The following is a 115,343-nucleotide window of genomic DNA, read 5'->3' as shown; positions in this document are numbered from 1 at the left end:
CACCAGGTCACGAATGCCCAGCAGGTTGTGCTTGTTGATCTTCTCGATCGCTTCACGGTAAGCCTTCAGTGCGTGGTCTTCACCGCGCTCGGCTTCGTTCAATACCGCTTCTTCATCCTTGCCAGTGACCATCGACTTCACGTCGACCCAGCCACGGTGCAGAGCACCTGCTACGCTGCCGGAATCTTCCGGATCGCCACCCAGGGCACGCACGGCGGTTTTCAATTCAGCGGCGGCAGTGGCGCAATCAGCAGAGCGCTTGGCAAACAGAGCCTTGAGTTCCGGATGCTTGATATCTTCAGCGCATTCCTTGAAACCCTTTTGGCCGTCGATGCTGGTTTCGATCAGGTCGTTCAGTACGGAGATCGATTCTTTATTGATGTCAGTCATTTTTCAATTCCTTGTACGGGTTAGAAGGGTGTCTTGGTTATTGCAGCGCCCGTGCCAGGTTTTTAAAAATTAACTTATCCTTTAATTTCAACAAGTTATGAAATATTGTACCATCTGTATGTGCGTTATTTGCATGATCTGTCATTTGGCCTTCATGCAGAATGCCTGTATTTTCGAAGACCTCGCCTCAATCCCGCGAAGCTCATGAATCCTGAAAAACTCGAACTGCTGATCACCCGCGAAATGCCCTTCGGCAAATACAAGGGCCGGATCATCGCCGACCTGCCTGGCCCCTACCTGAACTGGTTTGCCCGTGAAGGTTTCCCCCAAGGCGAATTGGGCGGTCTGCTGGCCTTGATGCAGGAAATCGACCACAACGGCCTGGCCGAACTGCTCGAACCACTGCGTGCCAAACACGGCAAACCCGCCCCCCGCCATTAAGAGACTCGCCATGCCAAGGAATGCCGACAACGAACGCCACTGGCACACCATCGCCCAGCGCTATGAGCTGCAACCCGGGCCGATCAACCTGGAAAACGGCTACTTCGGGCGTATGAGCCGTGCAGTGCAGGCGCAATACCTTGAGCACATCAGCTTTATCAACCGCAGCAACTCGGTGCATGTGCGCCAACGTTTCGAGCAAGGTGAAAACGTCGAGATTCGCCGCACGCTGGCGGCATTGATTGACGTCGACCCCGAGTCGATCGCCTTCACGCGCAACGCTACCGAAGCCTTACAGTCGCTGATCCGCAACTACAACCGCCTGCAACCCGGCGACCAGGTGCTGATCAGCGATTTGGAGTACGACACGGTCAAGGGCGCCATGCGCTGGCTTGCCGATGTTCGCGGCGTGGAGGTGATCGAGGTGTCACACACCCACCCGGCCAGTTTCGACAGCCTGGTGCAGACGTATAACAAGGCGTTCGCGCAGTATCCGCGTCTTAAACTGATGGCCCTGACTCATGTCACTCATCGCACCGGCCTGGTGATGCCCGTTGCGGCTATTGCCAAGGCCGCACGCGAACAGCATATCGACGTGATCCTCGACGGCGCCCACGCCCTGGGCCAGTTCGAGTTCAACCTGGCTGAACTGGGCATCCAATTCGCGGGGTTCAACCTGCACAAATGGATGGGTGCACCGCTGACCCTGGGCTTTTTATATATCGCCCCCGAGCGCCTGGCCGATATCGACCCGGACATGGGCGAGTTTCACTACCCGGCCACGGATGTGCGCGCTCGTACGTCCTACAGCACACCAAACTTTCCCGCGCTGATGACCTTGCCGTTGGTGTTTGAAGAACATCGGCAATTGGGTGGCGCCGCGGCCAAGGGTGCGCGGGTCAATTACCTGCGGGATCTGTGGGTAAACCAGGTGCGCCCCTTGCCGGGCATTGAAGTGCTGACCTCGGATGATCCGCGGCTGTATTGCGGGATCACCGCGTTCAAGTTCCTCGGGCGGGATCAGCAGGTGATGGTGGATCGTATGCTCAGGGACTACGACTTGTTTACCACCACGCGTGTGGGTGCGTCGTTTGGCACCTGTATTCGGGTGACACCAGGGTTGGTGACATCGGCAGCGGACATCGACGTGCTAGTCAACGCCATTAACCAGTTGAGCACAGATTAAACATGTGGGAGCTGGCTTGCCTGCGATGGCGGTGTATCAGCGCAAGAGATGTCAGCTGACCCACCGCTATCGCAGGCAAGCCAGCTCCCACAGTTGAACATCGGTGTTCTTGAGGTTTCTGCAGGCAAAAAAAAGCGGCACACCGACCAAGCGCACCGCAAAAATGCCGTTAAGCACAGCAACAACGATTCTGTAAATCCGCTCAGTCCAGCAGCGCCAGCGCCTGTGCGGTAACTTCCTGGATGCGTGCCCAGTCGCCGTTCCTGACCCACTCAGGATCAAGCATCCAGCTACCGCCCACGCACATCACGTTTTTCAACGCCATGTAGCTTTTGATATTGGCCGGGCCAACGCCGCCGGTCGGGCAGAATTTCACTTCGCCAAACGGGCCGCCCAGCGCCTTGATGGCCGCGACGCCGCCGCTGACTTCGGCCGGGAACAACTTGAAGCGGCGGTAACCCAGGCCGTAGCCTTCCATGATGCCGGAGGCGTTGCTGATGCCCGGCAGCAGCGGGATCGGGCTGTGTACCGAGGCTTCCAGCAGGTCGCGGGTAATGCCAGGGGTGACGATAAATTGCGAGCCCGCCACTTCGGCCGCTTCGAGCATGTGACGATCAAGCACGGTACCGGCACCGGTGCACAGCTCAGGACGTTGCTCACGCAAGACCTGAATGGCCTTGAGGCCGAACTCGGAACGCAGGGTCACTTCCAACGCGGTCAAACCGCCAGCTGCCAGGGCATCGGCCAGCGGCAGGATGTCCTGCTCGCGGGCGATGGTAATCACCGGCAGGATCCGCGCCTTGGCGCAGAGACTGTCGATCAAGGCAACTTTATCCGCCATGGACACGGTCGGTTGAGGGCTTTTCATAGCGGCTGATCCTTGGCTCATGGGCACCAGTAAATCTCGAGAGTAGGTTGCAAAAACGCGCGAATCGGCATGGCAGCAACATCGTCGCTGGCCAGCGCGGCGCTCAAGGTGGTCAATTTCGAACTGCCGGAAATCGACAGCACGGTGTAGTTGGCCGTCGCCAGCAGCGCACGACTCATGGTCAGGCGCTGGTGCGGCACGGTTGGCGCCAGCATCGGCCAGCAACGGCGAGTACCGTCGGCCTTCAGTGCGTCAGACAGGTTGGGGCTGTTGGGGAACAGCGAGGCGGTGTGGCCGTCATCGCCCATGCCCAGCACCAGCACATCAATGCCGGGCAGTTCGGCCAGCAGGCGATCGGCCTGCTCGGCAGCGTCTTCAAGGTTGGCGGCGGCACTGTACAGGCTGAGGAACCTGGCCGCGGCTGCCGGGCCTTGCAGCAAGTGCTGCTTCAACAAGCCGGCATTGCTGTCGGCGTGTTCGACCGGTACCCAGCGTTCATCGGCCAGGGTGACAGTGACCCTGGACCAGTCCAGCCCCTGCTTGGCCAGGTTCTGGAAAAACGCCACAGGGCTGCGTCCACCGGACACCACCAGCGTCGCCTCGCCACGGGCGCTGATGGCAGCGCGCAGTTGTTCGGCCACGTCATGGGCCAGGCCATCGGCCAGCAGCGTGGGCGTACGGTACTCATGGGCAGTAACGCCCTGAGGCAGTTTCAATTCAGATATCGCCATACCACGACCTCCCATCCCGCGTAATCAGTGCAATCGAGCTCATCGGCCCCCAGGACCCCGCCGCATACGGCTTGGGTGCATCACCGGACTTTTTCCAGCCGGCGATCAACTGGTCACACCACTTCCACGCAGCTTCGATTTCATCTTTGCGAACAAACAGGTTCTGATTGCCGCGCATCACTTCCAGCAACAACCGCTCGTAGGCATCCGGGATGCGTGCGCTGCGATAGGTGTCGGAAAAATTCAGTTGCAGTGGCCCGCTGCGCAGTTGCATGCCCTTGTCCAGGCCCTGCTCTTTGGTCATCACGCGCAAGGAAATACCTTCGTCCGGTTGCAGGCGAATGATCAGCTTGTTGCTGATCTGCAGGCGCTGCTCGGGGGCGAAGATGTAGTGGGACGGTTCCTTGAAATGGATGACAATCTGCGACAGCTTTTGCGGCATACGTTTGCCAGTACGCAGGTAGAACGGCACCCCGGCCCAACGCCAGTTGCGAATATCGGCACGCAGGGCGACGAAGGTTTCGGTGTCGCTCTGGGTGTTGGAATTGTCTTCTTCCAGATAACCCGGCACGGCTTTGCCCGCACTGTAGCCGGCAATGTATTGGCCGCGTACCACCTGGGTGGTCAGGCCCTCGGGGCTGATCGGCGCCAGGGCCTTGAGCACCTTGACCTTCTCGTCGCGGATACTGTCGGCGGACAGGTCGGCCGGCGGGTCCATGGCGATCAGGCACAGCAACTGCAGCAGGTGGTTCTGGATCATGTCACGCAGCTGGCCGGCCTTGTCGAAGTAGCCCCAACGGCCTTCGATGCCGACCTGCTCGGCCACGGTGATTTCCACGTGGGAAATGTAGTTCTGGTTCCACTGGGTTTCGAACAAACTGTTGGCGAAACGCAGGGCGATCAGGTTCTGGACGGTTTCTTTGCCCAGATAGTGGTCGATACGGTAGGTGCGGTTTTCCGGGAAAAACTGCGCCACCGCATCGTTGACCTTGCGCGAGGATTCCAGGTCAGAACCGATGGGCTTTTCCAGGACCACGCGGGTGTTTTCCGCCAGGCCCACCTTGGACAGGTTCTCGCAGATAGCCCCGTACACCGCCGCAGGGGTAGCGAAGTAGGCGATCAGGCGTTGCTCGCCGCCGACCTTCTCGGCAAGGGCGACGTAGTCGTCAGCCTTCATGAAGTCGACATGCACGTAGGCCAGGCGCGCAAGGAAGCGCGCGGCCACGGCCTCGTCGAGTTCCTTGCCGACGTATTTACGCAATTCTTTTTCGATATGGGCCAGGTGTTGCTGCTCGCTGCCGGCTTCACGGGCCAGGGCCAGGATGCGTGTATCGTCGTGCAGCAGCCCGGCGCCATCGAGTTGATAGAGGGCAGGAAATAACTTGCGCAGCGCCAGATCACCCAAGGCGCCAAACAGGGCAAAGGTGCAGGGTTCTACGGTTATCGAAGGCATGATGTTTGTTCTTTTATCAAGTTAAGCTACAAATACCTTTTTTCAAGGCATCACTCAAGGAAAAATGTAGTAATAACCACAACATTTTCCGGAAATACGCATTGCGAGTGGTGGTGTTCAGCTACCCTCAGTAGGATAGGCCACCGCGAAAAGCCAGTCGTCGATTGGTTGCCGCCCTTTATTTGCATCGTCGCCCGAAGGAAAGACTGAATGGACCGCGTGCGAAATCTTCTGGAACAGATCCGGAACCGCCTCGAAGAATTAAACAAGGCCGAGCGCAAAGTCGCTGAAGTCATCCTGCTCAACCCGCAGCAGGCTACACGCTTCTCGATCGCCGCCCTCGCCCAGGCCGCCTCGGTCAGCGAACCGACGGTCAACCGCTTCTGCCGTTCGTTCGGCGTCAGCGGTTACCCTGAACTTAAATTGCAGTTGGCGCAAAGCCTGGCCAGCGGCGCCGCGTATGTCAGCCGTGCCGTGGAGGCCGATGATAACCCCGAGGCCTACACCCAGAAGATCTTTGGCAGCGCCATTGCGTCCCTGGACAGCGCCTGCCAGGCCCTGGACCCGGCGCTGATCAGCAAGGCGGTGGACTTGTTGATCCAGGCGCGCCAGATCCACTTCTTCGGCCTGGGCGCCTCGGCGCCGGTGGCCATGGATGCGCTGCACAAATTTTTCCGCTTCAACCTGGCAGTGACCGCTCATGCGGACGTGCTGATGCAGCGCATGATCGCTTCGGTAGCGCATACCGGCGAGCTGTTCGTGATCATTTCCTACACCGGACGCACACGCGAACTGGTGGAAGTGGCGCGTATCGCCAGGGAAAACGGTGCGTCAGTGTTGGGCGTGACCGCCGAAAACTCGCCGCTTGCCAAGGCCAGTACAGTAAGCCTGAACATCCCGTTGCCGGAAGACACCGATATCTACATGCCGATGACTTCTCGGATCATCCAATTGACCGTGCTGGATGTGCTGGCGACCGGCATGACCCTGCGTCGCGGGGTGGATTTCCAGCCGCATTTGCGCAAGATCAAAGAGAGTTTGAATGACAGCCGGTATCCGGTGGGGGATGAGTTCAACTAAGCCTGGACCTGTGTTGGCTGCACTGGCCTCATCGGGAGCAAGCCCCCTCCCACAGTTTGATGTGTGAATACCTTCAAATGTGGGAGCTGGCTTGCCTGCGATAGCGCCATCAGCCACACCGCTAAGCTCCAGCCCGAGCCTGCAGACTCAAATGCGCCCTCTCCCCCGGCGCCAGGCTCGCACCGGCCATCGCCGACTCCACGCACACAAACCCCGACGCCTCGTTAAAGCTCACGCCCAACAGCGGTCGGCTACCTGGATGCCACACCACCGTGTCGGCGCTGTCGCCGGTGTCGATGCACAGTTCACGCTGCCAGGCGTGGTCCTTGAGCTGTAGTTCGCCCTCATGCTGGAACACCCGCTGGCAACCGCCATCGACCCGCAGTTCACCTTCCTGCTGGCAGACCTGACGGTTGAGCTGATCATAACCTTGCGCGCCGTCGAGCCCAGACAGCGCTACCTCGTCAACGTGACCAATACGCCAGTAAGCGTGCAAAGCATGGCTCAACTGGCACGGCAACTCGTCCTGGTGCTCGGTGCTCAGGCGCAGTTCCAGGGTTTCGCCCAAGTGCGCGTGCAAGTCCACCTGCCAGTCGCACAATTGCAATTGCCAGTGCAGGCGCACGCCATCGTCATCGGTGCTGCTGTCGAGCAGCTTCCAGTCAATCAGGCGCGCCCAGCCATGGGACGGCCACGCGTTTTCGCTGGGGTGACGGCCATACCACGGCCAGCACACCGGTACGCCACCACGGATAGCCCCGACTTGCGGCCATTTGGCGGCACACCACAGCCACGGCTTCTGGCCCGTCGGTTGAAAGTGCAGCAATTGCGCACCCTGGCGACTGAACACCGCCTGGCACAGGGGGTGGTCGATCACCAACACATCGCGCATCTGAAAGCGCTCCCAGGCGAACACCGGTCGCTCGCGCAGGGATTTGAAAAAGCGTTGCAGCGGTTGCTCATGCATGTGCACAGGTTCCGAATATCACAGTGCAAGCCAAAAAAAAGCGGATAGCCATGGCTACCCGCAAATGCGCACAGAGAGAGGAGCTTATCGCAACAGCGTTAGAAGGTAGACTGAATTTTCAGGCCGGCGACCAAGGCGTTGTCGACTTGATCCACACCACCTGGGTGGGTGATGTATTGCAGGTTAGGGCGTACGGTCAGCCAATTGGTGACATGGAAGCCGTAGTTGATTTCGTAGTTGTATTCGGTACCTTGCAGCGGCATGTAACCGGCCTGGCTGTAGTCAGTGAAACCACCTGCCGCGTTACGTAGCTCTGCGGTTTTCTTCACGTCATCGTTGACATGGATACGGGCAAAACCGATGCCGACGTCATCCTTTGGACGCGCATCGAACGGGCCCTTGTACACAAACATCAGCGACTGATAGTTGTCGATGAAGTTGGTGTCCTTGTCGTGGAAGGTGACGTTAGCCGCAACGTTCAGACCACGGGAGGCATCACCATTGTGAGTGGTGAGTTGCTGTTGCACCACGCCCCAGTAGCCGCTTTTGCTGTTGCGAACGCGCAGGGCATCGCCAGTGGCGCCAGCGTCGCCGCCGTTGACGTCTTCGCGCACATCATCAGCGTCAGCCGTGCTCTTGTAGTAACCCACGCGGTACTCGCCCGGCAGGCCATTGACCTTCGGCGACCACACCAATTCAACTGGCAACACGGTGCCCTTGGTGCCGCTGCCGCTGAGCTTGAAGCCGTTGCCCATTTCGGTTTGCGATGGGTTCTGGTTGTACGCGCCAATTTGCGCATACAGTTCAGGCGTGATGTGGTATTTCACACGCAGAGCGGCCTGGCTGACGGGCCAGTTGTACCAGATGTTGGTGGCCCAGTTACCCACTTGGGAACCGCAGAACGCCAGGTTCTGGAACTCGCAGGGGAAGGTGTTGAAGTCTTCGCCTTCACCGAAGTAACCGGCTTTGACGTCCAGCTTGCCGTCGAGGAACTGATGCTGGATCCACAGTTGGGTCAGACGCACCATGTGGCCACGGCCATACACTTCCTGCGATGAACTCAAGGTGCCAGCACGCGGGTCACCAACACGGTCGTTGGAGATGTTCTCGCCATTACGATTGGTCAACTGGATCTTGGCCTGGGTGTTATCCCAGCCCCACAGTTTTTGCAGGTCCAGTGCCACGCCAAGACCAAACTGGTCAGAGTAGCGACCGGTCTTGTCGTCGTTATAACCGCCGTGGGCGTTGTAGCCCATCTCCCCAACGTAGTCGGCCTTGATGTCGATACCTTGCTCGATCAGCTTGGTACGCTCACCGCCCCAATCGCCGGTCATCCATTTGGAATCGGCACTGAAGGCTTCATCCGCCATCGCATTGGCGGACAAAACCAGGGCTGCTACCGCTGACAGCTGGCAGATCAGCCGGGTGTTGTTGTGTTGCTTTTTCATCCCTACATCCTCGTCTTTATTGTTATTAAACTGTTTTTATCTAACGCGGGTTACATTTTTTAACTAAAACAACTGGTTATCTTCTTTTTCCTGTGGGAACCGGGCTTGCCCGCGATGCAGGCGCCTCGGTCCTGCAGTTACAACGCGGTGACGCCATCGCGGGCAAGCCCGGCTCCCACAGATGCCCCCCGTGAGCCAGCAGTCCCCAATCGCTCACCGGTCTTGGCGTCAAACAGCAACACCTTGGCCGGGTCGAATTGCAGCGTCAGTGTCTCACCCACCTGCGGCGCGACGTCCGGCGCCAAACGGCAGCAGACCTTGGTGTCGTTGAGCTGCACAAACACCAGCGTGTCCGGGCCGGTCGGCTCGGTCACCTGCACTTCGGCACGAATACTCGACGAGCCATTGCCCTCGCCCGCCGCCAGCACGATCTGCTCCGGGCGCAGGCCGAGGATCACATCGCGGTCTTCCAAACCGGCATCATTCATGCTCAGCGGCAGCTCGCAACGGGCCTGGCCGCTGTCCAGCAGCGCGACCAGGCGACCGTCCTTGCGTTGCAGGCGCAAAGGCACGAAGTTCATCGGTGGTGAACCGATAAAGCTTGCCACAAACAGGTTGGCCGGGTCGTTATAGATTTCTTTCGGCGTGCCGAATTGTTGGATGATGCCGTCCTTCATCACCGCCACTTTATCGCCCAGGGTCATCGCTTCGATCTGGTCGTGGGTGACGTAGACGGTGGTGGTTTTCAGACGCTGGTGCATCAGCTTCATTTCGGTGCGCATCTCGACGCGCAATTTGGCGTCGAGGTTGGACAGCGGTTCGTCGAACAGGTAGATCTTCGGCCGCCGCGCCAGCGCTCGGCCCATGGCCACACGCTGCTGCTGGCCACCGGACAGTTGGCCCGGCTTGCGGTTGAGCAGGTGTTCGATCTGCAGCAGCTTGGCCACGCGTGCGACTTCGGCGTCGATGTCGGCTTGCGGCATCTTGCGAATCTTCAGGCCGAACTCGATGTTCTCGCGCACGCTCATGGTCGGGTACAGCGCATAGGACTGGAACACCATGGCGATGTCGCGATCCTTGGGGCTCATGCCGCTCACGTCTTGATCACCGATCATGATCGCGCCGCCGGTAATGGTCTCAAGCCCGGCGATGCAGTTCATCAGCGTGGACTTGCCGCACCCCGAAGGGCCGACCAGGATCAGGAATTCGCCTTCCTTGATCGACAGTTCGATGTTCTTCAAGGTGTCGGGCAGGCCGGCGCCGTAGGTTTTGTTTACATTGCGAAGTTCAAGCGTAGCCATGATTACCCCTTGACCGCGCCGGCCGTGAGGCCGCGCACGAAATACTTGCCTGCGATCACATAGACCAGCAGGGTCGGCAGCCCGGCGATCATCGCCGCCGCCATATCCACGTTATATTCCTTGGCCCCGGTGCTGGTGTTGACCAGGTTGTTCAGCGCCACCGTGATGGGCTGCGAGTCGCCACTGGAGAACACCACGCCGAACAGGAAGTCGTTCCAGATCTGTGTGAACTGCCAGATCAGGCAAACCATGATGATCGGCGTCGACATCGGCAGAATGATCTGCCGGAAGATGGTGAAGAAACCCGCACCGTCCAGGCGTGCCGCCTTGATCAGCGCATCCGGGATGCTTACGTAGTAGTTACGGAAGAACAGCGTGGTGAACGCCAGGCCGTAGACCACGTGGATAAACACCAGGCCGGTGGTGGTGCTGGCCAGGCCCATCTTGCCGAGGGTGAACGACGCGGGCAGCAGCACGGTCTGGAACGGCAGGAAGCAGCCGAACAGCAACAATCCAAAGAACAGTTGCGAACCTCGGAAGCGCCAGAACGACAACACATAGCCATTCAAGGCCCCAATGGCGGTGGAAATCAGCACGGCTGGAACGGTGATCTTGATCGAGTTCCAGAAGTAGCCATCCACAGTGGCCCAAGCCTTGACCCAGCCGATGCCACTGACCACGGTCGGCCAGCTCAGCAGGTTGCCGCTGCTGATGTCTTCGGGAGTCTTGAAGCTGGTGAGCAGCATCACCACCAGCGGCACCAGGTACAGCAGCACGGCGAGGATCAGCACCGCATAGATCGCGATACGACTCAGGCTGATGGCGGGTTTGGAGGCGAGACTAGTCATTACGTTTGGTCCTCAGCTCGGAGTAGAGGTACGGCACGATGATCGCGAGGATCGCACCGAGCATCAGGATTGCACTGGCCGAGCCCATGCCCATCTGGCCACGGCTGAAGGTGAACGAGTACATGAACATCGCCGGCAGATCGGACGAATAGCCCGGGCCACCCGCGGTCATCGCCGCCACCAGGTCGAAGCTCTTGATCGCAATGTGCGCCAGGATCATCACTGCACTGAAGAACACCGGACGCAGGCTTGGCAGCACCACGCTCCAATAGATGCGCGGCAGGCTGGCACCGTCGATCTGGGCGGCGCGGATGATCGATTGATCAACCCCACGCAGGCCAGCCAGGAACATCGCCATGATAAAGCCCGAGGCTTGCCACACAGCGGCGATCACCAGGCAGTAGACCACGCGGTCGGGGTCGATCAGCCAGTCGAGACGGAAGCCTTCCCAGCCCCAATCCCGCAGAAGTTTGTCCAGGCCCATGCCCGGGTTGAGCAGCCATTTCCAGGCGGTACCGGTGACGATCATCGAAAGCGCCATCGGGTACAGGTAAATGGTGCGGATAAAGCCTTCGCGGCGGATTTTCTGGTCGAGGAAAATCGCCAGCAGCACACCGATCACCAGGGTGATGCCGATGAACATGCCGCCGAATACGGCCAGGTTCTTGCTCGCCACCCACCAACGGTCGTTGTCGAACAAACGCTCATACTGAGCCAGGCCCGCCCACTTGTAGCTGGGCAGGAACGTGGAAGTGGTGAACGACAGCACGAACGTCCACAGGATGTAGCCGTAAAAGCCTACCAGCACGATGAACATGCTCGGCGCCAGCACCAGTTTGGGTAGCCAGCGTTGCAGCACATCGAACGGCGAGGCCTTGCTGAACACAGCAACAGAACTCATGGGAAAATCCACTACAGGGAAAAAGGACTACAAGGTGAGTCTCTTGTCGAACGCGGTTTGTGTGGAAGCTGGCTCGCCTGCGATGGCATCACCGCGGTGTCACCGGTACACCGAGTTGTCTGCATCGCGGGCAAGCCCGGCTCCCACAAAAATCCGCTACCAAGTATTACTTGGCCGACTTGATCGCAGCACCCAGCTTCTTGGCGGTGTCGGCCGGGTCGGCTTTCGGGTCGTTGATGTAGTTGGTCACTACGTCAAAGAACGCACCTTGCACCGCCAGGGTAGTGGCCATGTTGTGCGCCATGCTTGGCTGCAAGCCGCCGGTCTTGGCATCGGTCAGGAAGTCCTTGGCGGCGGTCTGGGCGCAGGAGTCGAAGCCGTAGGAATCCATCTTGGTCAGCATGTCGTTACGCACAGGGATCGAGCCCTTGTTGATGCTGAACACTTTCTGGAAGTTTTCACCCAGCACGACTTTGGCGATGTCCTGCTGACCTGCGGCAGTGCCTTTGTCTTTCTGCTTGAACACCGCCAGGGAGTCGATGTTGTAGGTGAAGGCTTTGTCGGTGCCAGGGAACGCTACGCACTCGTAGTCCTTGCCAGCGACTTTCTTGGCGGCAGTCCACTCGGACTTGGCCCAGTCACCCATGATCTGCATACCGGCCTTGCCGTTGATGACCTTGCCGGCTTCGAGGTTCCAGTCCTGGCCTTTGCCGTCCACGTCCATGTAGGTCGCGACTTTCTTCAGCTCAGTGAGGGACTTGACCATTTGCGGACCGGTCAGGGCGTCGTTATCCAGGTCGACCAGGGCTTTCTTGTAGCCATCAGCCCCCATGACCGAGAGCACTACCGCTTCGAAAACGGTGCTGTCCTGCCAAGGCTGGCCGCCGTGGGCAAGCGCAATGAAGCCTGCAGCTTTGAGCTTGTCGCCGGCTGCGTAGAATTCTTCGAGGGTGGTTGGGTTCTTGGTGATACCGGCTTTCTTGAAGACTTCCGGGTTGATCCACAGCCAGTTCACACGGTGGATATTCACCGGTACAGCCACGTAGTCACCGTCGTACTTCACGGTGTCGGAGACTTTCTTGTCGAGCAGGGAATCCCACTTTTCTTCTTTGGCGACGTTTTTGAGCACGTCGGTGTCGAGCAGGCCAGTGGACGCCCATTCCTGGATGTCGGGGCCTTTGATCTGGGCTACACCCGGTGGGTTGCCGGCAACCGCACGGCTTTTCAGCACGGTCATGGCCGTGGCGCCACCGCCACCTGCAACGGCACCGTCTTTCCAGGTGAAGCCGTCTTTCTCAACTTGGGCCTTCAGGACATCCACAGCCGCTTTTTCACCACCGGAAGTCCACCAATGCACCACTTCCACCGTACCTTTGGAGTCGGCGGCAAATGCACTGAGGGGAAACAACGAGGCAATGGAAATAGCAACGGCGAGGCGATTAATCGCGTTCATCTGAGTACCTTTTCTTGTTGTTATGCATGCAAGTCTAGAGCTTGCGCTGCACGGAGTTTAAACAGGGATTTTCCAGGCGCAGGTAACAAAGGGACGCACAAATGTCACCACTTGGTGACATAACGCCCGTTGCCCAATGCACTGGCCAGGCTGGGTGCCAAGGGTAACGCCGGCAGCACGACCGCTTGCCAGGCATGGTACAGATCAGGTTTGCCGCCCCAGATTTTGCTGCTGGGTTGGTTGTGCGGGCTGAGTTCGTGGTGCCAACTGCCATGGAGCCGATCGATGAAGTGGGTTTCACAAAACTCCCAGATGCGTCGATACCAGATCTCGTAATGCAGTTCACCGGTACGTTTGAGCAGTGCCTGAGCAGCGGCGCTGGCTTCTGCGTGGGTCCAGTGCAAGCGCTCGCGTACAACCGGGCGCCGACTCCAATCCAAAGTGTAGACAATGCCCGGTGCACCATCCACGGCCCAGGCATATTCACAGGCGCTGGCAAACAGCCCTTTGGCGTCGTCAACCAACCAAGCCGGCGTATCCAGCCCGGCCTGCAGGCGCGCAGCTTCCAGGTGCAGTAGCAGCCGCGCCCATTCGAAACCGTGCCCGGGGGTGATGCCGTAGGGGCGAAACCCATCAGCGGGGTTATCTTCGTTGTAGCCCAGTAGAGGTTTCCACTGCGCATCAAAGTGCTCGATCACCATGAACTGGTTGCTGGCGGCGTGGGTGTGGATCACCCGCTCGACGATGCGCAGCGCACGGTCCAGCCAACGGCTGTCAGCGGTGACATCGGCCAGGGCCAGGAAGGCTTCGGTGGCGTGCATGTTGCTGTTGGCGCCGCGATAGCCTTCGACACCACTCCAGTCCCGGGCGAAAGATTCAAGCATGACGCCCTCCTCCTCGCTCCAGAAGAACTGGTCGATGATATGGATGGCGTCGTTCAACAAGGTTTGCGCACCCGGCGCGCCAGCCACCACCGCAGAGCTGGCGGCCAGGGCCACGAATGCATGCAGGTACGCTGCTTTGCCGGTGTTGCCATCCAGGGCTTGGGGCGCGGCGAACCAGCCACCGTGCTCACTGTCGCGCAGCGGGCCGCTGAGAGCCGTCACGCCATGCGCCACCAGCTCGGCATAACCGGGCAGCCCCATCGCATGGGCCATGGCGAAGCTGTGGGTCATACGGGCGGTGTTCATGGTTTCGGCGCGGGCATCGGCGGGCAACTGGCCTTTATCGTCGAGGTTGCCGAACCCGTCCGGCAGGCGCGATGCCTTGGCGAACGCCAACAGGCGCTGGCCTTCAGCGGCGAGCCAGGCGTGGTGGGCAGGTGCGTTCAGCCAACTGCTGGCAGGCAGTGGATGGGTGGTCATGGGTGGCCCTTATTGTTTTTTGTGGGATGACCGGAGTCTAAACAAGGGCGCGGTAGGGGCAAGTAACGAAGGGGAGAAGAAATGTCACTATCTGGTGACAATCAATCTCCAAGTGAAAATCCAAAATGTGGGAGGGGGCTTGCTCCCTCCTACATTTAGATCTCATTCAAAGGCCATAACTTCGTTCATTGACCCAGCGGTGTGGCCGCAGCAGGCGCATTGAGGCGCTGGTTCAGATTCTGCACCTGGCTCTGCAAGGTGGTGATATTGCGCGTGGTCTGGATGCGGAACACATCAAACTCCTTGTTGGTCGGCGCATCGACGTTGGCAGGCTGGTTTTCCTGGGCACTCTTGAGTACCAGCAAATCCTGCTCAAGACGGGCGATGGCGGCGCCTGGATTGCCCTGCTTCTTCAAGGCAGCCACATCAGTGGACAAGTCCTTGATCTCACCTTGGGCCGCCTTGAGGCTGGCGACAGCGTCGGTCAGGGCCTGCACCTGGCCTTGCAGCTTGGCATTGGCAGCCGTCAGTTCGGTGGTACTGGTGCTCATCTGGGCCAGGCGACTATCCAGCTCGGTGGCTTGGCCGGCGACGCCCAACTGTTGCTTGCCCTGCTCCTGCAACTGGGCTTGCAACTGCTTGATCTGCAATTTCAGCGCCTCGCTGCCGTTGTTCACGCTGGCTTCGCTGGCCACGACCTTGCCGGAAATATCCTGCAGGCGCCCCGCCGCTTCCTCGCTGATGCGGGCGAAGCTTTCCTGGGTGGCGACCAGTTGCTGGCCCATCAGGGAAATCTGCTGGAAGCTCCACCAGGCCAGGCCGGCGAAGGCAATCAGCAATGCGCCTACCAACGCCCACAACGGGCCGGTGCTGGCACTTTTAACTTTGACCACTGGTGTGGTTCGCGAGCGCACCGAAGTGGCGGCAGTCGGCACGAAATCATCGTCGTCCCCGAGGTCTGCCCGCAGGCTGGGCACGTTGTCGAAGTCGTCTTTTGCATCGTTACGCATGAATCTACCTTGAATCAATGAGGTGGCTGCTCAGAGGCCGAGCGGCGCAAGTATAAACCGTGCCCCAGACGCATAGGTCGACACGGTCCGGCGAATTCGGTTCCCGATGTGTTGCTGGTTATGAACTTACTTGAGGCCCGGATCCTGGGCTTTCCACCAACTGCAGAACTCATCGAGCGCGGCCCACAGGGTGACCTTGGGGTCGTAGTCCAGATAATGCCTGGCACGGCTGATGTCGAGGGTGAAATCTTTGTTCATCACCTGCATGCCCAAACGCGATAACGAAGGCTCCGGCCGCCCCGGCCACATCGCACAGAACGCCTCATTCAAGGCCGCCATGCTGTAGGACAAACCGTAAGACCGATAACGGGTCACTTGGGGCAGCTCCATTTGCCGCATCACATAATTGACCACATCCCATATAGGCACCGGTGCGCCGTTGCTGATGTTGTACGCCTTGCCCAGCGCCGAGCCGGGTGCGAGCAGGCTGCTGAGCAGCGCTTCATTGAGGTTGTGCACGCTGGTGAAGTCGACCTTGTTCAGGCCGTCGCCGACAATGGCCAGGCGGTTCTTGCGCTGCATCTTCAACAGCCGCGGGAAGATGCTCATGTCGCCGGCACCGGTGACAAAACGCGGGCGCAACGCCAACACCTCAAGACCGAACTCCTGGGCACCGAAGACCTTCTGCTCGGCTAGGTATTTGGTGGCGGCATAAGGATGCTTGAAACGCTTGGGCACCTGCTCTTCGGTGATGCCTGAATGGTCGCGGCCGTCGAAGTAGATCGACGGCGACGACAGGTGCACCAGGCGCCCCACGCGCTGCTTGAGGCAGGCTTCAACCACATTTTCAGTCACCAGCACATTGCCTTGGTGAAAGTCCTGATACTTGCCCCACAACCCGACGGCGCCGGCGCAATGCACCACGGCTTCAACGTCGCGGCACAGGTCACGCACCAGGTCGGCATCATTCAAGTCACCCTGGATAAACTCGGCACCGCGCCGAACCAGGTGTTCGACACCCTCGGCGCGTCGCCCGTTGACCCGCACATCCAGGCCCTGTTCAAGGGCAAAACGCGCAAAGCGTCCGCCGATGAAGCCGCTTGCGCCGGTGACCAGAATTTTCATGTAGTACTCCGTGTTCTTTCGTTTTTCATCGCTGTGGCCTTGACGCCCGCCATCACTTCAACGGCACCAACCAGTGGCCACAAACCTGGGCCAGATGGTCGGTCAACAAGCCCAACAGTTGCCCGCCACTGCGCCAATGATGCCAGTACAGCGGCACATCGATGGGCTTATCTGGCAATAACTCCACCAATACGCCGGTTTCCATCTGGTCGCGCACCTGTAACTCGGGCACCAGGCCCCACCCAAGACCGGCTTCCGTCAGGCGAATAAAACCTTCGGACGACGGGCATAGATGGTGCTCAAAACCTCCGTTCACCCCGAGGGAAGCCAGGTAACGGTGTTGCAGGAAATCATCCGGGCCGAACACCAGCGCCGGCGTGCGCGCCAATTGATCGGCGCGCACGCCCGCCGGGAAATGCCGGGCAATAAACGCCGGGCTGGCCAGCGCCCGATAACGCATGGCGCCCAGTAACAGGCTGCGAGCACCGGCCACCGGGCGCTCGCTGGCACAGATACAGGCCGCAACCTCACCGGCGCGCATACGCTTGAGGCCCACGGTCTGGTCTTCGACCACCAGGTCCAGCAGCAAGTGCTGTTCGGCGCAGAAGTCGCTGATGGCCTCGGCCCACCATGTGGCCAGGCTGTCGGCATTCAGGGCGATGCGCAAGCGCTCGGGCATACCCTCCTCGTCCAGCGCCGGCACCTGGCTTTGCAGGTCACGCTCCAGCAAACGCACCTGTTGCACATGGTTGAGCAGGCGTCGGCCGATGTCGGTCGGGGTTGGGGGCGAGGCCCGTACCAGCACCGGCTGCCCGATACGCGCCTCCAGCAACTTGATGCGCTGGGAGATCGCCGACTGCGACAGCCCCAGCACCTGGGCACCGCGCTCGAAGCCGGCTTGTTCCACCACCGCCGCCAGGGCGGAAAGCAATTTATAGTCGAACATCAGTTTTCCTAATGAGCGATCAGCAATATTGGTTTTTCTTATACAGGTCCGACCCGCACCATAGCCAGCATCGTTTAAGCATCAACAAGGATCCTTCAGTATGTGGCAGAGCTATATGAACGGCTTGCTGGTGGCCCTCGGGCTGATCATGGCAATCGGCACCCAGAACGCGTTCGTCCTCGCGCAAAGCCTGCGCCGCGAGCATCACTTGCCCGTCGCGGCCTTGTGCGTGATCTGCGATGCGCTGCTGGTGGCCGCCGGGGTGTTCGGCCTGGCCACCGTGCTGACCCAGAGCCCGATACTGCTTGCGGTGGCACGCTGGGGCGGCGCAGCGTTCCTGCTGTGGTATGGCGCATGTGCGCTACGCCGGGCCTGTTCGAAACAAAGCCTGGATCAGGATGCCACTCTCAAGACCCGCTCATTGCGCGCGGTCCTGTTGAGCGCGCTGGCGGTGACCCTGCTAAATCCCCATGTGTACCTGGACACCGTGCTGCTGATCGGTTCCCTGGGCGCGCAACAAACGCAGCCGGGGGCTTACGTGGCCGGTGCCGCCAGCGCTTCGCTCCTGTGGTTCACCACCCTGGCACTCGGCGCGGCGTGGCTGGCACCCTGGCTGGCACGCCCCGCCACCTGGCGCCTGCTGGACTTGCTGGTGGCGGTGATGATGTTCTCGGTGGCCTACCAATTGATCAGCGCCTGACCAATAGTTGAAAACGCGCTGGAACCTCTATCCCACACAGTTGTTGCGTGGTTATGCCGCACCCCCGGTGCTATGATCGGCCCCCTGCGCCGCAAAGAGTACAAACTCCCCGGCGCATGTTTGGCCGCCCGTGATCGGCCTTGCGCTCACCGCAACTGACCTGATTAGGAGAATCATCATGGCTTTCGAATTGCCGCCGCTGCCCTACGCACACGATGCCCTGCAGCCGCACATCTCCAAGGAAACCTTGGAATACCACCACGACAAGCACCACAACACCTATGTCGTGAACCTGAACAACCTGGTGCCTGGCACCGAGTTCGAAGGCAAGACCCTGGAAGAAATCGTCAAGTCTTCCTCGGGCGGCATCTTCAACAACGCCGCTCAGGTCTGGAACCACACCTTCTACTGGAACTGCCTGGCGCCAAACGCCGGCGGCCAACCAACCGGCGCACTGGCTGAGGCCATCAACGCCGCGTTCGGTTCGTTCGACAAGTTCAAGGAAGAGTTCACCAAGACGTCCGTCGGCACCTTCGGTTCCGGTTGGGGCTGGCTGGTGAAAAAGGCTGACGGTTCCCTGGCCCTGGCCAGCACCATCGGCGCCGGCAACCCGCTGACCAGCGGCGACACCCCACTGCTGACCTGCGACGTATGGGAACACGCCTACTACATCGACTACCGCAACGTGCGTCCAAAGTATGTGGAAGCGTTCTGGAACCTGGTCAACTGGAAGTTCGTGGCTGAGCAGTTCGAAGGCAAGACCTTCACTGCCTAAGCAGCGCGTTCAGTAAAGAGAGCCCGGCGATTGCCGGGCTTTTTTGTGCTCGCCAGGCAGACCGCCCGGAAATAGCGGAACTCAACAGTAACAATTCACCACACAAACGCCAGGAGGAATAAACCTCCTGGTTCTAATTAAATGTGGAGAATAACGATGGATCCTATTTCGATGGCAGCAGGGGTTGCAGGTGCGATCCCAATGGTCGCGGGTGTTGTTGATAAAGGGCTGGATCTGGCAAACGGTGCAATGAATGCCGGAAACAAAGTCCTGGACATGGCAAGCAAAGTCCTGGACATGGCCGGTGAAAGCTCCAAGATCGGTGGGGAAGCGCCAAAGCCCCAGGGTAAAATCGATTTTTCTTAAATCGTCACCCACTCGAAGGCGGACCTCCTCCGCCTTCTCCGCTGCAGGGCTTTGAGCCCCCTGATCTTTCCTGCGTTTATCCGGCCAAAACCTCAATTAAGCTGCGGCCCCAATGTCCCTTTGACTGCCATCCTCAGATTGCCAATACTCATGGCATATTGACGGCCACCCGCATGAGACAAGGAATGCCCCTTTGAAGCTGGAACTCAAAAACAGCTTGTCGGTGAAGTTGCTACGGGTTGTGCTGCTGTCGGCCTTGATCGTCGGCGTGGCGTTGAGCGTGGCGCAGATTGTTTTTGATGCCTACAAGACGCGCCAGGCTGTGGCTGGCGATGCGCAACGTATCCTCGACATGTTTCGCGACCCCTCGACCCAGGCCGTCTACAGCCTGGACCGCGAGATGGGTATGCAAGTGATCGAAGGGTTGTTCCAGGACGACGCCGTGCGCATGGCCTCCATCGGTCATCCCAACGAGACCATGCTGGCGGAAAAAAGCCGTGCGTTGCAGCAATCCCCCAGCCGCTGGCTGACCGACCTGATTCTCGGCCAGGAACGCTCCTTTACCACCGCATTGGTCGGCAAAGGCCCCTACAGCGAATATTACGGCGACCTCAGTATCACCCTGGATACCGCCACCTATGGCAGAGGTTTTCTGGTCAGCTCGGTCATCATCTTTATCTCGGGCGTATTGCGCGCCCTGGCCATGGGGCTGGTGCTGTACCTGGTGTATCACTGGATGCTGACCAAACCGCTGTCACGGATTATCCAGCACCTGACCTCGATCAACCCGGACCGCCCCAGCGCACACAAGATCCCTCAGCTCAAGGGCCACGAACGCAACGAACTGGGGCAGTGGATAAACACCGCCAACCAGTTGCTCGAATCCATCGAGCGCAATACCCACCTGCGCCACGAGGCCGAATCCAGCCTGTTGCGCATGGCTCAATATGACTTCCTGACCGGCCTGCCCAACCGCCAGAAGCTGCAGGAACAGCTGGACAAGATCCTCACTGACGCCGGCCGCAGGCAGCGCCGGGTGGCGGTGTTGTGCGTTGGGCTGGATGATTTCAAGAGCGTCAACGAACAATTCACCTACCAGGCCGGCGACAAACTGCTACTGGCCCTGGCCGATCGCCTGCGCGCCCACAGCGGACGCCTCGGCACGCTTGCCCGCTTGGGAGGCGACCAGTTCGCCCTGGTGCAGGCCGATATCGACCAGCCTTACGAAGCCGCCGAACTGGCGCAAAGCATTTTGGATGACCTGGAGGCGGAGTTCGCACTTGAGCATGACCTGATCAGGCTGCGTGCCACCATCGGCATCACGCTGTTCCCTGAAGATGGCGACAGCACCGAGAAGTTGCTGCAAAAAGCCGAGCAGACCATGACCCTGGCCAAGAGCCGCTCGCGCAACCGCTATCAGTTCTACATCGCCAGCGTCGACAGCGAAATGCGCCGGCGCCGCGAATTGGAAAAGGACCTGCGCGATGCGCTGAGCCGCGACCAGTTCCACCTGGTGTACCAGCCGCAAATCAGCTACCGCGACCATCGCGTAGTCGGCGTAGAGGCCCTGTTGCGCTGGCAACACCCGGAACACGGCCTGGTACCGCCGGATCTGTTTATTCCGCTGGCGGAACAGAACGGCACCATCATCCCGATCGGCGAATGGGTGCTGGACCAGGCGTGCCGGCAACTGCGCGAATGGCATGATCAGGGCTTCACCACGCTGCGCATCGCCGTCAACCTGTCCACCGTGCAACTGCACCACACCGAGTTGCCGAGGGTGGTCAACAACCTGATGCAGATCTATCGCTTGCCGCCCCGCAGCCTGGAACTGGAAGTGACCGAGACCGGCCTGATGGAAGACATCAGCACCGCCGCCCAGCACCTGCTGAGCCTGCGTCGCTCCGGGGCGCTGATCGCCATTGATGACTTCGGCACCGGTTATTCATCCCTGAGCTACCTGAAAAGCTTGCCGCTGGACAAGATCAAGATCGACAAAAGCTTCGTCCAGGACCTGCAGGATGATGACGATGACGCAACGATCGTGCGCGCCATTATCCAACTGGGCAAAAGCCTGGGTATGCAGGTGATTGCCGAAGGCGTGGAGACCGCCGAACAAGAGGCGTACATCATCTCCGAAGGCTGCCATGAGGGTCAGGGTTATCACTACAGCAAACCGCTGCAGGCGCGGGAGCTGGCGGCTTATTTGAAGCAGTCCGAGCGTAATAACGCGGTGAGTCTGTGAATTAACCAACCAATACCAAATATTTCCCGCGTATAAGCCTTTACACAAAATGCAAATCTTTCGCATTATGTCGCAGCTTTTGCGCTCCCCGCGCGCCCTATTCACACTCGAAGCAGGATGTTCGCCATGATTCGTATGCCCCTGGCCACCGCCAGTCTGCTGGCCATTGCCATTTCTCTCGCCGGTTGTGGCGAAGGTAAAGACAAGGCCGCCGCGCCTCAAGCACCCGCCGCCGCCAGCACAACCGCACCGGCTGCCGGCCAGGTCGACGAAGCAGCCGCCAAGGCGGTTGTCGCGCACTACGCAGACATGGTGTTTGCGGTATACAGCGATGCCGAATCCACCGCGAAAACCCTGCAGACAGCGGTCGACACCTTCCTCGCCAACCCGAACGACGAAACCCTGAAAGCGGCCCGTACCGCCTGGATCGCCGCGCGCGTCCCGTACCTGCAAAGTGAAGTGTTCCGCTTCGGCAACACCATCATCGACGACTGGGAAGGTCAAGTGAACGCCTGGCCCCTGGACGAAGGCTTGATCGACTACGTCGACAAGTCCTACGAGCACGCCCTGGGTAACCCGGGCGCCAACGCGAACATCATTGCCAACAGCGAGATCCAGGTCGGCGAAGACAAGATCGACGTCAAGGAAATCACCCCGGAAAAACTCGCCAGCCTCAATGAGCTGGGCGGTTCCGAGGCGAACGTTGCCACCGGCTACCACGCCATCGAATTCCTGCTCTGGGGCCAGGACCTCAACGGCACCGGCCCAGGCGCGGGCAACCGTCCGGCCTCGGACTACCTGACGGGTGACGGTGCCACCGGCGGTCACAATGAGCGCCGCCGCACTTACCTGCGCGCAGTGACTCAACTGCTGGTCAGCGACCTGGAAGAAATGGTCGGCAACTGGAAACCCAACGTCGAAGACAACTACCGCGCCACCCTGGAGTCGGATCCGGCTACCGACGGCCTGCGTAAAATGCTGTTCGGCATGGGCAGCCTGTCTTTGGGCGAGCTGGCCGGCGAGCGCATGAAGGTGTCCCTGGAAGCCAATTCGCCGGAAGACGAACATGATTGCTTCAGCGATAACACCCACAACTCGCAGTTCTACGACGCCAAGGGCATCCGCAACGTTTATCTGGGTGAATACACCCGCGTTGACGGCACCAAGCTGACCGGCGCCAGCCTGTCGTCCCTGGTGGCCAAGGCCGATCCGGCTGCCGATGCCGCCCTCAAGGCGGACCTGGCGGCAACCGAAGCGAAGATCCAGGTCATGGTCGACCGCGCCAACGCCGGCGAGCACTACGACCAGTTGATCGCCGCAGGCAACGACAAGGGCAACCAGATCGTACGCGACGCGATTGCCGCCCTGGTCAAGCAGACCGGTTCGATCGAGGCCGCTGCCGGCAAGCTGGGCATCAGTGACCTGAACCCGGACAGCGCTGATCACGAGTTCTGATCCCTGCGGTACTGAAAAAGGCGACCTTGTGGGAGGGGCGGTGCGACGGTTCGACTTGCTCCCGATAGCGGTGGATCAGCAGATACATTCTGCGCTGATCAGCTGCTATCGGGAGCAAGTCCCTCCCACATTTTGCTCCGGGTAACCTCAAGCACTCTGGTTTACATGCCCAGCACCGTCGGTAGAATGGCGCCTCTGCCCAATCACCCGAGCGAACTTCATGGCGTTGCCGACCCTACGTATCATCGGTTTCATCATCGGCATCTTCCTGATCACCCTTGCCGTCGCCATGGTCATCCCGATGGCCACCCTGGTGATCTTCGAACGCACCAGCGACCTGCCCTCATTCCTGTGGGCCAGCCTGATCACCTTTATCGCCGGGTTGGCCCTGGTCATCCCCGGTCGCCCGGAGCATGTGCACTTGCGCCCCCGGGACATGTACCTGCTGACCGTCAGCAGTTGGGTGGTGGTGTGCATCTTCGCCGCCCTGCCCTTTTTGCTGACCCAGCACATCAGCTACACCGACTCGTTCTTTGAAAGCATGTCCGGCATCACCGCCACCGGCTCCACCGTGCTGAGCGGCCTGGACAGCATGTCGCCGGGCATCCTGATGTGGCGTTCGCTGCTGCACTGGCTCGGCGGTATCGGCTTTATCGGCATGGCGGTGGCGATCCTGCCGCTGCTGCGTATTGGTGGTATGCGCCTGTTCCAGACCGAATCCTCGGACCGCTCGGAAAAGGTCATGCCCCGCTCGCACATGGTGGCGCGGCTGATCGTGGCGGCGTATGTGGGCATCACCATCCTCGGCAGCCTGGCATTCTGGTGGGCCGGAATGGGTTTGTTCGATGCGATCAACCACGCAATGTCGGCGATTTCCACCGGCGGGTTCTCCACCTCGGATGAGTCCCTCGCGCACTGGAAACAACCGGCCGTGCACTGGGTCGCGGTGGTGGTGATGATCCTCGGCAGCTTGCCGTTCGCCCTGTATGTGGCCACGTTGCGCGGCAACCGTCGAGCGCTGATCAAGGACCAGCAGGTGCAAGGCTTGCTCGGCCTATTGCTCGTGACCTGGCTGGTGCTCGGCACCTGGTACTGGTGGACCACCGACCTGCATTGGCTCGATGCCTTGCGCCATGTGGCGCTGAATGTGACTTCGGTAATGACGACCACCGGATTTGCACTGGGGGACTACAGCCTGTGGGGCAACTTCTCACTGATGCTGTTCTTTTACCTGGGCTTTATCGGCGGCTGCTCGGGCTCCACGGCCGGCGGCATCAAGATCTTCCGTTTCCAGGTCGCCTATATCCTGCTCAAGGCCAACTTGAACCAGTTGATCCACCCACGTGCGGTGATCAAGCAAAAGTACAACGGTCATCGCCTCGACGAAGAAATTGTGCGGTCGATCCTGACCTTTTCATTTTTCTTTGCCATTACCATCTGCACCATCGCCCTGGCCTTGTCACTGCTGGGCGTGGACTGGATGACCGCGCTGACCGGTGCCGCCAGCACCGTGTCCGGCGTCGGCCCGGGCCTGGGTGAAACCATCGGCCCGGCCGGCAACTTCGCCACCCTGCCGGATGCAGCCAAGTGGATTCTGTCGCTGGGTATGCTGCTGGGTCGACTGGAGATCATTACCGTGTTTGTGCTGTGTATTCCGGCATTTTGGCGCCACTGACCGACGACATTTCCTGCAGCCGTGCCCGGTACTCGCCGGGCGTGGCATTGAACCAGCGGCGAAACGCGCGGAAGAAGTTGCTCGGGTCGGCGAACCCCAGCAGGTAGGCAATTTCCAGCAAGGTCATGTTTGGCTGCGCCAGGTATTGCTCGGCCAGCTCGCGGCGGGTGTCATCGAGCAAGGCCTGGAAACTGGTGCCCTCCTCCTGCAAACGTCTTTGCAAGGTACGTTGGGACAGATGCAGTGTCTGGGCCACCGCTTCGCGCTTGGGCTCCCCCTGGGGCAGCAGGCGGCACAACACCTGTCGCGCGTTGTGGGTGACGCGACTTTCGGAGAAACGCGCCAGGTATTCACCGGCAAAACGATCGTGCAATAGCGCCATGGCCTCGTTGGCCGTGGGCAGCGGTGCATCCATGTCGGCTTGCTCGAAGATCAGCGCGTCATAGGGCGCATTGAATTGCAGCGGCGCATGGAAGGCCTGTTTGTACGGCGCCAGGTCCGCTGGTTGATCGCCCTGCAGCAGCACTTTGCGCGGTTGCAGGGTGCGCCCGGTAAGCCAGCCGCACAGCGCCAGCGCACTGGCCAGCGAGGCTTCGGCGCTTTGCCGGGTCGGCGGCAGATGATCGCCATGCACTGTCAAAATCAACGCATAGCCTTCGGGTAAGAGTCGGAAGCTCAAGTCGGCGCTTTCGGCGATGATGCGCTGGTAGCGCACCAATCGCATAAAGCCTTCAGCCAGAGTGTTGCTGGACATCAGTGCATAACCGGCAACATGGAACGAGGCCGGCCGCACCACCTTGCCCATGTTCAAGCCAATCGCCGGGTTGCCTGACACCTCCACCGCCCGCTGCCACAGGCGGGTCATGGAATCCTGGGGAAAACGCGCGTCCGGGTCACTGAGGGCGGCATAGTCCAGGCCCAGTTGCTTGAACAACGCACGGCAATCCAGGCCGTCCATTTCCAACGCCTTGACTATCCCCATCGCCCAGCTTGCAGAAGTTGTTCGTTCGCTCATGGCGTCTTCTTATTGAAAGCAGGCTCAAACGGCAGCCAGGAAGCCAAGGATACTAAAGTGGCATCTATTGTCACTGGCTGATACCACTGATCACTCTAGACTCAAATAAGCTCCCCGCCGAACACCTGTTGGGCGGCACAACAACCAGAGGGCCGGCCACCGTGGAAAACACCAGGAAATTCAACAGCTTTGCCGAGTTTTACCCGTACTACCTGAGCGAACATGGCAACAGCACCTGCCGGCGCTTGCATTTCATCGGCACCACCCTGGTGATCGGTATCCTCGCGTACGCCATAGGCCGGGGGTCACTGCTCCTGTTGCTGGCCTTGCCAATCGCTGGCTACACCTTTGCCTGGATTGGCCACTTCTTTTTCGAAAAGAACCGTCCGGCGACCTTTCAGCACCCGTTCTATAGCTTGCTGGGGGATTTCGTGATGTACCGCGACATGATCCTGGGCAAGGTACCGTTCTAGGGTGTGACCTCATGTCACTTGCGTCGCAAGCATGAAAAATTATGCATCCGCCGAGATAAAAGTCTTTTTGTCATTTACGGTGCTGTATCCTGCCAAAGCTTTTTGAGAGCGCGCAATCACCTGCGATTGAAAACAGACCTTGCGAGGAGCGACGACGATGCACGAGATACCTAATCTCCCCTTCCCAAGCCTGCACCCAACCGAGCAGCCAACACCGCAGCAGGCCAGCAACAAGCAGCCTGCGACCAAAGAAGCAAAACCAGTCGACAGCAAACGCCAAGACTGACGCCGTACCAGACCGTGTGGAAAGCGCACCTTTGAGCGCTTTCCACACTGCCTGAATCATTCGAGACGCTCATCATGACCACAACCCTTCCCGATACGCCGGACGCCGCCGTGCTCGACGCTGCCTTGCAGATGGTCGAAGTCTGGAACCGCCTCAGTGCCGACAAGCAAGCGGCACTGCTCAAGCGCTTCGGCACCCAGGAAAACGCCCTGGCAGCCCTGGTGACGACTCAATTGCTGGCTCCCGCCCACGCCTGATGCATCTTTGCTCCGAGGTTTTACATTTTTGCCGCCCTGCCCGGCCTGCGCGCCGGTATCATTAGCAGCCTATCTTTACCTGCTGCGACAGTGGACCTCTCCCATGCCAGATACCCAGCGACCCATGGCCGTCACGCTGCAAGTCGTTTCCATCGTGCTGTTTACCTTTATCGGCTACCTGAATATCGGCATCCCCCTGGCTGTATTGCCGGGCTACGTGCATAGCCAATTGGGCTATGGCGCCGTGATCGCCGGGCTGGTCATCAGCGTGCAATACCTGGCGACCCTGTTGAGCCGCCCCTATGCCGGCAAGATTATCGACAACCTGGGCAGCAAGCGCGCCGTGCTGATTGGCCTGGTGGGCTGCGGTTCAAGTGGCGTGTTCATGTTGCTGGCGGCGTGGTTTTCCAGCCTGCCGGCAGTGAGCCTGGGCAGCCTGTTGATCGGTCGACTGGTGCTGGGCAGCGCCGAAAGCCTGGTGGGTTCAGGCGCGATCGGCTGGGGCATCGGCCGCGTCGGCGCGGCGAACACCGCCAAAGTCATCTCCTGGAACGGTATCGCCAGCTACGGCGCGCTGGCGGTCGGCGCACCATTGGGGGTGCTGTTGGTCAGCCGGTTCGGGCTGTGGAGCATGGGCGTGAGCATCATTCTGCTCGCCGTGCTGGGCGTGTTGTTGGCCTGGAAAAAACAAGCCGCGCCGATTGTACCCGGCGTACGTCTGCCGTTCATGAATGTGCTGGGCCGCGTGTTGCCACACGGTTGCGCGCTGGCGCTGGGCTCCATCGGCTTTGGCACCATCGCCACCTTTATCACCCTGTATTACACCACCCAGCACTGGGATAACGCGGTGTGGGCCTTGAGCCTGTTCGGCGCCAGTTTTATCGGCGCACGCTTGCTGTTTGGCAATTTGATCAACCGCATTGGCGGCTTTCGCGTCGCGATTGCCTGCCTGTCGGTGGAAGTCCTCGGCCTGCTGTTGCTGTGGCTGGCGCCGGATGCCCAACTGGCGCTGGCTGGCGCGGCGTTGAGCGGCTTCGGCTTTTCTCTGGTATTTCCGGCGCTGGGCGTGGAGGCGGTCAACCTGGTGCCCGCCTCCAGCCGTGGCTCGGCGGTAGGCGCCTATTCGCTGTTTATCGACTTGTCCCTGGGCATCACCGGGCCACTGGCGGGCGCCGTGGCAGCAGGTTTCGGCTTTGCATCGATCTTCCTGTTCGCCGCCCTCGCCGCCGCCGCCGGTTTGCTGCTGAGTCTGTACCTGTACCGCCAGGCACCCAAGGCCCGGGAAACACGCGATGCCTAGAAGTCGACCTTGCCTCGCCCGGCCTTGATGCTGCCGCGCTTGGTCTTGGACTCCAGGCGGCGCTTCTTGGACCCCAGGGTGGGCTTGGTCGGACGGCGCTTTTTCTCGACCTTGGTGGCGCTCTGGATCAATTCCACCAGGCGCTCCAACGCATCGGCACGATTCTGCTCCTGGGTACGGTATTGCTGGGCCTTGAGCACCAGCACACCTTCGCTGGTAATACGGCTGTCGCGTAGCGCCAGCAAGCGTTCCTTGTAGAACTCCGGTAATGAAGACGCCGGAATATCAAACCGCAGGTGCACTGCGCTCGACACCTTGTTGACGTTCTGACCACCGGCACCCTGGGCGCGAATCGCGGTCAGCTCGATCTCGGCATCGGGCAGCTGTACGTTATTGGAAATCACCAGCATGAGTTACACGGTCCTCCGGAAGAAGCCCTAGGATACGCGAATGCACCTTGGCCATCCCCTCAAACAACAAACCCGGCACAAGGCCGGGTCTGCTTAACAACATTGACGCTTACTTCACCGCAGGGACCGCCATATCCACGGACTGCTGCGCCCGCTTGTTCTTGATCCAGTAACACACCCCCATGAACGCCACCCACACCGGGATCGCGTACACCGAGCGGTCAATGCCCGGAATCATCAACATGGTGCCCAGGATAAACACCACGAACGCCACACAGATAATGTTGCCATACGGATACCACAGCGCCTTGAACAGCGGCACCTGGCCGGTGCGATTCATGTGCTGGCGGAACTTGAAGTGCGAGAAGCTGATCATCGCCCAGTTGATCACCAGCGTGGCCACCACCAGCGACATCAGCAGTTCCAGCGCGTTATGGGGCATCAGGTAGTTCATCAGCACCGCCACCAGGGTGATCGCCGCCGAGGCCAGGATCGAGCGCACCGGCACGCCACGCTTGTCGATCTTCGCCAGGGCCTTGGGCGCGTCGCCCTGTTCGGCCATGCCCAGCAACATACGGCTATTGCAGTAGGTGCCGCTGTTGTACACCGACAGCGCCGCCGTCAGCACCACGAAGTTGAGGATATGCGCGGCGGTATTGCTGCCCAGCATCGAGAACACCTGCACGAACGGGCTGCCACTGTAGGCATCGCCGGAGGCGTTGAGGGTCGCCAGCAGACTGTCCCACGGCGTCAACGACAACAGCACCACCAGGGCACCGATGTAGAAAATCAGGATGCGGTAGATCACCTGATTGATCGCCTTGGGGATCACGGTGCGTGGTTGATTGGCTTCGGCGGCGGTAAAACCAAGCATTTCCAGGCCGCCGAACGAGAACATGATGATCGCCATGGCCATCACCAACCCGCCAACACCATGGGGGAAAAACCCGCCGTGGTCCCACAGGTTGCTCACCGAGGCTTGCGGGCCGCCGCTGCCACTGACCAGCAGGTAGCTGCCCAAGGCAATCATGCCGACAATTGCCACCACCTTGATGATGGCAAACCAGAACTCGGCTTCACCGAAGACCTTGACGTTGGCCAGGTTGATCACGTTGATCAGCACGAAGAAAGCCGCCGCAGACACCCAGGTCGGGATCTCCGGCCACCAGTAGTGCACGTATTTGCCGACAGCGGTCAGCTCCGACATACCCACCAGAATGTAAAGAATCCAGCAGTTCCAGCCCGACAGAAAGCCGGCGAAACCGCCCCAGTATTTGTGGGCAAAATGGCTGAACGAACCGGCTACCGGCTCTTCGACGATCATCTCGCCGAGCTGGCGCATGATCATGAAGGCGATAAAGCCGCAGATGGCATAGCCCAAGATCATCGACGGGCCGGCGGATTTGAGCACCCCGGCCGAGCCCAGGAACAGGCCGGTACCGATGGCGCCACCGAGGGCGATCAACTGGATATGCCGATTTTTCAGGCCGCGTTTCAGCTCGCCTGAGGAGGAATGGGTTCCACTCATGAAAGGGGTCTCACGCAAGGTTTGAGGAGGTGAATGCAGGTTGCTGCCTTGAATTACCGACTCAAGCAGCGCCGCTCAAACCCCGGCGCAGGCACCAGGAGTACAGCGTCTTTCTAACGGTCATGCGTCACCTGTTTGTTTTTATCTGTGACGAAATCGAACCCGTCCGGCTCGTGGCCAGGCGGAGTGATCAGGGGGATCGAACCCTGAGGTCTTGGCCTTTTGCGTGGGTACGCAAGGGGAGTCACAGTAAAACGCGGCGCATTGTACACCGCTCGACAGCTTCGGCACGCCCCAACAGAGTGCACGCGACAAACTGTCAGCTAATCCTTACAGCTACGGGTCGCTCAAGACTCTCGGGGCAAATTCGTAAACTTATCGTTACGATACGGAAATACTGCGTTACAGCCAGGTTTTACGACCAGCCAACGGAAAATTGTCAGTGGGGATTTTCTGAATAAACGGTTCAGCTAATTAGCTGTTTTTTCTGCATAAAAAATAGCTCGCCAAAAACAGAAGAAAAAATCCAAATGAAACCGTGTCAATATTTTTTTTGCATTTTGAAACACTCTCTTCTAGGTTCTTTCCACTTGCCCACGAAGCCCGCGGGCAAGCCGTTCTCAATCAACGTCCTCTAGGAGATACACCATGCAAGCACTGGAAAAAGACCTGGAAACCGAACTGCAACTCGACGATTGGTTTGAAGCGCCGACCCATGAGGCCGCCGTTGAAATGATGCAAGCCGATGCCGTTGTGCCTTTCGGCACCGCGATGTGGCCTTTCTAATACCCGGCAGGCATCCGGCAGGTGCTGTGCACGGCACCTGTCCCCTTACCCAAGGCACAGAAGGACACCGTCATGGACAAGGCCCGCGCCGTCGAACACTTTCTCTACTACCTCGCACACCACCCAGCCCTCAGCGGCCTGAGTCGCCCCACCGTGCTGCTGGGCCATACCGAACGCTACGACGCCATCGCCCAGGCAATCACCCACGGCAGCGCCGCCCGCTTCAACTTCCAGTTGCAACGCCTGGACCTGGCTCCCAGCGAAGCCCTGGTGCAAGCCATCGAAGACTGTGACCTGTACCTGTTTCTCTACGACTCTTCCACCCTGCCCAACCCACGCGCCGAAGGCCCGGACTTTATCCGCGCCCTGCACGGCGTGATGGCCGAGCACTGGAAGAAATCCCTGCTATTCAAGGATTATGGTGATTACTTCTACGACACCTTCAGCGTCGAGCCACAGCGTATTGCCGACCTTAACGCCACGCTGATCCGACGCATGTCCCAGGCCAATGTACTGAGCTTTACCGACAAGCACGGTTCACGTCTTGAAGCGCCGATGAGCAGCATCAAGAAGTGGACCAATATCAACGGCGTCGGCAACCACGACCTGGCCCCCGGCGAAATCGCCACCCACAGTGAAGCCATCAACGGCCAGGTGCGGTTTGTCGGTACCTTCCTCAGCACTATTCCGTTTGCGCGCAAATACGGCGTGCTGCAATCACCGCTGGAATTGTGGATCGAGAACTCGACCATTTGCAGCGTGGCCAGCGACGTGCCGGGGCTGGCGGATGATTTCAACAAGTACCTGAATGCCAACCCGTCCAACCGTCGGGTGGAGGAGCTAGGGATTGGCACCAACGAAGGGGTCAAGGATCTGTATGCGCGCAATGCCGGGTTCGAGGAGCGCCATTGCGGGCTGCACCTGGGCCTGGGCGGCGGGCAGAAAGGCAGTCATCACTTGGATTTGATCTTTGCCAGTGGGGTGTTGGCGCTGGATGACAAGCCGGTGTTTGATGGCTCCTTTGCCTTTTAAAAGATCATCAGACGTGTAGATATCCCTGTGGGAGCCGGGCTTGCCCGCGATAGCGGTGGGTCAGTTAGCACAAAGGTGACTGGCACACCGCTATCGCAGGCAAGCCAGCTCCCACAGTTGATTGCATTTCAAATTCAGATCAAAAAAAACGCCAACCCTAGGGTTGGCGTTTTTATGCAGCGCTTAACGCATCACTGCGGCTTCTTGCGACCAAAACCAGGACGCTGACCCGAACCTGCCGGGGCGCCACGGCGCTTGCCCGACGGCTCATCAGCTACCAGTTTCGGGCCAGGGCGCTTGTTCGCCGCTGGCTTGGCTGGACGCTTGGTACTGGCGTTGTCGGCCGGGCGATCGGCTTCACCACGGTTGCTGCGACCGCCGCTTGGCGCTTCGCCACGGGCCGGGCGCGGTGTGCGTGGTGCACGATCACCTTCCTGGCGGGACGGTGCGGTTGGGCGACGCTCACCTTCGATCTGCGGCTCGCGAGAAATACGACCGCCGGTTGCCGGTGCATTCAGCGCCGGGCGCAGGGTGCGAGCCACGCGCTCGGTACGCGCAACAGGGCGCGACGATTTACGCTGCATACGCTCGAGCTTGTCTTTGCTCTTGGCGTTCATCTGCGGCATGGCGACAGGCGTCAGGCCAACTTCGGCGCTGAGGATGTCGACTTCGTACTGGCTCATTTCGCGCCAGCGGCCCATCGGCAGGTCGGAGTTCAGGAACACCGGGCCGAAACGCACGCGCTTGAGGCGGCTGACCACCAGCCCCTGGGATTCCCACAGGCGACGCACTTCACGGTTACGCCCTTCCATCACCACGCAGTGGTACCAGTGGTTGAAACCTTCGCCGCCTGGCGCCTGCTTGATGTCGGTGAACTTGGCCGGGCCGTCTTCCAGCACCACGCCGGCCTTGAGGCGTTCGATCATCTCGTCATCGACTTCACCGCGTACACGCACGGCGTATTCACGATCCATCTCGTAGGACGGGTGCATCAGGCGGTTGGCCAGTTCGCCGTCAGTGGTGAACATCAGCAAGCCGGTGGTGTTGATGTCCAGACGACCGATGTTGATCCAGCGGCCTTCCTTGGGCTTGGGCATCTTGTCGAACACGGTCGGACGGCCTTCCGGGTCGTCACGGGTGCAGATTTCGCCATCGGGCTTGTTGTACATGATCACCCGGCGCACCGATTCGGCGGCCTCTTCACGCTTGATGACCTTGCCATCAATGGTGATTGCATCGTGCAGGTCGACGCGCTGGCCGAGGGTAGCCTCGACGCCGTTGACCTTGATGCGCTTCTGGGTAATCCAGGCTTCGACGTCGCGGCGCGAGCCCACGCCGATACGCGCCAGCACTTTTTGCAGCTTTTCGCCTGCTGGGCCGATTTCCTGGTCTTTCTGGTCTTGGTCATTCATCGTAAGCACCTCCCGGTGGGTCGATTCAGGCGTGGCCTGAGGGGTCTTGAAAGCGGGGCCTTGGCCGAATAGGTCGGCAAGGGGTCGCGAATCATACGCGCATGGCGCGTGTTGCGCATCACAGACTAGTCGATAACGTCCAAGTCATTTGCTTTTCCGCCGACCGGTGGCACCCAGCGCCAGCAATCGCAGCTCGGCTTCAGCCAGCACCGTGCGCTTGTCGACTTTGTCGAGCTTCTTCCAGGCACGGATTTCGCGCTTGCTGCGGCCACAGCCGACGCAGATGTCGTCGGCGAACTTGCAGATGCTGATGCACGGGTCTTTGGTGGAACTCATGTTTTCTCCCAGACAATCCAGACCAATGGAGACAATGGAGATCCAATGTGGGAGGGGGCTTGCTCCCGATAGCAGTGGATCAGTTGATGCATCTGCTGCCTGACACTCCGCTATCGGGAGCAAGCCCCCTCCCACAGTTTTTATTGCGTCAGTCTTCGAGTTGGCGGCGTTCGTTTTCGATGGCTTCGGCCAGCGCCCGGGCTTCGTCTTCTTCGTCGCTCAGCGGCGGCTGTTCCAGGGCGGCGACGGCGGCCAGCAGTTTTTCCCGGGCATCGGCGACGCCGAGGATGTCTTCTTCGACTTCGGGCTCGGGTTCAACGTTCACCTCGGTCTGCGGCTCGTCGGCAGCATCACGCAACAGGTCGTCAAAATCAGTCTTGATCCCTTGCTCCATATCATCGAGCTCCAACAACAGCGTATGGAAGCTGGTTTCGTCCTTGGGCTCCTCCGGCTCGGCGCTGGCATCGGCCAGTTCCTGCAGGCTTTGCGGCACCGGCGCATCGTCGAAGTCGAGCACCGGCTCGGCCTCCATTTCGCGCAGTTCAGCCAGGGGCGGCAGGTCGTCGAGGTTCTTCAGGTTGAAATGATCGAGGAACACCTTGGTGGTGGCGAACATCGCCGGTTTGCCGGGCACGTCGCGGTAACCCACGATGCGGATCCACTCGCGCTCCAGCAGGGTCTTGACGATATGGCTGTTGACCGCCACACCACGCACGTCCTCGATTTCGCCACGGGTAATCGGCTGACGATAGGCGATCAGCGCCATGGTTTCCAGCATTGCCCGCGAATAACGCTGCGGCCGCTCTTCCCACAAGCGCCCCACCCACGGCGAAAACTTCTCACGGATCTGCAGGCGATAACCCGACGCCACTTCGCGCAACTCAAAGGCACGGCCGTCGCAGGACTTGCGCAGGATCTCCAGCGCCTTCTTGAATACCGGCGGCTCCGGGCGTTCAGCTTCTTCAAAGAGTTCGAACAGGCGCTCCAGGGATTGCGGTTTACCCGAGGCCAGGAGAAAGGCCTCCAGCAAGGGTGCCAGTTCGCGGGGTTCAGTCAGATTCATCGATTCAGCTCGTTATTCGGCTCGCGCCCGCACGTGGATAGCCGCAAAAGGCTCATTCTGCACCAGCTCGACCAAGGATTCCTTGACCAGTTCGAGGATCGCCATAAAGGTCACCACCACACCTAGTCGGCCTTCTTCGGCGGTGAACAGCTCGACAAACGGCACAAACCCACCGCCCTTCAGGCGTTCCAGCACATCACTCATGCGCTCGCGGGTAGACAGTGCTTCGCGGCTGACCTGGTGGCTTTCAAACATATCGCCACGGCGCAGCACCTCGGCCATGGACATCAGCAATTCTTCCAGGCTCACGTCCGGCAGCAATTTGCGCGCACGGGCCTCGGGTGCGTCGAGCTTGGGCACCACCACATCACGGCCCACGCGGCTCAGGCCGTCAATGCCTTCGGCGGCGGCCTTGAAGCGTTCGTACTCCTGCAAGCGGCGGATCAGTTCGGCGCGCGGGTCATCCTCTTCGGCTTCGACGGTCTCCGAACGCGGCAACAACATGCGCGACTTGATCTCGGCGAGCATGGCGGCCATCACCAGGTACTCGGCGGCCAGCTCCAGGCGCACCGACTGCATCAGCTCGACGTAGCCCATGTACTGACGGGTGATTTCTGCCACCGGGATGTCGAGGATATTGATGTTCTGTTTGCGGATCAGGTACAGCAGCAAGTCCAGCGGGCCTTCGAAGGCTTCCAGGAAGACCTCCAGGGCATCCGGTGGAATGTACAGGTCCAGGGGCATTTCCATGACCGCCTGGCCATAGACCATGGCGAACGGCAGTTCCTGCTGGGCGCCGGCCTGGGGATCAGCGGTTTCCACGGCCGACATTCAGGCCTCGACCATAAATGGCGCCGGATCGCCACAGCCCACACGCACCACTTCAGGCTCGCCGTCAGCCAGGTTGATCACCGTCGAGGCTTTGTTGCCGCCGTAGCCGCCATCGATGATCAGGTCGACATGCTTTTCCAGCAGGCGCCGCATTTCGTAAGGGTCGTACAACGGTTCGGTTTCACCGGGCAGGATCAACGACACGCTCATCAGCGGCTCACCCAGCTCGGCCAACAGCGCCAGGGCTATCGGGTGTTCCGGCACGCGCAGGCCGATGGTGCGCTTCTTGGGGTGCAATAACAGGCGCGGCACTTCGCGGGTGGCATTGAGAATGAAGGTATAAGGCCCCGGCGTATGGGCCTTGAGCAGGCGGAACGTACCGGTGTCGACCTTGGCGAACAGGCCCAGTTGAGACAAGTCGCTGCAAATCAGTGCGAAGTTGTGCTTGTCGTCCAGCTGGCGCAGGCGCCTTACACGCTCGACCGCGCCTTTGTCGCCGATCTGGCAACCGATGGCGTAGGACGAATCAGTTGGATAGATCACCACGCCGCCGGCTCGGATGATCTCCACGGCCTGTTTAATCAGGCGCGCCTGAGGGTTTTCCGGATGAATCTGGAAGAATTGACTCACGTGCTCTACCTGTTCAGACGGTGGCAATAATGGGGTCATGCTTGAATCGCCCCCACAACAGCGGCAGATCTTCCGGGACCTGGCGATACTCGCCAATCTCGGACCAGCCGCCTGGGCCATGAAAATCACTGCCGGCACTGACCAGCAGACCAAATTCGCGAGCAAGGATCGCCAGGCTGCCGACCTGTTCCGCCGGTTGATGCCCGTTGACCACCTCGATCGCGTGGCCACCCGCACCAATATAGTCGCTGATCAGCTTGCGGCGCTTGCTGCGGGTGAAATCGTAATGCCAGGGATGCGCCAGGCTGACCCAGGCCCCGGAGTCCCGCAGGGTCTGGACGGTGTCTTCCAGGGTCGGCCAATGCAGCTTCACATCGCCCAACTTGCCGGCGCCCAGCCATTTGCGAAAGGCTTCGGCGCGATCCTTTACATACCCTTCACGTACCATCCAGTCGGCAAAGTGCGGACGGGCCGGTGCGTTGCCGCTGTCGCCCAGCTCTTGCTGGATGGCACGGGCGCCGTCGAGGGCACCTGGCATGCCTTTAAGGCTGAGCTTGCGGCTTATTTCTTCGGACCGCAGCCAGCGGCCATCGTGCAATTGGGCAATCGCCGCCACCAAGGGCGGGGCCTTTTGATCAAAACCGTAGCCCAGCACATGGATGGTGGCGCCGCCCCAGGTGCAGGACAATTCCACCCCGTTGACCAGCTGCATGCCCAGGGAATGCGCGGCCTGGCGGGCTTCATCGAGACCCTCGAGGGTGTCGTGGTCGGTCAATGCCAAAACTCGCACGCCTTTTTCAAACGCACGCGCAACCAGTACCGCGGGCGCCAGGGCGCCGTCGGAGGCCGTGCTGTGGCAGTGCAAATCAACATTCACGTGGGTATGTAACCTCAAGTCAGCTGGCGCTATCGCAACCAAGGATGTTTGTTATTATGCCGCCACATCCAGCTTCTGGCTCTTACTGTGAAACAATTCATCGACTTCATCCCGCTGTTGCTGTTTTTCATCGTTACCAAACTCGACCCCAGGGTCATCGAAATCGCCGGTCACGAGCTGTCGTTCGGGGGTATCTACAGTGCCACTGCCGTATTGATCATCAGCTCCATCGTGGTCTACGGCGCCATCTTCATCTCCCAGCGCAAGCTGGAAAAAAGCCAATGGCTGACCCTTATCGCCTGCCTGGTCTTTGGCGGACTGACCCTGGCCTTCCACAGCGAAACCTTCCTTAAATGGAAAGCCCCGGTGGTCAACTGGCTGTTTGCCCTGGTCTTTATCGGCAGCCACTTCATCGGTGACCGCCTGCTGATCAAGCGGATCATGGGCCACGCGCTGACCTTGCCGGAACCGGTGTGGGTGCGCCTGAACGTGGCCTGGATCGTGTTTTTCCTGTTCTGCGGTGCCGCCAACCTGTTCGTGGCCTTTACCTTCCAGGACTACTGGGTCGACTTCAAGGTGTTCGGCAGCCTGGGCATGACCGTATTGTTCCTGATCGGCCAAGGGATCTACCTGTCGCGTCACCTGCATGACACCGCGCCTACCACGCCGAAAACCGAGGACTGACATGCTCTACGCCATCATTGCCACCGATATTGCCAACTCGCTGGAAAAACGCCTGAGCGTACGCCCCGCCCACGTCGAGCGCCTTAAACAGCTGCAAGCCGAAGGCCGTATCGTACTGGCCGGCCCGCACCCGGCGGTCGACAGCAATGACCCGGGCGACGCCGGTTTCACCGGCAGCCTGATTGTCGCCGAGTTCGCCTCCCTGGCCGACGCCCAGGCCTGGGCCAAGGCCGACCCCTATGTCGCAGCAGGCGTCTACGCTGATGTGGTGATCAAGCCGTTCAAGCAAGTCCTGCCTTGAACCCGGCTGCGTCGAACCTAATCGTTTCGGCGCACTCCTAATGGCTCACGGCGGCACCGGTGGGGTCGTCGCCGTCGACAATGGCTAAATCGAGTGAGTCATGAGCGAGCTGTTACTGATAGATGATGACCAGGAGCTCTGTGAGCTGCTGAACAGTTGGTTGAGCCAGGAAGGCTTCCAGGTGCGCGCCTGCCACGATGGCCTGAGCGCCCGCAAAGCCTTGGCCGAAGCCGCCCCGGCGGCGGTGGTGCTCGACGTGATGTTGCCCGACGGCAGCGGCCTGGAGCTGCTCAAGCAACTGCGCAACGACCACCCGGAACTGCCGGTGCTGATGCTCTCGGCGCGGGGCGAACCCCTGGACCGCATCCTCGGCCTGGAGCTGGGCGCCGACGACTACCTGGCCAAGCCTTGCGATCCGCGCGAACTGACCGCCCGCCTGCGTGCCGTATTGCGCCGCAGCCACCCGACCGCGGTCTCGACCCAGCTTGAGCTGGGCGACCTGTGCTTCAGCCCGGTGCGCGGCGTGGTGAGCATCGATGACCAGGAGTTCACCCTGACCGTCTCCGAAAGCCGCCTGCTCGAAGCCTTGCTGCGCCAGCCCGGCGAGCCCCTCGATAAACAGGAACTGGCGCAGATCGCCCTGGGCCGCAAGTTGACCCTTTACGATCGCAGCCTGGACATGCACGTCAGCAACCTGCGCAAAAAGATCGGCCCGCACCCGGATGGCCGGCCGCGGATCGTGGCGCTGCGCAGTCGCGGCTACTACTACAGCCTCTAGAGGCAGCCTTACCAAATCTTTACCCTCCGCTGACGGCGGCTGACCTTGCGCTGCGTAACCTACTCACATCCGGACTCACCGGAATAGAGACAGGAGAATCACCATGCGCAAGACCCTTATCGCTTTGATGCTCGCCGCTGCACTGCCTACCGTTGCCATGGCCATGCCTGAAGGCCCAGGCCCGATGGGCGGCCACGAAGGCCACATGATGGGCGGCCCGGGCCACGGTGAACACGGCCCGCGTGGTAAAGGCGGCCCGTTCAGCCAGCTAGACTTGAGCAAGGAACAGCGCGAGCAGATCCGCAAGCTGATGGGTGACCAATGGCACGCTCGCAAGGACCTGACCCAAAAGTACCTGGACAAACTCCCGGCCGCTGACCAGAAAGCCATGCAGGACGAGATCGCCGCCGGCAAGCAGAAAACCCAGGCCAATATCCGCGCCGTGCTCAAGCCTGACCAGCAGAAGCAATACGACGAGATCGTCAAGAAGCAAGCCGAGCGCCGCGCCGAGTGGAAGCAATTCCAGGAATGGAAAGCCCAGCAAGCGCAAAAAGCGCAATAATGCAAACGTAATGCCTACGGCCCAGTGGTTCACACCACTGGGCTTTTCCTGTTTGAGGGTTTCCTGTGCGTTCATTGTTCTGGCGTATCCTGGCGAGTTTCTGGCTGGCCATCGCCCTGGTTGGCGGGTTGTCGATTCTGCTTGGGCATATGCTCAACCAGGACGCCTGGATTCTCAGCCGCCACCCCGGCCTGAACAACCTGGCGCAAGAGTGGACGCAACTCTACGAAGCCCAGGGTGAGGACGCCGCCCAGGACTTGCTGCAACAGCGCAAACGCCAGTACCACATCGATGTGCAAGTGCTTAACGAGAGCGGCGAGCCGGTGGTGCGCGGTACCTTCCCGCGTCGCGCCGCCGCCTTTGAAGCCCGGCAGAATGACAGCCAGGACGGCCACCTGCCCTGGCGGCGCCTGACCGCCGAGTACACCAGCGACAAAACCGGCGACACCTACCTGCTGATCTACCGCATTCCCCACCCGGAGTTGGAAGCCTGGCACCGCAGTAGCCTGCTGTGGCCGCTCAGTGCCCTGGCAATCACCCTGGTGGTGTTGACCCTGTTCAGCCTGCTGGTGACCTTGTCCATCACCCGCCCACTCAGCCGCCTGCGCGGCGCGGTGCATGACCTGGGGCAAACCACCTATCAACAAAACAGCCTGGCGCAACTGGCCAACAGGCGCGACGAATTCGGTGTGTTGGCCAATGACTTCAACCGCATGGGCGCGCGCCTGCAAAGCCTGATCGGTAGCCAGCGCCAGTTGCTGCGCGACGTGTCCCACGAACTGCGCTCGCCCCTGGCACGCTTGCGTATCGCCCTGGCCCTGGCCGAGCGCGCCAGCCCCGAAGAACGGGAAAAACTCTGGCCACGCCTGACCCGCGAATGCGACCGCCTGGAAGCCTTGATCAGCGAAATCCTGGTCCTGGCGCGGGTCGACGCCGACAACGCCAGCGCCGAAGACATTGACCTCAACCCATTGCTCAAGACCCTGCAAAAGGACGCCCAGCTCGGCGCGCCCGAGCAAGTGGTGCACCTCAGCACCGACGTCGACCTGCGGCTCAAGGGCTGGCCGACCATGATCGAGCGCGCCGTGGATAACCTTCTGCGCAATGCCCAACGCTTCAACCCGGCCGGCCAACCGATTCAATTGCAGGCCCAGCATCAAAACGGGCGCATTCTGATCAGCGTACGCGACCACGGCCCCGGCGTTGAAACCGAACACCTGGGCCAACTGGGCGAGCCGTTTTACCGTGCGCCGGGCCAGACTGCGCAAGGTCATGGCCTGGGCCTGGCCATCGCCCGCCGTGCTGCCGAGCGCCATGGCGGCACCCTGATCCTGGCCAATCATCCCGACGGCGGTTTTATCGCCAGTATCGAACTGCCCTTGATCCCAGGGGCTGCCACACCGGTGTGATGTTCTTCTATAGTGGCCCTTCTCTTACGGAGGGCCTTAGATGACTGACCTGCTGACTCCCATCCAAGCTGCACTCGATTTACCGCACATTGCGCTGCCCGAGACCTCGGCAGGCGCGCTGCCCTCGTCCTTCGCCGTGACCGACCTGGCCGTCGCCAGCATCGGCGCCGCTGGCCAGGCTGTTGCCCAGTTGATCCAGCAACAGACCGGGCGGCTGCCCAGCGTCAGCGTGGATCGGCGTCTCGCCTCGCTGTGGTTTTCTTCGTCGATTCGCCCAGTGGGTTGGCAAGTACCGCCGCTGTGGGACCCAGTGGCCGGTGACTACGCCAGCGCCGAGGGCTGGATTCGTCTGCACACCAACGCACCCCATCACCGTGCAGCGGCCGAACGGGTGCTTGGGCCTGTGGCCGACCGCGCCGAGATGGCGACCAAAGTCGCTACATGGAACGCCGCAGAACTGGAACAGGCCATTGTCGACGCCGGCGGTTGTGCGGCGCAGATGCGTACGTGGCAAGCCTGGCAGCAGCATCCGCAAGGCTTGGCGGTGAATGCCGAAGAGTTGATACAGCGTCAGGTCTTCGACCCTGGTATCGACAAACCCTGGCTTGGCTCACCTGCGCGCCCGCTGGCGGGTATCAAGGTGCTGGACTTGACCCGCGTATTGGCCGGCCCCGTGGCCAGTCGTTTCCTCGCCGGATTGGGTGCAGATGTACTGCGCATTGATTCGCCAACCTGGAACGAACCGGGCGTGGTACCGGAAATGACCCTGGGCAAGCGCTGTGCCCGCCTCGACCTGAAAAGCCCTGAAGGCCGGCAGGTATTCGAAGCCTTGCTCAAGCACGCTGACGTACTGTTCCATGGTTACCGCGCCGATGCACTGGAACAGCTGGGTTACACCCTCGGCGAGCGCCAACATATCGCCCCCGGCCTGATTGACGTCAGCCTCAATGCCTATGGCTGGAGTGGCCCGTGGCGTAACCGTCGCGGTTTTGACAGCCTGGTGCAGATGAGCAGCGGGATCGCCGAGGCGGGCATGGCCTGCAAGCAAGCGGATAAGCCCGTGCCGCTGCCGGTGCAGGCGCTGGATCACGCTACCGGTTACCTGATGGCCGCCAGTGCGATCCAGGCCTTGAGCGAGCGGTTTGCGTCAGGTCGGGGCGGTTCGGCGCGGTTGTCACTGGCGCGCACGGCCAAGTTGCTGGTGGACGCAGGGCAGGTGCCGCAGCAGGCAGCGTTGCGCGGCGAAGACATCAATGATCAAGGCTTGGTGGTAGAGCAGACCCCCTGGGGCCAGGCCCATCGGTTACTGGCGCCGCTGAGCATCAGTGGCACGCCGTTGCAGTGGGATTTGCCGGCAGGGGAATTGGGCGCGCACCGGCCTCAGTGGTGAACTGAAGACCGCCATCGGGGGCAAGCCCCCTCCCACTTTTGAATGTATTCACACATCAAATGTGGGAGGGGCTTGCCCCCGATGAGGCCATCACAGTCACTATCAATCCCCGCGGTTCAACGACGTCCACAAATGCTGCGCTGCATACGCCCTCAACGGCCGCCACGCCTCTGCCCGCGCCAGCAACTGCCGTGCCGACACCGGCCCGCCTTCCAGCGCCGTCAGCGCATTGATCAAGCCGATGTCCCCCGACGCAAACGCATCCGCCTCGCGCAACTGGCGCATGGCGATGTACTGCGCGGTCCAATCGCCAATCCCCGGGAGTGCCACCAACCGTGCAACACCGTCCTTGAGACTGGCCTTGGGCTCGAAAATCCGAGGGTCATCCAACAACGCCTGGGCCACACCGGACAAGGTGCGACCTCGCGCCTTGGGCATGCCCAGGGCCGCCAGGTCCGCCGCCGCCAGCACCTCGGGTGCCGGGAACAGGTGAGTAATACCGGTGTGGGGGGTTTGCAACGACTGGCCATACTGCGCCACCAGCTTGCCCGCCAACCGGATCGCCGCCACCACCGTGATCTGCTGGCCCAGCACTGCGCGAATGGCCAACTCCAGGCCGTCCCATGTACCCGGCAACCGCAGCCCTGGTCGAGCCGCAACCAGTTGCGCCATCAACGGGTCCCTGGCCAATTGCAGGTTGATCACGGCGGGCACGGCATCCAGATCGAACATCCTGCGCAGGCGCCGCTCGATCTCGGGCAGCGCGGCCGGCTCGGGAAAGTCGACCGTCACTTCCAGCCAGTCCCCCGCCCCCGGCGCGACGCTGATCCAGCCATGTCGCCCGGCCACACTGATGCTGCGTCGATACACACCGGCCACCACGGTTTCCAACCCGGTGATTGCCCGCGCCGATAAGAACTCCACCATCGCCGCCCAGTCATAAGGCGGTTGATACACCAACCTCACAGCGACAATACCCCGCTATACAGCCCGTACGCAGCCAACCCGGCGCCCGCGATCACACAACCGAAAATGCCTTTTTCAAGCGAGGTAAACAACGGGCGGCCCTGCTCCCGCTTGGCCAGGGCAAACAGGATCACACCCGGTGCATACAGCAGCGCCGACAGCAGCAAATATTTCAAACCGCCCGCATACAACAGCCACACCGCGTAACCGAGGGCAATCAAGCCTACCAGCAGATCCTTCATGCGTCGGCGCTGAGCGCCTTGATAGGTTTCGCCGCGCGCGCTCAACAGCACCGCATAGGCCGCCGACCACAGGTACGGCACCAGAATCATCGACGACGCCAGGTAGATCAGGGTGGTGTAGGTACTGGCCGAAAACAGCGTGATCACCAGAAATGCCTGGATCATCACATTGGTCAGCCACAACGCGTTAACCGGCACCTGATTGGCATTTTCCTTTTTCAGGAACGCCGGCATGGTCTTGTCATGGGCAGTGGCATAGAGGATTTCCGCGCAGAGCAACGCCCACGAAAGCAATGCCCCGAGCAGCGAAACCGCCAGGCCGAGGCTGATCAATATCGCGCCCCAGGGCCCGACAATGTGTTCCAGCACGCCCGCCAGGGACGGGTTCTGCAACTGCGCCAGTTCCGGCTGGCCCATGATGCCCAACGACAGCACATTCACCAGCACCAGAAGCGCCAGCACGCCCAGGAAACCAATCACCGTGGCGCGCCCCACATCGCTGCGCTTCTCGGCCCGCGCCGAGTACACACTGGCGCCTTCGATACCGATAAACACAAACACCGTGACCAGCATCATGTGGCGCACCTGCTCGACCACGCTGCCCATCTGCGGATTGCCCAGGCCCCAGATATCACGGGTGAAGATGTCGGCCTTGAACGCCACGGCGGCGATCACGATAAACATCAGCAGCGGCACGATCTTCGCCACGGTGGTGATCTGGTTGATGAACGCCGCTTCCTTGATCCCGCGCATCACCAGAAAATGCACCGCCCACAGCAACAGCGATGCACAACCGATGGCCAGTGGTGTATTGCCCTGACCGAACGCCGGGAAAAAGTAACCCAGGGTGCTGAACAGCAACACGAAATAGCCGACGTTGCCCATCCACGCACTGATCCAGTAGCCCCAGGCCGACGAGAACCCCATGTAATCGCCGAAGCCGGCCTTGGCGTAGGCATACACCCCGGAATCCAGTTCCGGTTTACGGTTGGCCAGGGTCTGGAACACAAACGCCAGGGTCAACATGCCAACCGCGGTAATGGCCCAACCGATCAGCACCGCGCCTACTTCGGCGCGGGCCGCCATGTTTTGCGGGAGCGAGAAGATCCCGCCGCCGATCATCGAACCTACTACCAGGGCGATCAGGGCACTGAGCCGAAGTTTCTGGGCTGGTTGGGACATGCAGGTTCCTCGCAATAAATGTTTGAGCCGGCCACCGCGCACTCAACTAATTCAATTTAATGACGCTAGCGTTTCATAACATAAGGGTATGTAAACGCAGGAAGTTTAGGCTTATTTAGAATTTAAATACGGCAATTATGAAGCGCTCGTCAGGCAACATCCAAAAAGTTTGCACATTCGCAAATACGAACTAGCGTCAACACCCATGCCCCGGACCAAATGATTAACCACATTGTAGGAGACCGCTCTAGCGAGCGCCTTTGCACAGGCCGTGTCGCCCCGCAACTGCCACCCTAAGTCGTTAATTCACAATGGAATGTGCCAATGAAGTGATCTGAGTCAGCTGTTTTATTAGCGCACGGAATTATTCTGTGATCTCTCTTCTCCTGCATTGGAGTCACGCAATGTCTGATTCTCCCGGAAAACTTAGGCTTGGTGCGCTGGTTGCACTTGTCGTGGGCTCAATGATTGGCGGCGGGATCTTTTCACTCCCGCAAAACATGGCCGCCAGTGCCGACGTAGGCGCCGTGTTGATTGGTTGGGTGATCACCGCCATCGGCATGTTGACCCTCGCATTCGTGTTCCAGACCCTCGCCAACCGCAAGCCCGATCTCGACGGCGGGGTGTACGCCTACGCCAAGGCCGGCTTCGGCGATTACATGGGGTTCTCATCGGCCTGGGGCTACTGGATCAGTGCCTGGCTGGGCAACGTCGGGTACTTCGTACTCTTGTTCAGCACCCTGGGTTACTTCTTCCCGATCTTTGGCGAAGGCAACACGCCGGCGGCGGTGATCGGTGCCTCGGTACTGCTGTGGGCGGTGCACTTTCTGGTGCTGCGCGGCATCAAGGAAGCAGCGTTCATCAACCTGGTGACCACCGTTGCCAAGGTGGTGCCGCTGCTGTTGTTCGTGCTCATCGCCCTGTTCGCGTTCAAGCTGGATATCTTCACCGCAGACATCTGGGGCGTAAAAAACCCCGACCTGGGCAGCGTGATGAACCAGGTGCGCAACATGATGCTGGTCACCGTGTGGGTGTTCATCGGCATCGAAGGCGCGAGCATCTTTTCCTCCCGTGCCGAGAAACGCAGCGACGTGGGCAAGGCCACCGTGATTGGTTTTATCACTGTGCTGCTGTTCCTGATGCTGGTGAACGTGCTGTCTTTGGGGATCATGACCCAACCGGAACTGGCCAAGTTGCAGAACCCGTCGATGGCTGCCGTGCTTGAGCATGTGGTCGGCCATTGGGGTGCGGTGCTGATCAGCGTCGGCTTGATCATCTCGCTGCTGGGCGCGTTGCTGTCGTGGGTGCTTCTGTGTGCGGAGATCATGTTTGCCGCCGCCAAGGACCACACCATGCCGGAGTTCTTGCGCAAGGAAAACGCCAACCATGTGCCGGTCAATGCCCTGTGGCTGACCAACGCGATGGTTCAGATATTCCTGGTGATCACCCTGTTTTCCGCGAGCACCTACCTGTCGCTGATCTACCTCGCCACCTCGATGATCCTGGTGCCTTACCTGTGGTCGGCGGCCTACGCCCTGCTGCTGGCGGTGCGCGGCGAAACCTACGAAAACGCGCTCAAGGAGCGCAAGAAAGACCTGTTCATCGGCGCCGTCGCCCTGATCTACGCGATCTGGCTGCTCTATGCCGGCGGCACCAAATACCTGCTGCTCTCCGCCCTGCTCTACGCCCCCGGCGCGATCCTGTTCGCCAAGGCCAAGCGTGAACTGGGCAAACCGATTTTCACCAACGTCGAGAAGCTGATTTTCGCCGCAGTGGTCATTGGCGCCCTGGTGGCGGCCTATGGGCTCTACGACGGCTTCCTGACTCTGTAATTGTATGTTCACTGGAGGATCTGTAATGACCACGGAAAAAGTTAAGTACGGCGTACATTCCGAAGCCGGCAAACTGCGCAAAGTCATGGTGTGCTCCCCAGGTTTGGCCCACCAGCGGCTGACCCCCAACAACTGCGACGAGCTGTTGTTCGATGACGTGCTGTGGGTGGCCCAGGCCAAACGCGACCACTTCGACTTCGTGACCAAGATGCGCGAGCGGGATATTGATGTGCTGGAAATGCACAACCTGCTCACTGATATCGTCGCCATCCCCGAAGCGCTGGACTGGATCCTGCAACGCAAGATCACCGCCAACACCGTGGGCCTGGGCCTGGTCGACGAAGTCGGCTCGTGGCTGCGTAGCCTGGAGCCGCGCAAGATCAGCGAGTTCCTGATTGGCGGTGTCTCGGCCGATGACCTGCCGAGCAGCTTTGGTGGCAAGACCATCGAGATGTTCCGCGACTTCCTCGGCCACGCCAGCTTCATCCTGCCGCCGCTGCCCAACACCCAGTTCACCCGCGACACCACCTGCTGGATCTATGGCGGCGTAACGCTCAACCCGATGTACTGGCCGGCCCGACGCCAGGAAACCCTGCTGACCTCCGCCATCTACAAGTTCCACCCGGAGTTCACCAACGCGGACTTCCAGATCTGGTACGGCGACCCCGACCAGGAGCACGGCGCTGCCACACTGGAAGGCGGCGACGTGATGCCGATTGGCAATGGCGTGGTGTTGATCGGCATGGGCGAGCGCTCGTCCCACCAAGCCATCGGCCAACTGGCGCGCAACCTGTTCAAGAACAAAGCGGTGGAGCGCGTCATCGTGGCCGGCCTGCCAAAATCCCGCGCAGCGATGCACCTGGACACCGTGTTCAGCTTCTGCGACCGCGACCTGGTCACCGTCTTCCCGGAAGTGGTCAACCAGATCGTGCCGTTCACCCTGCGCCCTGACGAAAGCAAGCCTCACGGTATCGACATTCAACGGGAGAAAACCAACTTCCTCGAAACCGTCGCCGCGGCCCTCAACCTCAAGGCGCTACGTGTCGTCGAGACCGGCGGCAACAGCTTCGCCGCTGAACGCGAGCAGTGGGATGACGGCAACAACGTAGTGGCCGTGGAACCCGGCGTGGTGATCGGTTACGACCGCAACACCTACACCAACACCTTGCTGCGCAAGGCCGGTGTGGAAGTCATCACCATCAGCGCCGGTGAGCTCGGCCGTGGCCGTGGCGGCGGCCACTGCATGACCTGCCCGATCATCCGCGACCCTATCGACTATTAAGGAGATTCCATCATGGCTTTCAATATGCGCAACCGCAGCCTGCTGTCGCTGATGCACCACACTACTCGCGAACTGAACTACCTGCTGGACCTGTCCCGCGACCTCAAACGCGCCAAATACACCGGCACCGAGCGTCCGCACCTGCAAGGCAAGAACATCGCGTTGATCTTCGAAAAAACCTCGACCCGCACCCGCTGCGCCTTCGAAGTCGCGGCCCATGACCAGGGCGCCCACGTCACCTACATCGACCCGGTGTCGTCGCAGATCGGCCACAAAGAAAGCATGAAAGACACCGCCCGCGTCCTGGGCCGGATGTTCGATGCCATTGAGTACCGTGGCTTCGAACAGGAAATCGTCGAAGAACTGGCCAAGTTCGCCGGTGTGCCGGTGTTCAACGGCCTTACCGCTGAATTCCACCCGACCCAGATGATCGCCGACACCCTGACCATGCGCGAACACAGCGACAAGCCGCTGCATGACATCAGCTACGCCTACCTGGGGGACGCCCGCTACAACATGGGCAACTCGCTGCTGATGATCGGCGCCAAGCTCGGCATGGACGTGCGCATCGGCGCGCCGAAAGCGCTGTGGCCCCATGAAGATTTCATCAAACAGTGCCAGGCCTTTGCCGAGGAAAGCGGCGCACGCATCACCATCACCGAAGACCCGAAAGAAGCAGTGAAGGGCGTGGACTTCATCCACACCGATATCTGGGTGTCCATGGGCGAGCCGGTGGAAGCGTGGGACGAGCGTATCGAGCAACTGCTGCCGTACCAGGTCAACGCCAAGATGATGAAAGCCTCGGGCAACCCCCGGGTGAAATTCATGCACTGCTTGCCGGCGTTCCATAACAGCGAAACCAAGGTCGGCAAGGACATCGCGGCGCGCTATCCGCACCTGGCCAATGGTGTGGAAGTGACCGAGGAAGTCTTCGAGTCGCCGGCCAATATCGCGTTTGAGCAGGCGGAAAACCGCATGCATACCATCAAGGCGATCCTGGTGTCGGCGTTGGCAGACATTTAATTTCCACGGTGTGAACACCATCAGTGTGGGAGCTGGCTTGCCTGCGATAGCGGTGGGCCTGGCAACAGCAGGTCGCCTGCCAGGCCCCCATCGCAGGCAAGCCAGCTCCCACATTGACCGAGGTGCTCATGCGTTCCCTGAAAGGACATTCTTTATGCGCATCGTCGTAGCCCTGGGCGGCAATGCCCTCCTGCGCCGTGGTGAACCCATGACCGCGGACAACCAACGCGCCAATATCCGCATCGCTACCGAACAGATCGCCAAGATCCACGCCGGCAACGAACTGGTGATCGCCCACGGCAATGGCCCGCAGGTCGGCCTGCTGTCGTTGCAGGCGGCGGCCTACACCAGCGTCTCACCCTACCCGCTGGACGTATTGGGCGCTGAAACCGAAGGCATGATCGGCTACATCATCGAACAGGAACTGGGCAACCTGCTGGACTTTGAAGTGCCGTTCGCCACCCTGCTCACCCAGGTGGAAGTGGACGCCAAGGACCCCGCCTTCCAGAACCCCACCAAGCCTATCGGCCCGGTGTATGCCAAAGCCGAAGCGGAACAACTCGCCGCCGAAAAAGGCTGGGCCATCGCACCCGATGGCGACAAATACCGCCGTGTGGTTGCCAGCCCGCGCCCCAAACGCATCTTTGAAATCCGCCCGATCAAATGGCTGCTGGAGAAAAAAGCCATCGTGATCTGCGCCGGCGGCGGCGGCATCCCGACGATGTATGGCGAAGACGGCAAGCTGCGCGGCATTGAAGCGGTGATCGACAAAGACCTGTGCTCCTCCTTGCTGGCCGCGCAACTGGACGCCGACCTGCTGGTAATCGCCACCGACGTCAATGCCGCTTTTATCGACTTCGGCAAGCCAACCCAGAAGGCCATCGGCCAGGCCCACCCGGACGACATGGAAAAACTCGGCTTCGCCGCGGGCTCCATGGGCCCCAAGGTACAGGCAGCCTGCGAGTTCGCCCGCCAGACTGGCAAAACCGCGGTGATCGGTTCACTCTCGGACATCGAAGCCATCGTCCAGGGCAGCGCCGGCACCCGCATCAGCACGGCCACACCTGGCATCACCTATCTGTGAAGTAGAGGAGAAACGCCTATGGCTATCTTTGAACCCGGTCACTTGCACGTCGAACGTCACGCGCTCAACAAGGACGACTACAGCTACAACCTGTGCATCGACTATGAAGTCAGCCAGGACCCCAAGGAAGGCAAAGGCATGTTATTCAAACTGCACGGTTCGGTGCAGGGCAAGGACCTCAAGGAGGAGTTCTTCCTGCCCAAGGACCAGGCATTCGACTTTGCGCGGCATGCGATGAACATCGCGCAGAAATACGGCATGCCGAAGGTCGCGGTGTTGAACGGTTCGATGCACAAGCAGTACGACCTGATGTTTGAGGATGTGCGGCATCAGTTGGATGTGAAGCCAGGCGACCCGGTCAAACCCGAACACCTGGAGTAACACGCCTGCACTGACACAATACAGTTCAAAATGTGGGAGGGGGCTTGCTCCCGATAGCAGTGTGTCAGCCACAGGTTGATTGGCTGATCCACCGCAATCGGGAGCAAGCCCCCTCCCACATTTTGATCTCCATCATTTGTCAGATTTCACCTGCGCCCCGCGCCAAGGCATACTTGCCGCCTCTGCTCTCCAGAATTGCCAATCGCCCCATGCGTATCCACGTCAGCTTCATCGACCGCGTCGGCATCACCCAGGAAGTCCTGGCCTTGCTCGGTGGGCGCAATCTCAACCTGGATGCGGTGGAGATGGTGCCGCCCAACGTCTATATCGACGCCCCCACCCTCAGCGCCGAGGTGCTTGAAGAACTGCGCGATGCGCTGTTCAGCGTGCACGGCGTGCAAGCGGTGAAGGTGGTCGACATCCTTCCGGGCCAACGCCGCCACCTGCAACTGGACGCCCTGCTGGCAGCCATGACCGACCCGGTGCTGGCCCTGGACAGCGCGGGCAAGATTTTGCTGGCCAACCCGGCATTGATCACGCTGTACGGGCGCGAACCGGCCGGCGAAAGCATCGCCGAGCTGTTCAACGACCCCGCGCTGCTGGAGACCTTGCTGGAGCATGGCTTTCGCTTGCCGTTGCGCGAGATCAGCGTCAATGGCCAGACCCTGCTGCTGGACGCCACGCCGATCACCGACGCCGGAGCCCTGCTCACCCTCTACCAGCCCAACCGCATCGGCGAACAGCTATCGGCGCTGCACCACGACCATGCCGAAGGTTTTGATGCGCTGCTGGGCGAATCCCCGGCGATCCGCACCCTCAAGGCCCGGGCACAACGGGTGGCGGCGCTGGATGCACCGCTGCTGATCCAGGGCGAAACCGGCACCGGCAAGGAGCTGGTGGCCCGCGCCTGTCACGCGATCAGCACGCGCCACAGTGCACCGTTTTTGGCGTTGAACTGCGCGGCGCTGCCGGAAAACCTCGCCGAAAGCGAGTTGTTCGGTTACGCCCCTGGCGCCTTTACCGGCGCCCAGCGCGGTGGCAAGCCAGGGCTGATGGAACTGGCGAACCAGGGCACGGTGTTTCTCGATGAGATCGGCGAGATGTCACCGTACCTGCAAGCCAAGTTGCTGCGTTTTCTCAATGACGGCAGCTTTCGTCGGGTGGGCGGTGACCGTGAGGTGAAGGTCAATGTGCGCATCCTCAGCGCCACCCACCGCGACCTGGAAAAAATGGTCACTGAGGGCACCTTTCGCGAAGACCTGTTCTACCGCCTCAACGTGCTTAACGTTGAAGTGCCGCCACTGCGCGAACGCGGCCAGGACATTCTGCTGCTGGCCCGCTATTTCATGCAGCAAGCCTGCGCGCAGATCCAGCGCCCGGTCTGCCGCCTGGCGCCCGGCACCTATCCAGCGCTGCTGGGCAACCGCTGGCCGGGCAATGTGCGCCAGCTGCAAAACGTGATCTTCCGCGCCGCCGCCATCTGCGAGGGCAGCCTGGTAGACATCGGCGACCTGGACATCGCCGGTACGTCGGTGGCGCGCCAGAGCGATGGCGAAGTCGACAGCCTGGAACAGGCGGTGGAAGACTTCGAGCGCGATCTGCTGGAAAAGCTCTACGCCAGCTACCCCTCGACGCGCCAGCTCGCCAGCCGCCTACAGACCTCACACACCGCAATTGCCCATCGCTTGCGCAAATACGGCATCCCCAACAAGCCCTGATTCAAGTTGGAATACAAACAAATGTGGGAGGGGGCAAGCTCCCTCCCACATTTGGAGAGCATTCCAAAATTTGGTCCAGGAACGACATTCCGTGTACTGAAAGCGCTACAGCGTAACGATATCGCTACAACCCTGTTTTTTACGCGCCATGCAAGGCTTTGATCCACATAGGCTTTTTTTCAAGCACTCGACTGTAGCGAAATCGCTACAGCCAAATGCACTAACGTCATAACCGATTTTATTAACATGTTGATTTATAACGAATTAATAACCTTGGCCGCAATATTGCTAAGCAACTCCCCATTATTCCAATCCCGTCCACCAGACGATTCTGGCCCTGAGGAGTTTCCATGAGCGAGTTGCGTTTCACTGAAGATCACGAATGGCTGCGCGCCGAAGCCGATGGCAGCGTCACCGTGGGTATCACCGCTTTTGCGCAGAACGCGCTGGGTGATGTGGTTTTCGTGCAACTGCCGGAGTTGCAGGCTTACGACAAGGGCGCCGAAGCCTCCACCGTGGAATCGGTCAAAGCCGCCAGCGGCGTCTACATGCCGCTGGACGGTGAAGTGCTGGAAGTGAACGACAAACTCGATGGCAGCCCGGAACTGGTCAACGAAGACCCGATGGGCGAAGGCTGGTTCTTCCGCTTTAAACCCGCCGACGCCGAGGCAGTGGCTAAGCTGTTGGATCAGGATGCGTACGACCGTCTGATCAAAGCCAACGCTGAAGCTTGAGGAGCGCGCCATGACCGTTAATCTGACCACCGCCAACGAATTCATCGCCCGCCACATCGGCCCTCGCCAGGAAGATGAGCAGCAAATGCTCGCCAGCCTGGGCTTTGATTCCCTCGAAGCCCTCAGCGCCAGCGTGATCCCGGAAAGCATCAAGGGCACCAGCGTGCTCGGCCTGGAAGACGGCTTGAGCGAAGCCGAGGCCCTGGCCAAGATCAAGGCCATTGCCGGGCAGAACCAACTGTTCAAAACCTACATCGGCCAGGGCTACTACAACTGCCATACACCGTCGCCGATCCTGCGCAACCTGCTGGAAAACCCGGCCTGGTACACCGCTTACACGCCCTATCAACCCGAGATTTCCCAGGGCCGCCTGGAAGCGCTGCTCAATTTCCAGACCCTGATCAGTGACCTTACCGGCCTGCCGATCGCCAACGCCTCCCTGCTCGACGAAGCCACCGCCGCCGCCGAAGCCATGACCTTCTGCAAGCGCCTGAGCAAGAACAAAGGCAGCAACGCCTTCTTCGCTTCGGTGCACAGCCACCCGCAAACCCTCGACGTACTGCGCACCCGTGCCGAGCCACTGGGCATCGACGTGGTGGTGGGCGATGAGCGCGAACTGACCGACGTCAGCCCGTTCTTCGGCGCCCTGCTGCAATACCCGGCCAGCAACGGCGATGTATTCGACTACCGCGAACTGACCGAGCGCTTCCACGCCGCCAACGCACTGGTAGCCGTGGCCGCCGACCTGCTGGCCCTGACCCTGCTGACCCCGCCGGGTGAATTCGGCGCCGACGTCGCCATTGGCAGCGCACAACGCTTCGGCGTGTCGCTGGGCTTCGGTGGCCCGCACGCGGCGTACTTTTCCACCAAGGATGCATTCAAGCGTGATATGCCAGGGCGCCTGGTCGGTGTTTCCGTCGACCGCTTCGGCAAGCCGGCCCTGCGCCTGGCGATGCAGACCCGCGAGCAACATATCCGCCGCGAGAAAGCCACCAGCAACATCTGCACCGCCCAAGTGCTGCTCGCCAACATCGCCAGCATGTACGCCGTGTACCACGGTCCCAAGGGACTGACCCAGATCGCCCAGCGCATTCACCAACTGACCGCGATCCTGGCCAAGGGCTTGACGGCCCTGGGCTTGAAAGTCGAGCAGCAACACTTCTTCGACACCCTGACAATCAACACCGGCACCCACACCGCCGCCCTGCATGACAAGGCCCGCGCCCAGCGCATCAACCTGCGCGTGGTGGACGCCGAGCGTGTTGGCCTGTCGGTCGACGAAACCACTACCCAGGCTGATATCCAGGCCTTGTGGGCCATTTTCGCCGACGGCAAAACCCTGCCGGCCTTTGCTGCAACCGACAGCACCCTGCCTGCCGCCCTGCTGCGCCAGTCGCCGATCCTCAGCCACCCGGTGTTCAACCGTTATCACTCGGAAACCGAGCTGATGCGCTACCTGCGCAAGCTGGCCGACAAGGACCTGGCCCTGGACCGCACCATGATCCCGCTGGGCTCGTGCACCATGAAGCTCAACGCCGCCAGCGAAATGATCCCGGTGACCTGGGCCGAGTTCGGTGCCCTGCACCCTTTCGCCCCCGCCGCGCAAAGCGCCGGCTACCTGCAACTGACCACCGAACTGGAAGCCATGCTCTGCGCGGCCACCGGCTACGACGCGATCTCCTTGCAGCCCAACGCTGGTTCCCAGGGTGAATACGCAGGCCTCCTGGCCATCCGCGCCTATCACCAGAGCCGTGGCGAAGAACGTCGCGACATCTGCCTGATCCCGTCGTCGGCCCACGGCACCAACCCCGCCACCGCCAACATGGCCGGTATGCGCGTAGTGGTGACCGCGTGCGATGTGCGCGGCAACGTGGACATCGAAGACCTGCGCGCCAAGGCCATCGAACACCGCGAGCACCTCGCCGCGCTGATGATCACCTACCCGTCCACTCACGGTGTGTTCGAAGAAGGCATCCGCGAAATCTGCGGGATCATCCACGACAACGGCGGCCAGGTGTACATCGACGGCGCCAACATGAACGCGATGGTCGGCCTCTGCGCCCCAGGTAAATTCGGTGGCGATGTATCCCACCTGAACCTGCACAAGACGTTCTGCATCCCCCATGGCGGTGGCGGCCCGGGCGTTGGCCCGATTGGCGTCAAGTCGCACCTCACGCCGTTCCTGCCCGGCCACGCGGCCATGGAACGCAAGGAAGGCGCGGTATGCGCCGCACCGTTCGGCAGCGCGAGCATTTTGCCGATCACCTGGATGTACATCAGCATGATGGGCGGCGCCGGCCTCAAGCGCGCGTCGCAGTTGGCGATCCTGAATGCCAACTACATTTCCCGTCGCCTCGAAGAGCATTACCCCGTGCTCTATACCGGGAGCAACGGCCTGGTGGCCCACGAATGCATCCTCGACCTGCGCCCATTGAAAGACAGCAGCGGCATCAGCGTGGATGACGTGGCCAAGCGCCTGATCGATTTTGGTTTCCACGCGCCGACCATGTCGTTCCCGGTGGCCGGCACTTTGATGATCGAGCCGACCGAAAGTGAATCCAAGGAAGAACTGGACCGCTTCTGCGACGCCATGATCGCCATCCGCGAAGAGATCCGTGCAGTGGAAAACGGCACGCTGGACAAGGACGACAACCCACTGAAAAACGCACCCCACACCGCGGCTGAATTGGTGAGTGAGTGGACGCATCCATACACCCGCGAACAAGCGGTGTACCCGGTGCCGTCATTGATCGAAGGCAAATACTGGCCACCGGTTGGCCGGGTCGACAACGTGTTTGGCGATCGCAACCTGGTGTGTGCGTGCCCGTCGATCGAGAGCTATGCATAACTGAAGAGGTACTCAGTCTAAATGTGGGAGGGGGCTTGCTCCCGATAGCGGAGGGTCAGTTATTAGATCTGGTGACTGACGCACCGCCATCGGGAGCAAGCCCCCTCCCACACTTGACCGAGTACGGCCTCAAGAATAATAAGAAACCGGAGAACAACCATGTCCCTTAGCGTGTTCGACCTGTTCAAGATTGGCATCGGCCCCTCCAGCTCCCACACCGTCGGCCCGATGCGTGCGGCGGCTCGATTCGTCGAGGGCCTCAAGCGTGACAACCTGCTGAGCGCCACCACCGGCATCAAAGTGGAACTCTATGGCTCGCTCGGCGCCACCGGCAAAGGCCACGGCAGCGACAAGGCCGTACTGCTGGGCCTGGAAGGCGAACACCCGGACACCGTCAATACCGAAACCGTAGCTGCCCGCCTGGCGCAGATGCGCAGTGACGGGCGCCTCAACCTGCTCGGTGAACACAGCATTGCGTTCAACGAGAAAGAACACCTGGCGATGATTCGCAAACCCCTCGCCTATCATCCCAACGGCATGATCTTCCGCGCCTTTGACGCCGCCGGTATCCAGATTCGCAGCCGCGAGTACTACTCGGTCGGTGGTGGGTTTGTGGTGGATGAAGACGCTGCCGGCGCCGACCGGATCGTCGAAGACGCCACGCCCTTGACCTTCCCGTTCAAGCACGCCAAGGACCTGCTCGGCCATTGCACCACCTATGGCCTGTCCATCAGCCAGGTGATGCTGACCAATGAGCGCGCATGGCGCCCTGAAGCGGAAACCCGCAGCGGCCTGTTGAAAATCTGGCAGGTCATGCAGGACTGCGTCGACGCCGGCTGTCGCAACGAAGGCATCTTGCCCGGAGGCTTGAAGGTCAAGCGCCGGGCGGCGGCGCTGCACAGGCAGTTGTGCAAGAACCCCGAGTCCGCCCTGCGCGACCCGCTGTCGGTGTTGGACTGGGTCAACCTCTACGCCCTGGCGGTCAACGAAGAAAACGCCAATGGCGGGCGCGTGGTCACCGCGCCCACCAACGGTGCAGCGGGGATCGTGCCGGCGGTGCTGCATTACTACATGCGCTTTATCCCGGGCGCTAACGAAGACGGCGTGGTGCGCTTCCTGCTCACCGCCGCCGCCATCGGCATCCTGTACAAGGAAAACGCCTCGATCTCGGGCGCCGAAGTCGGCTGCCAGGGTGAAGTGGGCGTGGCCTGTTCCATGGCCGCGGGCGCCCTGTGCGAAGTGCTGGGCGGCAGCGTGTCCCAAGTGGAAAACGCCGCCGAGATCGGCATGGAACACAACCTCGGCCTGACCTGCGACCCGATTGGCGGGCTGGTGCAGGTGCCGTGCATCGAGCGCAATGCGATGGGCTCGGTAAAGGCGATCAATGCGGTGCGCATGGCCCTGCGGGGCGACGGGCAGCATTTTGTATCCCTCGACAAGGTCATCCGCACCATGCGCCAGACCGGCGCCGATATGAAAAGCAAATACAAGGAAACCGCCCGTGGCGGTTTGGCGGTCAACATTATCGAGTGCTGACGCCCACAAGCGCGCCGGCACGTTTTTCAGGAGCTGAATATGTCCACCGAAACCCTGTTGAAAACCCCTCTGCACGCCCTGCACCTCGAACTGGGCGCACGCATGGTGCCCTTCGCCGGCTACGACATGCCGGTGCAGTACCCGCTGGGTGTTATGAAAGAACACCAGCACACCCGTGATCAGGCCGGGTTGTTCGACGTGTCGCACATGGGCCAGATCCGCCTGACCGGTGCCAATGCCGCCAAGGCCCTGGAAACCCTGGTGCCGGTCGACATCATCGACCTGCCGGTGGGCATGCAGCGCTACGCCATGTTCACCAACGAGCAAGGCGGCATCCTCGACGACTTGATGGTGGCCAACCTGGGCAACGACGAACTGTTCCTGGTGGTCAATGCCGCCTGCAAGGACCAGGACCTGGCACACCTGCGTCAACATATCGGCGACCAATGCACCATCGAACCGCTGTTCGAAGAACGCGCCCTGCTGGCCCTGCAAGGCCCGGCTGCGGTGAAGGTGCTGGCGCGGTTGGCACCTGAAGTCACCCGGATGACCTTTATGCAATTCGCCACCATGCGTTTGCTGGGCGTGGACTGCTATGTCAGCCGCTCCGGCTATACCGGTGAAGACGGCTTCGAAATCTCCGTGCCGGCTGAAAATGCCGAAAGCCTCGCACGCAGCCTGCTGGCCGAAGCCGAAGTACAGGCTATCGGCCTGGGCGCCCGCGATTCGCTGCGCCTGGAAGCCGGCCTGTGCCTGTACGGCCACGACATGAACACCGACACCACCCCGATCGAAGCCAGCCTGTTGTGGGCGATCTCCAAGGCACGGCGTGCCGATGGCCCGCGTGCCGGCGCTTTCCCCGGCGCCGACCGGATCTTCACTCAGCAACAAGCTGGCGTCAGCCGCAAGCGCGTGGGCCTGCTGCCTCAGGAGCGCACCCCGGTGCGTGAAGGTGCAGAGATTGTCGACGAACACGGCACCGTGATTGGCACCGTGTGCAGCGGCGGTTTTGGCCCGAGCCTGGGGGGCCCGCTGGCCATGGGTTACCTGGACACGGCCTTCACTGCACTGGATACCGAAGTGTCTGCGTTGGTGCGTGGGAAAAAGGTGCCACTACGTGTAAGTAAAATGCCATTTGTGCCGCAACGTTACTATCGCGGCTGACGGATTGTTTCCATAAGTAACGCGGTTGCGTTAACGTGCACTAAACTGTAACGCAACCGCCATAAAACAGTGCATTTGCGATAGTCATTTTTAAAGGAATAGCCCTATAACAAGTGAACTACTCTATCGAATAAGTCAGCTGCTCAGCATTCAACAAAGTGTCATGCACCCCAGTAAAACCGGGGCCTTGCGCGGGGCTTGTTTTTTTCATATTAGTTGGCGTAGAGTTTGCTCACTGTGTTTGCATGGGTCGCTTGGAACCTGGACCTGGGCAGTAGCTGAAGTAGTTGCTACAACCCGTTCGACGTCTCTTAACTTTCCTGCAACCCAGCCCAGTACTCTTTCGTGTGAAAGGGGCTGTCATTAATTTTTAGCGTCAAAGGAAAGAAGAAAATGGCTGAGCGTCAGAGCGGTACCGTCAAGTGGTTCAACGACGAAAAAGGCTTTGGTTTTATCACTCCTGAGAGCGGCCCGGATCTGTTCGTGCATTTCCGCGCTATTCAGGGCAATGGCTTCAAGAGCCTGAAGGAAGGCCAGAAGGTCACCTTCGTTTCAGTTCAGGGCCAGAAAGGCCTGCAAGCTGACGAAGTACAAGCAGAAGGCTGATCCTTGCTGCGACAAAAAGCCCCTGATATGACATCAGGGGCTTTTTTATGGGCGCCATTGCGTAAACTGCGTGCTTTCTCCAGAGAGCCCTGCCATGTCCAAACCCCTGTTGAGCCCCCAGGGCGAATCCCCCGCCGTTGGCCTGGGCCGTCGCCTGGCAGCGATGTTCTATGACTTCCTGTTATGCACCGCCCTGCTGATCGTCACGGCGTTCATCTACAAGCTGGTGTGGATCGCCTTCATCGGCGAAGCGAAGATGCGCACACTCACCGAGTCCGGCGCGCTGGACGGTGACCCGTTGTTGTCGACGATCCTGTTGTTTGTGCTGTTTGGTTTCTTCGCCAAGTTCTGGACCCATTCGGGGCAAACCCTGGGCATGCAGGTGTGGGGCGTACGCGTGCAAAACGCCGACGGCTCGCGGATCAGCCTGTGGCAGGCGTTACTGCGTTTTGTGGTGTCGATTGCGTCGTGGTTGTGCGTGGGGTTGGGGTTTATCTGGTCGTTGTTCGATAAACACAAACGCAGCTGGCATGACATCTATTCGGATACGCAGCTGGTGCGGATCCCGAAGCAAAAGAAGTAACTCAAGCACATCGCCGATCAACTGTGGGAGCTGGCTTGCCTGCGATAGCGGTCTTGCAGCCAAACACCTGTGACTGTTACTCCGCTATCGCAGGCAAGCCAGCTCCCACATTTTGATTTGTGTTCAGGCGTTGCCGGCCAGCTTCAACCGCGCAGCCTGGGTGAAGTCCAACATCCGCTTGAGCGGCCGCACCGCCTGGGGAATCACCGACGGCTCGACGAAAATCTCGTTACTGCCCTCACGCAAACACTGCAATGTACGCTCCAGCGTATTCATCGCCATCCACGGGCAGTGCGCGCAGCTGCGGCACGCGGCGCCGTTGCCGGCGGTGGGTGCTTCGATGAAGACCTTGTCCGGACACAGCTGTTGCATCTTGTAGAAGATGCCGCGATCAGTCGCCACGATAAAGGTCTTGTTCGGCAAGCGTTGCGCCGCAGCGATCAGTTGGCTGGTGGAACCCACCGCGTCCGCCAATTCGATCACCGAAGTCGGTGACTCCGGATGCACCAGGATCGCCGCATCCGGGTACAGCGCCTTCATGTCTTCCAGCTGCTTGGACTTGAACTCTTCGTGCACGATGCAGGCACCGTCCCACAGCAGCATGTCGGCGCCGGTCTGGCGCTGGATGTAGGTGCCCAGGTGTTTGTCAGGGCCCCAGATAATGGTCTCGCCGTTGTCCATCAGGCTCTCGACGATTTCCAGTGCGCAGCTGGAGGTCACCACCCAATCGGCACGGGCTTTGACCGCGGCCGAGGTGTTGGCGTACACCACCACGGTGCGCTCGGGATGCTGATCACAAAATGCGGAAAACTCATCCACCGGGCACCCCAGGTCCAGGGAGCACGTCGCTTCCAGGGTAGGCATCAGGATGCGTTTTTCCGGGGTGAGGATCTTGGCGGTCTCCCCCATGAATCGCACACCGGCCACCAGCACGGTCTTGGCTGGGTGGGCAGCGCCGAAGCGGGCCATTTCCAGGGAGTCGGAAACACAGCCGCCGGTTTCTTCGGCCAGGGCCTGAATCACCGGGTCGCAGTAAAAGTGGGCGACCAACACCGCGTCCTGAGCCTTGAGCTCGGCGGCGATGGCAGTACGCAAGCTTGCCTCTTCAGCAACGCTGAGAACCTTGGGCTGTTTGGCGTCGAGGTGGGCTTGAACCAGTAGGCGTTCGGAAATGTGCGTCATGTTCGCAAGACCTGCAGGCGCAGTAGCGCGAAAGTCGAGTGTACCACCGGCTCGGGAGCCCTTCGGGCGCCGCCGGACGAAGTGTTTTTGTTCATCAAGCACGGGTAAAGCTGAAGCTGCGCAAGGCTACAGAATATCCAATGGATTCAAAAGCCTAATCTGGCAACGAGGCAAGCTGCCGTCCCTTGACCGGGCCGAGCCGATTAGGCGAAGTCTTGACAACAATCCAAACTATCCCACTGCCACTTACACGCCTTTAAACGCAGGAATGACGGGCCTGCACATCTCAAGCCGCACCAAAAATGTGCATAAAAGCACTTAATTACGCGACCTTTCTTACGTATTGTGTGATAAATCCTACAGCGATGTAACAAACCGTCTACCCCTCACTCAAGTGTGGCAAGTCCCGCTGAGTTCACTGTTTGGCTCGGGCGGATGCATCGCGTGTATTTCTACGTTTAAGGAAGTCGAGTGCCACATCAGCTCTCAACCGCACACCTGTGTTGTACCCGAAAACTGGGCATCGCCCTGCTCTGCCTGTGGGCGCTGCCGGTGGCTGCCGCCGATGGCCCACAGCCTGGCCAGGAAGCCCTGCGCTTGCAGCAGCAACAGCAGCGCGATTTGCAGCAATTACAATTGGAGCAACGCCAGCGCCAAATGCAGCGCGGTAGTTTCGGCACGCAACCGGCCACGCCGGCCATGCCAAAAGAGACTGCCAAGGATGAAGGTTGCTGGCCCCTGAGCGGTACGCGTCTGGCCGGAGTTACGCTGTTCACCCGCAGCGAGCTGGACAAACACATCGAACCCTACGTGGCCCCGTGCATGGGCGTCACGCAGATCAACCGCCTGCTGGCGCAGATCACCCAGCTGTACGTCGAGGCCGGTTACATCGCCAGCCGGCCGTACCTGATCAGTGCGCCGGCCGCCGGGCAGCCATTGGATATTCATGTCGAAGAAGGCTACCTGGAGGCCATCGAGTTGGCCGATCAGAGCCTGCCGGTGGCGCTGGGCGGGGCATTCCCCGGGATGCTCGGCAAACCACTGAACCTGCGCGACCTGGAGCAGGGCCTGGACCAGCTCAACCGCCTGCGCTCGGTGGACCTGACCGCCGACATCGCCCCCGGCAGCACACCCGGCGCCTCACGCATCATCCTGCGCTCGCGCAGCAGTGCCTCGCGCTGGGCGCTCGGGCTTGGGGTCGATAACCTCGGCAGCGCCGGCACCGGCCGTGATCGCAACGCCATCAGCGTGAGCCTGGACAGCCCGCTGCAAATCAACGACTCGCTCAACCTGAGCTTCAGTGACACGCTCAACCATGGGCCACGCTACAGCCGCAGCCACAGCCTGTTCTATTCCATCCCTTACGGCTACTGGACCTACAGCCTGTTCGCCAGCCATGCCGAATACCGCTCACCGTTCAAGCTCAGCCGCACGACGCTTTACAACAGTGGCCGCACCGATCAGCTCAGCCTGCGCAGCGACCGCGTGCTGTGGCGCGACCAGGGCCACCAACTGAGCGCCAACCTGCAACTGGCCTACAAGGACGTCGACAGTTACCTGCAAAAGGTCCATCTGGACATTCAGAGCCCGACACTGACGGTGGCCGAAGCGGGCCTCAACCTGTTCTGGCTCAACAGTGCGGTGTGGAACCTGGACGTCAATTACGCCCAGGGCCTGACGTGGTTCGGGGCCGATCGGGATGCCGACCAGGTGCAAAAAAAACACCCCAAGGCGCAGTTCCACAAGTACCGCGCCAACCTCACCCAATGGCGCAACGGCCAATGGTCAGCGCAGCCATGGCAGTGGCAAAGCCAGCTGTCGGTGCAGTACAGCGAGGATGCATTGCCCGCCATCGAACAACTGCTGATCACCGATGACTCGGCCGTGCGTGGCTACCGCGAAAACAGCAGCTCCGGCGCCATTGGCGCGGTATGGCGCAACACCTTGCGCCTGCCGCTCGACACGGGCTTGCCGGTGAAGCTCACCCCGCGCCTGGGCCTGGACAATGCGTGGGTCAAGCACGAACACGGCGCCCAGAGCCAACGCCTGAGCGGCGCCAGCGCGGGGCTCAACCTGAGCTGGAAGAACGTGCAGCTCGACGTCGACTACCAACGCAACCTCAACACCCCAACAGGTTTTCGCCAGGAGCCGGAGGTCTGGCTGACGCGCCTTAGCGTGCAGATATGAGCCCACACCCGTTTTTAGCCTGAGTCACCGCCGTACCTGACCACCCCAGCAGCGTTGCAACGAACAACGCACGTCGCGGATCAGCCAACACAGAGCGAAATTATTTATGCCGACTACTTCACACAGCTTTCACCTTTCTCCCCAGGGCAAACTGCGCTGGGCCATTGCCAGCCTGTTTCTGCTGCCACAGTTGGTACTGGCTGGCGGCGTGACCGTCGTCACAGGCCCCGGCGGCACGCCGCAACTGCAAGACCAGGGCGGTGTGCCCATCGTCAACATTGTCGCGCCGAATGCCGGCGGCCTGTCCCACAACCAGTTTCTGGACTACAACGTCGACCGCCAGGGCCTGGTGTTGAACAACGCCTTGCAGGCCGGCCAATCCCAACTGGCCGGGCAACTGGCCGCCAACCCGCAGTTCCAGGGCCAGGCGGCGAGCGTGATCCTCAACGAAGTGATCAGCCGCAATGCCTCGGCCCTCAACGGCGCCCAGGAGATTTTCGGCCAGGCCGCCGATTATGTGCTGGCCAACCCCAACGGCATTTCGGTCAATGGCGGCAGCTTCATCAACACCCCGAACGCCAACCTGGTGGTGGGCCGCCCGGAACTCAACGACGGCAAGCTGCAAGCCTTGAACACCCGCGATGCCAACGGCCAACTGACGATCCAGGGCCAGGGCCTGCACAACCGCGAGGGTTCCATCAAGCTGATCGCGCCACGCATCGACAGCGAGGGTCGCCTCAGTGCCCGTGATCAATTGAACCTCACAGTCGGTCGCAACCAGGTGGATTTCGCCAGCGGCGAAGTACGCCAGGTCGACCCCGCCGGCAAGGCCCAGGAGCAACGCATCGACGCACGCTTGTTCGGCGCGATGCAGGCCGGGCGCATCAATATCATCAGCACCGCCGAAGGGGCCGGGGTACGTGTGGGTGGTGTGCAGGTGCAAGGCACTGACGGTGTAAAGATCAGCTCGGCCGGTGACCTCGATGTCAGCGGCCAAGTCCACGCCAACAGCCTCGACGCCACCCGCGCCGGGGTGCAGAGCCGCCAGGGCGACGTCGACTTGCGCAGCGCCAAGGACTTGAACCTGGCCGCCACTGACGTAGGCGGGCGCAACGTCAAGCTGGATGCCGGGCGCAACCTGACCCTCAGCAGCCTGGAAAGCCGCAGGCTTCAGGAAAAGCGTGAACAGTGGGACAACAGCAACTTGCTGTTCACCTACGAAACCTACGACCGCACCACCACCGACAAGGATTCCCGCCAGCACGGCAACACGCTCGTCGCCCAACAGGACGCGGCATTGTCTTCCGGCGCCAAGGCCGACATCAAAGCCAGCCACGTCGAAGCGGGCTACGCCTTGCGCGTCAACAGCGGCGCCGACCTGCAGGTGACCGCCGCTACCGAAACCCATGAGACCCGCGACCATGGCAACCATCGCAAGCACCTGTGGAAAGCCAACTGGGACAAATCCAGCAGCGAACAGCGCAGCATCACCAGCAGCCTCAAGGCCGGCCACACGCTGGAGCTGACCAGTAAACAGAAACTGCAATTGCAGGGCGCCGAGCTGAAAACCCCAGGGGACATCCAATTGGCAGGCCGCCAAGTGGACATCACCAGCGCCAGCCGCACCCAAAGCAGCAGTGACAACACCTACGCAGGCGACCTCACGGGCGGCAGCTTCTTCGGCAAGAACGGCGACGGCAACCAGGGCAAGACCTTGAACACCGCCAGCAAGGTGAATGCCGACGGCAAGCTGATCGTCCAGGCAGACGACGTGCGCATCAGCGGCAGCCAGGCCCGAGGCGGCAAGCAGGCCAGTGTCATCAGCGACAAAGGCTCGCTGATGATCGACGGCGTACAAGACACCTCCCACGACAACCGCTACAGCAATGACAGTAAGTTCTTCGGCATCTCCAAGGATGAAAGCCGCAAGAACCTCAAGGACAGCACCGTGGTTGCAAGTAACCTGCGCTCGGACAGCAACCTCAAGCTGCAAAGCGCCAAGGACATCACGGTCAGTGGCTCCCAGGTGTCCGCCGCGGGTGAACTGCAAGCGAATGCCAAGGGCGATATCAAGGTCGCTGCGGCGCAGAACACCGCCCACGACACCACCAGTACCCATACCCGCGGCTTCGATGGCTACGCCAAGGAAACTGAAGGTGTCAGCCGCCAGTACCGTGCAGGCCTGAGCTATGAAGACCAGCAGCAAACCCGCCAGACCGACACCACCCGGCAGCAGGCTTCAAGCATCAACGGCGCCAGTGTGGCGGTTAACGCCGGTGGTGACGTCAGCATCAGCGGCTCCAACCTCCAGGCAACCGAAGGCGATGCCAGCCTGAGCGGCAAAAACGTCGAGCTGTTGGCCGCCCATGACCAGCGCACCGAAGCCGTAGACAAGACCACCACCGGCGGCAGTTTCTACTACACCGGCGGCATTGATCGGGCAGGCAATGGTGCTCAGTTCAGCCACCAGAGCAACCACGACACCGCTGAAAAAACCACCGCGCAAACCAGCGCCGTGGCCGCGACCGGCAAGCTGACCATCAATGCTGGCAACACCTTCACCAGCGAGGGTGCACAGGCCAAGGCCGGTGCCGAGCTGCGCGTCAACGCGGGCCAGATCGACAACCTGGCCGCCCATTCCACCGAGACCAGTACCCACAAGCAAAACGGCTGGACCGCCGACGTCGGCGCCAATGTCGAATACAAAGGCATTACCCGCCCGATCGAAAAAGCCGTCGAGGGTGTGGCCCAGGCCAAGTTCCATCAGCCCGGTTTGCTGGATGCGTTCGAGCAACCCAATGTCGGCCTGGATGTGGAAGTTGGCCACACGAACAAAACCGGCACAACGCAGGACAACACCGCCGTGGTCAGCCAATTCAGTGGCGCCACGGTGCAGGTCGATAGCGCCGGCAAGTTGCAGGATGAGGGCACGCAGTACCGCGCCACCGATGGCGGGCTGACCATCAATGCCGGCGAGCATATCGCCAAGGCGGCAGCCAATACCCACAGCAGCAGCGAGCAAGGCGTGGACGCCAAGGTCGGCGTGCGGGTCTACACCACCACCGGCGAGGACGTGAATGTACGCGGCAGCGGCAGCGGCGGCAGCCGTGATGTACGCCAAGCCAGCAGCACGGCAGTGGTCGGCAGCTACGCGGGCACCCAGGGCGTGAGCCTCCAGACCAAGGGCGATGCAAGTTATGAAGGCAGCCAGTTCAACGGCGGCCAGGCAGGCGTCAACCTCAAGACCGGCGGTGAGTTGGCGCTCAACCAGGCTAACGACACCCAGAGCAACACCAGCAGCACGTTGCGCGGTAACGCGTCATTGACCGTGGGCACAGCGCCCGGCGCCAATGGCACCAACATCAACCTCGGTGCCGGTGTGCAATTGGATAACCAGCGCCTCGACACCCAGGACATCCAGGCCCGCGTCGCGACGCTCCAGGGCAACGGGCCGATCCAACTCGGCAGCGGCGGCGACATGACCCTGCAAGGCACGCAGATCGGCTCCGGCACCGCCAAGACCGGCGATATCAGCCTCAATGCCGGCGGCAAGCTGGACCTGCAAGCCGCCACCCACCGCCACGTCAGCAACGGCAGCAACCTGGGCGGCGGCCTGACCCTTGGCGCCGGCAAAACCAGCAGCGCCGAAAGCAGCAGCAAGACCGGCAACCTCAGCGCCAATTTCAACATCGGCAAGGTGGCCGAAGATGACCAGGGCGTAGTCGTCGGGCAACTGCACAGCAACGGCAAGGTCAGCCTCGCCAGCGGTGCCGATGCAGCCGATGCCATTCACTTGCAGGGTACTCAGGTCAGCGCGGCCAGCGTCAATCTAGACGCACAAAACGGCGGCGTCCTGCAGGAGTCGGCACAGTCGACCCAGGCTCATGACAGCTGGGGCGTGACCCTGGGCGCGGGCGCCAGTGTGGGCAAGACCACCTTGGCCGACGCCGGTGAACACGAGACACCCAAGACCCAACGCGGCATCAATGCGCGGGCCAAGGTCGATGTGGATCACGTGCAAGGCACCACCCAGCACGACAGCCTGATCAAGGCCGATACCGTGGTCATCAACAGTGCCGGCGATACCCGATTGGCGGGCGCACGCATCGACGCCGAGCAGGTGAGCGGCAAGGTAGGCGGCGACCTCGTTGTAGAAAGCCGCAAGGACCAGGTCAACAGCACCCAGGTTCATGTCGATGCCAAACTGGATGTCGAGAAAAACCAGCCTGGCGTGGTCGATAAACTCGCCAAGGCCAGCGGCCCGCTCAAGGACACCGTAAAAGCCAAGGCCGAAGGCGCGTTCGACAAGCATCGCGACAAATTGGAGAACGTGGTCGACAAGGGCACCGGGCACCTGGCTGCGGCCAAGGACAAAGTGCTCGACAGCGTGGTCAACGCCAAGGAACGCCTCGAAGAAAAACTCACCCGCAGCGCCAGTTACGACGTGAACCCCGAGCCCCGCGGCGCCTTCGGCACCCGCGTGGACAAGGCCAAGGCTTACCTGGCAGACAAGACGGATGCGCTGGGCACGCGCCTGTCGGGCTTCAAGGACAAGGTCTGGCCAAAAACCAGCGACAGCTACGTTGTCAGCGGCAAGAACACCACCGGCAGCAAGGTGGCCGATACGGCTGAAAGCGTGTTGTTCGGTGACAAGAGTGGCAACACCAACTACACCCCGACCCTGAACCTGGACGTCAGCCATGTGATCAAGGACAGCGTCGCTCAGGCGTCAGGCATTCGCGGCAGCCAGGGCGTCAGTCTGCAGGTCGGTGGTGATACGCGCCTCACGGGTGCGCGGATCAGTGCCGAGCATGGCAAGGTCGAGCTGGGCGGTTCCAGGGTCACCGCAACCACACTGGCAGGCAGCGACTACCGCGCCGATGTCGGGCTGAATGTCTCCAAATCACCGGTCAACCTCGCACTCGGGGCCAAGGACGAACTGACCCAGAAACAGGACGACGCCACGCGCAAGGATCAAGCCTTGAACCTGGGCCTTCTGCGCGCCGGTGGCCATCGAGAGAGCCAGGCCTTGCAGGCGGGGATTGATCAGGCCGTCAACTAACGCTTAAAACAGCAGAATGCTTCTGTGGCGAGGGAGCTTGCTCCCGCTGGACTGCGCAGCAGTCCTATTTCTCAGGGCCGCTTCGCGCCCCAACGGGAGCAAGCTCCCTCGCCACGGAATCAGCCACTGCCTGCTCGTTCTATGTCAGTTGAACAGCGCCTGCAGGTTCTTCATCGCATCATCGGCAAAGCCTTGCAGGAACGCTTCGAACGCCGGCAGATCCACCTTGCCGCCAGTGCAGGGCTGGCCAATGATGGTCCAGGTCACCAGGCTCTGGTTCGGGCCTTGCGGCGCTACTTCCATCAGCGCCCACAGGTTGCCGATATTCAGTGAGGTGTAAATCAGTGACCAGGTCATCGTCATGGCTTGGTCGTCACGGGTGTTGAGTTGCTCAATCACCACGTTGCCGTCCTTGAACAGTTTCTTGCGGACCGAACGCACACCCTCGCCCGTCATTTCGATATGGGACAACGCCGGAATGAATTTCGCGAAACCCGCAAAATCTCCGACGATACTCCACACGCTGCGCGCATCGCCATTCACGGTGACGCGGGCGACTACAGGGTTGCCGAGCGGGTTACGGACCAGGGTATCGGGTTGTTGCATGAGAGAGCTCCTCTTTTCCGGGGGGCAGATAGTGGGCTCCAATCAAACGCAGTGGGCTGTACAAGTTCAACACCTCCTTGGCGTGGTTATGTGTTCTTGGCTGACTGCCGTAATGCCAAGGCCGCGACACCACACAAGATCAACGCGATACAGGACACATAGAACGCATCGCTGTAGGCCATCAGGTACGCCTCGCGACGCACGGTGTGGATCAAGCCCTCGATAACCTGCTGTTGAGCGGGCAACAGTTGGTTGAAGATAAAACCCTCGCTGTCAGCCATGCTGGCGCGCAGGCGTTCCTGCAAGGACGGGGAAAACAGTGTGATCGACTCCCCTACCCGCTCGGAGTGAAAGCGTTCGCGCAGGGCGACGATCTGCGTCAGGCCTGCCGTACCCACGGCACCGCCAAGGTTACGCAGCATGGAGAACAACGCCGAGGCAGAGCCGGCTTCGTCTTTGGCCAGCCCGGACACCGCCAGTACCGACAGCGCCACCATGATCAGCGGCTGCCCGATACCCCGCACCACGGTGGATGGAATAATCACGTTGGCGGCGCTATCCACATCCAGGTGCGCACCGAGGTAACACCCCAGGGCCATGATGAAAAAGCCGCTGGCGACCATCAGTTTCGGGTTGAGCCACTTCATCAGGCGCGGCATGAACGGCGCCAGTACCAGTTGCACCATGCCGTAGGCGATCAGGCTGATGCCAATCTCCCGGGCGTTGTAGCCCTGCAACTGGGAGAGGTAATTGGGCACCAGGAACACCAGGCCGAACGTGGCCCCGCCGAAGATGAACATCGCCGCGCTGGCCACTCCGAAGTTGTAACTCTTGAGCAGGCGCAGGTTGATAAAAGAGCGGCGGCCATACAGCTGCGACAGTACGAAGTACACCAGGGCAACGCCTGCGACCAGCGACATCCATACGATGAAATCGGAGCCGAACCAGTCCTTGCGCCCGCCCTCTTCCAGCACAATCTGCAACCCCCCCAGGCCGACGATCATGGCGATGATGCCGCCCCAGTCGCCGCGCTTGAGCAGGCTCAACTGCATGGGTTTGGCATCGATGGACCATGCCACCGCCAACAGCAAGAGAATGCCAGGGGCCAGTTGCAGGTAAAAGATCCAGCGCCAGGAATAGGCATCGGTCAGCCAGCCACCAATGGACGGCCCGGCGGCCTGGGCGACGCTGTTGGAGAGCGCGAACAAGGCCATGCCCATCGCGATCTTGCTGGGCGGCAGTTCAGTGATGATCAGTTGGAATGACAAGGGAATCAGCACTGCGCCGGCAGCGCCCTGGATCACCCGAATGATGATCATCACTTCCAGGTTAGGCGCCCATGAACAGGCTATGGACGCCACCAGAAACACAAACGAGCCCACGAGCATCACACGCCGCAGAGAGAACACCTGCACCAGCCACGCGGTAAGCGGGATCATCACAATCTCCGCGACCAGATAGGCGGTGGAGATCCACGAGCCTTCCTCGAACGTCGCCCCCAGGGAACCCTCGATCTCCGGCAGCGCGGCGCTGGTCACGTGCACGTTCATGCCGGCCATGAAACAGCCGAACAGCCCCCCGATTACCGCCACCCAGGCGCGAAAGGAGACGCTCTTTTCAGCCGCTTCAGTCATGTGCAGCGCCCTGCTTATCTGGGCGAGTGTCCACCGTGGTGATCACCGACATGCCCGGCAGAATAGGTCCGCCTTCGTCATGCTCATCAATGACGATCTTCACTGGAAAGCGTTGCACGATCTTGGTGAAATTGCCGGTGGCGTTGTCCGACGGCAACAGCGCGAACACTGCCCCGGAACCTGGCGAGAAACTCATCACATGGCCCTTGAGCTTGCGTCCTGAATAGCTGTCGATGCTGATGTCCACGGGTTGGCCGGCACGCATGTCGCGCAACTGGGTTTCCTTGTAGTTGGCCACCACGTAGGCCTGCTGCAAGGGCACCACTGCCAGCAGCGGCAAGCCTGGCGCGACGTACTGGCGGGTGCGCACTTTGCGCTGCCCTACCACGCCGTCGATGGGCGAGCGAATCAAGGTGTCTTCCTGCGCATGGGTCGCCAGGTTCAACTGCGCCTGGGCCTGACTGCGCCGGGCAATCTGCTGCTGGAGCGAAGCTTCGGCCAATTGGCGTCGGGTGACGGCCACGGTCAAGCGGGTTTCCTGTTGGCGTTGCATGGCCTTGGCAATTTCTACCGCGGCATTGGCCTGGGTGTAGCTGGCGGCGGCCGTTTCCAGACGCTGGGCGCTGGCGGCATGGTCGCGCACCAACCCTTCGTAGCGGCGCTGGTCGAGGCTTGCGCGGCGCAATTCTGCGGCCACACTGCGGGCGTGAGCCTCAGCCTGGGCAACGCCGGCTTTTTGCTGGGCGATCAGGCTATCGGTGACGTGCAGGTTGGCCTCTTGCGCTGCCACCGAGGCCTGGGTCTCGGCCAGTTCTGCACGAGCTTGTGCCAAGCGGGCCTGGTAGTCACGGTCCTCGATGCGCACCAGCACATCCCCTGCCTTGACCGGCTGATCGTCCTCTACCACCACCTCGGCCACATAGCCTGAGACCTTCGGGCTGATAGGAATCCAGTCGGCCCGCACATAGGCATCATCGGTCTGTTCCAGATACCGGCCGACCGTCATCCAGTACACGCCGAACACCACTGCAGCGATCAACAGCGCGGCGCCGCCCAGCAGGAGCAGATGCCTTTTGCGACGTGGGTTGCGCGTATTCGCCTGTTCATCCTGGACAGCAGTTTTTTCATCAACGGCGATATTCATGGTTGGGTACCGGAAAAAGTGGTGTGAGCGTGGGTGGGCGCTGAAGGCTGCCAACCACCGCCAAGCGCCTGAAACAAGCTGATCTGCCGTTGCAGCAACTGGCCGTCGGCGTCGGCGCGAGTGGCCTGCAAGCGGATCAGTTCACGTTCGCTGTCCAACACATCCAGAAAGTCGATAGACCCGGCGTCGTAGTTGAATTGGGCCAACCTGTAGGCGTGGCGGCTGCTGTCCAGTGCCTGGCTCAAGGCCGCGTGGCGCTGGCGTTCGCCGTCGTATAACGCCAGGGCCTGGCGCACCGCCTTGAGGGCCTTGAGCACGCTGGCCTCGAATTGCGCCACCTCTACCTGCTCAAGCGCCCGGGCCTGCTTGACCCGCGCGCGGTTGGCGCGCCAATTGGGGAACTGCCAGGTGATCAGCGGGCCAATGCCGAACATCACCGCGCTGCTATCGCCCAGCTCATGGAATCTGTTGGCTGAGGAAGACACTGAAGCGCCGAAGGTGACCTTGGGGTACAGGTCGGCCTGGACGATATCCACTTGCAGCGTGGCCGCCTGCAACGCTCGCTCGGCCTGACGGATATCGGGGCGGCGCGCCAATAATTGCCAGCCATCGCCCACCGGCAGTTCGGCATTGAGGTGTGGAACCACTTCACATCTCGCAGCGCCAGCGCCTTGTTGCAGATCAGCCACGCCGGTCAGCATTGCCAATTCGTACAGCGCAGCCTGTCGACGCGCCTCCAGCATCGGCAGCAAGGCCAGGGTTTCGCCCTGCAAGGCTTGCATACGCGTGTATTCAAGGTCCGTCACCACACCGGCCTGGCGCTGGCGATCGATCAACGCCAGGCTGCGCCCGACCACGTCCAACGAATGACGCTGGACCTTGGCACGAGCACCGAGGGCACAAGCATTCACATAGGCGCGGGTGGTTTGCGCCACGACCGTGATGCGCAACAGGTCCTCGGCGTCCTGCGCCGCCGCGGCTTGCACCTGGGCTCGTTCGATCGTGCGTTGAACCTGGCCCCACACATCCACTTGATACGCCAATTCCATGCCGGGGTTGAACGCCCATTCTGACGGTGCATGGCTATCGGTGGCCTTGGCCAGGGTCTGATCATCGGCGGTCTTGCCATAAGCCGCCCCCAGTGACGCCTGGGTGGACGGCCAACGCTCGGCATCAGCCTGCATGATCCCGGCCAGCATCGCCTGCACATGGGCCTGGGCTGCCGCCAGGTCACGGTTGTGCAGCAATGCCTGCTGCACCAGCCCATCGAGTTTCGGGTCGTTGTACAACTGCCACCAGCGCTCGGGTAACGCCTGGGCCGATACACCTTGCGGCAAGTGGCTCAGGGCATTGATGCGCTCTGGATGTGACTGTGCAGGCGGGTGAGCAACCCAGGACGAACAACCCGCCGACAACGCCAGCGCAATGCCCAGCAGCGCAACACGGCCATGCCATGGGGGAAAAGAAGGCGAACCCATCGAAGAAATCCAGAAGGCCAAGTAGAGACCCAGGGTAAGAGCGCAACGAGGTACGAATCTCTCGAGTTCCGGACAACCATCGTTTTGATTGGGACAAGGTGCGGGGTGGCTTGGCAGTACTCGGGGCAAATGTGGGAGGGGGCTTGCTCCCGATGAGGGAGTATCAGTTAGCAAATCTGTAACTGACCTACCGCCATCGGGGGCAAGCCCCCTCCCACATTTGAACCGAGGCTGACAGGGAAGCCTATCGCCAAGTCAAATCACACCAATCGACAGTTACTCGGGGGGTAACCCATAGTGCGCTTGAACATCGCAGTAAACGCACTCGGGCTCTGATAACCATGCTCCAGCGCCACTTCCAGGATCGACACACCACAGGCCAGCCGCTGCATGCTGAGCAGCAACCGCGTGCGCTTGCGCCACTCGCCATAACTCATACCCAGCTCTTTCTGGAACAACCGAGCCAGGGTGCGTGAACTCATATTGAGTTGCGCCGCCCAACTCTCCAGTGTCGATTCCTGGGAAGGGTTGTCGATAAAGTCGGCACACAGCGCCTTGAGCCGCGGCTCATCCGGGATCGGCACATGCGCCAGCACCCGTTTCGCGCGGTCGAGCTCGGAGAAAATCAGATCGACAATCTGTAGATGGCGCAGCAACGCCGGCTCACTGTCAGGCTCATCGCCCGCGGCAACAATCAGCTCGCGCAACAACGGCGAAACCCTTATGACCTGACACTCATGCGTCAAGCCGCGATGCGCCCCCGGCGAGATCAACAAGGTGCGCATACGCACCTCGCCGGTCATGCGGATCTGATGCTCCATCGCCGGGGGCACCCACAGGGCGTGCCCGGAAGGCAGCACCCAGGTTGTCTGCTGCACCGACACCAGCATCACACCGTTGATGGCATAGACCAACTGACCCTCGTCATGTCGGTGAGCAGCCACAATGTCGCCGTGAAGATAGTTACCGGCGAGGGCCGCCAACGGGGTATGCACGTTCATTTCAGCAAGCCGCGAGCAGGTCAGGCCGGCCACTGCTGGAAGGATCCTTGGGCATCATGTCGCTTCTCCTTTTTTTGAACAGAGTGACCCATTGGGACTCAGTAGCCACTAGGTCCAATACTAAACAAAGAAAGGGTGCGGGAAATTGCGTATTAGGGTGGGGACTGTGAAAAAACGTCGAGTAAAAATTAAAAAAACCAAAATATCGGCGAGCAAATTTCAAGAAAAAAAGATTATTGCTTTTGGGGATAACAGGGGCTCGCAAAGAGCCCCTGTTCGGGTTGAACCCTAAAACGCGTAACGCGCCTTGACCATCACCCCATCAGCATCAAACCCGCTACGCGCCTGGCGGGTATAGCTGGCGCCCACCGTCAGCGCCGACACCTGATAATTCAGGCCCAGGCTGGCTTCGTAACTGTCACGTGCGACCGAAGCGCCCGTGACGGTAAACGCCGAACCACCCAGCACAAAGCTGGAGGTTTGCGCCACGCGGTCGCCCATCAGGTCGTGATAAGCCATCAAGGTCGCTTCCGGTTGCAGGCTGCCGGTGGCCAACGGGAAGTTGCCGGCCAAGCGCACACCCGCGCCCAACTCGCCCACTTCATAGCGTTGCGAGCCGGTGCTCAGTGCCGCCGAAGAGCCCTTCTCGGTAAAGCTGTCCATGCGCACGTTGGAATAACGTGCCGCCACTCGCGGCTCTATCACGGCAGCATCCGACAGCTTGAAGCTGTAGCCGCCCAGTACGCTGGCCGACAACACATTGCTGTCGTAGCTGCCCTTGGCGGTTGTGCCTGCCACACGACGCTTGCTGTCATTGTCGTTATGGCCATAGCTCAGGCTGCCGTCGACAAACCAGTTCTGCAGCGCCCAGTTGCCGTACAACGACAGCGCATGGCCTTGCACGTCGGTCTTGGTGCCCAGGTCCGAATGGATGTTGGAATTGAGGTAGCTGTAAGCCACACCCACCGTGGTGCTGTCGTTCAACCGACCATCCACACCCACCGCCATGCCGCTGCTGTTGGCCGAATAACCGTTGTCGCCGCTGCGGCCATCCTGATCCATGTTGCTGCTCAAGCCTTGCAACCACACACCCACGGCTTCGCGATTATCACGCTGGCCCGAGAGGCGATTGAGGATCGCGCCATTGACCACCGTCTGGCCCGACAAGGCCACGTCCAGCGCGCCACGGTTGACGTCTGGCTTGAGTTGCTCGCCCACCTGCGCCAACTGCTGCGCGGTGCCCGCGTTGGCCAAGGCCTGGAACACTGGATCATCTGTTGCCAACTGCCCGAGCACATCATTTTTTGCTTCGTTGACCACAGTAACGACCGGCTCAGTGACGCCCGCGCCGGTCAGTTCCTCTTGCACTTGCTGATTGCTCTTCAAACCCACCACGGCCTTGACCGTTTGCGCGTCGGCCGAGTAACTCAGCACATCCAGCAACGACGAAGTGCTGGCGACCGACAGGCCGTTGTTCTGCACACTGCTGGCTTGCAGCAAGGTGTATTCGGTGCCGCTTGGCACGGGGGTGAAATCGCCTGGGTTGGCGCTCAAGGTCACTTTCGATGCCTGGGCGAAATTCGCCGCACCGTTGACCGTCAGGTACGGCGTAGTCGGCACTACGCTGTTGGCCAGACGCATATCAATGCCTGCACCGCTGGCGACGTTGAGGTCACTGGTGAGCACAGTGCCGGGGGCCGACAGATTCAAGGAACCCGAGTTGATCGACACCGGTGCAATGATGCGGTTGCCGGAAAAGTCAGCCTGGCCAGCGATGTTCACCGCGTTGACGTTGAGTACGTCGCCGATGATTTTGCCGCCGGTCCAGTTGAGGGAGGCGCGGTTGGCTGCGTCGATGGCGATGCCGGAGTTGCTGCGGATTTCACCGGCTTGCTGGTTGATTTCGAAGACAGAAGTTTGCTCGGCTGCGTCGACAGAGATGGCCGTGCCATCAGCGGTGATCGTGCCGCGGTTGATGATGCCGCGGGAGCCGGTGGGGTTGTTTTGGGTGAAGGTGGCGCCCAGGAGATCGATCGCTTTGGCGTTGGTGCCTTGGGCTTGGAGCGTGCCGGTATTGAGGATGTAGTCGACGCTGCCATCAAAAAAAGCGATGCCTTTGGCGTCAGCCCCAGAGGCTGACATCAAGCCGCTGTTTTCGATTCGTAAAGGCGTAGTGGCAGTTTCTACCTCAAACGCCCAGGCCTCTTTACCGGTCACCGAGACCGTGCCGGAGTTGAGTATCTTGCCGGCAATACTGGTCTGCTGCGAACCGCGCCGGTCCAGAGCAATACCCAGCGCGTCATCTCCCACCAATGCGATGACACCGGTGTTGGAGACATCGCCCGCCACCTTGGTGCCATGCAAATAAATGCCATTGCCGCCGCCCAGTAAGCCGGGGGCTGGCGGAGTGGATTGAATGGTGCCGGAATTGATAATGCTCCCACGGATGGTGGCCCCACCGACTTCAAAACCTTCATAACCACCGTTGTTCATCGTAATTTTTCCGGCCTGGATCACGTCACCCGTGATGGTGCTGGGGCCAGGGTTGACGGTTTGAACTATCTCCGGATCCACGGAAAACGCTTGAATGAAACGATTTTCGGCGTCCAACACAATATCTGCGCGACTGATCAAAGATCCCTGGATATTGGTATTGGCGACACTCACCCCTCTCCAATTACTAATGCCTTGGTTGGCGGTCAGATTCGTGGGCTGAGTCAGTGTTCCAGTGAGCGTTAATGACTCATTGAACGTCTCGCTTATCCAATTAGTCTTGCCTTGACCAATATCCACTTCAACCGCCAACGCCTGGCCGCTGATTGCACCGACCACTACGGCCAACAGTTTTTGCTTGAACGGATTTCGCTTCATTTGAAAACTCCATGTACGACAGATGGCATCGCCATGAACCCTGGCGATTAGAGGTATAAAACAATCGACTACAACAAGCGCCGCTGCACCGCCTCATCCAACGTGCTGCGGGTCAGGGCTTGCACCACCTCATGGGTGTCCTGGCGGAAAGGCACGGCAACGATCAACAGCAACTGCATCCAGGTACGCAGTGATTCACTCTTGCGCACGCGGCCAAGCTCCTTGCCGTCCTTGTCCTTGAATACAGTCTCCAGGGTGAAGGTGTTCTTCGCGGTAGAAGGAATGATGAAAAACGTCACCCCGGTAATGATGGCCGACGCCATGCTGAACTGTTCGTTGTTGTACAAAGTAGCCTCAACATAGAGATCCGCCTCGGCCTTATCCGTACTCACCCACGCAAAACGCCCAGATTCACGAAAGCCCTCGGTAACCGTCGCTTCCCCAACCGCTGCCGCAGCTCCCGCAGCCGTATTGGCCGGCCCACCGTTGACTTGATTCATGACCGTGGTGCGCACGAACACCTTCGGCTTTTGCTGCGGCGCATTGGCCGTGGGTGGCCACTTCTGCACGGGAGGCAACTCGTTTTGCGAATACGTCACGCAGCCAGACAACAGAACCGCAGCGAGCACCACACAGTGCTTTATTGAACCGATCATTTTTGTTCTTCCTTAAGTTGTGGTTGTGCCAACTTTGCCGTGGCGTTATCGAGCAGGGTTGACACCAGTTCATTCAACTTCTTGACCCCCATCACCGGCGACCAATACTCCCGCCCGTAAAGCCCCACGTTGTGCTCAAACTTGATCTGCTGCTTGGCGGCAGCCAGTTCTTTACCGTTACGGTCAACGATCACCAGATCACCGGCCATATCGAAACTGTCGACGTAGATGGGCCCGTTTACCCAAATCCAGATCGTCAGGGTCAATAAAGCCCCCGGGATGTAAGCAGGGTGCGGCGCGCGATGGCCCTTGAGCGATGTCATGTTGAACTTGAGCACCACGTCGTTCTCGCCCAGGCGCACGGGGTATTCGGTGACGTCCTTGAAATAGCCACCGGCCTTGACGTATTGGTTGAGCTGATGGGTGAGTGAACGGCTGATGGCGGTGCGTGTGGCCTCGTCAGCGTCTAGGATTGCGACGGAAACGTCGGCGATTTGTGCGGTACGGGGACTGCTGACTTTCGCGGGGTGGGGAGGAGCACTCAATGGACCGGTGACGGTGTAGGAAACGCAGCCGGTCAGGGACAATGCCGTGAGGAGTGCGGCGGTTTTGAAGAGGGTTTGGAGCACGGAATGTCCTTATTGAGTGTTTTGATTTGTTGGAGTGAAACTTTTGGAGGAGCGGAATAAGGGATGTATCGCAGGGATGCCATACATCTCTGATGTGCAGCCTTTATAAATGGCAGGGGTTAGCAAAATGGATAGCCGTAAATGCTAAGTAAGTGCCATTCAAATCTATTCCCTTTTTTGGCGGTCCATTCTTGTAAGTGCGAGGACGGGAATACGCTGCGCGGGGTCGGTGATGTCATACACATGCTGCTCACAGCCCGCGCCGACGATCACGAACTCCACCAGGTAAACCTTCTGCTTCTGCGGCTTGAACTCCGAGCTCATAGGACCGCAGGCGTAGACAATTTTTTCGGCGTAGCGGTAGTAGTTCGAGTCATACACCCGCGACTCACCCAACACCTCGATTGTCTGCCCCGGATCAGCCAACACTTCTAACTGCGGGAAGCGCTTGACCGCCGCGCTGTTGACAACCTCACTCATCTTGGCGATCCAACCGAACACCTTGCCCCGGCCCGAATCCACCACCATGCCGAGGATCTCCGGCCGCTGATCGGCATCACCGCCACGGCGCACGGAGAACTGCACAGGGTAGGTAAAACCGGTGGCCCGCATGATCACCTTGGCTTGCTCGGCATCGGCCACGACCTTGTTCTGCTGCAACTGCACGCCGTCTTTGAGCAGGCTGGATGACGAGTCGCGAGCATTGGAGTGACAGCCCGCGAGGATCAGGGCCGAGAGGATAAAGGCAACTTTTCTCATAAGGGTTTTCCGTATAGATACATGGGCCATGCAAGGATCAAAAACTCAAAAAAAATACGACCCCGTATAAAAACAGGGCGAATCCGGCCAACGCCGCTCGCCACTCCGGGTCGGCATCCTTACTCATGCCGCCCGGCGCGATGGCCACCCTGGCGCCTCGCGCATAGCTGTAGACCGCCTGGCCAAACCACAACTGCACCAGCACCATGAGGAAAAAGCGCTTCCAGTTACCGTCAAATCGTAGAAAGCCATTGAGTAGCGCAGCCAGGAGTACGACCAGGCCAATGCCGTGCTGATATTTGTATAGGTTCGCGATCATGCTACCCACCTTTGACTGCACCTTTGAGGTCTTCAATCAACTTGTCCTACACCCGCGCAGTACCCAAGGCATTGGAAAGTCGCGAAGCGGTTTCCGGCGTAACGCCCTTGGTCACTGCAAACTTTTCATAGCCCATGCTGAGTGTGTACCTGTGGCCGCTTCCGGAAGTTCTTCAAGTAGCGAGACAGGAAAGAGACCGTCATCGAGGTGTTCGACAGCCCAGCACTTTCGGCGTCCGTTGTCATCGCCGCGCCCGCCCCCAGGAAAAACCCGACGTCGCTCACCATTTTCGCGTCGGCGGCCCTGATCCACTTCAGCGTATTGACGTCAGCCAGGTCGACGTTGGCGCCGACCGCGATACGTTCAGCACTGCCACCTGATATAAAGCGCGGGGTGTACAATACGCCCTCGATCGTGACCGGTACCTTGTATGACTAATCAAAATAAATCCGCCCCTTTTTTTGCCAAGACAGGCCGAATCTGGCTATGCGTTTCCGTTCCGTTGGACTTCAAACCGTTCTACGAAACGTAAAATAAATAGTGGCAATGGCTCATACCCACCAAACTAGAACATCTATTTAAACTTTATTGATGCAAGCGTTTTCTCGCCATAAACTTTATAACTTTCAATATCCCCCGCAGCCATATTAAATGCTGCAATTATGAGATTTTTGTCTGTAACCATATATATTTGCATATTTAATATATCAACATCTAACCCCTTAGATATGAAGGTTATCCGCCATGCTTTATAACCATCGACAATGGCTGGTGATGCTTGAGGAGTCAGGTTTCTCATGGCATTCATCATTTCATCTTTAATCTCATCAACCTTGACAAACTCTGGTTTTTTTAGTTTTGATATACCAAAAGATACAGAGCCACTTTCATTGGCATAAATCACCTGAGGCCTTTTTTTTCCTGCGTATTTTATTTCAGCTAGATCTTCAGGCAGCAGTGTAAATTCGCGTGGAATTTTTACACTCAAATTCAAGGACTGAATGTCCTCTGTTTTCATACTCACATCTAACGCTGAAGAATTTGTCGAAAATATTAATGCTACGATACACATTACCATGTTAGTAAGTTTAATCACATTGCAACCCCCATTAAAAAATTAAATTGTGGTTGATAAAATAACGGCCTTGCTTCGCGCCGTTGCTCATCATCAATTCTCAGTTTCAGACTCAATCGTGGCAGCTACCAGCGGTGGAGGGTGCGCGAGTGCTTTTTCTACGGTATTCGGTAATGAAATTCCTAGACCTTCGGAGCAATCAACGCTGGTTGTTATCGAAGTTGTGGTTCATTGGTCCAGTCTCTGGATTTTGTTCTTAACCACCCCGTGGAAAAAATGACAAATCCCCGGGACTGCTGCCATCAGCATGATGAGCGGTGCCCAGCCTTCGGCAATGGCTTTCTGGTCCACCGGTTGTTCGGCGGCCAAAACCAACATAACAATGGCTATTACCATGAAAACAACTAGCACGCCGCAATAGAATGCAGACCTATACGCCTTGCGTAACTGTGCCTCGACTTTCAGTAGGTGAGCTTTTTCGCTGTTCATAGCGGCATCCTTTTGAGTGTATGTCCCAATTAAAATCGTGACCTACCCAACCCATCACTTACATGTGAAACACTTGATTTTTCTAAATAAAATTGGCGTTTTATAGCCGCCCAGCTTGGCTAAGCATAGAGCTATGCAAGCACACAAAAATAAATCCACATTATTAAAAAACATTTCAATACTATAACGAGCCGTAAAAAATTTAGCCTACACTCGCCACAAAAAGACTAATCAAATAAATCCGTCCCCTTTGTCCGATAAAAACCCATCAAGCCTTCAGTTCATATCCGCCCCAAAAAGACTGATAATCCGCCTCTTTTTCTAAAATATATACAGCTAACAATTTTCTATTATTTTTGGCTTTCCAGGCCCAAGCCATATTATTTTTCTATAAACTCCAGCCAGCAGTTTTTGATCTCTTAAAAATTCAAACACTTCAGCGGGACACCAATCTGGCCCATCGGAAAAGCAAACCCCCTCATCTCGTAATTTTTCGAATAGCCTTATCTTAAACTCCTGATCGGGAGCCATTAATGATAGCGTTGTTTGCTCCTTGCCTGACACAGCGACGAAGCCTAACTCTTCGAGTAATTTAATCACACTACCGTCTATGACTTTGACTACTACTTTCAATAACGCCCCTTCTGAAACAAAGGCCTTCGCAACAGAACTCATTTCACTAATTGTGGGCGTTAAGTAAGTGTCATTCAAATCTGTCCCCTTTTGCTCGAGTCTAAAGCGCCAACTATTTCTTCCTTTGCACCCACTCAATACCCGACTTATCTAAACTGGCCCCCAATATCCTTGAAAAGGAGCTTGAGGAGAAACCAATCTCCACGTTTCATTTGACACTATACACTTGAACCATTTCTCTTCAAATCCTGGCCCCGCATAGCTGTCCTGAACAGGAGTCTGCTCTGTAATCCCAGATTTAACCTGTTCGGCGATCCAGGCAGAAAATCGTTCATACTCCCTAGGAGATGAAAACCCCTCTATAACTTCCCAATTACACTCATTCATTGTTTTATCCAAGAAGTGTCAATTTTGAAATCTTTCGGAAACAGCACCTGGTTACCACCCCCAACTAGTCCACCTTGAGGAGCAGCGACACCTTCAAAATACTTAGTCCTATAGGAACTTCAATTTTGACGACCTTTGTAGCAGTATTCCCCCATTCGGGTTTCAAAGCGCTGTCAATAATCGACTGGCCAGGGCCTGCTGGCTTTGTCGCTGTCCAATAGCCACCTAGCTCCTGCGCAGTCCCACCATAAACACGATACAACATGGTCGGTTGTTGAGTAACGATCTCTGAGTACGTACCGCTACGAAATGTGTCCGCGATTCCTTTCGGTAACGGGCCCTGATTCAAAGGCCCAAACTCAGCAATTACCTTAGTTGTTGCTTTTGCACCATTAAATCAAGCCAAACTCTCGCAACCTTACCTCGCTCACAAAATCTAACCCCCCAATCTCGACCTTAGATCCATCTGAGTAATGGGAGTGGCCACAGACATTACACTGAAAAGCCAACAATCCGTTCTGCTTTCCTATAAAAATGCGCATTCCAGGAGATTCACACCTAGGGCATTGCTCATCAATCTCGATAGTTACCAACTCCTCTATCGTATCGCGTAAAAACCGCGCAATAGCCTCTACGTCGTTGGCCTTATAGCCTAAAATGACTTTTCTAAAATGAGCTATGTCGCCAAGTCTAAAAGACGAAAACTCAACGGGCATCAATTTCTCATTCACGTTCGAAAGCTGATCGAAACTATAGGCCGAGAACGGTTCGACAGCGAAATATTTATAATTGCGCCTTATCCACATAAGAATTACCTCGAGCATATCCCTCAGCGATGACTTATCACTCAAGAGCGTCACCGTCGATTGCAACTCATGCCAGACTTTTGGAGAGAGAGATCGCATCAATTGCCCGCCTTAACTGGAAAGGTTGTGATCAGGTTGCCGGCTTTGTCGGTGAACACTTTTATCACAGAGGTGGGGATGCCTCCATCCTTCAGTGTAGTAGCGCCAATCACTCGCCCCACATCAACTGTTCTAACAAACTGACCATCTGGCAGTGCCATAACTGGAGACTTAACGACATCACTGCTCTGCAAAATTCCTTTCAACTCATCTGGAGCAATCGTAAAAACTGAACGCGAGTTGGAAATTTCTCTATCGAAATGGCCATCAAGAACATGGTCGAACCCCGCAGAGACTGGATTGCCATTGTCCCGCAGAGGGGTGGTTTCTGTACGACCGTTAGCAACGTTTATACGAGACTGTACACGACCAAGAATACCTTCAGTGGCATTCACAATGTCTTTTGCACCAAGCTCTAACCCCCCCGCCGCTTTCTTAGCCCCCATCTTCTCTAAGATTGTCTCAAGGACAGTCTTCGTTGCCCTCACCCCCGGCATCAACAACATCGCCGCATCCAGCTCTGGCGAGACAGTCACAATCCCTTTACCAGCCAGAACCGACAGACGCTGAGCAGCAGCTTCTACGTCTGAGTCATAGCTCGAAAGCTTTGCAAGCTCACCTGAATGCTGGCTCGTCTGCTCCTGTCCGTACTGACGCCACTGGTCATACACGGCTCCAGGACCATACAACCCCGCCGCGTTGAACAGCGTTGAATCATTGAACTGTTTTTCAGTAGCACCAAACGCAAAGACCTTCTCACCATTCGCAACAATTTGGCTGCCGTTGTTCCATGTCAGCGGAATTTTCTGTGCAGCTAATTGAGCAACGATGCCCTTGGCGATATTTAAATCCGCAGCGAGAGTGGATATTTTCTACAAATCGAAACTGTCGAGTTAGAGAAGTAAAAGTCGTGATGAGGTGTTCGCACTCTACCGTTAACGCTCACTCAATGTGTGGTGCATTGGAGTGTCGTTCATGAAAACACAAGTAAATGACGACGACTGTCCTACCAGTGTTTTCAACGTGAGACCAGGCTTGAGCCCCGAAGAAGCATTAGTGAATGCAAGTGAGCTTTTAGCTTCGGCGTCAGCAATAGCTAATGAACAAGCATTTGCTTCAAGCGGATCACAGCGGCTTCAAACCTTCGGCTTGGCCCAGCTAATTGAAAACGCGCAACTTCTAGTAAACGATGCTCTGAGAAAAACGCCCCCAGCAGCCATCTGATTATTACTAGAGGAAAGTAGATGAGGGTAGATCACCACGCTTCTATACGAAATCGTGACCTACCCCATCCATCATTTACATGTGAAACACTTGAGTTTTCATAAATAAAATGGGCGCTTTATAGCCGCCCAGCTTGGCTAAGCATAGAGCTATGCAAGCACACAAAAATAAAGCTACATTATTAAAGAACGATCCACTAACACAGTAAAAAAACAAACCCCTACTTTTGCCTATCCATACAGGCAACGCCTAATCTGACCTACCCAACAACCGCGCCCACCATCCAGACTTGGCACTTGGATTAGGTGCTGGTATCACTTCCTCACTGGGATGGAGTAAATCACCCGGATAGTGTTCGTGCCCAATGCAATTGCTGTCATCAAGCCCAAATACTTTCACTGCGGCGGCCGCCTCAAAACACCAGCGACCGAAGTAGCTTCCCATCTCAAGTGGGTGTTTTACCGGATCACCGTAAATGTACCACCACGGTTGCTGTTTACCGCGCCTGTTCAATTCCGGATACCAATGCTCCACGAACGCCAGCAGCAGATCTGCTTGTTGCGCCGGTGGTGCATCAATTGCCTTAAGCAATCTCGCATATGGCTTCGCGTGTAACAGTTCCTCCCCAATTGTCCGTTCTGGTTGACGGTACGCAATGATCCGATCCAGCAGAACGTCCTGCCCCCCTTCACCTATTAACGCAACCAATCGAAACCACTGGTCATCGGGAATTTCGAGAGCAAGCGCCAGGCCTACCAACCAGAAACACCAGAGGTAATGGTTTAAGTCCGTAAGCTCGAAGGTCCAGTCTCGGCAAATCTGGAGATTATTTTCTGCACAGACCTCGGTGGAGGCGAGATCGGAAAGCTCCCATGCGTCCAAAAGTCGAGGGAAATGGGTAGATATCTCCAAGATATCCCCTCCCTGCGAATAGACCCTTATGCCTGAAATCAAGTTATCTTTAGCAAAATCGAACGCGAATTGAGGCCTGTATATCGGATTAGCTGAAGGCTCCGCCAAAATTTTACTGGCACGCTCAATCCATTGCAGATCCTTTGCTTCACGATCAGCCCAATACTGTTTATCCCCCAAAGGTGCACGAATCATGGAAGAACCCCATTCAAATTTTTGGAAGGTAATATTTTAGAGGTATCCATATCTTTGACTTTACCACGGGCGTCAAGTACCTCAATTTCTGTAGATCCATCTGGTCGAGTTCTAACGACCCATGTTTCAGTACGGTTCGTTTCAGCCGCAACCCGAACGTCCCGGCTCTGATCCCGCCCTACTGCACGTACCAATCGATCTCCACCAAGCGTCCAATCTATAGAACCTTGTTTGCCATCTTGCGTATTACCTAGCCCCGAGGAGCCAGACTTCTTGTTATCACCAACAAACTTGTACTCGATAATAACAAAGTCGACATCCGGGCGATTGACCTTATAAAGATCATCGACCCCCGTCTCTCCAACACCCGGTACCCGCGCCAATTTCTGTCCTTCGGGAACCATTTGCTGGACAGAACGTTCGCCAAACAAGTCACCCATGACACCTTTCTGCTCTCTGGTTAATATCCCCAGGTCCATCATCGGCTTGCCATCTGGACCAAAGATACCGCCACTCTTGATCAGTGCTTGTTCGGACGCTTCGTTGAGTATTCCGGTGAAACGTCTCCCCACGGCCTCTGCAAGCTCCCCTGTCAGGCGTGTCGTTGCCCCCCCCGCACCACCGACACCAGCACCACCCAGACCAATACCCACTCCCGCAGAGGTCGCAATAGCCTCATTCTGCCTCAGTACATCAGCACCATATCCCTGCATAATATGAAGCGTGTCCAGATACCCCTTGAGCCTTAACTCCTCAGGCAAACTCTGGACAGCTTCAACGGCGGCGACAAACTGCCGTCCGCCACAACTAGGACAATTCACCGTACTCATCGCCCACAGTGCTGTCTTGGATCCCAAGCTTGCTAAGTCCTCTACAGCATTAGCAAAACCTTCGGCGCTACCCTGACCCTTCGCGTTAAGTATTTCAGCCTGATTCTTAGGATCGTGCAGGTACTTATAAGGGTCAACCAACTCAATATATTTGACTAGGTTTTCAACCGATTTCCTATCTTTCATCAGCTGTGACAAGCCCAGTCGCTCATTATTGTAGTCCGCAAGACTCACCTGAAACAGATTCGTACTTTTCGATTGCAAAAGCTCCGCGCGAAGGAAGCTGGCAGCTTCCGTCCTATTGCCATCCCCGACACTCAGCACAGTATTCCATCCCCGGTCTACCATCGCCGCAGCAGTTCGCAGAAGCTCCATACGCGCTTGTTCGTCAGTAATACCTTTCTCTTTCGCGTAGCGATTGACTCGATCATTGTCGGAGGCGAACTTGATTTCGTCCGGATGCAACTGGCGGTTGTACTTCTCCACACCCACTGCAGTCCCAGCGGCCACAACTGAACCGCTCACACCATTACTGGATCCGACCGCAGTACCTACACCCGCGGCTATCAATGAGGCTACAGCCTTTTGATCAGCCTCACTCATCTTGCTGTCAGCCAGAGCTTGCATGACGGATGGTAGTAGAGCCGCCGAGGCTCCCGCACCCAATGCTCCGCTCTGCACACTACCGCTGGAAAGCCCAATCGCTGCGCCCGCCAGAGCGTGCAATAAAACGCGTGCCGCGCCGCCTTCTTCCCAAGCAGCCTTGGTCACGCTATCGATGTCTTTCCGGTTTTTCTGTTCGTCGGCAAAGCTACCGATCTTGTTGAAAATGTCACTAGACGACGTATTAGCAACAATCCCTACCGCCGTACTCCCCCCTGCACCACCCAAGCCAGCAGCAACCAGGCCCGATGCAATATCGGCCATCATTTTCTTATCGCCACCGACCTGCCAGCGCTGGGCGTCTGCATACGCCGCGTCGGCTGCACGCGTAGTTCCCGCAGCTTCAGGCGAACCCGCATTGGCCTGCGCATCCGCTTGCTTGCGCAGTTTATTTGCCTCATCCGCCTTGGCCTTACTCACCATGCCGATCACGCTGCTAGAGAGCTGCGCCGAGCTTTGGATCAGGTCGATCCGCTCTTGCATGGCCTTCTCGTCAGGACGATCCAGATGGTCGTTGGCATTGACGGTGTCACGATTCAAACCAACCAGGTCGTTCGCTCCCGCAGCATCGCGGACAACGATAGTGCCAGGGCTGACTGCACTGCGGGTCTTGCTGCTATCAGACTCCTTGAGCATCAGCGGTATCGCACCGCCGGTGTCCGTATGCGCCAACTGCCGTTGATCGTCCGGTGTTTTCGGACCGCCCGGCTTATCCCACTTAGTGCTGGTGTAGGAAAGGCTCAGGCTGGCCGCCTGGCTCTTGATATCGCTCTTGTTCTTGATATCGCTGACCAACAAGCGCTCAGTGCTGAGATGGTTCTTATCCGCACTGGCCTCGCTGGCAATCACCGCACCTTCAAGCGTGGTGTTTTTACCTGTATTGATGTCATAGCCACCGCTGCCTGCAAACAATCCGGTCTGGTCAGTAACAGCTTTGTAATCGCTATTCATCTTGCTGCCGGCAATATTGCCGGACGCTGTCACCATCGACCCCCAGCAGAACGGTGGCACGCAGATGCTGGCGCCGACACCGGCACTGGTTTGTTTGTTCTTCTGGCTCGCCTCGTCCTGGCGCGAAGCGATATTCAGGTTGCCGCCAATATCAGCCTTGATAGCCTCGGCACGCACTTGCGCGCCGGCCAATGTGGTGTCCTGCCCACTTTTTAGCACCAGCAGGCCCGTATCGACAGTGCTGTTGACCTGAGTAACCTCATGGCCCGTGCCCATGCCTTTGGCCATTTTGGCGCCAAGGTCGAGGGTGAAGCCGTTCTGGTCACCAATGTTGAAACTGGCACCGATACTGGTTTTGTTATTGCTGTTCTGGTTATCCCAGTTCTTACTGTCTTGTGCGCTTTCCAGCGTGATGTCGTTTTTCGCCAGCAGCAGGGTGTCCTTGGCTTTGATGCTGCTGCCAATCACATGGATATCACCTTGGGTAGCCGGAGCGTTGCCAGTGGCCACGATCGCCAGGCTGCCACCACTGTTAAGGCTCGATTGCTTGACCGTTTCCGCGTCGTACTCGCTGGTGCTTTTCTTGCGTGTAGACGCCAACTCGGTGCCGATCTTGATCACTGAGCCTTTGCTGTTTGCAGGTTTGCCGTCTGACTCGTTGGCCGAGCTGCTATCACCGCTCATTGCGCCGTAGGCCGAAAGCAATGCTTGAGCGCCTTTAACGGCCTTCAAGCGGCTGTCGTCAGCCTGCTGCGCTGCCCGTACATCATTACGGATGCTCCTGGCGGTATCGACGACCGTTCCGCCGATCACACGCCCCACGGCCAAGCTTTTGGAACTGTCCTTACTGGTCTGGTTAGCCGTTTCAGTCCCGGCAGCAATGGTCACATTGGAGCCGGTGATATCCATGTCCTTGGTACTGACCACATCACTGGCCACTACCTTAACTTCACGCCCCGCCTCCAGCGTCACATTCCCCGCACTGGAACCAACCGTGCTGCCAGTGAGGGTAGTTTCTGCCGCTGTACCATTGTGCTTCTGGCTGTTGATGAACAGATGCTGATTGCCAGTGATGTCATCCAGGCCCAGCTTGTTGCCGGTCAACACACCGGTCAGGTCGCGGTTCTTTTCCTTGTGCATGTCGGTGCGCGAGAAGGTGTTCTGCGCCGCATCGATGGTCAGGTCACGCCCGGCCTGAACAGTCAGGTCACCGGTACTGACCAGCGCCGAACCCGTCACAGTCACGTCTTGCGCGCCCGCAACGCTGACCGTCTCACCAGAGACCATGCTGCCCACCGCCGTGGTGCGTGTCTCGTCGACCTTGTCCTGGACTTTGCTCGACTTGAACCCGCCCCAACTGCTCTTGCTTTGCTTGCGCTCATGGCGCGCACTGTCGGAGTCGGTTACGGCAAGAATCTGTACGTCTTCACCCGCCACCAACTTCGCTGCACCTTTGTCAGCGGCCACCGCGCTGCCGGCCAACAGCAGATCTTTGCCAGCGACCACGGTGCTATTGCCACCCGATTCGACCAGGCTGCCCACGTTGGTGGTGCTATCGGTTTCATCGAGACGGAATTTCTTGCCCGAGGAGGATTTTTTGGTCTTGCTGTAGAAGCTGTAGTCCTCATTCTCAGCGGACTTGAGCTCAATATTTTCACCGGCGTACAAGTACGCCTCATCCCCGGCCGTTACACGGCTGGCGATCAACGCCATATCCTCGCCCGCGCTCAGCGCCACATCGCCACCGGCCTTGACCGTAGTGGACACCTGGCTTACGTGGTCTTCCTGGCTTTTGATCTTTTTGCTGTTAAACGAAGAGTGCTGCTCGTCGGCGCCCGAGGCCAGCGTCAAGTCGCCGGTAGCCGCCATAGCAACATCACGTTTGGCGTCAATCTGGCTGGCGATGGCGCTGATGTTGCGTCCGGACTGCACGCGGAAGTCGCGACCAGCTTCAATCACGTTGCCGTATTGAGTAACGCTGCTGCCGCGAGATACGTCGGTCACCGCATTAGCATTGCGTTGCTCAGCGGCGATCAGGTTGACGTCGCGGCCGGCCTTGATGGTCGTGTCCGCACCACTGGTCAATACCCCACCGACGCCGTTGACGTCACGGCCAGCCTGCAAACTCAGGTTATTGGCAGCCTCAATGCGCGCGGCACTGTCTATGTAGTCGCTGCGTTCGGTGCGATATACGCCGCGGCTCTGGTGGCTGGTGACCGTGCGTTCGTTGATCACATCGCCGTTGACGGCAGTGAGGTTCACGTCGCGCCCAGCGATAATGCCGCCAGCCTTGTTGACCACATTATTGCCCGCCAACAGATCCAGGCGGTTACCGGCTTCAATCAGGCCACTATTGACCAGGTTGGTGCCGGCGATGGCCGACAGGTTGTTGGTGGCGCGCAGGGTACCGATGCTGTTGAGATTTTTTCCGGCAATCAGGTTGATGTTGCTACCGGCGATCAATGCGCCGTTGGGCCCCAGGCGGTTATTGGCCTGGGCCAGGTACAAAACAGGTGCCAGGACGTTTTCGCCATTTACCGTGGCGCTTTCCATCCACACGATATTGTGGGTCAGCGCCGCGACTTGCTCGGCGGTGAGGCTTACGCCCACCGCCAGGTTCAATCGCTGCTTGCTGGCGATCGCGTTGTCCATCAGGTATTTGTACTGCCCCGCGTCGCTGGTCTGCCCATCGAGGAAGCGCTGACCGGTACGAGCAATGATGGCTTGCTGAATCAACCGATCTTCGTAGAGACCATCACCCAAACGTTTCCAACTGGTATCCGGGTTGTAACCCAGTTTCGACAGCAAATAGTCCGAACTCATGAACTGCTTAAGGTCGGTCAAAACCGGGTTGGTTTCGATCAAGTATTTTTGCGGGTTGGAAACGTAGCTGCCGTCAGGCAATCCCTGCACACGGTTGACCGTCAACGTGTCAGCCGCTGTGGCCAAGCTCTCGACCGGAGTAGTCGAGGCGACACCGTCAACCTTCGAGCGCTCAGGTACGACCGTACCCGTGATGGGATCTACGATTGGGGCCACGCTCAGCGGCTCGATGATGCCTGCGACTGAGTTCGCCAGATCAGCAGTGCGCACCGGCGCTTGCGTGGTGATTACGGTTTGAGCCGCATCCCCCACTAGAACGCCCCTGCCACCGCGAGTAGGTACAGCCTGTTCGCGCTGGGCAGTGTCGATGGATGCGCCGCCCATGGTCCAACTTTGTGGCCCTTGTTGGGTCGGTGTTGCAGCACCTTGGCCGCTCAGGCGAAATAGACCGTTTTGTCCTGTAGGTAAACTAAAACCTGGCAGGCTCAGCGGGTTGACCTGCTGTTGTGCAAGATCCGGCGGTAACTGGCTGTTCACCGTTATACGGGTTGAAAAACCGTTGGCGGCACTGGCACCTGACGCGTCAGTGGTAGTCTTGGCGCCCGCGCCGACGTAATTGAAACCTGGTCGCACAACACTGTTGTCAATATCGGCCTGGGCCTTGACGTCAACGGTACCGGCAGCCTGAATGACAGCTGCGTAACTTTGGTCACCAGAGTCGATCTTCGTGACCGTGCGCAACACTCTGCGCTCTTGCTCGGTCATATCGATGAAGGCCCCCATAGCAGCCTCAAGGCCACTCAGATCCTTGGGGTTATAGGCCGCACCGGTGCTGGAGTATCGGTTGTTGAACGCCGCAGCCGCCGAAAACCAACCGCCGGGGCTCTCAGTACGTTCGGAGACGAACAGGCGCCACGTTTCAGTCTCGCCAGTTTCAATACCGTTATTGGTCAGGTTGTTGACCGCTATGTTCAGGTTGCCCGCAGTCCCAATACTGCTGCTTGCGTTCAGCAGGTCACCGCCGGTAATGGTCAGGTTTTTACCTGCAGTAATGCTCGAAGCAGCGCTGGCCTCAGTGACCTCGAACTTGTCTCGCTGGATGATTTGCCATAAGTAGTTTCGCTTCCCGCTGCAATCCCCTGCGTAGTTGGCGCCCCTACGGCAGGGGAACTCGGTAATCGACGCGGTGTAGATGCCGCCGTCATCAGTCGTCAACACTGAGCGCACGTTTTGGATGGTCGAAGCGGCCAGGCTCAGGTTGCCATCGCTCTGTAGGGTCGAAGAGCTGTTGATGATGCTGCGGGCAAGGCCTCCCTTACCATCTCGGTCGATGCTCAGGTCGCCCAGGCTGTAAATATCCGCGTAGCTATTGCTCAGCGAATCAACGCGCAGGCTCATGTCCGAACCACTGAAAATCAGCGCATGGTCGTTAAGTAGCGCGCCAGTAGTGGCGGTAAGTTTTTGACCGCTGCCCAGCGTGCCGTAGTTATTGATGGTGCCTGCCGTCAGATTCAGATCCTTGGTTGCGGTTAAACGCCCCTGGTTATCCACACTTCCGGAGATGTTGACCGTCGCGTTGCCACCACCGCCAATACTCGTCGTTTTACTTAGTTTTAATTGCGCGGCGCTCAGGCTCAGATCGCCCAAACTACTCATACGGCCACTACCGCTATAGGTCCCGTCCAGCGTCACGTTGAGGCTGCCATCACTGGCAATCAAGCCATCGTTGGACCAGTTAATACCTTTACCCACCAAACTATCGGAAGCCAGCAACTGCCCTTCTGCCGTTTGGTTGAGAGTGTTGACGTTCACCGTCAACCGCCCTGCCTGGATCACACTGCTGTTGGTCCAGTCGTCAGCCGTCAGGGTCAAGCCACCTCGGGTGACAACGTTCCCGCCCACATTCGTCAGGTTGGCCGTGCTGATATCAAACGTGCCGGTGCCCACATGCAACAGACTGCCGCCCACGTTCTGGAAGCCACTGGCCTTCAACGTCAAATCGCTGTTGGCGGTTTCCAGCACACCGTTGCGGTTATCAAACACACCCCCAATCTGAAAGTCAGTCTTGCCGCTCTTGCCCAAAGCCCGCAGTTGCCCGCCCTGGTTATCCACGCTATCCGCCTCGACCTTCAGCGTGGTGTCACTTTCAATAATGCCTTTCTGGTTGTTCAGTGCCCCGCCACTGAGATTGAGGTCAACCTGCCCGCCTGCCACCTGGCCGCGTACATCACCGCTGTTATCAAAACTGCTGCCGATGACCTTGACCGTCCCTTTGGCGTACAGCCCGCCATCGCGGTTGTCGAAGGCGCCGGTGGTGATGTCGGTGTCGCCCGTTTGCGCGGCGATGCGGCCGCCATTGTTGTTGAGGCTGGCACTGGTGAGGATCAGGCTTTGGGCCTGGATGATGCCGGCCTGACGGTTGTTGTTCAGGTCAAAGTCGTTGCGCAGCAAGCCACCCAGCGCTTTGGCTTGCAGAGTGCCCTTGAGGCTGGCCAGGGTGCCGCCACGGTTGTCGATGGATGTGGCCTTGATGTCAACAGCGCCGTTTTGCGCGATGACTTTGCCGCTTTGGTTGTCGAGGGCTCCGCTGATGTCGAGGTTCAGGGCGGTCTGGCTTTGGATCGAACCCTTGGCATTGTCGAGGCTGGCGGCCTTGAGTTTCAGGTCGGCGTTCTGGCTGTAGATCAACCCGTCACCGTCGTTTTGGATGGTGCCGGTGGTGGTGGCCAGCAGCGTGCCGTTGGACGCGACGGTGCCGCGCTTACGGTTGTCCAGGCTGCCCGCGAACAGGGTCAGCAAGCTTTGGCTGACCAGTTGGCCACCCTGGTTGTTGACCTCAGTGGCGCGTTTGAGCAGCAGCGCACCGGCGCTGGCAAGTTTGCCGTCAGTGTTGGTCAGGGCGCCGAGCAGGTCGAGGGTTACGCTGCCGTTGCCGATCAGGTTGCCAGCGCTGTTGTCGAGGGTGGTGCCGATAAGGCCGAGGGCCTGTTGCGCATTGACCGTGCCGCCTGCGTTGTTGAGCGTATGCACGTTCAGATCGAGGGCCGCGCCGCTGTCGATCAATCCACTGCCGGCGTTTTTGAGCACCCCGGTGACGGTCAGGGTTTGCCCGCCCGCACTGGAAAGGATGCCTTTGTCGCTGTTGTCGAGGTTGGCGGCTTTGACGGTCAGGGCTTTTTGGCTGACCAGTGCACCGGCACCGCTGTTGAACAGGCTTTTGCTCAGCGTGGCATCGACGTTGCCAAAACGGCTGGAGACGGTGCCTTGGTTGCGGTTGTCCAAGTCCACGCCATTGACACTGACACCTTGCCAACCCGAGATCAGGCCACCTTGGTTAGTCAGCTGGGTGCCGTCCAGAGTGAGCACAGTGTTGCTGATCAGTTTGCCTGCGCTGTTATCCAGCGTGCGGCCATTGAGGGTGAGGTTTTGCGCGGTGGAAATCTCACCACTCTGGTTGCTCAGGTCGCGCAGGCGTTTGATGGTCAGTTGACCTTCGGTGGTGATCAGGCCCTTGGTGTTGTTCAGGTCACCGCCGCCCAGGTCGATGGCAATCGACTTGCCCAACACAGAACCGCTCTGGTTGTTCACACCTGCGCTGTTAAGGGTTAGAGCATTAGCCGCGTTGATCAACCCCTTATCCTGGTTGGTGAGCTGGCCGTCGACATTAAGCAACGTGTCGCCACGGCTGGTCAGCGTGCCGCCGCTGTTGTCCAGGGTGGCAGCGCGGCCGTCGACGGACTGGGCGGCAATCAGGCCTTTGAGGTTATTCAGGGCCTGGGTGATGCGCAGGGTCAGGGCCTGGTAGCTGAGCAATTTACCGCGGCTGTTATCCAGGCTGTCAGCGGTCAATGTGAAGGCTTGGGCACTGGAGATTTCACCGCCCTGGTTGTTCACGCCCTTGAGGTTTTTCAACATCAACAGCGGGCCGTTGATCAGGCCGCCCTGGTTATTCAACTGACCGTTTTTCAGGTCCAGTGCGACAGACGTGTTGCTGAACAGCTTCCCGCCTTGTTGATCCAGGCCGGTGACATTGGCAGTCAGCGCTTTTTCGCTGGTCAGGCGGCCACCGTCGTGGTTGGTCAATTGCCCTGCGGTGATATTCAGCGTGTCGCGGGTGCTGACGTTACCGGAGTGGCTGTTGTCGAATGTGCCGGTAGTGATGACCAACGCACTTTTGCTGCTCAACGTACCTTTCTGGCTGTTGTCCAGGCTGGTGCTGTTCAGGGTCAGGCCTGCGTCGGTGACCATCTCACCGCCCTGGTTATCGACGGCGCCGTGGGCGGTGACGTCCAATGCCCCAGCACTGGACAGCTTGCCTTTGCGGTTGTTCAGACTCCCAGCCTCGACGGTCAAAAGACCTTCACTGCTCAGCCGACCTTGGTTGTTATTCAGCTCGCCGCTGAGTTCAAGGCCAAGGTCTGTTTGGCTGATAAGGCTGCCGCCGCTGTTGTCCAGCGTGATGCCTTCCAGGGTCACACCACTCTGGCCGCTGAGTTGGCCCTTGTTACGGTTGAGTACGTCATCGACGTTCAGCGTCAAGTCGGTCGCGGCGAGCACCATGCCGCCGTCACTGTTATCCAAACCTTGACCGGTTATCTGAACAGCGGCCTTGCTGGAGATCTCGCCGCCCCGGTTGTCCACCTTGGTCATTTTGACGTCGGTCTTTTGGGTGGCGCTCACGTAGCCTTTTCGTTGGTTATCCAGCGTCTGGCCGTCAAGGGATAACGCGCCTTGTGCGATCAACTTACCGTTCTGGTTGGTGATATTGGTGATGTCTGCGGTGAGGTCGCCTTTGCTGGAAATCTCCCCGTCATTGTTCTCCAGGCTGGCCGCCGTCAGCTTCATGCCCGCGTCGCTTACTATCGTGCCCTCTTGGTTCTTGAGTACTCCATCGACGGTGATCGTCAACTGGCCCCGGCTACTCAACATGCCTTCACTGTTATCCAGGCTGGCGCCATTAATCTGCAACGCCGCAGCGGAAATTTTGCCTTTGATGTTGCTAATGGCCTGGTCGATGCGCAGGGTCAATGCCTGGTTGCTGATGAGCTTGCCGTTGCTGTTATCCAGGCTTTTGCTGGCCAGGGTGAACGCCTGGGTGCTGGAAATCTCGCCGTTCTGGTTGTTAACCCCATTGAGGTTTTTCAGCACCAACAAAGGAGCATTGATCATGCCTTGCTGGTTATTCAGTTGGCCGTTGTTCAGGTCCAGGCTCAGTGACGTCACACTGGTAAGCTTCCCGCCCTGCTGGTCAAAACCGGTGACGTTGGCGGTCAGTGCGTTGTCGCTGACGATGCGGCTATTCGTACCGTTGCTGACCTGGCCAGCGGTCAGGGTCAGCGTGTCCTTGCTGATCAGGCTACCGGCCTGGGTATTGTTGAAAGCGCCGGTGGTCACTTTGACCGCGCCCTTGGCGCTGAGTGTGCCGCTGCGGTTCTCCAGACTGGCACTGTTGAGGGTCAACCCTTTATCGGTGGTCACTGCCCCATTGTGATTAGTCAGCGCACCCGTGGCGCTCAGTGCAACAGCTCCGGTACTCGATACTTTGCCTGACGTATTATTTAGTCCGCCGGTGGTGGCGGTGATGCCGCTTTCGCTGGTGAGCAAACCACTGGTGTTATCCACGTCACCGCTATGGGTCAGGGTCAGACCGTGTACACCGGATACTGTGCCGCCACTGTTGTCCAGACTCTTACCTTGCAGGGTCACCTTGCCGTTACCGAACAACAGGCCTTCGCTCTGGTTGATGACTTGCGCCACCTTGAGGCCCAAGTCAGTGCCAGCCAGCAGCTTGCCCTTACGGCTGTTATTCAGGTACGTGCCCGCCAGGTTGACGTCTATGGCGCTGGAGATTGCCCCGGCCTGGTTATTGATGTCATCGACGGTCAGCGTCAGCGCTTTTGTCGCACCTATCGTGCCACCGTTACTGTTATCCAGCGTGCTGCCAGTCAGCATCATGGTGCCTGACGCAACCAACTCGCCCTTTTGCTGATTGAAATGGGTGACATTGGCGATCAGATCGCCTTTGCTGGAGATACGCCCGCTGGCGTTTTCTACGGTCGTCGCGTCCAGGCGCACCGGCCCGACGGCGCTGAGCAAGCCGCCCTGATTATTCAGGGTCGTGCCCTGGTAACGGACCGCCGCCTGCCCGACCAGCAGGCCTTTGCCCTGGTTGTTCAAGCTGGCGACGTTGAGTTGCATGTCCTTGTCAGCGCGGACATTGCCGCCTCGGTTGTCGAGGCTGGCGGTGGTCAGGGTCAGCAAGTCTTTACCGCTCAAACTGCCGCCACGGTTATCGAGGCTGCCCGCCTGCACATCCATCTTGGCTTTGGCGCTAAGCAAGCCGGTGCTCTGGTTGTCCAGCAGGCCCGCGATACGCGTGGTAAGGCTGGCGTCACTGATCACTTTGCCGGTGTGGCTGTTATCCAGGCTGGCGGCGCTGATCGATGCCGCTTGACCGCTACGGAGCACGCCTTGGCGGTTGTTCAGCGCACCGCTTACATCGACCGTCAACCCGGTATCGCCCGTGACCTTGCCACCTGTGTTATCCAGGCTGGCTGCATGCAGTTCAGTGGCATGGGCGCTGGCCACTTCGCCTGTTGTGTTAGTCAACGCCCCATCCAGCCGCAGGGTCAAACCCTGCTCACTGAGCAGTTTGCCGTCGCTGTTGTTCACATTCTTCGCGGCGACGGTGAAGCCCTGAGTGCTGGAAATTTCACCGCCCTGGTTATCGACGTCGGCCAAGTTGTTCAAGACTAAGGTCGGGCCACGAACCAAACCTTTCTGGTTGTTCAACTGGCCCTTGTTTACGTCCAGCGTCAGCGATGTGGTACTGGTCAAGTGTCCGGCGTTGTTGTTCAAGCTGGCGACGTTGGCGGTCAGGGCCTGAGTACTGGTAATGCGCCCTGCGGCACTGTTATCCACGGCCTTGGCGGTGAGGTTCAATGTATCGAGGCTGGTGAGTTTGCCGCCCTGGTTATTGATGTCGCCGCTGGCAGTGATGCGCAGCCCCTGATTGGCGGTCACTAAGCCTGCGACGTTGTCCAGCGTGGCGATATTCAGCGTAGCGGCGCCCAGGCTGGACACCTCGCCACTGCGGTTGCTCAACTGGCCGACAGTGGCGGTCAGCGGCCCGTTACTGTTGACCAGCCCACCTTGGGCGTTGAGCAATTGGCTGGCGTTCAGCTCAAGACTGCCTGTGCTCAACACTCGGCCATTGTTCTGGTTGTCCAGGGTGCCAGCGCTGACATTGGCGGCCTGTTTGGCGCTCAAGGTTCCGCCCTGATTGTTCAGGGTTTGTGTGGCGGTGACGGTCAGGTTACGGCTGGCGACCACGCTGCCGCCGTTGCTGTTGTTGACGGTTTGCGCGCTGAGACTCAGATCGCCGATGGCGTTGCGAATGAGGTCTGGATTGATCCCGGACTCGATAATCCCGCTGTTGGTCAGTTGGCCGCCGCTGGACAGTGTGATGCGGTCGCGGGCACTGAGTTTGTCTTGATTGTTCAAGTCTCCGACGCTTTGCACATCCAGCGTCGTGCCAGCATGTACATGCCCTTGCGTCTGCACACTGGCGGCCTTGATGTTGATTGCGCCGCTATTGGCTCTGGCCTCTGCCATCCTCAAATGCCCACTGGCATCGAGCTGAATATCCCCCCCACTGGCCATCAGCGCCCCGTCGAGCTTCACCCCAACCCCGGCCTCGGTCCCGACCAGTTTGATCGCCCCCGCATACATCCCACCCAACGCCGTCGAGTCAATCGCCAGCTCCGGCTTGGCACTGCCGTCATTGGCCCGTGCGGTTGCACTCAAGGTCTGCGCATTAACATCATTGCGCCCAGCAACCACACTCAACTTGCGCGCATTGATCTGCGCGTTGATCTTGGCCGAGCGGGTGATGATTTCGAAGTGGTCAACGTTGCCTGCATCCAGGCCCAGGCCGTCGACGGTTACCGCACCGCCATCGACCTGGTAGCGGTCCAGGCGGCCGTTATCGAGGATGGGTTTACCGGTGGTCAGGGTGACATTGGGGGTGTTGATGAAGCCGCAGCCGTTGCAACTGATGCCGTAGGGGTTGGCGACGATGACTTTGGCCGACTGCCCAGCCACTTCGGTGTAGCCGCGCAATTGGCTGGGGCTGCCACCGTTGACTTCGTTGAGGATGATGTTGGCCGCGCGGCCTTGCAGGTTCGGGTTGCCGAGGATAATGCCGCCCAGTTGCGTCGATTGACTGCGTTCGGTGGCGTTGTTGAGGATCACCCCGTTGGCGCCAACGTTGTAGTCCTTGAACTGGTTATGGGACAAGCCACTGCCATTGGGGGTGGCGATGTTCACCACCGGCACGCCATTGCCCGCCGCGCCCACGGTGGTGCCGGGCGCGCTGACCACGATGCCTTCGGCCTGGGCCAGCAGCGGTTGCCAGAACAGCGCGTTGGCCAGGATCAGCGCCAGGCCACGTTTGGGCAGGCCCCAGAAATGCTCGCGCGGTTGGATGCGGGCAGAGGGCTGGCGGACCAAAAGGGCAAATTGACGAACATCCATTTCAAATTCTCGATGCAACTAGGCGTTGAATTACAGGAAAAAATCCATGCGGAAATAGATCGGCGTTTCGCGCTCAAGCAACGCGGCCGGTCGTTCCAGCGAGTGGGCAAAGGTCACGCTGGTGCTGACGTGTTGGCCGCGGGCGAACAACTCAAGCGAGTTGCTCGAGACTCGGCCGTGCTCTTCGCGGTTGTAGCGTCCGTTACGGATCACGCCTTGGTCATAGCCGACGCTGGCGCCGTATTCACCGAACACCGGGCGCAGCCAACCGAGGGTCACCGGGCGACTCCAGCGCAGGTCATTGCGCCAGTAGCCGCCGCTGTCGCCATAGAGTTGCTGGTCCTTGAACCCGCGCACCGACGAGGAGCCCCCGAGGCTCAAACGCTGAGGGCTGAACAGCACATCTTCACTGCGCTGCCCGGTGGCCAGGCTGGTGAAACTGAACGACTCACCCCACAGCTTGAACGGCTGCAGGTAGCTGACGGTGGCGGTGTATTTGCGGTAGTCCGGGGTGGGGGTGAGGTTGCCTTGCCGGTCGCGCTGTTGATCGTTGCTCTGGGCATCGAAGGCACCGATGCCGTTTTGCATACCGATATCGAAGTTGACGAACGCACTGCCGATACGTCGGCCGTGGTTAATACCCAGCTGCAGTTCACTGAGGCGATTACTGCTCTGTCTGATACGGCTGCTTTCGATGTAGTTATTGGTGCGCAGGTGGGACAGGCCGACGTTGACCGACGTCTTGCTCACGGCATCGCGGTGGATCACCCGTTCAGCGCGCAGTTGGTGGTTTTGGCTATCGCCGGTTTGCTTGAAATTGAAACCGTCGCCTTGGGCAATCGAGCGATAGTCGCTCTCGTTGTAGCTGTAGCTAAAGTTCCACCAGCCCCAGGGCACGTTGTAGTAAAGCATCGCGTTCTTGGCGGTTTTCTGGTGGTCGCTGATGGCGTCATGGCCGCCGCGCAAAATCAGCTGATCGGCCAGGCCCAGCGGGCTGTCCCATTCAAAGCCGGTGCCCCACTGCTGCTCGCCGGTGCTTTTCTGGCCATCGTTGTTACGCGACAGGCTGGCACGCCAAGGCTTCTGCGGGTTGTTTTTCACCAGCACCGAACTACCGCCCACCGCATCGCCGGGCGTCAGTTCCATTTGGGCTTGATTGGACGGCAAACGATTGAGCTGGTCGACAGCCTGTTCGATTTCCCGCAGGTTCAATATCTCGCCGCTTTTGCCGGGAAAGGCCATGGCCAGTTCGCGGTCCGACAGCTTGCTGCTGTCGGCGCCCTTCAAGCCTTCAAGCTTGCCTTCCACCACCAGAACTTGCAGATGCCCTTTGGACATATCTTGCTGCGGCAAGTAGGCGCGGCTGGTGACCAGGCCTTTGTCGATGTAGTAGTTGGTGATGTCTTTGAGCAGGGCGTTGAGTTGTGCGACGCCCAGGCATTGACCAGTGTAAGGCTTGAGTAGACGCTCGCGTTCAGCGGCAGGCAGGTGGTCGGCACCCTGGAGTTCAATGGTTTGGATCGGAAAGCAACGGCTGTCCACCGGAGCTGCCGGCGCTTCGGGCCGGGCCTCTTTGCCAGGCAGTTCCTTGAGCTGCTCAAGGCGGCGCTGTTGATCTTCCAACAGGCGGTTTTGGCGTTCGCGGATCAGGTCCTGATCACCCGGCAGGGTTGCCGCCATCACGCAGTGGGAAGCGAGGCAGGCAAGCAGGGCAATGCTCAGTGAATACCGAGTCCGTGGCAGTGAGGCAGACATGTTCGATCCAACGCGTGACGAAGGATGGCAAACTAACATCGCGGGAATGGCGCGCCAATAAACTGACTAAACTTTAGGAAATTTCCTACAAACTACTAACATTATGATTTTTAACGAAAATATTAAAAAAGAATAAATACTGAATGAAATCTTGAAGGATTTTCCGACCAGCGGTATCAGATTTGATAGACATTCAACACGCACACAAACGATCGGACTATTCGGCCAACACCGGTTCGCGTATGAGTATTTGATTGATTTAAGGAATGTCTGGACGACAACGGGAATCTGAGCAGCCGCTGACCCAAGGTCGACTCGGACAGGCCAAATGACAGGCAAAAAAAAACCCGGAAATCCTCACTTGTGTGGGCCTTCCGGATTTTCTAAACCGCCAAAAATGGTGGGTCGTGTGGGATTCGAACCTACGACCAATTGGTTAAAAGCCAACTGCTCTACCAACTGAGCTAACGACCCGCTGTGTGGTGGCGCGTATAATACTGATTTCTAAGGATTATTCAACACCTTATTTGAAATAAATCAGAAAAAACGCATTTGAACGGTAATTCGGTGGGTAGAACGCCTCTCACAGCCGCCGGATCAGCGGCCCGGCTCGTCGTTCCACAGGTATTTATGCAACTGCAATTGCAGGCGCACCGGCAGGTTGTCGGCCACTACCCAGTCCGCCAGGTCGCGAGCGTTGAGGTCGTGATGGCTGGGCGAGAACAGCACCTCGCCCGCGCGACGCTCAAGACCATACTGGATCAGCTTGGAAGTCGCCCAGTCATAGTCGTCACGGGAACAGATGACGAACTTGACCTGATCGTTGGCCGTCAGCAAGTCGATGTTCTCGTAGCGGTTGCGGTGGGCTTCCTTGGAGTCCGGGGTCTTGAGGTCAACCACTCGGCTGACGCGCGGGTCGACCGCAGAGATGTCCAGGGCGCCGCTGGTTTCCAGTGAGACCTCGTAGCCGGCGTCACACAGGCGCTTGAGCAGTGGGATGGCATTGGGTTGCGCCAATGGCTCACCGCCCGTCACGCAGACGTAGCGCGGCCGGTAGCCGGCAACCTGTTCCAGGATGTCGTCGAGGGTGCGCACGGTGCCGCCGCTGAAAGCGTAGGCGCTGTCGCAGTATTGGCAGCGCAATGGGCAGCCGGTGAGCCGTACAAATACGGTGGGCAGGCCAGCAGTGCGCGTTTCACCCTGCAACGAGTAAAAGACTTCGGTAATACGTAATGTGTCTTGCATAGTCGCCACGGGCGTAACAGCTAAACAGGCTGTCCGCCTCCGTCAGGCACTTCAAGGGATTGCGCCAACGCGTCAACCCCAGGAAGCGTGTTTCATAAAAGGGCGTGGATTCTAACGAAAAAACCCGCGACAAGCGCGGGTTTCTTCTAAACGGGCTGCACTGCTTACAAGCGTTGCAGGTCCCGCTGGGCCAACTGCGCGGCGGAGGTACCCGGATACTGGGCAACCACCTGTTGCAGAATGCCTTTGACCTTGTCGGTGTGACCCAGTCGGCGCTCTACGTCAGCGAGTTTGTACAGCGAATCCGGAACTTTGGCGTGCTTGGGGTACAGCTGGCTGACCTTGGCAAAAGCCTGGCCAGCCGCCTGCAAATCACCCTTTGCCAGGTTAACCTCACCCAACCAGTACTGGGCATTGCCTGCGTACTGGCTGTTGGGGTATTTGCGCAGGAAAGCGGTAAAGGCCTGGCTGGCCTTATCGAAATCCTTGGCCTTGATCAGGTCGAAGGCTGCATCGTAATACAGTTTTTCCTTCGCTGGATCACCCGGCTCGCTGCTGGCGGCAGGGGCGGCAGCAGCGGCCCCCGCTGCGGCGCCACCGGCAGCGGCACTGGGTGCGCCACCGGCAGAAGAATTATCAGGAGTAGCGGCAGGTGCAACACCGGCTCCAATACGACGATCAAGATCCTGGTAACGCTCCAGGCCTTCTTGCTTCAGCTGACGCACTTCATTTTGCAGAACTTCAATGGTGCCTTGCTGCTGCGCCAATTGATCCTGCATGCGTTGCAGCTGGTTGAACAGCTCGCCCTGTGCCGAGGGAGCGGACGTAGCCGCTCCCCCCGCATAGGCGCCGTTCGTGCCATAACCTGCTGGCGGATAACTGCTCCCGCTATTGTTATAGCCTGAGTTGCTATCCGTTACAGGAACCGCAGCCCACACCGCAAGCGGTGCGAAGCTGAGAGCCAATACAGTCAGAGCACGACGGCACGTTCGCATGACGAATTACTTACGCAGTTCGACGCGACGGTTCTGAGCCCACGACTGTTCGTCGTTGCCAGTTGCAACTGGACGCTCTTTACCGTAGGAAACCAGTTCCAGTTGGCCTGGAGCAACACCTTGCAGTACCAGGTAGCGCTGAACGGCTTTCGCACGACGCTCGCCCAGTGCCATGTTGTACTCACGAGTACCACGGGCGTCAGTGTTACCTTCCAGAACAACGCGAGCGCCGTTAGCTTTCAGGTCCTTTGCGTGAACGTCCAGAGCGCGCATGGCTTCTGGCTTCAGGTCCGAACTGTCGTATTCGAAGTAGAAAGTGGTGATAGCGCGCAGAGCAGCTTCTTCGCTCAGGGAGCCGTCGACCGCACCAGTGTTGGCGCCGTAACCAGCGTTTGGATCAACAGCAGCGCCTTCACCGGCATTGTCGCCGCCTTTAGAGGAGCAACCAACGGCTACGGACAGAGCCAGAGCCAGAGCAGCAAACTTACCAAACTTCAGCATTTCCATCGTGAAACTCCTAATGAACCCCAGTGTGTTAAGTACTTCTTTTTGTAGCGCCGCGTCAGTTCAGGTAAGGGGACCAGGATGGTTCTCTGACTTCGCCTTGTGCGGTAGGAAGTGGGAGCCTTACGCGTCCATTGATGGACACGAGCATCAAGACTCCCCGGCCCTGCTGGCGGGTGGCGTAGATTACCATGGTGCCGTTGGGCGCAACAGTGGCTGACTCATCAAGGTTGGTGTCTGTAAGGATTTTTACCGTTCCACGCTGCAAATCCTGGGCCGCAACCCGGAAATTAGTGAAACCATCCTGACGGTGGATCATCACCAACGTCTTTTCATCGGCCGAAAGCTTGGGGTTGGCGTTGTAGTTACCGATAAAGGTCACACGCTCAGCACCACCACCGTTCACGTTTGCCTTGTAGACCTGAGGCTTGCCGCCACGGTCGGAGGTGAAGTAGATGGTCGAACCATCCTTACCCCAGAACGGTTCGGTGTTGATGCCCGGGCCGCTGGTCACGCGACTCAGTTGGCGCGAGGCCATGTTCATCACGTAGATATCCGGGTTGCCGTCCTTGGACAGCACGAAAGCCAGGCGCGAACCATCCGGCGACCAGGCTGGCGCACCGTTGAGGCCTTCAAAGTTGGTGATCTGCTCGCGACGACCCGTATCAATGTGCTGCACAAAGATACGCGGGCGACGCTGTTCGAACGATACGTAGGCAATACGCTTGCCGTCCGGCGCGAAGCGCGGCGACAGGATTGGCTCGCGGGACTGCAGCAAGGTCACTGCACGTGCGCCGTCGTAGTCCGAACGTTGCAGGGTGTAGCGGGTGTTGTCTACAGAGAAACGCTCAGCCGTGACATACAGCAGACGCGTCGAGAACGCCCCTTTGATACCGGTGAGCTTTTCAAACGACTGGTCCGAGATGTAGTGGGCCATGTCGCGCAGTTGCTCGGCGGTACCCGATACGCTGCCGGTCAGGACCTGCTGCTCGGTGGCCACGTTGAACAACGTGTACTGGATCTGCAGGCGACCACCGGCCGGCGTGATGTTGCCGACCATCACGTACTGCGCGCCCACGGCTTTCCAGTCACGGAACACGACTTCGCTGGCCTGGTTGGGCTGGCTGATCATGTTGCCTTTGGGAATCGGCGCGTAGTAACCGGAGTTACGCAGGTCGTCGCTGACGATCTGGGCCATGTCGTCCGGCAGCACGCTGCCGCCCTGCCAACCGAAGGGTACGACTGCAATCGGAGTAGCCCGATCGCTGCCGCTGGTTACCAGGATGTTCTTTTCATCCGCCGCCGCTATCCCTGCCATACAGCAAATAACGACAAGCATTCCTCGAAGAAGGTTTCTCACAAGGCTAGATCCTCAGGTGTGAATGTCATCTTGAATGAACGATAGGGAGCGAAGTCACTTGGTTTCATTCCCTGCATCTCGGTCAACCGGCCAATATTCTTGACTGCGGCAACCGCTGAACTGTCGAACGTACCGTCACCACTGGACTTGGCCACGCTGACCGAAGTCACCGTACCGTCCGGCAACATGCCGATCTGCAGCACTACTGTCATGCCTTTGCGTGCCGAAGGTGGACGTGTCCAGCCTTCCGCTGCCCGCGCTCGAATCAGATCGTCGAAACTGCCCGCGACTTCATCACCACGTTCATCGGCCAGGGCTTGCTGACGCTGCGGCGTGTCGGAAAGCAAATCTGCCAGGGCCTGGGCCTTTTTCTCTTCGGCGGATTTGCGTGCTGCTTCCTGGGCCTTTTTCTTGGAGGCGTCGGCGGCAGCTTTCTTCTTCGCTTCGTCGGCGACTTTCTTCTTCGCCTCGTCTGCTTCAGCTTTTTTCTTGGCGTCTTCGGCGGCTTTCTTCTTCGCGTCTTCGACTATCTTTTTCTTGGCTTCTTCAGCGGCCTTTTTCTTGGCCTCTTCCTCGGCAGCCTTCTTGGCTTCTTCTTCAGATTTCTTCTTGGCTATATCAGCCAATTGTTTCTCTTCAGCCTTTTTGGCTTCGGCAGCTTTCTCGGCTTTCTTGGCTTCATCAGCCTTTTTCGCCTCGTCGGCTTTCTTGGCTTCGTCGGCCTTTTTCGATTCCTCGGCCTTTTGAGCCGCCTCTTCTTTCTTTTGTTCCGCAGCAGCCTTCACCGCTTCCTGCTCGACCTTCTTCTGTTCCATCTGCTCGACTTCAGTCTGGCGCGCAGCCGACTTCTGGGCCTCACCTGCAATCTTCTGATTGGTCTGGGTGGTGGCCTGGCTTTTCGATTTCAGCTGATACAGGGTCGCCTGCACGATCGGCTTGGCTGGCGGCAGGTCCGGGGTCATGGCAAAGCTGACAAACAGCATGCCGAACACCAGGACGTGCAGGGCTATCGCCCACACGCCAGGCCAGAAGTAGCTTTCCGAGGCGGACGGCTCTCGCTGTTGCTGCATCAGGGCGCCTCGGTAATCAAGCCAACGTTACCGACGCCGGCTTTCTGCAGCCCGCCCATGGCACCCATGACGGAGCCGTAGTCGACCGATTTGTCGCCGCGGATAAATACCTGAGTGTGCTTGCCGCCTTCGTTGCCGGAGCGAATGATCTTGGTCACCGCATCGGTCATCGCCGGCAAAGTCAGGGCCTTGTCCTGCTGCTTCTGGGTGTCGACTTCGCTGCCAAGGTTCCAGTAATAGGTCTTGTCAGCCTTGATCGAAATGGTCAGGACCTGCGTGTTGTTGTCCTGCGGCAAGGCTTCACTGGAAACCTTGGGCAGATCAACCTTCACGCCCTGGTTGAGCATCGGCGCGGTCACCATGAAGATCACCAGCAGCACCAGCATCACGTCGATGTAGGGCACTACGTTCATCTCGGCGACCGGCTTGCGCTTTTTGCGAGCTCGAGCGATTAAAGCCATTGGGAATTACCTGCTTATTCTTCGCTGGTGTGCACTTTACGGTGCAGGATCGCCTGGAATTCATCGGCGAAGGTGTAGTAACGGCCGATCAAGGTTTCGCTGGTTGCGGCAAAACGGTTGTAGGCGATTACTGCGGGGATAGCGGCAAACAGGCCGATCGCGGTGGCGATCAGGGCTTCGGCAATACCCGGGGCCACGGTGGCCAGCGTGGCTTGCTGGGCCTGGGCCAGGCCGCGGAAGGAGTTCATGATCCCCCATACGGTACCGAACAGGCCGATGTACGGGCTGACGGAACCGACGGTGGCGAGGAACGGCAGGCCCTGCTCGAGTTTCTCTTCTTCGCGGGAGATGGCCACGCGCATGGCACGGGCCACGCCTTCCATCACCGCTTCAGGGTCGACACCCGGCTGCTGGCGCAGGCGCGAGAATTCCTTGAAACCGGCACGGAAGATCTGCTCGACGCCCGAATCCGGGTCCGGGTTGCTGCCGGCCTGGCGGTACAGTTTGGACAGGTCGATACCCGACCAGAAGCGCTCTTCGAAGCTCTCCAGGGCACGTCGACCGGCGCGCAGCATGTTGCTGCGCTGAAAAATCATGACCCAAGAGGTAACCGATGCGGCTACCAGGGTCAGCATGACCAGTTGAACCACGACACTGGCATTGCTGACCAGGCTCCACATGGAGGAATGGTCGACGACGGTAGGTTCCACGCTAAATCTCCTGCTTTGATTGTTTACCCGCGCCGCTCACGGCGGCAAAGGCCGCGCGTAGAGTTTCGGGAATGGCCCGAGGTTTCAAACTGTTGGTGCGTACACATGCCACCAGGAACTGCCCCTCACAGAGCAGCGTTGCATCCGTTGCCCGCCTGACCTGCTGTTTGAATCGCAGGCTGGCACGGTTCAATTCGATGACCTCAGCGCTGACCAGCAATTCATCGTCCAGTCGCGCCGGTGCGTGATAACGCGCATCGCTGGAATGCACGACGAATAACAGGTCCTCCCCTGCCAGCGTGGATTGGGCAAAGCCCAGCTCCCGTAGCCGCTCGGTTCGAGCCCGCTCCATGAATTTCAGGTAGTTGACGTAATACACGATGCCGCCGGCATCGGTGTCCTCGTAATAAACGCGACAGCGATGTGCGAACGACTGATCCCCGTTTTGCGCGCGCATACTCTAGTGCTTACTCCTCAGGTTGCCAATCCGGCTGGACAACTGTTTTTTCATTCCTGAACGCTTTTGCAGTGACTCAAATGACGACGCCAGACACTGGGACAGCACAAAGCTCAGATAAATCGTCCGGCGTCAGCTTTTTAATCGTCCACTGCATCAAGGAATTCGTCTACCGCAGGCATCTCGCCCAATCGTGACGGAATGTTTAGCCCAAAGTGCAAATAGGCATGGCGCGTCACCACCCGGCCCCTCGGTGTACGCATGATATAGCCTTGCTGGATCAGGTACGGCTCCAGCACATCCTCAATGGTATGGCGCTCTTCACTGATAGCCGCCGCCAGGCTGTCCACGCCGACCGGGCCACCGTCGAACTTCTCGATCATGGTCAAGAGTAGACGTCGGTCCTGGTGATCGAAGCCGTGCTCGTCCACGTCCAGCAGGTTCAAGGCCAGGTCCGCGACCGCCTTGGTGATGTGCCCTTTGGCACGCACTTCGGCAAAATCGCGCACGCGGCGCAGCAAACGGTTGGCGATACGTGGCGTGCCGCGGGCGCGCCGGGCGATTTCAAAGGCGCCTTCCGGGTCCAGGGGCAAGCCAAGGATGCTCGCCGAACGGCTGACGATGGTCGCCAGATCAGCGGTGCTATAGAACTCCAGACGTTGAACAATGCCGAAACGGTCTCGCAGCGGGTTGGTCAGCATACCCGCACGCGTGGTCGCGCCCACCAGGGTGAAAGGTGGCAGGTCAAGCTTGATCGAACGGGCTGCCGGGCCTTCGCCGATCATGATGTCGAGCTGGAAGTCTTCCATCGCCGGGTACAGCACTTCTTCGACAATCGGTGATAACCGATGGATCTCGTCGATAAACAGTACGTCATGGGGTTCAAGATTGGTCAGCAGCGCTGCCAGGTCACCGGGACGCTCCAGCACCGGGCCGGAGGTGGACTTGATCGACACGCCCATTTCCTGGGCGATGATATTGGCCAGGGTAGTCTTGCCCAAACCCGGCGGGCCGAAGATCAGGGTGTGGTCCAGGGACTCACTGCGCCCGCGCGCGGCTTGGATAAACAGCTCCATCTGCTCGCGCACGGTAGGCTGGCCGATGTATTCGGCCAGGCTCAGGGGGCGGATGGCCCGGTCCTGGACTTCTTCACGGTCACGCGGGCCGGTGGCCGCGATCAGACGATCAGCTTCAATCACTTAAATCATTCCCTTCAGGGCTCGGCGGATCATGTCTTCGCTGCTCAGGTTCTTGTCCTTGATGGCCGATACCGCCTTGCTGGCCTCCTGGGGCTTGTAGCCCAAGGAAATCAGCGCACTGACCGCATCGCTTTCGGCACTGGCGACCTGCCCTGCCGGCATATCCGGTTGGTTCGGCACCAGGGCGAACATGCTCGGTACAACTTCCCAGGCCTTGAAACGGTCCTTGAGTTCCACCAGCAAGCGCTCGGCGGTCTTCTTGCCCACACCCGGCACCTTGGTCAAGGCCGAGGTGTCCTGGGCGGAAACGGCACGTACCAGCTCATCCACTTCCAGGCTCGACATCAACGCCAGGGCCAATTTGGGCCCCACGCCATTGAGACGAATCAGCTCGCGGAAGAAATCGCGGTCGCGCTTGCCGATGAAACCATAGAGCAGTTGCGCGTCTTCACGCACTACCAAATGCGTGTGCAAGGTTATCGGCTCGCCGACCGACGGCAAGCGGTACAACGTGGTCATGGGCACTTCCAGCTCATAACCCAACCCATTCACATCCAGAATCAGGTGCGGCGGCTGTTTTTCGGCCAGGGTGCCGCGCAAGCGTCCAATCACGGTTCAGATCCTTAAAGCTGGGGGTCAGATCAGGGCCTGACCGCAAATAACCAATGCGCTGATGCTATCAGAGACGCAGCCGCCCGCCACGACTACGTGCCGTTCCCAAGCCGTGAGGCAGCAGGCTGGAACGGGTATGTGCATGGCAAATGGCGATGGCCAGGGCGTCGGAGGCGTCGATCTGCGGTTTTGAAGTGAGCTTGAGCATGTGCATGACCATCATCTGCACCTGTTCCTTGTTGGCTGCACCGGTGCCGACCACGGCCTGTTTGACCTGGGTCGCGGTGTATTCGGCGATTTCCATGCCCTCTTCGGCGCCTGCCACGATAGCTGCACCCCGGGCCTGGCCAAGCTTGAGCGCCGAATCGGCGTTCTTGGCCATGAAGACCTTTTCGATGCCCATGGTGATCGGGCCGTAGGTCTGGATGACTTCACGTACGCCGCGATAGACGATCTGCAGCCGCTCGGCCAATTCCCCTGCGCCGGTGCGGATGCAGCCCGAGGCAACATAGATGCAGCCGCGCGGGGTCTGCTGCACCACGCCAAAACCGGTGATGCGCGAACCGGGGTCGATACCTAGGATTAAAGTCATAACGCCTGCGAGTTGGATAAACACATTTTTTGATACACAGAGACTCTAATGTGGGAGGGGGCTTGCTCCCGATGAGAGAGTGTCAGTAAGTACATTTGTGACTGACCCACCGCCATCGGGAGCAAGCCCCCTCCCACACAAGCCCCTCCCACATTGGGATATTCATCGTTCTTAAGTGAGCTGTTCGGCCACAGACTCAGGGATGTCGGCATTCGAATACACATTCTGCACATCATCCAGGTCTTCAAGCATATCCAGCATCTTCAACACCTTCTGCGCCCCCTCCAGGTCCAGCTCGGCACTGGTGGTCGGCAGCATCACGATTTCCGCGTCGGTGCCGCTGAAACCAGCAGCTTGCAGGGCATTACGCACGGCGTAGAAGCTGGCGAACGAGGTAAACACATCGATAGAGCCGTCTTCGTTGGTGACCACGTCGTCGGCGTCCGCTTCCATCGCGGCTTCCATCAGCGCGTCTTCATCGGTGCCAGGAGCGAAGGTGATCTGCCCCTTGCGTTCGAACAGGTAAGCCACCGAACCATCCGTGCCGAGGTTGCCACCGCATTTGCTGAACGCGTGGCGCACGGCTGCGGCGGTGCGGTTGCGGTTATCGGTCATGCACTCGACCATCACCGCCACGCCGCCCGGGCCGTAGCCTTCATAGGTCAGTTCGACCATATCGTCGGTGTCGGCCGCACCGGCACCACGAGCCACGGCGCGGTCAATGATGTCGCGGCTCATGTTGGCACCCAGCGCCTTGTCCAGCGCCAGGCGCAGACGCGGGTTAGAGCCCGGGTCACCGCCGCCCTGACGGGCTGCGACGGTCAGTTCGCGAATCCACTTGGTGAAGATCTTGCCCTTCTTGGCATCCTGACGCTCTTTGCGGTGCTTGATGTTCGCCCACTTGGAATGGCCAGCCATAACACAACTCCGAAATTCTCTAGAAACCTTATCAATCCCGCCCCCGGCGGGATTTCCCTCTTTTAAACGCAAAGGCGCATCCGAAGATGCGCCTTTTTGACTGCGTACAACCTTATCGCGCTTTCACGCTGCAGCCTTACTCAGCCTTCGGCGTCTCGCGCAGACGGATGTGCAGTTCGCGCAACGCCTTGGCATCCACCACACCCGGGGCCTGGGTCATGACGTCCGCAGCGCTCTGGGTTTTCGGGAAGGCGATCACTTCACGGATCGACTGGGCGCCGGTCATCAGCATCACCAGACGGTCCAGGCCGAACGCCAAACCACCGTGCGGTGGCGCGCCGTATTTCAGGGCGTCGAGCAGGAAGCCGAACTTCTCTTCCTGTTCCGCTTCGTTGATGCCCAGCAGGCGGAACACCGCTTGTTGCATCTCTTTGCGGTGGATACGGATCGAACCGCCACCCAGCTCAGTACCGTTGAGCACCATGTCGTAGGCACGGGACAGTGCGCCTGCCGGGTTGGCTTCCAACTCCTGCGGGGAGCACTTCGGCGCGGTGAACGGGTGGTGCAACGCGCTGAAGCTGCCGTCGTCGTTCTCTTCGAACATCGGGAAGTCGACGACCCACATCGGTGCCCATTCGCAGGTCAGCAGGTTCAGGTCGTGACCGAGCTTGATACGCAGCGCGCCCAGGGCTTCGCTGACGATCTTGGCCTTGTCGGCGCCGAAGAACACGATGTCGCCGTCAACGGCACCGACGCGATCGAGGATCGTGTTCAGGTTGGCTTCAGGGATGTTTTTCACGATCGGCGATTGCAGGCCGTCAACGCCGTTGGCGCGCTCGTTGACCTTGATGTACGCCAGGCCCTTGGCACCATAGATGCCGACAAACTTGGTGTAGTCGTCGATCTGCTTGCGCGGCATGCTCGCGCCGCCAGGTACGCGCAGGGCAGCAATGCGGCATTTAGGGTCGTTGGCCGGGCCGCTGAACACCTTGAAGTCGACATCCTTGAGCTGGTCGGCCACGTCCACCAGTTCCAGCGGGTTACGCAGGTCTGGCTTGTCGGAACCGTAGCGGCGCATGACTTCTTCGAAGGTCATGTGCGGGAATTCGCCGAACTCCAGGTCCAGCACTTCCTTGAACAGGTTGCGGATCATCTGCTCGGTCAGGCCCATGATCTCTTTTTCATCGAGGAAGCTGGTCTCGATGTCGATCTGGGTGAATTCCGGCTGGCGGTCAGCGCGCAGGTCTTCGTCACGGAAGCACTTGGCGATCTGGTAGTAACGGTCGAAGCCGGCCACCATCAGCAGTTGCTTGAACAGCTGCGGCGATTGCGGCAAGGCGAAGAAGCTGCCGGCGTGGGTACGGCTAGGCACCAGGTAGTCGCGCGCGCCTTCCGGGGTAGCCCGGGTGAGGATCGGCGTTTCGACGTCGAGGAAGCCGTTTTCGTCGAGGAAACGACGGATGCTGGTGGTCATGCGCGAACGCAGGCGCAGCTTCTCGGCCATTTCCGGACGACGCAGGTCCAGGAAGCGGTAGCGCAGGCGGGTTTCTTCGCCAACGTCGGAGTATTCGTTGAGTGGGAACGGCGGGGTTTCCGACTCGTTCAGCACTTCCAGCTCATAGCCCAGCACTTCAATGCCGCCGGACGCCATGTTCTTGTTCACGGCACCGGCAGGACGCAGGCGAACCTTGCCGGTGATCTTGACGACGTATTCGCTGCGCACGCGGTCGGCGGCGGCGAAGCTCTCGGCGCGGTCCGGGTCGAACACTACCTGGGCCAGACCATCGCGATCACGGATATCGAGGAAGATCACCCCGCCGTGGTCGCGGCGACGGTGAACCCATCCGCAAAGGGTGATTTCCTGACCTTCCAGGGTCTCGTTCAGTTGGCCGCAATAGTGGCTGCGCATCATGGTCGTGGTTTCACTTCTCGTAATTCGAAATTCGGTGGCAGGCCCGCCTCGTCACCGTACATTAAAGCAGGGGACGGATAATGCAGGAGCCTGCGCGTAGAGTTCAACTCAGTCTGCTTTGTCGCCGCCGGCCAGGTTCTTCTTGGCACCGGTCTTGAAATCAGTCTCGTACCAGCCGCTGCCGCTCAGGCGGAAGCCCGGCATGGACAACATCTTCTTCAACTCAGGTGCCTGGCAGGCAGGGCAATCGACCAGCGGCGCTGCGCTGATCTTCTGAATGGCTTCCAACTGGTGACCACAGGAAGCGCATTGATAGTCGTACATGGGCATGGAGATGTCTCGGCGATCAGATCGTTACAGCGCCACGCCCTGCCCTGTGCATAAAGCCCCGGCATGCGCAGCAAAGCGCGGGATTATATCTGGTAAATCGACACAGCGCAGCCGGCTTTCTGCCCCGGGGCCGGCCCACAAGGATGAAGGCCGGGCCCAGGGCCGCCGGGCTACGACGCGAAGGTGCCCTCAGCGGCGGGAGCAACCCGGCCCTTGAGCACGTGAACCACGCACACCACCCTCACCAGCCCACTGAAGTTCTTCACGCCTCCGTAACGCAAATGCACTTCCCGATCGACATAGGACAACAAGGCACTGACCGAACAGGCATTGATCCTGGCGATCTCCGTCAGGATGTTCCAGTAGATCTGCTCAAGCCGCAGGCAGGTCGAAAACCCATTGAGCCTGACCGACCGCGACAACGGCTTGGCCAGTCCCATATCGAACCCTTTTGCAAAAGGGTCGACCTTTATCTTGTGAAAACCACAGGTTTCCATCACTCCTTTACCCATTCCACGTGACATACACCCGACACTCCATTGCCAAACAGCAGCCAATGGGCTTCTCCCATTGAACGATGGGCCTATAAAACAGCACCCAGCGTGCAGCAGCCAGAAGACGGGGAGTCGTTAGTCGTAGGACAACGCCAGGAAGCGCAGGGAAACAAGCAGGCAGCGCTGAAACAGCGCCGCCCGGGTTTGACGGTTACTGGTTTTCGAGCAGCGAACGCAGCATCCACGCGGTTTTCTCGTGTACCTGCATACGCTGGGTCAACAGGTCGGCCGTCGGCTCATCGCTGACCTTGTCCAGCAGCGGGAAGATGCCTCGGGCGGTACGCGTAACCGCTTCCTGACCGGCCACCAGTTGCTTGATCATCTCTTCGGCGCTCGGCACACCCTCCTCTTCCTTGATCGAAGACAGGCGGGCGTAGATCGAATAGGCGCCCGGTGCCGGGAAGCCCAGGGCACGGATGCGCTCGGCAATGGAGTCCACCGCCAGCGCCAATTCGTTGTACTGCTCCTCGAACATCAAGTGCAGCGTACGAAACATGGGGCCTGTGACGTTCCAATGGAAGTTGTGGGTCTTCAGATACAGAACATAGGTATCGGACAGCAGTCGTGAAAGTCCGTCGACGATGGACTTACGGTCTTCTTCACTGATACCAATATCGATTGCCATGTTTTTCCCCTTCAATTGACGAGTATTCATTGATCAGGTGCAGGACCACTCTAGCAAGAGAGCGAGCCGCATGCAGCCCGTCACACCCAGGCGACCTGCGGCAAATCGCCCCGCATCGCTTGCAACTCGCGAATTGGCAAGCCTTTTTAGCCGTAGGAACGGTCTCGCAACGCCCGCCAAAAAATCCTGCACCTGTCTAGGACAAGCGTTTGCTGCACAAATGCCGTTGCCGTCGCAACACCCCGAAATGCTTGATTTGAGTAGGCACAGCCTTTGCTGTTAAATAGACGCCGTGTGGCTGCCGTTTATTCCTGCGGCACTTCACATAGGCTGATACCCGCGCACGTGCTCAACGCCTCCCATTGTTCAGAAGCGAACCGTGCCAGTCAGCTCTTCCTTGTGATCCGTCTTAACGTGAGTTAATCAAAATGTTGAAAATCGTCCACCTGCTAACGGGCGTTGCAGCTTTGCTGCTGTCCTTTATCCCGAGCCTGCAGCCTGAAAGCCTGCCCTACCTGCAACAACATGACGCTCTGTACCTGGCCTTGTTCGGCCTTCTTAACCTGACGCTCGCACCGGTAATCCCTTACTGGAACAAAGGCACGCGTCATCAACTGCAAAACCTGGTCAGTGCGCTGCTGGTGCTGACTGTTGTTGTTCAAACCCTCACCCTTTTGGCGCCTATGCCTGAAGTGGGTGGCCATCCGGCTATCCTGCTCAGCCTGGTGATTGCTGTGGTTGCCATTGTTCTTCACCTGGCCATCAGCTTCTACCGTTCGTCTCCGGCGGCCGCGTCGCAAAACTACGACATGACCAACCGGGATACCGGTACCGTCAAGTGGTTCAACACCTCCAAAGGCTTCGGCTTCATTTCCCGCGATTCGGGCGACGATATCTTCGTCCACTTCCGGGCTATCCGTGGCGAAGGCCATCGCGTGCTGGTCGAAGGCCAGCGCGTGGAGTTCTCGGTGATGAACCGCGACAAGGGCCTGCAAGCCGAAGATGTAATCGCTGCCCTGCCGCGTCGCTGATCCCAAGCCTTCGCAGCAAAAAAAACCGCGATCCAGCGTTGGCTGGATCGCGGTTTTTTATTGCCTGCACATTCAATAGTGCGGCGGCGGCGCTTCTTCTTCGGATGACTCGAACTGGCCGCCCATTTCTTCCTGGCGCTTGAGCAAGGCCGTCATTTGCAATTGCAGGCGTTCAACCGCCCGCTGCTGTGTGACCAGGATGTCGTTGAGGGTCTCGATGGTGTCGTCCTGGAAAGCCAGGCGGCTTTCCAGGTCGGTAACGCGCTCTTGCAGGTCCATGATTCAGTCCTGGGTAAAGATGAAGTCGGCAGGCAACAGCGCACGCAATCGAGCGCGAATCGCCGCCACTTGCTCTTGGGTATAGGGCCGGGCCGGGTGCTTGCCCCACACCGGTGCCGGCCAGGCGGCGTCATCGCGTTTGCGCACAATCACATGCACATGCAATTGGCTGACGACGTTACCCAGCGCACCGATGTTCATCTTGTCAGCGGCCAGCCCTTCGTTAAGCAATTGCGCCAGGGCCGTCGTTTCTTGCCACAAGGTTTGTTGATCTGCGACATCCAGTTGAAACACTTCGCTGATACCGTCTTTGCG

General features: G+C 59.2%; 99 protein-coding genes and 1 tRNA gene (2 of these 100 cut by a window edge). 36 read left to right on the top strand and 64 right to left on the bottom strand.

What is annotated here, in order from left to right; genetic code table 11:
• Nucleotides 1-390, bottom strand: partial view of a PA2169 family four-helix-bundle protein gene (locus tag E4P00_RS05095; protein WP_003175720.1) — the 5' portion only. The gene continues 78 nt to the left of window position 1, outside the view; the window shows 390 of its 468 coding nt (coding positions 1-390); its start codon is at nucleotides 388-390; its stop codon lies off the left edge, out of view.
• Nucleotides 391-594: 204 nt separating this feature from the next.
• Here E4P00_RS05095 and E4P00_RS05090 point away from each other — a divergent pair, with 204 nt between their 5' ends.
• Together E4P00_RS05090 and E4P00_RS05085 are read left to right on the top strand one after the other, a co-directional pair.
• Nucleotides 595-831 (top strand): DUF3820 family protein, encoded by a 237-nt coding sequence (locus E4P00_RS05090; protein ID WP_248130850.1) that lies wholly within the window; start codon nucleotides 595-597, stop codon nucleotides 829-831.
• A 10-nt stretch (nucleotides 832-841) separates the two neighbouring features.
• Nucleotides 842-2,017, top strand: a complete 1,176-nt coding sequence (locus E4P00_RS05085; RefSeq protein ID WP_248130848.1) for an aminotransferase class V-fold PLP-dependent enzyme — start codon at nucleotides 842-844, stop codon at nucleotides 2,015-2,017.
• 202 nt (nucleotides 2,018-2,219) lie between these two features.
• Here the strand turns inward: E4P00_RS05085 and E4P00_RS05080 are convergent, their stop codons facing one another.
• From E4P00_RS05080 to zwf, 3 genes are read right to left on the bottom strand one after another with little or no spacing between them, the layout of a single operon-like run.
• Entirely contained in the window at nucleotides 2,220-2,885 is a 666-nt protein-coding gene (locus E4P00_RS05080; protein ID WP_032803689.1) for a bifunctional 4-hydroxy-2-oxoglutarate aldolase/2-dehydro-3-deoxy-phosphogluconate aldolase, read from the bottom strand.
• A 17-nt stretch (nucleotides 2,886-2,902) separates the two neighbouring features.
• Nucleotides 2,903-3,616, bottom strand: a complete 714-nt coding sequence (gene pgl / locus E4P00_RS05075; protein WP_216092013.1) for a 6-phosphogluconolactonase — start codon at nucleotides 3,614-3,616, stop codon at nucleotides 2,903-2,905.
• Nucleotides 3,603-5,069, bottom strand: coding sequence for a glucose-6-phosphate dehydrogenase (gene zwf, locus E4P00_RS05070; protein WP_032879759.1), 1,467 nt, complete (start codon nucleotides 5,067-5,069; stop codon nucleotides 3,603-3,605). The genes pgl and zwf overlap by 14 nt, the downstream gene beginning before the upstream one ends.
• A 219-nt stretch (nucleotides 5,070-5,288) precedes the next feature.
• Between zwf and E4P00_RS05065 the strand changes: the two genes are divergently transcribed.
• On the top strand, nucleotides 5,289-6,149 hold the full coding sequence (locus E4P00_RS05065) for a MurR/RpiR family transcriptional regulator (RefSeq protein WP_169856377.1): 861 nt from the start codon (nucleotides 5,289-5,291) through the stop codon (nucleotides 6,147-6,149).
• Between the two features lie 121 nt (nucleotides 6,150-6,270).
• Here the strand turns inward: E4P00_RS05065 and E4P00_RS05060 are convergent, their stop codons facing one another.
• The 10 genes from E4P00_RS05060 to E4P00_RS05015 form a co-directional block, all read right to left on the bottom strand.
• Entirely contained in the window at nucleotides 6,271-7,116 is an 846-nt protein-coding gene (locus E4P00_RS05060) for a D-hexose-6-phosphate mutarotase (protein WP_005790774.1), read from the bottom strand.
• Between the two features lie 98 nt (nucleotides 7,117-7,214).
• Nucleotides 7,215-8,564: a carbohydrate porin gene (locus E4P00_RS05055; protein ID WP_248130846.1), complete on the bottom strand. Its 1,350-nt coding sequence runs from the start codon at nucleotides 8,562-8,564 to the stop codon at nucleotides 7,215-7,217.
• 137 nt (nucleotides 8,565-8,701) lie between these two features.
• Nucleotides 8,702-9,865, bottom strand: coding sequence for a sn-glycerol-3-phosphate ABC transporter ATP-binding protein UgpC (gene ugpC, locus E4P00_RS05050; RefSeq protein WP_078822159.1), 1,164 nt, complete (start codon nucleotides 9,863-9,865; stop codon nucleotides 8,702-8,704).
• A 2-nt stretch (nucleotides 9,866-9,867) separates the two neighbouring features.
• Nucleotides 9,868-10,713: a carbohydrate ABC transporter permease gene (locus E4P00_RS05045; protein WP_005790778.1), complete on the bottom strand. Its 846-nt coding sequence runs from the start codon at nucleotides 10,711-10,713 to the stop codon at nucleotides 9,868-9,870.
• Complete coding sequence (locus tag E4P00_RS05040; protein ID WP_248092668.1) at nucleotides 10,706-11,614, bottom strand: sugar ABC transporter permease; 909 nt, start codon at nucleotides 11,612-11,614, stop codon at nucleotides 10,706-10,708. The genes E4P00_RS05045 and E4P00_RS05040 overlap by 8 nt, the downstream gene beginning before the upstream one ends.
• A gap of 166 nt (nucleotides 11,615-11,780) precedes the next feature.
• Nucleotides 11,781-13,067, bottom strand: coding sequence for an ABC transporter substrate-binding protein (locus E4P00_RS05035; protein WP_248130844.1), 1,287 nt, complete (start codon nucleotides 13,065-13,067; stop codon nucleotides 11,781-11,783).
• A gap of 104 nt (nucleotides 13,068-13,171) precedes the next feature.
• Nucleotides 13,172-14,431, bottom strand: a complete 1,260-nt coding sequence (locus E4P00_RS05030; protein WP_078822161.1) for an AGE family epimerase/isomerase — start codon at nucleotides 14,429-14,431, stop codon at nucleotides 13,172-13,174.
• A 185-nt stretch (nucleotides 14,432-14,616) separates the two neighbouring features.
• Nucleotides 14,617-15,441, bottom strand: coding sequence for an ATPase (locus tag E4P00_RS05025; protein WP_248130842.1), 825 nt, complete (start codon nucleotides 15,439-15,441; stop codon nucleotides 14,617-14,619).
• Nucleotides 15,442-15,567: 126 nt separating this feature from the next.
• A complete protein-coding gene (locus E4P00_RS05020; RefSeq protein WP_248130840.1) occupies nucleotides 15,568-16,566 on the bottom strand; it encodes an NAD-dependent epimerase/dehydratase family protein in 999 nt (332 codons plus the stop codon).
• Nucleotides 16,567-16,618: 52 nt separating this feature from the next.
• On the bottom strand, nucleotides 16,619-17,512 hold the full coding sequence (locus E4P00_RS05015; protein ID WP_032879751.1) for a LysR family transcriptional regulator ArgP: 894 nt from the start codon (nucleotides 17,510-17,512) through the stop codon (nucleotides 16,619-16,621).
• Nucleotides 17,513-17,612: 100 nt separating this feature from the next.
• Between E4P00_RS05015 and E4P00_RS05010 the strand changes: the two genes are divergently transcribed.
• The 6 genes from E4P00_RS05010 (at nucleotide 17,613) to E4P00_RS04985 (ending at nucleotide 24,728) form a co-directional block, all read left to right on the top strand.
• On the top strand, nucleotides 17,613-18,212 hold the full coding sequence (locus tag E4P00_RS05010; RefSeq protein WP_248130838.1) for a LysE/ArgO family amino acid transporter: 600 nt from the start codon (nucleotides 17,613-17,615) through the stop codon (nucleotides 18,210-18,212).
• Nucleotides 18,213-18,390: 178 nt separating this feature from the next.
• A complete protein-coding gene (locus E4P00_RS05005; protein ID WP_003212997.1) occupies nucleotides 18,391-18,987 on the top strand; it encodes a Fe-Mn family superoxide dismutase in 597 nt (198 codons plus the stop codon).
• 156 nt (nucleotides 18,988-19,143) lie between these two features.
• Nucleotides 19,144-19,353: a hypothetical protein gene (locus E4P00_RS05000; protein WP_143508477.1), complete on the top strand. Its 210-nt coding sequence runs from the start codon at nucleotides 19,144-19,146 to the stop codon at nucleotides 19,351-19,353.
• A gap of 193 nt (nucleotides 19,354-19,546) precedes the next feature.
• On the top strand, nucleotides 19,547-21,598 hold the full coding sequence (locus E4P00_RS04995; RefSeq protein ID WP_078822163.1) for a GGDEF domain-containing phosphodiesterase: 2,052 nt from the start codon (nucleotides 19,547-19,549) through the stop codon (nucleotides 21,596-21,598).
• Between the two features lie 126 nt (nucleotides 21,599-21,724).
• Complete coding sequence (locus E4P00_RS04990) at nucleotides 21,725-23,053, top strand: imelysin family protein (protein ID WP_078822164.1); 1,329 nt, start codon at nucleotides 21,725-21,727, stop codon at nucleotides 23,051-23,053.
• 220 nt (nucleotides 23,054-23,273) lie between these two features.
• Nucleotides 23,274-24,728: a TrkH family potassium uptake protein gene (locus E4P00_RS04985; RefSeq protein WP_032879741.1), complete on the top strand. Its 1,455-nt coding sequence runs from the start codon at nucleotides 23,274-23,276 to the stop codon at nucleotides 24,726-24,728.
• On the opposite strand, the gene E4P00_RS04980 is transcribed toward E4P00_RS04985, so the two are convergent.
• Nucleotides 24,685-25,743: an AraC family transcriptional regulator gene (locus E4P00_RS04980; RefSeq protein ID WP_032879739.1), complete on the bottom strand. Its 1,059-nt coding sequence runs from the start codon at nucleotides 25,741-25,743 to the stop codon at nucleotides 24,685-24,687. The two genes, E4P00_RS04985 and E4P00_RS04980, sit on opposite strands and share 44 nt — an antisense overlap.
• 161 nt (nucleotides 25,744-25,904) lie before the next feature.
• On the opposite strand from E4P00_RS04980, the gene E4P00_RS04975 reads away from it, so the two are divergent.
• The 3 genes from E4P00_RS04975 (at nucleotide 25,905) to E4P00_RS04965 (ending at nucleotide 28,059) form a co-directional block, all read left to right on the top strand.
• Nucleotides 25,905-26,216 carry a DUF962 domain-containing protein gene (locus E4P00_RS04975; RefSeq protein ID WP_005790802.1) on the top strand — a complete coding sequence of 104 codons (312 nt, stop codon included), beginning with the start codon at nucleotides 25,905-25,907 and terminating at the stop codon, nucleotides 26,214-26,216.
• A 360-nt stretch (nucleotides 26,217-26,576) separates the two neighbouring features.
• Nucleotides 26,577-26,759, top strand: a complete 183-nt coding sequence (locus E4P00_RS04970) for a hypothetical protein (protein WP_005790805.1) — start codon at nucleotides 26,577-26,579, stop codon at nucleotides 26,757-26,759.
• Nucleotides 26,760-26,862: 103 nt separating this feature from the next.
• Nucleotides 26,863-28,059: an MFS transporter gene (locus E4P00_RS04965; protein ID WP_005790807.1), complete on the top strand. Its 1,197-nt coding sequence runs from the start codon at nucleotides 26,863-26,865 to the stop codon at nucleotides 28,057-28,059.
• Here E4P00_RS04965 and arfB read toward each other — a convergent pair.
• A complete protein-coding gene (gene arfB / locus E4P00_RS04960) occupies nucleotides 28,056-28,469 on the bottom strand; it encodes an alternative ribosome rescue aminoacyl-tRNA hydrolase ArfB (protein WP_003193787.1) in 414 nt (137 codons plus the stop codon). The two genes, E4P00_RS04965 and arfB, sit on opposite strands and share 4 nt — an antisense overlap.
• A 109-nt stretch (nucleotides 28,470-28,578) precedes the next feature.
• Nucleotides 28,579-29,997, bottom strand: coding sequence for an amino acid permease (locus E4P00_RS04955; RefSeq protein WP_248130836.1), 1,419 nt, complete (start codon nucleotides 29,995-29,997; stop codon nucleotides 28,579-28,581).
• A gap of 648 nt (nucleotides 29,998-30,645) precedes the next feature.
• Here E4P00_RS04955 and E4P00_RS04950 point away from each other — a divergent pair.
• Both E4P00_RS04950 and E4P00_RS04945 read left to right on the top strand, forming a co-directional pair.
• Entirely contained in the window at nucleotides 30,646-30,783 is a 138-nt protein-coding gene (locus E4P00_RS04950) for a hypothetical protein (protein WP_003237751.1), read from the top strand.
• A 72-nt stretch (nucleotides 30,784-30,855) separates the two neighbouring features.
• Nucleotides 30,856-31,815, top strand: a complete 960-nt coding sequence (locus E4P00_RS04945; RefSeq protein ID WP_032879733.1) for a hypothetical protein — start codon at nucleotides 30,856-30,858, stop codon at nucleotides 31,813-31,815.
• Nucleotides 31,816-32,006: 191 nt separating this feature from the next.
• On the opposite strand, the gene rluB is transcribed toward E4P00_RS04945, so the two are convergent.
• From rluB to E4P00_RS04915, 6 genes are all read right to left on the bottom strand, one after another.
• Nucleotides 32,007-33,227 (bottom strand): 23S rRNA pseudouridine(2605) synthase RluB, encoded by a 1,221-nt coding sequence (gene rluB, locus E4P00_RS04940; protein WP_005790814.1) that lies wholly within the window; start codon nucleotides 33,225-33,227, stop codon nucleotides 32,007-32,009.
• 144 nt (nucleotides 33,228-33,371) lie between these two features.
• Nucleotides 33,372-33,563: a DUF1289 domain-containing protein gene (locus tag E4P00_RS04935; RefSeq protein ID WP_032879732.1), complete on the bottom strand. Its 192-nt coding sequence runs from the start codon at nucleotides 33,561-33,563 to the stop codon at nucleotides 33,372-33,374.
• 148 nt (nucleotides 33,564-33,711) lie between these two features.
• Entirely contained in the window at nucleotides 33,712-34,626 is a 915-nt protein-coding gene (scpB, locus tag E4P00_RS04930) for an SMC-Scp complex subunit ScpB (protein WP_032879731.1), read from the bottom strand.
• Between the two features lie 12 nt (nucleotides 34,627-34,638).
• Nucleotides 34,639-35,337: a ScpA family protein gene (locus tag E4P00_RS04925; RefSeq protein WP_164365898.1), complete on the bottom strand. Its 699-nt coding sequence runs from the start codon at nucleotides 35,335-35,337 to the stop codon at nucleotides 34,639-34,641.
• Between the two features lie 120 nt (nucleotides 35,338-35,457).
• A complete protein-coding gene (locus tag E4P00_RS04920; protein ID WP_003193796.1) occupies nucleotides 35,458-36,087 on the bottom strand; it encodes an L-threonylcarbamoyladenylate synthase in 630 nt (209 codons plus the stop codon).
• A 13-nt stretch (nucleotides 36,088-36,100) separates the two neighbouring features.
• Nucleotides 36,101-36,964: a PHP domain-containing protein gene (locus E4P00_RS04915; protein ID WP_056791434.1), complete on the bottom strand. Its 864-nt coding sequence runs from the start codon at nucleotides 36,962-36,964 to the stop codon at nucleotides 36,101-36,103.
• Between the two features lie 87 nt (nucleotides 36,965-37,051).
• On the opposite strand from E4P00_RS04915, the gene E4P00_RS04910 reads away from it, so the two are divergent.
• The 6 genes from E4P00_RS04910 to E4P00_RS04885 all read left to right on the top strand — a co-directional run bounded on the left by E4P00_RS04910 (nucleotide 37,052) and on the right by E4P00_RS04885 (nucleotide 42,088).
• Nucleotides 37,052-37,648 carry a septation protein A gene (locus tag E4P00_RS04910; RefSeq protein ID WP_005790819.1) on the top strand — a complete coding sequence of 199 codons (597 nt, stop codon included), beginning with the start codon at nucleotides 37,052-37,054 and terminating at the stop codon, nucleotides 37,646-37,648.
• A gap of 1 nt (nucleotide 37,649) precedes the next feature.
• Nucleotides 37,650-37,949: a YciI family protein gene (locus E4P00_RS04905; RefSeq protein ID WP_005790820.1), complete on the top strand. Its 300-nt coding sequence runs from the start codon at nucleotides 37,650-37,652 to the stop codon at nucleotides 37,947-37,949.
• Nucleotides 37,950-38,049: 100 nt separating this feature from the next.
• Nucleotides 38,050-38,727, top strand: a complete 678-nt coding sequence (locus E4P00_RS04900) for a response regulator transcription factor (RefSeq protein WP_078822169.1) — start codon at nucleotides 38,050-38,052, stop codon at nucleotides 38,725-38,727.
• Nucleotides 38,728-38,830: 103 nt separating this feature from the next.
• Complete coding sequence (locus tag E4P00_RS04895; RefSeq protein ID WP_005790823.1) at nucleotides 38,831-39,289, top strand: hypothetical protein; 459 nt, start codon at nucleotides 38,831-38,833, stop codon at nucleotides 39,287-39,289.
• A gap of 65 nt (nucleotides 39,290-39,354) precedes the next feature.
• Nucleotides 39,355-40,698, top strand: a complete 1,344-nt coding sequence (locus E4P00_RS04890) for a HAMP domain-containing sensor histidine kinase (RefSeq protein WP_248130834.1) — start codon at nucleotides 39,355-39,357, stop codon at nucleotides 40,696-40,698.
• Between the two features lie 40 nt (nucleotides 40,699-40,738).
• Complete coding sequence (locus E4P00_RS04885) at nucleotides 40,739-42,088, top strand: CoA transferase (protein ID WP_248130832.1); 1,350 nt, start codon at nucleotides 40,739-40,741, stop codon at nucleotides 42,086-42,088.
• Between the two features lie 102 nt (nucleotides 42,089-42,190).
• Here E4P00_RS04885 and E4P00_RS04880 read toward each other — a convergent pair whose 3' ends face one another.
• Nucleotides 42,191-43,054, bottom strand: a complete 864-nt coding sequence (locus E4P00_RS04880; protein ID WP_248130830.1) for an AlkA N-terminal domain-containing protein — start codon at nucleotides 43,052-43,054, stop codon at nucleotides 42,191-42,193.
• Entirely contained in the window at nucleotides 43,051-44,478 is a 1,428-nt protein-coding gene (gene arcD, locus E4P00_RS04875; protein WP_005790831.1) for an arginine-ornithine antiporter, read from the bottom strand. Before arcD (E4P00_RS04875) ends, E4P00_RS04880 begins: the two co-directional genes overlap by 4 nt.
• A 404-nt stretch (nucleotides 44,479-44,882) precedes the next feature.
• Here arcD (E4P00_RS04875) and arcD (E4P00_RS04870) point away from each other — a divergent pair, with 404 nt between their 5' ends.
• From arcD (E4P00_RS04870) to E4P00_RS04815, 12 genes are all read left to right on the top strand, one after another.
• Nucleotides 44,883-46,310: an arginine-ornithine antiporter gene (gene arcD, locus E4P00_RS04870; RefSeq protein ID WP_032879725.1), complete on the top strand. Its 1,428-nt coding sequence runs from the start codon at nucleotides 44,883-44,885 to the stop codon at nucleotides 46,308-46,310.
• Between the two features lie 25 nt (nucleotides 46,311-46,335).
• Nucleotides 46,336-47,592 (top strand): arginine deiminase, encoded by a 1,257-nt coding sequence (gene arcA / locus E4P00_RS04865; RefSeq protein WP_122733621.1) that lies wholly within the window; start codon nucleotides 46,336-46,338, stop codon nucleotides 47,590-47,592.
• A 12-nt stretch (nucleotides 47,593-47,604) separates the two neighbouring features.
• Entirely contained in the window at nucleotides 47,605-48,615 is a 1,011-nt protein-coding gene (locus tag E4P00_RS04860; RefSeq protein ID WP_005790837.1) for an ornithine carbamoyltransferase, read from the top strand.
• Nucleotides 48,616-48,769: 154 nt separating this feature from the next.
• On the top strand, nucleotides 48,770-49,699 hold the full coding sequence (gene arcC / locus E4P00_RS04855) for a carbamate kinase (protein WP_005790840.1): 930 nt from the start codon (nucleotides 48,770-48,772) through the stop codon (nucleotides 49,697-49,699).
• A gap of 18 nt (nucleotides 49,700-49,717) precedes the next feature.
• Nucleotides 49,718-50,080 (top strand): DUF5064 family protein, encoded by a 363-nt coding sequence (locus tag E4P00_RS04850; protein WP_005790842.1) that lies wholly within the window; start codon nucleotides 49,718-49,720, stop codon nucleotides 50,078-50,080.
• 209 nt (nucleotides 50,081-50,289) lie between these two features.
• The gene (locus E4P00_RS04845) at nucleotides 50,290-51,798 is read left to right on the top strand and encodes a sigma-54-dependent transcriptional regulator (RefSeq protein WP_248130828.1); all 1,509 of its coding nucleotides are present in this window, start codon (nucleotides 50,290-50,292) and stop codon (nucleotides 51,796-51,798) included.
• Between the two features lie 350 nt (nucleotides 51,799-52,148).
• Complete coding sequence (gene gcvH / locus E4P00_RS04840; protein WP_032879722.1) at nucleotides 52,149-52,532, top strand: glycine cleavage system protein GcvH; 384 nt, start codon at nucleotides 52,149-52,151, stop codon at nucleotides 52,530-52,532.
• Nucleotides 52,533-52,542: 10 nt separating this feature from the next.
• Nucleotides 52,543-55,380 carry an aminomethyl-transferring glycine dehydrogenase gene (gcvP, locus tag E4P00_RS04835; RefSeq protein ID WP_248130826.1) on the top strand — a complete coding sequence of 946 codons (2,838 nt, stop codon included), beginning with the start codon at nucleotides 52,543-52,545 and terminating at the stop codon, nucleotides 55,378-55,380.
• A 159-nt stretch (nucleotides 55,381-55,539) separates the two neighbouring features.
• A complete protein-coding gene (locus tag E4P00_RS04830; RefSeq protein WP_248130824.1) occupies nucleotides 55,540-56,916 on the top strand; it encodes an L-serine ammonia-lyase in 1,377 nt (458 codons plus the stop codon).
• 39 nt (nucleotides 56,917-56,955) lie between these two features.
• Complete coding sequence (gcvT, locus tag E4P00_RS04825; protein ID WP_078822179.1) at nucleotides 56,956-58,080, top strand: glycine cleavage system aminomethyltransferase GcvT; 1,125 nt, start codon at nucleotides 56,956-56,958, stop codon at nucleotides 58,078-58,080.
• A gap of 393 nt (nucleotides 58,081-58,473) precedes the next feature.
• Entirely contained in the window at nucleotides 58,474-58,686 is a 213-nt protein-coding gene (locus E4P00_RS04820) for a cold-shock protein (protein WP_007253000.1), read from the top strand.
• A 94-nt stretch (nucleotides 58,687-58,780) separates the two neighbouring features.
• Nucleotides 58,781-59,269, top strand: a complete 489-nt coding sequence (locus E4P00_RS04815; RefSeq protein WP_248130822.1) for an RDD family protein — start codon at nucleotides 58,781-58,783, stop codon at nucleotides 59,267-59,269.
• 123 nt (nucleotides 59,270-59,392) lie between these two features.
• On the opposite strand, the gene nadA is transcribed toward E4P00_RS04815, so the two are convergent.
• Complete coding sequence (gene nadA, locus E4P00_RS04810; RefSeq protein ID WP_032879720.1) at nucleotides 59,393-60,451, bottom strand: quinolinate synthase NadA; 1,059 nt, start codon at nucleotides 60,449-60,451, stop codon at nucleotides 59,393-59,395.
• A 471-nt stretch (nucleotides 60,452-60,922) separates the two neighbouring features.
• Here nadA and E4P00_RS04805 point away from each other — a divergent pair, with 471 nt between their 5' ends.
• Nucleotides 60,923-62,638, top strand: coding sequence for a ShlB/FhaC/HecB family hemolysin secretion/activation protein (locus E4P00_RS04805; protein ID WP_248130820.1), 1,716 nt, complete (start codon nucleotides 60,923-60,925; stop codon nucleotides 62,636-62,638).
• Between the two features lie 106 nt (nucleotides 62,639-62,744).
• On the top strand, nucleotides 62,745-67,700 hold the full coding sequence (locus E4P00_RS04800; protein WP_248130818.1) for a hemagglutinin repeat-containing protein: 4,956 nt from the start codon (nucleotides 62,745-62,747) through the stop codon (nucleotides 67,698-67,700).
• A gap of 144 nt (nucleotides 67,701-67,844) precedes the next feature.
• Here the strand turns inward: E4P00_RS04800 and E4P00_RS04795 are convergent, their stop codons facing one another.
• The 16 genes from E4P00_RS04795 to E4P00_RS04720 form a co-directional block, all read right to left on the bottom strand.
• Nucleotides 67,845-68,306 carry an SRPBCC family protein gene (locus E4P00_RS04795; RefSeq protein WP_032879718.1) on the bottom strand — a complete coding sequence of 154 codons (462 nt, stop codon included), beginning with the start codon at nucleotides 68,304-68,306 and terminating at the stop codon, nucleotides 67,845-67,847.
• Nucleotides 68,307-68,392: 86 nt separating this feature from the next.
• A complete protein-coding gene (locus E4P00_RS04790) occupies nucleotides 68,393-69,940 on the bottom strand; it encodes an MDR family MFS transporter (protein WP_248130816.1) in 1,548 nt (515 codons plus the stop codon).
• Nucleotides 69,933-71,084: an HlyD family secretion protein gene (locus tag E4P00_RS04785; protein WP_148852616.1), complete on the bottom strand. Its 1,152-nt coding sequence runs from the start codon at nucleotides 71,082-71,084 to the stop codon at nucleotides 69,933-69,935. The genes E4P00_RS04790 and E4P00_RS04785 overlap by 8 nt, the downstream gene beginning before the upstream one ends.
• Nucleotides 71,081-72,562 (bottom strand): TolC family protein, encoded by a 1,482-nt coding sequence (locus E4P00_RS04780; protein ID WP_248130814.1) that lies wholly within the window; start codon nucleotides 72,560-72,562, stop codon nucleotides 71,081-71,083. The genes E4P00_RS04785 and E4P00_RS04780 overlap by 4 nt, the downstream gene beginning before the upstream one ends.
• 260 nt (nucleotides 72,563-72,822) lie before the next feature.
• Complete coding sequence (locus E4P00_RS04775) at nucleotides 72,823-73,563, bottom strand: helix-turn-helix transcriptional regulator (protein WP_248130812.1); 741 nt, start codon at nucleotides 73,561-73,563, stop codon at nucleotides 72,823-72,825.
• Nucleotides 73,564-73,851: 288 nt separating this feature from the next.
• Nucleotides 73,852-76,434 carry an autotransporter outer membrane beta-barrel domain-containing protein gene (locus E4P00_RS04770; RefSeq protein ID WP_248130810.1) on the bottom strand — a complete coding sequence of 861 codons (2,583 nt, stop codon included), beginning with the start codon at nucleotides 76,432-76,434 and terminating at the stop codon, nucleotides 73,852-73,854.
• A gap of 68 nt (nucleotides 76,435-76,502) precedes the next feature.
• Nucleotides 76,503-77,090, bottom strand: coding sequence for a hypothetical protein (locus E4P00_RS04765; protein ID WP_216092030.1), 588 nt, complete (start codon nucleotides 77,088-77,090; stop codon nucleotides 76,503-76,505).
• Complete coding sequence (locus E4P00_RS04760) at nucleotides 77,087-77,719, bottom strand: hypothetical protein (protein ID WP_122733607.1); 633 nt, start codon at nucleotides 77,717-77,719, stop codon at nucleotides 77,087-77,089. The genes E4P00_RS04765 and E4P00_RS04760 overlap by 4 nt, the downstream gene beginning before the upstream one ends.
• Nucleotides 77,720-77,884: 165 nt before the next feature.
• Nucleotides 77,885-78,478 (bottom strand): hypothetical protein, encoded by a 594-nt coding sequence (locus E4P00_RS04755; RefSeq protein ID WP_248130808.1) that lies wholly within the window; start codon nucleotides 78,476-78,478, stop codon nucleotides 77,885-77,887.
• A gap of 37 nt (nucleotides 78,479-78,515) precedes the next feature.
• Entirely contained in the window at nucleotides 78,516-78,797 is a 282-nt protein-coding gene (locus E4P00_RS04750; protein WP_216092033.1) for a hypothetical protein, read from the bottom strand.
• A 125-nt stretch (nucleotides 78,798-78,922) separates the two neighbouring features.
• On the bottom strand, nucleotides 78,923-79,198 hold the full coding sequence (locus tag E4P00_RS04745; protein ID WP_248130806.1) for a hypothetical protein: 276 nt from the start codon (nucleotides 79,196-79,198) through the stop codon (nucleotides 78,923-78,925).
• A gap of 173 nt (nucleotides 79,199-79,371) precedes the next feature.
• Nucleotides 79,372-79,893 carry a hypothetical protein gene (locus tag E4P00_RS04740; protein ID WP_248130804.1) on the bottom strand — a complete coding sequence of 174 codons (522 nt, stop codon included), beginning with the start codon at nucleotides 79,891-79,893 and terminating at the stop codon, nucleotides 79,372-79,374.
• Between the two features lie 207 nt (nucleotides 79,894-80,100).
• Nucleotides 80,101-80,361, bottom strand: a complete 261-nt coding sequence (locus E4P00_RS04735) for a hypothetical protein (RefSeq protein ID WP_248130802.1) — start codon at nucleotides 80,359-80,361, stop codon at nucleotides 80,101-80,103.
• Between the two features lie 336 nt (nucleotides 80,362-80,697).
• Entirely contained in the window at nucleotides 80,698-81,072 is a 375-nt protein-coding gene (locus tag E4P00_RS04730) for a hypothetical protein (RefSeq protein ID WP_248130800.1), read from the bottom strand.
• A gap of 701 nt (nucleotides 81,073-81,773) precedes the next feature.
• The gene (locus E4P00_RS04725) at nucleotides 81,774-82,286 is read right to left on the bottom strand and encodes a hypothetical protein (RefSeq protein WP_248130797.1); all 513 of its coding nucleotides are present in this window, start codon (nucleotides 82,284-82,286) and stop codon (nucleotides 81,774-81,776) included.
• Nucleotides 82,286-82,957 carry a hypothetical protein gene (locus E4P00_RS04720; RefSeq protein WP_282443176.1) on the bottom strand — a complete coding sequence of 224 codons (672 nt, stop codon included), beginning with the start codon at nucleotides 82,955-82,957 and terminating at the stop codon, nucleotides 82,286-82,288. The genes E4P00_RS04725 and E4P00_RS04720 overlap by 1 nt, the downstream gene beginning before the upstream one ends.
• Nucleotides 82,958-83,261: 304 nt before the next feature.
• Here E4P00_RS04720 and E4P00_RS04715 point away from each other — a divergent pair, with 304 nt between their 5' ends.
• Nucleotides 83,262-83,510 carry a DUF3077 domain-containing protein gene (locus tag E4P00_RS04715; protein WP_248130795.1) on the top strand — a complete coding sequence of 83 codons (249 nt, stop codon included), beginning with the start codon at nucleotides 83,262-83,264 and terminating at the stop codon, nucleotides 83,508-83,510.
• A gap of 249 nt (nucleotides 83,511-83,759) precedes the next feature.
• Here E4P00_RS04715 and E4P00_RS04710 read toward each other — a convergent pair whose 3' ends face one another.
• The 20 genes from E4P00_RS04710 to E4P00_RS04615 all read right to left on the bottom strand — a co-directional run bounded on the left by E4P00_RS04710 (nucleotide 83,760) and on the right by E4P00_RS04615 (nucleotide 113,718).
• Entirely contained in the window at nucleotides 83,760-84,617 is an 858-nt protein-coding gene (locus E4P00_RS04710) for a PoNe immunity protein domain-containing protein (protein ID WP_248130793.1), read from the bottom strand.
• Nucleotides 84,614-98,419: a hemagglutinin repeat-containing protein gene (locus tag E4P00_RS04705; RefSeq protein WP_248130791.1), complete on the bottom strand. Its 13,806-nt coding sequence runs from the start codon at nucleotides 98,417-98,419 to the stop codon at nucleotides 84,614-84,616. Before E4P00_RS04705 ends, E4P00_RS04710 begins: the two co-directional genes overlap by 4 nt.
• 30 nt (nucleotides 98,420-98,449) lie before the next feature.
• Nucleotides 98,450-100,174, bottom strand: coding sequence for a ShlB/FhaC/HecB family hemolysin secretion/activation protein (locus tag E4P00_RS04700; protein WP_282443175.1), 1,725 nt, complete (start codon nucleotides 100,172-100,174; stop codon nucleotides 98,450-98,452).
• A gap of 398 nt (nucleotides 100,175-100,572) precedes the next feature.
• A tRNA-Lys gene (locus E4P00_RS04695) sits at nucleotides 100,573-100,648 on the bottom strand.
• A 123-nt stretch (nucleotides 100,649-100,771) separates the two neighbouring features.
• Nucleotides 100,772-101,419 carry a 7-carboxy-7-deazaguanine synthase QueE gene (queE, locus tag E4P00_RS04690; protein WP_014719712.1) on the bottom strand — a complete coding sequence of 216 codons (648 nt, stop codon included), beginning with the start codon at nucleotides 101,417-101,419 and terminating at the stop codon, nucleotides 100,772-100,774.
• A 164-nt stretch (nucleotides 101,420-101,583) separates the two neighbouring features.
• On the bottom strand, nucleotides 101,584-102,414 hold the full coding sequence (gene ybgF / locus E4P00_RS04685; RefSeq protein WP_056791158.1) for a tol-pal system protein YbgF: 831 nt from the start codon (nucleotides 102,412-102,414) through the stop codon (nucleotides 101,584-101,586).
• A gap of 6 nt (nucleotides 102,415-102,420) precedes the next feature.
• Nucleotides 102,421-102,921 (bottom strand): peptidoglycan-associated lipoprotein Pal, encoded by a 501-nt coding sequence (gene pal, locus E4P00_RS04680; protein ID WP_003193861.1) that lies wholly within the window; start codon nucleotides 102,919-102,921, stop codon nucleotides 102,421-102,423.
• A 55-nt stretch (nucleotides 102,922-102,976) separates the two neighbouring features.
• Nucleotides 102,977-104,257, bottom strand: coding sequence for a Tol-Pal system beta propeller repeat protein TolB (gene tolB / locus E4P00_RS04675; RefSeq protein ID WP_032803700.1), 1,281 nt, complete (start codon nucleotides 104,255-104,257; stop codon nucleotides 102,977-102,979).
• A 17-nt stretch (nucleotides 104,258-104,274) separates the two neighbouring features.
• The gene (gene tolA / locus E4P00_RS04670) at nucleotides 104,275-105,348 is read right to left on the bottom strand and encodes a cell envelope integrity protein TolA (protein WP_005790902.1); all 1,074 of its coding nucleotides are present in this window, start codon (nucleotides 105,346-105,348) and stop codon (nucleotides 104,275-104,277) included.
• Nucleotides 105,348-105,800: a protein TolR gene (tolR, locus tag E4P00_RS04665; RefSeq protein ID WP_161793227.1), complete on the bottom strand. Its 453-nt coding sequence runs from the start codon at nucleotides 105,798-105,800 to the stop codon at nucleotides 105,348-105,350. The genes tolA and tolR overlap by 1 nt, the downstream gene beginning before the upstream one ends.
• Nucleotides 105,801-105,823: 23 nt before the next feature.
• A complete protein-coding gene (gene tolQ / locus E4P00_RS04660; protein WP_003193865.1) occupies nucleotides 105,824-106,519 on the bottom strand; it encodes a protein TolQ in 696 nt (231 codons plus the stop codon).
• 1 nt (nucleotide 106,520) lies between these two features.
• Complete coding sequence (gene ybgC, locus E4P00_RS04655) at nucleotides 106,521-106,976, bottom strand: tol-pal system-associated acyl-CoA thioesterase (RefSeq protein ID WP_248130789.1); 456 nt, start codon at nucleotides 106,974-106,976, stop codon at nucleotides 106,521-106,523.
• 140 nt (nucleotides 106,977-107,116) lie between these two features.
• A complete protein-coding gene (gene ruvB, locus E4P00_RS04650) occupies nucleotides 107,117-108,175 on the bottom strand; it encodes a Holliday junction branch migration DNA helicase RuvB (RefSeq protein WP_005790907.1) in 1,059 nt (352 codons plus the stop codon).
• Nucleotides 108,176-108,787, bottom strand: coding sequence for a Holliday junction branch migration protein RuvA (ruvA, locus tag E4P00_RS04645; RefSeq protein ID WP_003175802.1), 612 nt, complete (start codon nucleotides 108,785-108,787; stop codon nucleotides 108,176-108,178).
• A gap of 67 nt (nucleotides 108,788-108,854) precedes the next feature.
• Complete coding sequence (gene ruvC / locus E4P00_RS04640; protein WP_076949748.1) at nucleotides 108,855-109,379, bottom strand: crossover junction endodeoxyribonuclease RuvC; 525 nt, start codon at nucleotides 109,377-109,379, stop codon at nucleotides 108,855-108,857.
• A gap of 171 nt (nucleotides 109,380-109,550) precedes the next feature.
• Nucleotides 109,551-110,297: a YebC/PmpR family DNA-binding transcriptional regulator gene (locus tag E4P00_RS04635; RefSeq protein WP_032879699.1), complete on the bottom strand. Its 747-nt coding sequence runs from the start codon at nucleotides 110,295-110,297 to the stop codon at nucleotides 109,551-109,553.
• Between the two features lie 136 nt (nucleotides 110,298-110,433).
• Complete coding sequence (aspS, locus tag E4P00_RS04630; RefSeq protein WP_248130787.1) at nucleotides 110,434-112,209, bottom strand: aspartate--tRNA ligase; 1,776 nt, start codon at nucleotides 112,207-112,209, stop codon at nucleotides 110,434-110,436.
• Between the two features lie 108 nt (nucleotides 112,210-112,317).
• Nucleotides 112,318-112,539, bottom strand: coding sequence for a zinc ribbon domain-containing protein (locus E4P00_RS04625; protein WP_003193872.1), 222 nt, complete (start codon nucleotides 112,537-112,539; stop codon nucleotides 112,318-112,320).
• 170 nt (nucleotides 112,540-112,709) lie between these two features.
• Complete coding sequence (locus E4P00_RS04620) at nucleotides 112,710-113,063, bottom strand: ribbon-helix-helix domain-containing protein (RefSeq protein WP_032803701.1); 354 nt, start codon at nucleotides 113,061-113,063, stop codon at nucleotides 112,710-112,712.
• Between the two features lie 181 nt (nucleotides 113,064-113,244).
• Complete coding sequence (locus tag E4P00_RS04615) at nucleotides 113,245-113,718, bottom strand: Dps family protein (protein WP_003193874.1); 474 nt, start codon at nucleotides 113,716-113,718, stop codon at nucleotides 113,245-113,247.
• A 428-nt stretch (nucleotides 113,719-114,146) separates the two neighbouring features.
• Here E4P00_RS04615 and E4P00_RS28965 point away from each other — a divergent pair, with 428 nt between their 5' ends.
• Complete coding sequence (locus E4P00_RS28965) at nucleotides 114,147-114,749, top strand: cold-shock protein (protein ID WP_005790922.1); 603 nt, start codon at nucleotides 114,147-114,149, stop codon at nucleotides 114,747-114,749.
• A 72-nt stretch (nucleotides 114,750-114,821) separates the two neighbouring features.
• Here E4P00_RS28965 and E4P00_RS04605 read toward each other — a convergent pair whose 3' ends face one another.
• Together E4P00_RS04605 and E4P00_RS04600 are read right to left on the bottom strand one after the other, a co-directional pair.
• On the bottom strand, nucleotides 114,822-115,028 hold the full coding sequence (locus E4P00_RS04605; protein ID WP_005790924.1) for a SlyX family protein: 207 nt from the start codon (nucleotides 115,026-115,028) through the stop codon (nucleotides 114,822-114,824).
• 3 nt (nucleotides 115,029-115,031) lie between these two features.
• A protein-coding gene (locus tag E4P00_RS04600) for an HIT domain-containing protein (RefSeq protein ID WP_248130785.1) crosses the window boundary here: on the bottom strand, nucleotides 115,032-115,343 show its 3' portion. 114 nt of this gene lie beyond the right edge of the window; the window shows 312 of its 426 coding nt (coding positions 115-426); the start codon falls outside the window, past its right edge — the gene reads right to left on this strand; its stop codon occupies nucleotides 115,032-115,034.

It is taken from the genome of Pseudomonas sp. B329, assembly GCF_023127835.1.
In the GTDB taxonomy this organism is placed as follows: Bacteria; Pseudomonadota; Gammaproteobacteria; order Pseudomonadales; family Pseudomonadaceae; genus Aquipseudomonas; species Aquipseudomonas synxantha_A.
Note: the sequence above shows the minus strand (reverse complement) of the source record. Positions and strands in the feature narration are given on the sequence as shown.

What these genes read in the sequence shown, in the direction of transcription:
- E4P00_RS05090 (WP_248130850.1), top strand. Translation starts at nt 595, where the DNA reads ATGAATCCTGAAAAACTCGAACTGCTGATCACCCGCGAAATGCCCTTC.
- E4P00_RS05085 (WP_248130848.1), top strand. Translation starts at nt 842, where the DNA reads ATGCCAAGGAATGCCGACAACGAACGCCACTGGCACACCATCGCCCAG.
- E4P00_RS05080 (WP_032803689.1), bottom strand. Translation starts at nt 2,885, where the DNA reads ATGAAAAGCCCTCAACCGACCGTGTCCATGGCGGATAAAGTTGCCTTG.
- pgl (WP_216092013.1), bottom strand. Translation starts at nt 3,616, where the DNA reads ATGGCGATATCTGAATTGAAACTGCCTCAGGGCGTTACTGCCCATGAG.
- zwf (WP_032879759.1), bottom strand. Translation starts at nt 5,069, where the DNA reads ATGCCTTCGATAACCGTAGAACCCTGCACCTTTGCCCTGTTTGGCGCC.
- E4P00_RS05060 (WP_005790774.1), bottom strand. Translation starts at nt 7,116, where the DNA reads ATGCATGAGCAACCGCTGCAACGCTTTTTCAAATCCCTGCGCGAGCGA.
- E4P00_RS05055 (WP_248130846.1), bottom strand. Translation starts at nt 8,564, where the DNA reads ATGAAAAAGCAACACAACAACACCCGGCTGATCTGCCAGCTGTCAGCG.
- ugpC (WP_078822159.1), bottom strand. Translation starts at nt 9,865, where the DNA reads ATGGCTACGCTTGAACTTCGCAATGTAAACAAAACCTACGGCGCCGGC.
- E4P00_RS05045 (WP_005790778.1), bottom strand. Translation starts at nt 10,713, where the DNA reads ATGACTAGTCTCGCCTCCAAACCCGCCATCAGCCTGAGTCGTATCGCG.
- E4P00_RS05040 (WP_248092668.1), bottom strand. Translation starts at nt 11,614, where the DNA reads ATGAGTTCTGTTGCTGTGTTCAGCAAGGCCTCGCCGTTCGATGTGCTG.
- E4P00_RS05035 (WP_248130844.1), bottom strand. Translation starts at nt 13,067, where the DNA reads ATGAACGCGATTAATCGCCTCGCCGTTGCTATTTCCATTGCCTCGTTG.
- E4P00_RS05030 (WP_078822161.1), bottom strand. Translation starts at nt 14,431, where the DNA reads ATGACCACCCATCCACTGCCTGCCAGCAGTTGGCTGAACGCACCTGCC.
- E4P00_RS05025 (WP_248130842.1), bottom strand. Translation starts at nt 15,441, where the DNA reads ATGCGTAACGATGCAAAAGACGACTTCGACAACGTGCCCAGCCTGCGG.
- E4P00_RS05020 (WP_248130840.1), bottom strand. Translation starts at nt 16,566, where the DNA reads ATGAAAATTCTGGTCACCGGCGCAAGCGGCTTCATCGGCGGACGCTTT.
- E4P00_RS05015 (WP_032879751.1), bottom strand. Translation starts at nt 17,512, where the DNA reads ATGTTCGACTATAAATTGCTTTCCGCCCTGGCGGCGGTGGTGGAACAA.
- E4P00_RS05010 (WP_248130838.1), top strand. Translation starts at nt 17,613, where the DNA reads ATGTGGCAGAGCTATATGAACGGCTTGCTGGTGGCCCTCGGGCTGATC.
- E4P00_RS05005 (WP_003212997.1), top strand. Translation starts at nt 18,391, where the DNA reads ATGGCTTTCGAATTGCCGCCGCTGCCCTACGCACACGATGCCCTGCAG.
- E4P00_RS05000 (WP_143508477.1), top strand. Translation starts at nt 19,144, where the DNA reads ATGGATCCTATTTCGATGGCAGCAGGGGTTGCAGGTGCGATCCCAATG.
- E4P00_RS04990 (WP_078822164.1), top strand. Translation starts at nt 21,725, where the DNA reads ATGATTCGTATGCCCCTGGCCACCGCCAGTCTGCTGGCCATTGCCATT.
- E4P00_RS04985 (WP_032879741.1), top strand. Translation starts at nt 23,274, where the DNA reads ATGGCGTTGCCGACCCTACGTATCATCGGTTTCATCATCGGCATCTTC.
- E4P00_RS04980 (WP_032879739.1), bottom strand. Translation starts at nt 25,743, where the DNA reads ATGAGCGAACGAACAACTTCTGCAAGCTGGGCGATGGGGATAGTCAAG.
- E4P00_RS04970 (WP_005790805.1), top strand. Translation starts at nt 26,577, where the DNA reads ATGACCACAACCCTTCCCGATACGCCGGACGCCGCCGTGCTCGACGCT.
- E4P00_RS04965 (WP_005790807.1), top strand. Translation starts at nt 26,863, where the DNA reads ATGCCAGATACCCAGCGACCCATGGCCGTCACGCTGCAAGTCGTTTCC.
- arfB (WP_003193787.1), bottom strand. Translation starts at nt 28,469, where the DNA reads ATGCTGGTGATTTCCAATAACGTACAGCTGCCCGATGCCGAGATCGAG.
- E4P00_RS04955 (WP_248130836.1), bottom strand. Translation starts at nt 29,997, where the DNA reads ATGAGTGGAACCCATTCCTCCTCAGGCGAGCTGAAACGCGGCCTGAAA.
- E4P00_RS04950 (WP_003237751.1), top strand. Translation starts at nt 30,646, where the DNA reads ATGCAAGCACTGGAAAAAGACCTGGAAACCGAACTGCAACTCGACGAT.
- E4P00_RS04945 (WP_032879733.1), top strand. Translation starts at nt 30,856, where the DNA reads ATGGACAAGGCCCGCGCCGTCGAACACTTTCTCTACTACCTCGCACAC.
- rluB (WP_005790814.1), bottom strand. Translation starts at nt 33,227, where the DNA reads ATGAATGACCAAGACCAGAAAGACCAGGAAATCGGCCCAGCAGGCGAA.
- E4P00_RS04935 (WP_032879732.1), bottom strand. Translation starts at nt 33,563, where the DNA reads ATGAGTTCCACCAAAGACCCGTGCATCAGCATCTGCAAGTTCGCCGAC.
- scpB (WP_032879731.1), bottom strand. Translation starts at nt 34,626, where the DNA reads ATGAATCTGACTGAACCCCGCGAACTGGCACCCTTGCTGGAGGCCTTT.
- E4P00_RS04905 (WP_005790820.1), top strand. Translation starts at nt 37,650, where the DNA reads ATGCTCTACGCCATCATTGCCACCGATATTGCCAACTCGCTGGAAAAA.
- E4P00_RS04900 (WP_078822169.1), top strand. Translation starts at nt 38,050, where the DNA reads ATGAGCGAGCTGTTACTGATAGATGATGACCAGGAGCTCTGTGAGCTG.
- E4P00_RS04895 (WP_005790823.1), top strand. Translation starts at nt 38,831, where the DNA reads ATGCGCAAGACCCTTATCGCTTTGATGCTCGCCGCTGCACTGCCTACC.
- E4P00_RS04885 (WP_248130832.1), top strand. Translation starts at nt 40,739, where the DNA reads ATGACTGACCTGCTGACTCCCATCCAAGCTGCACTCGATTTACCGCAC.
- arcD (WP_005790831.1), bottom strand. Translation starts at nt 44,478, where the DNA reads ATGTCCCAACCAGCCCAGAAACTTCGGCTCAGTGCCCTGATCGCCCTG.
- arcD (WP_032879725.1), top strand. Translation starts at nt 44,883, where the DNA reads ATGTCTGATTCTCCCGGAAAACTTAGGCTTGGTGCGCTGGTTGCACTT.
- arcA (WP_122733621.1), top strand. Translation starts at nt 46,336, where the DNA reads ATGACCACGGAAAAAGTTAAGTACGGCGTACATTCCGAAGCCGGCAAA.
- E4P00_RS04860 (WP_005790837.1), top strand. Translation starts at nt 47,605, where the DNA reads ATGGCTTTCAATATGCGCAACCGCAGCCTGCTGTCGCTGATGCACCAC.
- arcC (WP_005790840.1), top strand. Translation starts at nt 48,770, where the DNA reads ATGCGCATCGTCGTAGCCCTGGGCGGCAATGCCCTCCTGCGCCGTGGT.
- E4P00_RS04850 (WP_005790842.1), top strand. Translation starts at nt 49,718, where the DNA reads ATGGCTATCTTTGAACCCGGTCACTTGCACGTCGAACGTCACGCGCTC.
- E4P00_RS04845 (WP_248130828.1), top strand. Translation starts at nt 50,290, where the DNA reads ATGCGTATCCACGTCAGCTTCATCGACCGCGTCGGCATCACCCAGGAA.
- gcvH (WP_032879722.1), top strand. Translation starts at nt 52,149, where the DNA reads ATGAGCGAGTTGCGTTTCACTGAAGATCACGAATGGCTGCGCGCCGAA.
- gcvP (WP_248130826.1), top strand. Translation starts at nt 52,543, where the DNA reads ATGACCGTTAATCTGACCACCGCCAACGAATTCATCGCCCGCCACATC.
- E4P00_RS04830 (WP_248130824.1), top strand. Translation starts at nt 55,540, where the DNA reads ATGTCCCTTAGCGTGTTCGACCTGTTCAAGATTGGCATCGGCCCCTCC.
- gcvT (WP_078822179.1), top strand. Translation starts at nt 56,956, where the DNA reads ATGTCCACCGAAACCCTGTTGAAAACCCCTCTGCACGCCCTGCACCTC.
- E4P00_RS04820 (WP_007253000.1), top strand. Translation starts at nt 58,474, where the DNA reads ATGGCTGAGCGTCAGAGCGGTACCGTCAAGTGGTTCAACGACGAAAAA.
- E4P00_RS04815 (WP_248130822.1), top strand. Translation starts at nt 58,781, where the DNA reads ATGTCCAAACCCCTGTTGAGCCCCCAGGGCGAATCCCCCGCCGTTGGC.
- nadA (WP_032879720.1), bottom strand. Translation starts at nt 60,451, where the DNA reads ATGACGCACATTTCCGAACGCCTACTGGTTCAAGCCCACCTCGACGCC.
- E4P00_RS04800 (WP_248130818.1), top strand. Translation starts at nt 62,745, where the DNA reads ATGCCGACTACTTCACACAGCTTTCACCTTTCTCCCCAGGGCAAACTG.
- E4P00_RS04795 (WP_032879718.1), bottom strand. Translation starts at nt 68,306, where the DNA reads ATGCAACAACCCGATACCCTGGTCCGTAACCCGCTCGGCAACCCTGTA.
- E4P00_RS04790 (WP_248130816.1), bottom strand. Translation starts at nt 69,940, where the DNA reads ATGACTGAAGCGGCTGAAAAGAGCGTCTCCTTTCGCGCCTGGGTGGCG.
- E4P00_RS04785 (WP_148852616.1), bottom strand. Translation starts at nt 71,084, where the DNA reads ATGAATATCGCCGTTGATGAAAAAACTGCTGTCCAGGATGAACAGGCG.
- E4P00_RS04780 (WP_248130814.1), bottom strand. Translation starts at nt 72,562, where the DNA reads ATGGGTTCGCCTTCTTTTCCCCCATGGCATGGCCGTGTTGCGCTGCTG.
- E4P00_RS04775 (WP_248130812.1), bottom strand. Translation starts at nt 73,563, where the DNA reads ATGAACGTGCATACCCCGTTGGCGGCCCTCGCCGGTAACTATCTTCAC.
- E4P00_RS04770 (WP_248130810.1), bottom strand. Translation starts at nt 76,434, where the DNA reads ATGAAGCGAAATCCGTTCAAGCAAAAACTGTTGGCCGTAGTGGTCGGT.
- E4P00_RS04765 (WP_216092030.1), bottom strand. Translation starts at nt 77,090, where the DNA reads ATGATCGGTTCAATAAAGCACTGTGTGGTGCTCGCTGCGGTTCTGTTG.
- E4P00_RS04755 (WP_248130808.1), bottom strand. Translation starts at nt 78,478, where the DNA reads ATGAGAAAAGTTGCCTTTATCCTCTCGGCCCTGATCCTCGCGGGCTGT.
- E4P00_RS04750 (WP_216092033.1), bottom strand. Translation starts at nt 78,797, where the DNA reads ATGATCGCGAACCTATACAAATATCAGCACGGCATTGGCCTGGTCGTA.
- E4P00_RS04735 (WP_248130802.1), bottom strand. Translation starts at nt 80,361, where the DNA reads ATGAACAGCGAAAAAGCTCACCTACTGAAAGTCGAGGCACAGTTACGC.
- E4P00_RS04725 (WP_248130797.1), bottom strand. Translation starts at nt 82,286, where the DNA reads ATGCGATCTCTCTCTCCAAAAGTCTGGCATGAGTTGCAATCGACGGTG.
- E4P00_RS04715 (WP_248130795.1), top strand. Translation starts at nt 83,262, where the DNA reads ATGAAAACACAAGTAAATGACGACGACTGTCCTACCAGTGTTTTCAAC.
- E4P00_RS04710 (WP_248130793.1), bottom strand. Translation starts at nt 84,617, where the DNA reads ATGATTCGTGCACCTTTGGGGGATAAACAGTATTGGGCTGATCGTGAA.
- E4P00_RS04705 (WP_248130791.1), bottom strand. Translation starts at nt 98,419, where the DNA reads ATGGATGTTCGTCAATTTGCCCTTTTGGTCCGCCAGCCCTCTGCCCGC.
- E4P00_RS04700 (WP_282443175.1), bottom strand. Translation starts at nt 100,174, where the DNA reads ATGTCTGCCTCACTGCCACGGACTCGGTATTCACTGAGCATTGCCCTG.
- queE (WP_014719712.1), bottom strand. Translation starts at nt 101,419, where the DNA reads ATGCAAGACACATTACGTATTACCGAAGTCTTTTACTCGTTGCAGGGT.
- ybgF (WP_056791158.1), bottom strand. Translation starts at nt 102,414, where the DNA reads ATGCGAACGTGCCGTCGTGCTCTGACTGTATTGGCTCTCAGCTTCGCA.
- pal (WP_003193861.1), bottom strand. Translation starts at nt 102,921, where the DNA reads ATGGAAATGCTGAAGTTTGGTAAGTTTGCTGCTCTGGCTCTGGCTCTG.
- tolB (WP_032803700.1), bottom strand. Translation starts at nt 104,257, where the DNA reads ATGCTTGTCGTTATTTGCTGTATGGCAGGGATAGCGGCGGCGGATGAA.
- tolA (WP_005790902.1), bottom strand. Translation starts at nt 105,348, where the DNA reads ATGCAGCAACAGCGAGAGCCGTCCGCCTCGGAAAGCTACTTCTGGCCT.
- ybgC (WP_248130789.1), bottom strand. Translation starts at nt 106,976, where the DNA reads ATGCGCGCGCAAAACGGGGATCAGTCGTTCGCACATCGCTGTCGCGTT.
- ruvC (WP_076949748.1), bottom strand. Translation starts at nt 109,379, where the DNA reads ATGACTTTAATCCTAGGTATCGACCCCGGTTCGCGCATCACCGGTTTT.
- E4P00_RS04635 (WP_032879699.1), bottom strand. Translation starts at nt 110,297, where the DNA reads ATGGCTGGCCATTCCAAGTGGGCGAACATCAAGCACCGCAAAGAGCGT.
- aspS (WP_248130787.1), bottom strand. Translation starts at nt 112,209, where the DNA reads ATGATGCGCAGCCACTATTGCGGCCAACTGAACGAGACCCTGGAAGGT.
- E4P00_RS04625 (WP_003193872.1), bottom strand. Translation starts at nt 112,539, where the DNA reads ATGCCCATGTACGACTATCAATGCGCTTCCTGTGGTCACCAGTTGGAA.
- E4P00_RS04620 (WP_032803701.1), bottom strand. Translation starts at nt 113,063, where the DNA reads ATGTCACGTGGAATGGGTAAAGGAGTGATGGAAACCTGTGGTTTTCAC.
- E4P00_RS04615 (WP_003193874.1), bottom strand. Translation starts at nt 113,718, where the DNA reads ATGGCAATCGATATTGGTATCAGTGAAGAAGACCGTAAGTCCATCGTC.
- E4P00_RS28965 (WP_005790922.1), top strand. Translation starts at nt 114,147, where the DNA reads ATGTTGAAAATCGTCCACCTGCTAACGGGCGTTGCAGCTTTGCTGCTG.
- E4P00_RS04605 (WP_005790924.1), bottom strand. Translation starts at nt 115,028, where the DNA reads ATGGACCTGCAAGAGCGCGTTACCGACCTGGAAAGCCGCCTGGCTTTC.